This window comes from Micromonospora sp. LHW51205, from assembly GCF_003315815.1.
GTDB lineage: Bacteria > Actinomycetota > Actinomycetes > Mycobacteriales > Micromonosporaceae > Micromonospora > Micromonospora chalcea.
In genome coordinates this window covers 794,865-906,825 of record NZ_QMEZ01000001.1, presented here as the reverse complement: position 1 = coordinate 906,825, position 111,961 = coordinate 794,865, and the positions used below count along the sequence as shown (strand labels likewise).

The following is a 111,961-nucleotide window of genomic DNA, read 5'->3' as shown; positions in this document are numbered from 1 at the left end:
GCCCTGCTCCATCATCAGGATCAGGTCGGCGTCGCGGATGGTGGAGAGCCGGTGCGCGATGACGAAGCTCGTCCGGTCCGAGCGCAGCGCCGCCATGGCGCGCTGGAGCAGCACCTCGGTGCGGGTGTCCACCGAGCTTGTCGCCTCGTCCAGGATCAGCAGTGACGGCTCGGCCAGGAACGCGCGGGCGATGGTGATGAGCTGCTTCTCGCCGGCGCTGACGTTGCTGCCCTCCTCGTCGATCACGGTGTCGTAGCCGTCCGGCAGGCTGCGGACGAACCGGTCCACGAACGTGGCCCGCGCGGCGGCGAGGATCTCCTCCTCGGTGGCGTCCGGGCGGCCGTAGGCGATGTTGTCCCGGATGGTGCCGCCGAACAGCCAGGTGTCCTGCAGCACCATGCCGATCCGGCCGCGCAGGTCGTCGCGGCGCATCGTGGAGATGTCCACCCCGTCCAGCGTGATCCGGCCGGCGTCCAGCTCGTAGAACCGCATGACCAGGTTGACCAGCGTGGTCTTGCCCGCGCCGGTGGGACCGACGATGGCGACAGTGTGGCCCGGCTCGGCGACCAGGGACAGGTCGTCGATGAGCGGCTTCTCCGGGTCGTACCGGAAGGAGACGTGCTCGAACTCGACCCGCCCGTGCGGGTCGGCGATCCGGGCCGGCTCGGCCGGGTCGGGGCTCTGCTCGTCGGCGTCGAGCACCGCGAAGACCCGCTCGGCCGAGGCCACGCCGGACTGCAGCAGGTTGGCCATCGACGCGACCTGGGTGAGTGGCTGGGTGAACTGCCGCGAGTACTGGATGAACGCCTGCACGTCACCGAGGCTCATCGAGCCCGACGCCACCCGCAGCCCGCCGACCACCGCGATCGCGACGTAGCTGAGGTTCCCGATGAAGAACATCGCCGGCATGATGATGCCGGAGACGAACTGCGCGCCGAAGCTGGCCCGGAACAACTCCTCGTTCTTGGCGTGGAAGGCGGCCTCGACCTCCTTCTGCCGGCCGAAGACCTTGACCAGCTCGTGCCCGGTGTACGCCTCCTCGATCTGGCCGTTCAGCTCGCCGGTGTGCTTCCACTGCGCGATGAACTTGCCCTGGGACCGCTTCGCGATCTGGCCGGTGACCACCACCGACAGCGGCACCGCGACCAGCGCGACCAGCGCCAGCAACGGCGAGATCCAGAACATCATCCCGAGTACGCCGACGACTGTGAGCAGCGACGTGAGCAACTGGCTCAGCGTCTGCTGCAGCGTCTGCGACACGTTGTCGATGTCGTTCGTGACCCGGCTCAGCAGCTCACCCCGGGGCTGCTTGTCGAAGTACGGCAGCGGCAGCCGGTTGAGCTTGTCCTCCACGTCGGCGCGCAGCTTGAGCACGGTGCGCTGCACCACCCCGTTGAGCACCCAGCCCTGCGCCCACTGCAGGATGCTCGCGCCGATGTAGAGCACCACCGCGAACGCCAGCACCCGGCCCAGCGCGTCGAAGTCGATGCCGGCGCCGGGGATGACGTCCATCCGGGCCAGCATGTCGGCGAAGTTGCCGTTGCCCTCGGCGCGGGCCGCCTCCGCCGCTGCCTCGGTGGTGGTGCCGGGCGGGAGCTGCCGCCCGATCACCCCGCTGAAGATGATGTCGGTGGCGTGGCCGAGCACCTTCGGTCCGACGACGCTGAGCCCGACGCTGCCCAGGGCCAGCGCGAGCACGCCGGTGAGCTGGAGTCGGTACGGCCGCAGCCGCCCCAGCAGGCGGCGCGCCGACGGCCCGAAGTTCATCGCCTTCTCGGCCGGCATGCCCATGTTCATGTGCGGCGGTCCACCGGCGGGCCGGCGTCCGGCCGGAGGCAGCCGCTTCGGTTCGTTCTTCTGCTGCGGCACCGGCGCGCTCACGCGGCCACCTCCGCCGTCTGCTGCGACGCCACGATCTCGGCGTACGTGGGGCAGCTCTCCAGCAGTTCCTCATGTCGTCCCATCCCGACGACACCCCCGTCCTCGAGCACGATGATCTGGTCGGCGTCGACGATCGTGGAGACCCGCTGGGCCACGATCACCACCGCCGCGTCCGCGGTGACCGGCTTGAGGGCGGCCCGCAGCCGGGCGTCCGTGCCGAGGTCGAGCGCGGAGAAGGAGTCGTCGAAGAGATAGATCTCCGGTTTGCGTACGAGCGCGCGGGCGATCGCCAGCCGTTGCCGCTGGCCACCGGAGACGTTCGTGCCGCCCTGCGCGATCGGCGCGTCCAGTCCGCCCGCCATCTCGGCGACGAAGTCACGCGCCTGGGCGATCTCCAGTGCGGCCCACAGGTCCGCGTCGGTGGCGTCCGGGTTGCCGTACCGCAGGTTGCTGGCGACGGTGCCGCTGAACAGGTACGGCCGCTGGGGTACCAGCCCGATCCGCCGCCACAGCTCATCCGGGGCGAGTTCCCGGACGTCCACGCCGTCGACCAGGACGGCGCCGGCGGTCGGGTCGACCAGCCGGGGGATCAGGGTCAGCAGCGTCGTCTTGCCGGCGCCGGTGGAGCCGATGATCGCGGTGGTCCGGCCCGGTTCGGCCCGGAACGAGATGTCGTGCAGCACCGGCGCGCTCGCGCCCGGGTACTGGAATCCGGCGCCGCGCAGTTCCAGCTCGCCGTGGCCGGTGACCTCGGTGACCGGGTCGGGCGCCGGCACCACCGACGAGTCGGTGTCCAGCACCTCCTCGATGCGTTCGGCGCAGACCGCGGCCCGGGGCACCATCATCAGCATGAAGGTGGCCATCATGACCGCCATCAGGATCTGCATCAGGTACTGCAGGAACGCGGTAAGCGCGCCGACCTGGATCTGGCCGGAGTCGACGCGCGCCGCGCCGAACCAGAGCACCGCGACGCTGGAGACGTTCAGGACCAGCATCACGATCGGGAAGATCAGCGCCTGGAGCCGTCCGATCCGCAGCGCGGTGGCGGTCAGGTCGGTGTTCGCCGCCCGGAACCGGTCGGTCTCGTACGGCTCCCGGACGAAGGCCCGGACCACCCGGATGCCGGTGATCTGCTCGCGCATCACCCGGTTGACGGTGTCGATCCGGGTCTGCATGAGCCGGAAGCCCGGCACCATCCGGCGGATGATCAGGCCCAGCGCGACGGCGAGCACCGGTACGCAGACCAGCATCAGCCAGGAGAGCCCGACGTCCTCGCGCAGCGCCATCACCACGCCGCCGACGCTCATGATCGGCGCGGCGACCAGCATGGTGCAGCTCAGCAGCACCAGCATCTGCACCTGCTGGACGTCGTTGGTGTTGCGGGTGATCAGGGACGGCGCGCCGAACCGGGCCACCTCGCGGGCGGAGAAGCTGTTCACCCGCCGGAAGATGGCGCCCCGCACGTCGCGGCCGAAGCCCATCGCGGTCTTCGCCCCGAAGTAGACGGCGGCGATCGAGCAGGCGATCTGGAGCAGGCTGACGAGCAGCATCCAGCCGCCCGTACGCAGGATCTGGTCGGTGTCGCCGACGGCGACGCCGCGGTCGATGATGTCGGCGTTGAGGCTGGGCAGGTAGAGCGAGGCGATGGTGCCGACGAACTGGAACGCCACCACGGCGACCAGCCATCGTCGGTACGGGCGTAGATGTGTGCGGAGCAGGCGGATCAACACGGATGGCTCCCCGTTGGCGGCTCGGTGTCGGACTCGCTGTCCCGGTTCAACCGACGGAGGTCTCCGTCGGACATGCCGGTGATGATTTCGATCAGGAACTCGCGGATGACCGCCCGCTTGTCCGGGTCGGCGTCGACGGACGTCAGTGGCCGGTCGCTGTGGATCATGTCGATGATGGTGCGGGCGTGCTCGCCGCCCTTGTCGGTGAGGGCGAGCCGGACGGTGCGGCGGTCCTCGGGCGCGCGGCGCCTGGTGACGAAGCCGTCGCGTTCGAGGGTGTCCACGATGCCGGTGAGCGTGGCGGGCCGGACGAAGCACAGCTCGGCCATTTCCCGGTGGCTCACGTCGCCGGATCGGAGGAGGATCATCAGGACCCGCATGCCGGCGGACGTGAGCCCGTGGTGTTCGGCGAGGTAACGCCCCCAGTGCTGCTCGACGACGTGGCCGGCGATGGAGACCAGCCGGCCGAGTGGCGCGTGGTGCAGGGCGTCGGGGAAGCGGACGAGCGGGCCCATGTTCACGAGCGTCAGATTAGCTCCCGAACCATCAGGGCCCAAACTATTTCTGAGAATCTCCTCAGCCGCGGTCGGCGCGGGCGCGCGGAGGCTCGTCCGGGGCGGTGGCGACGTACTCGCGCATCACCTCGGTGACCTCGCGCAGGAACGCTGTGGTGGCCTCGGCCTGCTCGGGGGTGAGCCGGGAGACGGCCCGGTCGACGCCGACGAGCATCGGGCGCAGCGCCTCCAGCACCTCACCCACGCCGCTCTCGGTCACCTGGAGGCTGAGCCGACGCCGGTCGTGCGGGTGCGGGGCCCGGGCGACGTGACCGGCCTGCACCAGCCGGTCCACGAGCGTGGTCGCCGAGGCGGACCGGATGCCGAGCCGGTTGCCCAGTTCGACCGGGCCCAGTGGCTCCGGGCTGGAGATCAGGTGATGGATCGCGGCGGCGTCGGTCGAGTTGAGGCCCAGGCGGCGGGCCAGCGCGGCCCGGGTGTCACCGGCGATCCGCAGCACCTCGCGCAGCGCCCGGGAGGTCTCGCTGCTCGGCGGCGGACCCGGTGCGGGCTCCCCGGTTGACGGCACCCCCTCCATGGGATAAAGCTAGCACTTCGGGTAGCTAGAAAATCTAGCTAAAGGGAGGGCACCATGCGCGGCGACGGGCGCGGACGCTGGTTCGGGCTGCTGGCCATCAGCCTCGGCGTAGCGATGATCATCGTGGACGCCACCATCGTGAACGTCGCGGTGCCGCAGATCATCCGGGACCTCGACATCACCTCCACCGACGCGCAGTGGGTGCAGGAGGCGTACACCCTGGTCTTCGCCGCGTTGCTGCTGGTCGCCGGCCGCTTCGCCGACCGGTCCGGACGGCGGCGGATGTTTCTCGTCGGCGTCACAGTGTTCGTGGTCGCCAGCGTCCTCGCCGCGCTCGCCGGCTCCGGCGAGACGCTCATCGCCGCCCGGGTGCTCCAGGGCGTCGGCGGGGCGATGATGCTGCCCACCTCGCTCTCCCTGCTCAACGCCAACTTCACCGGCCGGGAGAAGGGCATCGCGTTCGCCGTCTGGGGCTCCACCATCGGTGGCGCGGCAGCGCTCGGGCCGCTGCTCGGCGGCTGGCTCACCACCACGTACTCCTGGCGGTGGGCCTTCGGCATCAACGTCCCGGTCAGCCTCGCCGTGATCGTGGCGACGCTCGTGCTGGTGGCCGAGTCCCGCGACGACCGGGCCGAACGCGGCCTGGACCTCACCGGCGCGCTGCTCTCCGTGATCGGCATGACCGGCGTGGTCTTCGCGCTGATCGAGGGCCGCACCTACGGCTGGTGGGAGCGGGAACGGCCGTTCAGCCTCTTCGGGCTGGAGTGGACCGCGTCGATCTCACCGGTGCCGGTGGCCGCGCTCCTCGGGCTCGCCGCGCTCGGGCTCTTCCTGACCCAGCAGGTACGCCGCAACCGGGCCGGCCGTCCGGCACTGCTCGACCTGTCGCTGTTCGGCATCGGCTCGTTCCGCAACGGCATCCTGGCCGCCGCGATCGTCAGCCTGGGCGAGTTCGGCCTGCTGTTCGCGCTGCCGCTGTGGTTCCAGAACGTGCTCGGCTACAGCGCCTTCCGGACCGGCCTGGCGCTGCTGCCGCTCGCCGTCGGCAGCTTCCTGGCCAGCGGCATCGGCGCGCCGCTGACTCAGCGCTGGGGCGCGGCCCGGGTGGTCCAGCTCGGTGTCGCCGCCGAACTGGTCGGCGTGGCCGGGCTCGGATTCGTGGTCGCGCCGGACACCAGCTGGTGGGCGCCGGTGGGCTTCCTGTTCGTCTACGGCGTCGGCGTCGGCCTGGCCACCGCCCAGCTCACCGGCGTCTCGCTGTCCGAGGTGCCGGTACGCCGCAGCGGCCAGGGCTCGGGCCTGCAGAGCACCGCCCGGCAGGTCGGCTCCGCGCTCGGCATCGCGGTCCTCGGCACCGTGCTCTTCGCCGGCCTCGGCGGGCTGCTCGGCGACCGCCTGGCCGACCAGCCCGGACTCGACCCGGCCCAGCGGGACCAGGTGGTCAGCGCGGTCAAGGAGAGCGCCGGCGCGGCGATCGGCGGGCTGGAGGCGGACCCGCGTACCGCGCCGATCGCCGAGGAGGCGAAGGCGGCGTTCTCCGACGCCACCCGGTACGCGGCGTTCGCGGGCGCCGGCTTCCTGCTGATCGGTCTGGTCGCCTGCCTGCGCCTGCCGACAGTTCGCCACGGGGAGACCGGGGAGTCCCAGCCCGCCGAAGCGGAGCCGTCCCGGGCCTGAGCCGGGTTCCGCCGGTCGGCGTGGGCGGGCGGGGTCGCCGGGCCCGCGGCGGGTCATCCGCCGAGGGTCACCGCCAGCGCCGCGGCCACGAAGACGACCTGGAGCACGGTACGGACGCCGAGCGGCGTCACCGGGCGCCCGGCGAGCATGAGGCGTCGCCGTGCGGCTGACACGTTGGCCGGGAACATGGCGAGCATCAGCAGTGCCAGCCCGGCCGCCGCCGGGCGCGCGGTGGCCGGGAACAGCAGCGCGAGCGCGCCGGCCAGTTCCAGTACGCCGGTGACGGTGACCAGCAAGGCCGGCCGGGGCAGCGACGGCGGGACCATCGCGATGAGGCCGGCGCGGCGGGACACGAAGTGGGCCACGCCGGTCAGCACGAACATCAGCGCCAGCCCCACTCGCAGCGCGGGGTGCCACCCGTCCAGGGCGTCCACGCCGAGCAGGCCGGCTATCCGGGCCAGCGCGGTGCCGGCGAGCAGTGCGATCAGGGGTGCCATTGTCGATCCCTCCGACGAAAATCTTGTCGCTGACAAGATTGCGGCGATGGTGCCATCTTGTCAATGACAAGTTAGGGTGACTGCATGGCCTCGTACCACCACGGCGACCTCCGCCGCGTCCTGCTGAGCACCGCCGCCGAGGCGATCGCCGAGTCCGGACCGGCCGCGCTGAGCCTGCGTGAGCTGGCTCGGCGCGCCGGGGTCTCGCACGCCGCGCCGGCGCACCACTTCGGCGACAAGGCCGGGCTGCTCACCGCGTTCGCCACCCAGGGCTTCGACCTGCTCGCCGACGCGTTGCGGCAGGCCGGGGACGACCTGCTCGACACCGGCGTGGCCTACGTCGGGTTCGCGGTGCGGCACCGGGCGCACTTCGACGTCATGTTCCGGCCCGAGCTGTACCGGGCCGACGACCCGGAGCTGGTCGCCGCCCGCGCCCGCTCCGGCGACGTGCTGCGCGAGGGGGTGGCCCGGCACACCGGGCGGGAGCCGGACGCCGACGCGCTCGCCGCCTGGTCGATCGTGCACGGCTTCGCCACGCTCTGGCTCTCCGGCGCGCTGCCGCCACGGGTGGGCGACGACCCGGAGGCTGCCGCCCGTACCGTGATCAGGCGGTTGTTCGACTGAGCGGGACCGAACGTCACCAGCTCGTCGGCAGCGGCATCCCCTCGGTGTAGCCGGCGGCGCTCTGCACACCGACGAGCGCCCGCTCGTGGAACTCCTCCAGGCTGCGCGCGCCCGCGTAGGTGAACGCGCTGCGCACCCCGGAGATGATCTCGTCGATCAGGTCCTCGACGCCGGGCCGGTTCGGGTCCAGGTACATCCGGGCCGAGGAGATGCCCTCCTCGAAGATCGCCTTCCGGGCCCTGTCGAACGCGCTGTCCTCGGCCGTACGGGCGCTCACCGCACGCGAGGACGCCATGCCGAAGCTCTCCTTGTAGCGCCGCCCGTCGGCGTCGGTGTACAGGTCGCCGGGGGACTCGTAGGTGCCGGCGAACCAGGAGCCGATCATCACGTTCGACGCGCCCGCGGCCAGCGCCAGCGCCACGTCGCGCGGGTGGCGTACGCCGCCGTCGGCCCACACGTGCCGCCCCAGCGAGCGGGCCGCCGCGGCGCAGTCGAGCACCGCGGAGAACTGCGGACGGCCCACGCCGGTCATCATCCGGGTGGTGCACATCGCGCCCGGCCCGACACCCACCTTCACGATGTCCGCACCGGCGTCGACCAGGTCGCGTACGCCATCAGCGGTGACCACGTTCCCCGCCGCCACCGGCACCGGCGGGTCCAGCCGGCGGACCGCCCGCAGCGCCTGGAGCATCCGCTCCTGGTGCCCGTGCGCGGTGTCCACGACGAGCGTGTCCACCCCGGCCTCCAGCAGCGCGGCGGCCTTGCCGGTGACGTCGCCGTTGATGCCCACGGCGGCGGCGATCCGCAACCGCCCCCGGTCGTCCACCGCGGGCTTGTACAGCGTGGCGCGCAGCGCGCCCTGCCGGGTCAGCACCCCGACCAGGCGGCCGTCGCCGTCCACCACCGGCGCGATCCGCCGCCGGCCCGCCGACAGCCGGTCGAATCCGGTACGCGGGTCCGCGTCCGCCGGCACGGTGTGCAGCTCGGTCGACATCACGTGCCGGAGCTGGGCGAAGCGGTCCACCCCGACGGTGTCCGCCTCGGTCACCACGCCCATCGGCCGGCCGTCCCCGTCGACCACCACCACCGCGCCGTGCGACCGCTTCGGCAGCAGATGGATGGCGTCGCCGACGGTGTCGGTCGGGCCGAGGGCGATCGCCGTGTCGTGCACCAGGTGCCGCTGCTTGACCCAGCCCACCACGTCGGCGACGACCTCGATCGGGATGTCCTGTGGGATCACCGCCACCGCGCCGCGCCGGGCCACCGTCTCGGCCATCCGCCGGCCCGCGACGGCCGTCATGTTCGCCACCACGAGCGGGATGGTGGTACCCGTCCCGTCGGTGGTGGCCAGGTCGACGTCGAGCCGGGAGCCCACCTCGGACCGGTTGGGCGCCATGAAGACGTCGTTGTAGGTCAGGTCGTGCGCGGGGACCGCGCCGTGAAGGAACCGCACCCGGCCATCATTCCCGCCCCGGGCCGTGCCCGCCCCCGGTGGTGGCTCACACCACCCGGCCTCGCGCTGTTAAGAAGGGGCCCCTTCACTACCTCAGGCGTTAAGAAGGGGCCCTTCCTTACACCTCAGGCGATGGTGCAGATCGCGGCGCCGGACGTGATCACCGCGCCGACCTCGGCGGCGAGCCCGCTGACCGTGCCGGCCTTGTGCGCGTGCAGCGGCTGCTCCATCTTCATCGCCTCCAGCACCACGACCAGGTCGCCCTCGGCCACCTCGTCGCCGTCGGCGACCGCGATCTTCACGATCGTGCCCTGCATCGGCGAGGTGAGCGTGTCGCCGCTGACCGCGGCACCCGCCTTGCCTCCGCCGCCCCGGCGGGCCGGCTTCTTCGCGGCGGGCGCGGCTGCCGCCGTACCCGCGCCGAGCCCGGCGGGGAGGACGACCTCCAGCCGCTTGCCGCCCACCTCGACCACGACGGTCTCGCGCTCGGCCGGCTCGTCGGCGGCGCCGGCGGCGGCGGTGAACGCCGGTACGGTGTTGTCCCACTCGGTCTCGATCCACCGGGTGTGCACGGTGAACGGTTCGGCGGTGAACGCCTCGTCGCGGATCACCAGGCGGTGGAAGGGCAGCGCGGTGGCCATGCCGTCGACCACCATCTCGTCGAGCGCCCGGCGGGCCCGCTCCAGCGCCTCGGCGCGCGTCTCGCCGACGATGATCACCTTGGCGAGCAGCGAGTCGAAGTTGCCGCCGATCACGTCGCCGGCCGAGATGCCGGTGTCCACCCGCACGCCCGGCCCGGAGGGCAGGCGCAGCGCGGTGACGGTGCCCGGCGCGGGCAGGAAGTTGCGGCCCGGGTCCTCGCCGTTGATCCGGAACTCGATGGCGTGTCCGCGCGGCGTCGGGTCCTCGGTGAAGCGCAGCTTCTCCCCGTCGGCGATGCGGAACTGCTCGCGTACCAGGTCGATGCCGGCGGTCTCCTCGGTCACCGGGTGCTCGACCTGCAGCCGCGTGTTCACCTCCAGGAAGGAGATCGTGCCGTCCGCGCCGACCAGGTATTCCACGGTGCCGGCGCCGTGGTAGCCGGCCTCGCGGCAGATGGCCTTGGCGCTGTCGTGGATCTGGGCGCGCTGGGCGTCGGTGAGGAACGGCGCGGGCGCCTCCTCGACCAGCTTCTGGTGCCGGCGCTGCAGCGAGCAGTCCCGGGTGCCCACCACGATCACGTTGCCGTGCTGGTCGGCCAGCACCTGCGCCTCGACGTGGCGCGGCTTGTCGAGGTAGCGCTCGACGAAGCACTCGCCCCGGCCGAACGCGGCGACCGCCTCGCGGGTGGCCGACTCGAACAGGTGCGGGATCTCCTCCATGGTGCGGGCGACCTTGAGGCCGCGCCCGCCACCGCCGAAGGCGGCCTTGATGGCGACCGGCAGGCCGTGGTCGACGGCGAACGCCATCACCTCGTCCGCGTTGCCCACCGGGTCGGGGGTGCCGGGCACCAGCGGCGCGCCGGCGCGCTGCGCGATGTGCCGGGCGGTCACCTTGTCGCCGAGGTCGCGGATCGCCTGCGGGGTGGGCCCGATCCAGGTGAGCCCGGCGTCGATGACGGCCTGGGCGAAGTCGGCGTTCTCGGAGAGGAAGCCGTAGCCGGGGTGCACCGCGTCCGCGCCGGAGCGGGCCGCGACGTCGATCAGCTTGTCGATGCGCAGGTAGCTGTCCGCGGCGGTGTCGCCGCCGAGCGCGTACGCCTCGTCGGCGAGCGTGGCGTGCAGGGCGTCCCGGTCCGAGTCCGCGTAGACGGCGACGCTCGCCAGGCCGGCGTCGCGACAGGCGCGAATGACGCGGACGGCGATCTCGCCGCGGTTGGCGATGAGAACCTTGCGCACCTTGAGGCTCCTCCCGGGAGGTCGTTGCCGGGAGTTTAGCGGCCTGCCTGCGGAGCCTAACGATCGCTCAGTGTGGGATGCGGCACTGTAGTCAAATTTGCCTATTACGCTTGTCGGGTGTCGGCAACGAGGATGATGATTCTGGGCCTGGTCCGGTGGATGCAGCCGGTGCACGGCTACGACGTGCGCCGTGAGCTGCTGAGCTGGAGCGCGGACAAGTGGGCCAACGTGCAGCCCGGCTCGATCTACCACGCGCTGCGCAAACTCACCGACGAGGGCCTGCTGCGGACCGTCTCGGTCGAGCAGGTGGGCGCCCGCCCGGCCCGCACCACGTACGAGGTGACGGCGAAGGGGGAGGACGAGTTCGAGACGCTGCTGCGCGCGCAGTGGTGGCAGGTGCAGGAGCCGCCGGACCCGTTCGTGGCGGCGTTCTCCTTCCTGCCGGCGATGCCGCGCGAGGAGGCCGCGGCGGCGCTGCGCAACCGGGCGAACCTCCTTCGCGCCGGGGTCGAGTCGATGCGCGCCTCGCTCGACTCGGACTGGGTACGCACCCGCAAGCCGGTGCACGTCGGGTGGATGTTCGAGCTGTGGCTGGCCCGCGCCGAGGCGGAGACGGCGTGGTGCGAGCGGATCGCGGAGCGGATCGAGTCGGGAGTGTCGTACCTGCCGGATGGGATGGAGCGGGCCGAGGGCTGGTCGGGCTGGACCGACGGCTCCCGATGACACGACATAATCAACGTTGACCAAAGAAGCTATATCGCGTTAGCCTCGGCAGGAATCGCGGGGGATTCGTGCGTCCTCGCGGACGATCGGCGGCCGGTCAGGCCCGCCCGGACGACCAGGAGCAGAAATGATCGAGACCAGGGGGTTGCGGAAGTCGTACCGCTCCCGCGAGGGTCGCGAGACGAAGACCGTGGACGCCGTCCGCGGCGTCAACCTCGACGTCGCCGAGGGGGAGATCTTCGGCTTCCTCGGGCCCAACGGCGCCGGCAAGACCACCACGCTACGGATGCTCGCCACGCTCATCGAGCCGGACGGCGGCGAGGCCACCGTGGCCGGCGCCGACCTGCGCAAGGACCCGGCCGAGGTGCGCCGCCGGATCGGGTACGTGGCCCAGGGCGGCAGCACCTGGGACGAGTCGAGCGCCCGCGAGGAGCTGGTGCTCCAGGCCCGCCTCTACGGCATCAGCAAGGCCGAGGCGCACCGACGCGCCGAGCGCGCGCTCGAAGCCTTCCAGCTCACCGAGTACGCCGACCGCAAGTGCAAGACCTACTCCGGCGGCCAGCGCCGGCGGGTCGAGATCGCGCTCGGCATCATCCACGAGCCGAAGATCGTCTTCCTGGACGAGCCGACCACCGGCCTCGACCCGCAGAGCCGCGCGCACATGTGGGACGAGATCCGCCGGCTGCGTACCGAGGGGATGACCGTCTTCATCACCACGCACTACCTGGACGAGGCGGACGCGCTCTGCGACCGCATCGCGATCATGGATCACGGCGAGATCGTCGCCGAGGGCACGCCGGCCGAGCTGAAGCGGGAGATCTCCGGCGAGGTGGTGATCGTCGGACTGGACGCCCCGAGCACCCCGCGCGCCGCCGAACTGCTCGACACCGAGGCGTACGTGAGCAAGCTGGAGACCGTTGACGAGGGCGGCCTGCGCCTCTACGTCGACGAGGGCGCCACCGCCATCCCGCAGGTGCTGCGCCGCCTCGACCACGCCGGGCTGGACCTGCGCTCGATCGAGCTGCACCGGCCCAGCCTCGACGACGTCTTCCTCACCAAGACCGGCCGCTCGCTGCGCGAGTCCTGAACCCCGGAGAAGCTGTCATGAAACTCGCCCGCGACACCTGGCTGATCTTCCAGCGCCAGACGCAACTGCTGCTGCGCAACCCGGTGTGGATCTTCGTCGGCGTCTTCCAGCCGGTGATGTACCTGCTCCTGTTCGCCCCGCTGCTCAAGCCCGCGCTGAACGCCCCGACGCAGGCCGCCGCGTACAAGATCTTCGTGCCCGGCCTGCTCGTGCTGCTGGCCATCTTCGGCGGCCTGTTCCAGGGCTTCGGCCTGATCGCCGAACTGCGGGCCGGCGTGATCGAGCGCTCCCGGGTCACCCCGGTCAGCCGGCTCGCGCTGCTGCTCGGCCGGTCCCTGCGGGACGTGGTCTCGCTCATCGCGCAGGCGATCATCATCACGCTGCTGGCGCTCGCGTTCGACCTGCGCGTCTTCATCGGCAACCTGCTCCTGGCGTACCTGATGCTCGCCCTCATCGCGCTGATGACCTCGGCCGTCTCCTACGGCATCGCGCTCAAGGTCAAGAGCGAGGACGCGCTCGCCCCGCTCATGAACACCGTCGCGCAGCCGGTGCTGCTGCTCTCCGGCATCCTGCTGCCGCTCACCTTCGCCCCCGGCTGGCTCCAGGGCGTCGCCAAGTGGAACCCGTTCTCCTGGGCGGTCGAGGGCACGCGCGCGCTGTTCAACGGCGACCTCGGCAACGACCGCGTCTGGCAGGGCCTCGGCATCATCGCGGTGCTCGCCGCCGCAGGCGTTTTCTGGGCCGCCCGCCAGTTCGCCCGCAGTGTCCGCTGACCAGGGGAGACGTACCTCTCAGGAGGCAGGGGGCACCGGCGCCACGCGCGTAGCTTGGGCCGGTGCCCCGCCTCACCCGTGACCGGATCACCTGGCTGACCTACGCCCAGCTCGGTCTCTGGGGCTTCTTCCTCTACGGATTCGGCCCGGTCGTACCGCTGCTCCGCGACGAACAGGGCACCAGCGCCGCCGTCGCCGGCCTGCACAGCACCGGCATCGCCGTCGGCGCGCTGGCCGGCGGAGCGCTGTTCGCCCCGATCGCCCGCCGCCTCGGCCGCGGCCCCGCCATCTGGCTCGGCCTCGCCGGCGTCGCCGCCGGCGTCACCGCGCTCGGCCTGCTCCGCCCGCTACCGACCACGCTCGCCGCCGTCGCGGTCATCGCCACCTTCGGCATGATGATCGTCAGTGGCGTCAGCGTGGTGCTCACCGCCCGGCACGGACCCGCCGCCCCCGCCGCGCTCACCGAGGCCAACGCCGCGTGCGCCGGCATGGGCATCCTGGCGCCGCTGACCATCGGCGCCAGCGTCGACGCCGGCCTCGGCTGGCGACCGCTGATGGCCGTCGAGGTCGGGCTGATCACGCTTGTCGCGCTCGCGGCTCTGACCTTCCGGGTACGCGGGCCGAACCGCGCCCCCGCTGTCGCGGCTGCCGGCACACCGGTCCCCGTGGCCGCATCCACCCGGGTGCCCGCCGTCCCCACGTCCGGGATGGCCGAGGCCGCCGCGCCCGCTCCGGCAGTCCCCGCCGTCGGCGCATCCGACGCCGCCGTGCCCGCTTCGGGCGCTCCCGTCACCGTGTCGTCCGGGGGTGCCGCGCCTGTGCCCGCTTCGGCCGTGCCCGCGCCGGGGTTGCCGGCGTCGGAGGTGCCCGCCTCCGGGGTGCGTGGGGCAGCGGGGCGGCTGCCGCGTGCGTACTGGATCGCCTGGGTTCTGATGTCCGTCACCGGGTCGATCGAGGTCTGCCTGTCGCTCTGGACCGCCGACGTGCTGCGGACCCACGCCGGGCTGAGCGCGGGCGGGGCGTCGGCGGCGGTGGCCGCGATCGTCTGCGGCATGTTCGCCGGCCGGATCGCCGGTGGCCGGGCCGCGCTGCGCTGGCCGCCGGTGCCGCTGCTGCTCGGCGCGCTCACCGTCTCGCTGGCCGGGTTCGCGCTGTTCTGGGGCAGTACGGTCGGCTGGCTCGCCGTCACCGGCCTGGTCGTGCTCGGCCTGGGCAACGCGCTGCACTACCCGCTGGCGATCTCCATCGCGCTCGCAGTCGCCGGTCCGGCCGCCGACAAGGCGGCGGGCTGGTCGGCGTACTCGATGGGTGTGGGTTTCGGGATCGCGCCGGTCGCGCTCGGGTGGGTGGCCGACGGCGCCGGCCCGCACCCGGCGTTCCTGCTGCTGCCCGCTTTCATCGCGGTGGCGGTGCTGCTGACGGTGCGGCTGGGGCGTGCCTTGCCTGCGCCGGTCCGCGCGACTTGATCGACTCCGTTTCGGCGAGGTGGCGGTATCCGGTGTTCAGGGTTGCCGCCACTTCGGCGAGGTTGTGTTCGGGCCGGCTCAGAGCACTCGGGCGAGTGTGACGCCGTCGGCGATCGGCAGCATGACCGCCTCGACGCGCACGTCCGCGATCACCGCGTCGTTGAAGGCGGCGATCGCCCGGTCGTCGGCGTTTCGCGGGGCGAGCACCCGGCCGTCGCGCAGCGTGTTGTCGACGGCGACCACCGCGCCGGGGCGCATGCGCGGCACCAGCTCGTCCCAGTAGACCGGGTAGCCGACCTTGTCCGCGTCGATGAACGCGAAGTCCAGGTAACGCTCGCGGGGCAGCTCGCGCAGCGTCTGGGCGGCCGGGCCGATGCGCAGCTCGATCCGGTCCTGCACACCGGCGCGCTCCCAGTAGCGCCGGGCCACGCCCGTGTACTCCTCGGAGATGTCGAAGCAGGTCAGCCGCCCGCCATCGGCGAGCCCCCGGGCGATCGCCAGCGAGGAGAGGCCGGTGAACGTGCCCACCTCGACCGCCTGCCGTACGCCGAGCAGCCGGGTCAGGAACGTCAGGAACGCCGCCTGCTCCGGCGCGACCTGCATGACCGCCTCGGCGGGCAGGGCCGCCCGGGTCTCCTCGGCCAGCTCCCGGACGATCTCGTCCGGCGCGGACCCGTGGGCCACCAGGTAGGCGTGCAGTTCCGGGGTGAGCGGCAGAGGCTTCGTGGTCATGTCCGGACGTTAGCCGAGATGCTCGATCTCCTGGCCCCCGGGCGCGACCTTCGTCCACAGGTCGACGATGCTCAGCTCCACCTCGGCGAGCAGCCGGCGCAGCAACGGCAGGGACAACCCCACCACTGTGCCCGGGTCACCCTCGATCCCGGTCAGGAACGCGCCGCCCAGCCCGTCGATGGTGAACGCGCCGGCAACGGCCAGCGGCTCGCCCGTCGCCACGTACGCGGCGATCTCCTCGTCGCTGATGTCGGCGAAATGCACAGTGGTCGACGCGACGGCCTCGGCCCGCGACTCGTGCGTCACGTCGATCAGACTGTGCCCGGTGTGCAGGACACCGCTGCGCCCGCGCATCCGCTGCCACCGCCGGGTGGCGTCCGCCGCGTCATCAGGCTTGCCGAGGATCTCACCGTCGAAGGCCAGCACCGAGTCACAGCCGAGCACGAGAGTGCGCTCGTCCGGCGACGGCCGCAGCCGATCGCGTACGGCCTGCGCCTTCAACCGGGCCAACTCCAGACACAGATCCTCGGCGCGCTCGCTGACCACCTGCGACTCGTCCACGCCGCTGACCAGCACGTCGGGCTCGATGCCAGCGGCCTGGAGCAACTTGCGGCGGGCGGGAGACTGCGAGGCGAGCACGAGGCGCACCGGTACGGAGGTCGACACCCCGCCGACGCTACCGGCTGACCCTCGGCGGCGGGTCGTCGGCACGTCGGCGCCGACGCCAGAACAGGTATCCGCCGCCCGCCGCCACCAGCACACCCAGGGTGGCGAGCCCGCGTACGGTCGCGCTGCTGTCGTCGCCCTTTTCCGGGGCTGCCTTCGCCGATGCCGGTGGGGTGACGTTCGAGGACTCGAAGCCGAGCGGGGGGACGTCGGCGGTGAGCGCCGCTACCAGGTCGATGACGCCGTAGCCGTACTGGTCGTCGCGGCCTGGTGGTCCCTTGTCGACGGCGGTGGCGGTCAGCCGGTGGGCGACTTCCTGCGCGGGGAGGTTGGGGTACTTGGAGCGGATCAGGGCAGCAGCGCCGGCAACAATCGCGGTAGCACTGGATGTCCCCGTGCCCTTCGAATATTTGCCGCCGTAGCTGGTGCTGTAGATATCAACGGCTGGGGCAGCGACCTCGATCTTGGATCCTGTGACGGAAATTTGGGCGTGGTTCCCGGCCTGATCGGTCCCGCCTACGGCGATCACACCTTCCTCTGCAGCTGGATAGCCGATCGTCGCAGCTTCCGGGAGGTTGCCGACGCCTGCGATAACGACTATGTCTGCAGCGAGTGCGCTCTTTACTGATCGAATCAGCCTCTCGCTCGCGACGCCGGCGCTCGAGATGCTTATGACTCCGGCATGCTGCGTGACTGCATAATCTATTGCCTCGGCGAGCTTGTCCGCCTCGCCATAGTTGTCCGAGGTGGAGGAGATTATTGGGAGAACCTTGGCTTCCGGTGCTATGCCGAGTGCGCCGATTTCCCTGCCAGATCCGTGGGCGGCGATAAGTCCCGCCATGGCGGTTCCGTGACTGTTCGCGTCGCGCAAACCATCGCCGCTTCCCGTCAGAACATTCCTTCCTTCAAGCAGGTTTTGGGAGAGGTCCGGATGAGGGTCAACTCCAGTGTCGGGGACGGCTACCAGTACCCCGGCTCCGCGAGAGATCTTATGAGCTTCATTCACCCTGAGGAAGTCCAGATGCCACTGATCTTTCCGGACTCGCAATGCATCCTCTGGCGCGGCTGGCTGCGCTGCTTGGGCTGAGATGAAGCTGACGACGGCCAAAATCGAGAGGGCGATGCGCATGTTGAATCAGTCAGCGATCTCGCCCGATGGCTGGTCCCGGATCGATCGGACCATCATCGGTCGGAGGTAGCACCACTGGACTAACCCCCTTGTCGGTCTCCCAGGGGTTGTCTTGATCCCATGGTCGAGAAACTCCACTCGTCTCGTCCCGACGACCGGGTCGGTTAGTCGTGGAGGGGTAGCCGCCGAGAGGTGATCCGCCCATCGGGCCCATCACGGGGTTTCTTCCAATCCCGGGACGCGATCCAGCATTGCCGGCGGGCGCGGTACCCGCGCCGCCACCTCCTATGACACCGCCGACGGGATTTACCCTGCGCGGGGTGGTATTCGGAGAAGACGGCTGGACGAGACCCGGGCCGAATGGTTGACCGATCAACCCGTTCGGCTGCGTGCGAGGGAGGAAGTTCTTCGGCGCCTCGCCTGAAACCGGGCTGCCAGTGAAGGGGTGAGGTCGAGCATCTCGCGGAGGCGGGCTAGCACCTAGAGCGCCAGGAACGGTTGGGGGAAGGGGAGTCGCACTCGGCAACGATGGGGGAGTCGATGAAACGTTTGGTGTGGTGATGCTTGGAGGAGGCGTCAAGGTGGAACCGGCGCCGCCAAGGATTGGTCCGACGCCCACGGTGGGGGGATTTTGTGGTCCTTGGCCGGAGGTGCCGCCGAGCGGCGCTGGCTTTGACCTTGGGCCTGGACTTGTGACAGTAACCGGAACGATTGGTGGAATAACTGGTGCTGCCCCGCTGGCCCCGTAGACATCTGGGTTATTCGTCTCGATGCCAGGCCGAGGAGCAGCCGGCGGGCGCTGGAGCATGACCTGGGCGTGCTGCAGCTCGCCGCTCAACCCCGTCATCAACCCGCGCGCCCGTACGTTCAACTGCTCCAAGTCGTCGTCCGTGACCGGGGGCCGTTCCGGCAACCGGCTACCCGCCACCGCCTTCGGGTCGGCGATCGTCGCCTCGTACGCCCGCTTCTGCCGCAGCCTCTTCTCGTACTCCTCGTGCAGGGGTTGCAGCTCGGCCCGCGCGCTGCCGATGGCGCGGGTGGCGGCGGCGAGCGCGTCGTAGTTCGCGGCGGCGGCGTCGTGGGTGCGCTGCACGCGGTCGATGAGCTGGTCGAGTTCGGCGATGTACGCCCGCGCGGCGGCGTTGGTCTCGGGCGGCCAGGCCTCGGCGAGGCCGCGGCGGTATTCCCGCAGCCGACTCAGGTGGGTCAGCGCGAGGTCACAGACCTTGCGCCAACCGGCGACCTGCTTCCACTGGCCGGCGGTGTCCTGGTCCTGGAGGCACGCCCACATGCTGAGGACGTCCATCAGCCGCCAGTCGGTCAGCCCGGAGGTGCGTCCGCTGCCCCGTTCGATCACGGCAGGATCACCCGGCTCTGTTCGGGGGCGGTGGGGTCGGCCAGTGGCGGCAGCGGGCGGGCGACGGTGCTCGACGGCCCGGCGAGTGCCCGTTCGACGTCGGTGACCCGTGCGGAGGAGAACGCGTCGGCGTCGCCGTAGTGGTTGGCGATCCGGCCGGCGGCGTCGGCGAGCCGGCCGGTGGCGGGTGCCAGGTCCCACACGGCGCTGACCGCTGCCGTCTGGGTGTCGTGGTGGGCCTGGAGGAAATGGACCAGCTCGATGAAGGCGTCGGCCGGGTTCGGCACCGGGGCCTTCATGTCGTCGGCGATGTACGACAAATGCGGCGAGTAGTTGCGCGTCACCTCGTCCTGGAGGCGGTCGGCGAACTCCCGCATCTGTCGGATGTCGGCCTCGATGCCGCCGTAGCCGCGCAGCCAGCCGGCTGGCTGGTTGTCCTCCGGGATCATCGGAGCCTCCTGCCCGTCACCACACGGTTTCCCTGAGTGAGGTTAGTGGCTCAACGTGGATCCCGGCAGCCCCGCCCGGCGCCGCGGGTGGAACCAGACGTCAGCGGGGCAGGCCGGAGGCCCGCCACGCGCCGGCGCCGGCGACCGGGCCGGCGAGGGCGGGACGTGCGCTGCGCGCCCACTGCGACACGGGGGCCGGCGTGGCGGCCTGGGCCGGGCGGGTACGCACCATGATCGCGCCGACCAGAGCGGCCAGCTCCTCGGCGGTGGGCACGCCGCGGACGATCCGGAACAGCGGCTCTTCGGCAGACATGCCCCAAGGGTAACCGTCACGAATTCGACCTTCGCCGTACAGTGGCGTGCCGACGGTGTAGGCGTCGCAGCGGCCGGGTACGGTTTCTGCGATGTCGAACGCGCTCCCCCAACTCGTCGCCGACCGGTACCGGCTTATCACGCCGCTCGGTCAGGGCGGCATGGGCCGCGTCTGGAAGGCGCGGGACGAGGTGCTGCACCGGGACGTGGCCATCAAGGAACTGGTCCCGCCGCCCGGCCTCACCCCCGAGGAGCGCCGCGAGATGCGCGAGCGCTCGCTGCGGGAGGCGCGGGCGATCGCCCGGCTCAACAACGTCAACGTGGTCCGCATCTTCGACGTGCTGCGCACCGACGGCGATCCGTGGATCGTCATGGAGTACGTGGCGTCGAAGTCGTTGCAGGACACCATCGCCGAGGACGGTCCGGTCTCGTCGGCCAAGGCGGTCGAGATCGGCCTCGGCGTGCTGAACGCGCTGAAGGCCGCGCACAAGGCGGGCATCATGCACCGCGACGTCAAGCCGGGCAACGTGCTGCTCGGCGAGGACGGCCGCGTGGTGCTCACCGACTTCGGCCTGGCCACGATCCCCGGCGACCCGAACGTGACGCGCACCGGCATGGTGCTCGGTTCGCCCGCGTACATCTCGCCGGAGCGGGCGCGGGACGGCACGGCCGGGCCGGAGGCCGACCTCTGGTCGCTCGGCGCCACGCTCTACGCGGCGGTCGAGGGCAAGTCGCCGTACGCGCGTCCGTCGGCGATCGCCACGCTGGCGGCGCTCGCCACCGAGCCGCTGCCGCCGCCGCGCAACGCCGGGCCGCTCAAGCCGGTGCTCCAGGGCCTGCTGCGCAAGGACCCGGACGAGCGGATCACCGCCGAGGTGGCGGAGCGCATGCTGCGCAAGGCCGCCGGTCGCCGGGCCAAGGGCATTTCACTGCTGGACGGCGTACGCCGGCCGGGGCCGAACGGTCCGCGCGTGCCGCGCCCGCCGCTGGTGCCGGCGCCGCGCCCGGCCGACCAGGCCGAGCGCGCGGCGACCTCGGTCTCCGGGGCCGCCACCGGGGGTACGGCCGCGGCCGTCGACCCGACGGCGAAGGTGGCGGCGCCCAGCTCGGACGCCGGCCCGACGGCGAAGGTGGCTCCGCCGGCCGCCGATCCGACCACCAAGCTCGACCCGGCGCCTTCGACCGACGAGACCCGGGTGGACGACGAGGCCCCTGTCGACGGCGTCGACCCGGCGCTGGACGAGACGCGGCTCGACGGCGAGCCGGTCACCGACGCCCCGGCGCCGGTCAGCCCGGCCGTGTCCGGTTCCGCACCGGTCAGCCCGGCTCCGGTGCAGGAGGCGCAGTCGACCGGCCGGGCCACGGTGCTGCCGGTCGAGAAGTCCGCGCCCAACCGGCGCAACCTGCTGATCGGCGCGCTGGTACTGCTGCTGCTCGTCGGTCTGGTGGTGGCCGTCCCGCTGCTGAACAACGGTGACGACGGCGACGCCGGTGAGCCGACGGCCGGCACCTCCGCGTCGGCGGCGCCGCCGCCCGCGGCGAGCGAGAGCGCGTCCCCGAGCGCCCCGGCGACCAGCGCGTCGGCCAGCCCCACGCCGTCGGCCAGCCCCTCGGCGTCCGGGGCCGCGTTGCCGGCCGGCTGGCGTCTCTACACCGGCCCGAACGGCTTCAAGGTGCCGATCCCGAACGGTTTCGAGGCGCGGGTCCGCAGCGACAACGTCGTGCTCTATGAGGTCGGTGGCGCTCGGCGGGTGCTGTTCATCCAGTGGACGCCGAACCCGAAGAAGGACGCGTACGCGGACTGGAAGAGCCAGGAGTCGAGCCGGCGCAACTTCGTGCGCAACTACAAACTGGTCGGCATCACCAAGTGCGACCCCTACTTCCGCACCTGCGCCGACTGGGACTGGCTGGAGACGCGCAACGGCGACACCCGCTTCCACGTCCGCAACCGTGGTGTGGCGACCGCCAGCAACCGGGGCTTCGCGCTGCGCTGGGAGGTCCCGGCGAAGGACTGGGACGCCAACCTGGCGAACTGGGAGATCATCACCAAGGGCTTCGTGCCGGACCGTCAGAACTGACCGGGAATCCCGCCGGTCACGAAACTCGCTCGCATGGCTTTCCGTCCTCGGGGGTATGAATCCCTCCGACGACGGAAGGAGGCGCGACATGGGTTACCGACGCAGGGACACCGGCCCGCGGCTGGCACTGTGGATGCTCGTTGCGCTCGGCGACGTCGTGCTGCTCCTGATCGCCGCCGGCCTGTCCGCGCCGGTCGCGGTCCTCGGTGTGCTGACCCTCACGATCGCGGGTGTGGCGGCGTGGCGCTGGATGCGCCGGACGCCCGTGCCGGCCTCCGCGCGCCGCAGAGCCTGAGCCACGTACGACGCGACAGTGGGACCGCCTCGCACGGAGGCGGTCCCACTGTCGTAAGCCGGTGGATCAGGTGTTGTTGGCCAGGGCGATCAGCCGGCTGCGGTCACCGTTCCAGTAGTTGCGGTCCACGTTGCCGCTGATCCCGGAGACGGAGCCGGTGCTCGTGTACTGCCAGAAGCTGTAGAACGGAGCGCCGGCCGGCAGGGTGCCGGGCGAGCTGGCCCAGCGGGCGATCCACAGCGGGTGGTTGGCCCACGGGCCGCTCCAGCTGCCGGTGCACTGGTTCCACCAGCTCGTCGTGGTGTAGATGACCGCGTACCGGCCGGTGCGGGAGCGGTAGGTGTTGAGGAAGTCCTGGACCCAGTTGCGCATGCCGGTGGTGCTCAGGCCGTAGCAGTAGCCGCCGCTGTACGGGTTGCCCTCCAGGTCCAGCGCGGCGGGCAGCGTACGGCTGTCGGCCGACCAGGCGCCGCCGTTGCTGGCCAGGTAGTTGGCCTGGGTGGAACCGGCGGAGATGTTCGGCCGGGCGAAGTGGTATGCCCCGCGGATCACCCCGGCGTTGTACGCGTTGACGTAGTTCGCGTTGAAGTTCGGGTCCTTGTAGCTCGTGCCCTCGGTGGCCTTGATGAAGGCGAACTGGATGCCCGCGTTGCGCACGCTGGTCCAGTTGATGCTGCCCTGGTAACGGGAGACGTCGATCCCGGGCGTGGTCGCGGCGGCGGCCGGTCCGGCGGTCGCCACGAGGGCCACGGCCGCGGTGGCGGCGGCGGCCAGGCCGGCAGCGAGGAGCCGGCGTACGGAGAGTCTGGTACGGGCCATGGTTGCCTCCAGAGGAACGTCCGTTTATTGACGCCCATCTTTGGAGCTTAGTGCCCTAGATCGCAATAGGGAGCAAGGAAATTTTCATCGACGCCCATCGTTCGCCCAGGTGGCGCGTCGTTTGCGGATCAGCGGAGCGCGCTCGGGTCCATCGCCCAGCGGAACGGCTCGGTGACACTGAGCGTCTCACCCGCCTTGGCCACCGCGTCCTCGACGTAGTGCGCGCCGTCGAGCCGGTGCAGCCGCAGCGAGTGGCTGTCGCCGTCCTGCTCGTGCGAGCTGTAGGGCTCCAAGGGAGCTGCGCTCACCGACCTCACCTCCGCTCCGGCGCCTCGTCCGATCAGTCTCACACTCTATGAGACTCGGCCGGTCGAACGACACGGCTCGGGCCGGTAGGCTCCCCGCCCATGCCCCTGATCGACGGCCTCACCACGCTCTGGGACACGCTGACGAGCGCCCAGCCGGACCCGCCGCCGCTGCTGGTGGTGCTCACCGCCGTGGTCGCGCTCGCCGTGGTCGCCACCCGGCTGCCGTGGCGGATCGCCCGGAACGCGGTCACCATCGCGCACGAGGGCGGCCACGCGCTCGTCGCGCTGCTCACCGGCCGCCGGCTGCACGGCATCCGGCTGCACTCGGACACCTCCGGGCTGACGCTCTCCGCCGGCCGCCCCACCGGGCCCGGGATGATCCTCACGCTGCTCGCCGGGTACGTCGCGCCGTCGCTGCTCGGCCTCGGCGGCGCGTGGCTGCTGGCCGGGAACCGGATCACGCTGCTGCTGTGGCTGGCGGTGGCGCTGCTGCTCGCCATGCTGGTGATGATCCGCAACCTGTTCGGCGTGCTCTCGCTGCTTGTCACCGGCGGGGTGGTGCTCGCCGTCTCCTGGTACACCTCGCCCGAGGTGCAGGCCGCGTTCGCCTGGACGTCGGTCTGGTTCCTGCTGCTCGGCGGCGTACGACCGGTGTTCGAGCTGCACCGGCAACGCGCCCGGGGCCGGATGCCGCAGTCCGACGCCGACCAGCTCGCCCGGCTCACGCCGTTCCCGGCGCTGTTCTGGGTGGGCGTGTTCCTGCTGGTGAGCGTGGGCGCGCTGGTGGTCGGCGCGCTGCTGCTGGCCGGTCCGATCCTGGCCGACGCGGGGCTCACCGCCTGACAAGCGGCGTATCCGGCGGGCGAGGCCACATAGGGGCAGAATCGGACCCGTGCGATATGTGATCATCGGAGCGGGCGCGGTCGGCGGCACCATCGGCGTACTCCTGGCCGACGCCGGCCACGACGTGACGCTCGTGGCCCGCGGCGCGCATCTGGACGCGCTGCGGGAGCGGGGTCTGACGCTGCGCACGCCGGAGCGGGAGGTCACCGGCCGGCTGCCGGCGGTGGCCGGGCCGGACGGCCCGCCCCTGCCGGCCGACACCGTGCTGGTGCTCACCGTGAAGTCGCAGGACACCGTGGCGGCGCTGACGGCGTGGGCGGACGCGCCGGTCGAGGGCGGCGGAACGGCGGGCGAACGGCTGCCGGTCGTGCTGGCCCAGAACGGCGTGGCGAACGAGCCGGCCGCGCTGCGGCGCTTCGCCCGCGTACACCCGGTGTGCGTGTGGCTGCCCGCCACCCACCTGGAACCGGGCCTGGTGGTCGCCAACGGGCATCCGCACCCGGGCATGCTGCACATCGGCCGCTACCCGAGCGGCGCCGACGACACCAGCCGGGCGGTCGCCGCCGACCTGACCTCCGCCGGGTTCGTCGCGCCGGTGCGCGACGACGTGATGCGCTGGAAGTACGGCAAGCTGCTCGCCAACCTCGGCAACGGCCTCCAGGCGCTGCTCGGCCGGGACGTGCCCGAAGCCCTGTCGAAGCGGGTACGCGCCGAGGGCGAGGCGGCGCTCGCCGCCGCCGGCATCGCGCACACCACAGTCGAGGAGGAGGCCGCCGAGCGCGGTGACCTGGTGTCGCACCGGCCCGTCGGCGGCGAGGAGCGCTCCGGCGGTTCCACCTGGCAGAGCCTGGCCCGGGGCGCGGGCTCGGTCGAGACCGACCACCTCAACGGCGAGATCGTGCTGCTCGGGCGCCTGCACGGCGTACCCACCCCGGCCAACGCGGTGGTGCAGACCGCCGTCCGCCGGGCCGTCCGCGACCGGATCCCGGCCGGCGGCTTCCCGCTCGGCGAACTCGAGAAAATGATCGGCTGAGCGGGCAACCGCACCAGGCACGCCAGGCGTGTCCCCTGCGACCGTCACTCGGGAGGTAGCAGGTGCCGGACGTCGACGGATTCGACGAGTTCTACCGGGGCAGCCGACAGCGGCTGCTCGGCTTCGTCTACGTGCTCACCGGCGACCTCGCCGAGGCGCAGGACGCCGTGCAGGAGGCGTACATCCGGGCCTGGCAGCGGTGGTCCACAGTGCGCGGATACGACGACCCGGAGGCATGGGTGCGGGTGGTGGCGAGCCGGATCGCGGTGAGCCGCTGGCGCAGCCTGCGCAGCCGGGCGCGCGCCTATCTGCGCCATGGCGCCGAGGAGAGCATGCCGGCGCCGAGCACCGACACGGTCGAGGTGGTGGCCGCGTTGCGGCGGCTGCCCGAGGAACAACGCGTCGCTCTCGCGCTGTACTACCTGCTCGGCATGCCGGTCGCCGAGGTGGCCCGGGAGACCGATGCCCCGGTCGGCACCGTCAAGGCCCGGCTGTCCCGGGGCCGAGCCGCCCTGGCCGAACTGCTCGCGGTAGTGGATCTGGAGGAGCCCGCCGATGCGTGACGACGACCTGGCGTTCATCGACGTGATGCAGCGGGACCTGCGCAACGTCCGCTGGGCGGAACCGGCCGAGCTGCGGGCACGTGCCCGGCGCCGCAGCCGCCGCACGGTGGCCGCCGCGGCGGTGGCGGTGCTCGCACTCACCTCCGGGGCCGCGTTCGTGGCCTCCGGGCGTGCCGCCTCACCGGCGCGGGCCCCGGTCGCCGCCAATCCGTCGGCGACACCGTGGAGCGCCACGGAGGTGCCCGCCGAGGCGCTGCTGCAACCGTCCGACGTGCGGCCGGCCGGCACCACGCCGTGGAACGACTCCGGCCTCGACGAGGAGATCCAGCTGGACAAGATGCTGGAGGTCTGCCGGCAGGAGCAGGGCCTGCGGACGGAGTGGGTGAAGTCCCGCTACTCGCGGTCGGTGACCCTCCTGCGTAAGCGGCCGGGCGCCGGTGACCAGTCGGCCCCGCAGGCGGTGGTCCTGCAGGATGTGCACCGGCTGGCGCCGCAGGACGGCGAGCGGCTCTTCGACGAGCTGCCCGCGCTGCTCGCGCCCTGCCGCACGTGGCGGTTCACCGGTCCGGTGGAGTTGAAGGGCAAGCGGGTCCAGGCGGAGGTCGTCCACTCCTGGCAGACGGTCGACAGCGGCTTCGCCGGCGACGAGTCGGTGCTCGTGCGGCACGCCGTCGGGCAGGGCCGGCGGCTGGACACCGGGGCGCGGCTCGGTGACGGGACCCCGCCGAAGGAGCAGGTGGTGGTGCGGGTCGGTGACCTCGTCACGGTGCTGAGCACCGGACCGGGCGGCGACGAGGTGACACTGCGGGACCTGGCCCGGGTCGCGGCCGAGCGGCTGTGCCGCGCCACGAACCCGGGCTGCTGACGCCGGTGCCCCCGCCACCGAGGCGGCGGGGGCACCCGACGTACTACAGCGGGATGTTGCCGTGCTTCTTCGGCGGCAGCGTCTCGCGCTTGGTCCGCAGCACCCGCAGCGCCCGCACGATCTGCACGCGCGTCTCGTGCGGCGGGATCACGCCGTCCACGTAGCCGCGCTCGGCGGCGATGTACGGGTTGGCGAGCGTGTCCTCGTACTCGGCGATCTTCTCGGCCCGGACCGCGGCCGGGTCCTCGGCGTTCGCCAGCTCCGAGCGGTAGAGGATGTTCACCGCGCCCTGCGCGCCCATCACCGCGATCTGTGCGGTCGGCCAGGCGAAGTTCAGGTCCGCGCCGAGGTGCTTGGAGCCCATCACGTCGTACGCGCCGCCGTACGCCTTGCGGGTGATGACTGTGACCTTCGGGACGGTGGCCTCGGCGTACGCGTAGATGAGCTTCGCGCCGCGCCGGATGATACCGTCCCACTCCTGGCCGGTGCCGGGCAGGAAGCCGGGCACGTCCACGAAGGTGAGCACCGGGATGTTGAACGCGTCGCAGGTGCGTACGAACCGGGCCGCCTTCTCCGACGCGGCGATGTCGAGTGTGCCGGCGAACTGCATCGGCTGGTTCGCCACCACGCCCACCGGGCGCCCCTCGACGCGACCGAAACCGACCACCATGTTCTGCGCGTACAGCGGCTGCACCTCGAGGAACTCTCCGTCGTCGAGCACGTGCTCGATGACCCGGTGCATGTCGTACGGCTGGTTGGCCGAGTCCGGGATCAGCGTGTCCAGCTCCCGGTCCTCATCCGTGACGTCGAGGATCGCGGGCGCGTCGAACACCGGCGGCTCGTCCAGGTTGTTCGACGGCAGGTACGACAGCAGCGCCTTGACGTACTCGATCGCGTCCTCCTCGTCGGTGCCGAGGTAGTGCGCGTTGCCGCTGCGGGTGTTGTGGGTACGGGCGCCGCCCAGCTCCTCCATGCCGACGTCCTCGCCGGTGACCGTCTTGATCACGTCGGGGCCGGTGATGAACATGTGCGAGGTCTGGTCGACCATGACGGTGAAGTCGGTGACCGCCGGGGAGTAGACGGCGCCGCCCGCGCACGGGCCCATGATCAGCGAGATCTGCGGGATGACGCCGCTGGCCCGCACGTTGCGGAAGAAGATCTCGCCGTAGAGCCCGAGGGACGTGACGCCCTCCTGGATCCGCGCGCCGCCGGAGTCGTTGATGCCGACGACCGGGCACCCGATCTTCATGGCGAGGTCCATCAGCTTGACGATCTTCTCGCCGAAGACCTCGCCGAGGGAGCCGCCGAAGACGGTGAAGTCCTGCGAGAAGACGCAGACCTGCCGGCCGTCCACGGTGCCGTAGCCGGTCACCACGCCGTCCCCGTACGGGCGGGTCTTCTCCAGCCCGAAGTTGGTCGAGCGGTGCCGGGCGAACTCGTCCAGCTCGACGAACGATCCCTCGTCGAGGAGCATCTCGATCCGCTCGCGGGCGGTCTTCTTGCCCCGCGCGTGCTGCTTCTCGACCGCGCGTGCCGACCCGGCGTGCACCGCCTCGTCGAGCCGTCGCTCCAGGTCCGCCAGCTTGCCGGCGGTCGTGTGGATGTTGAACCCGGTCTCGGTAGTCACCCGTGGAATATAACGATGGTTCAGGTGTCTGAGGCTGTGCAGTACGCCTCATCCGGGCCGTAGGCTGGCGTGATGCCCGGCTCGCCGTACACGGATCTGGACCGACCGCCGCTCTCCGCGGCCCGGCTGCGGCGCGCGCTGGTCGCGCCGAACGGGCCCTGGCGACGCTTGGAGTTGCTGGCCGAGACCGGCTCGACGAACGCCGACACGGTGGCCGCGGCGCGGGGCGGCGAGCCGGAGGGCCTGGTGGTGGTCGCCGAGCGGCAGACCTCCGGCCGGGGCCGTCGGGGCCGTGTCTGGCAGTCGCCGCCGCGCGCCGGTCTCGCCACGAGCGTGCTGCTGCGGCCCGGCGAGGCGGTCCCCGAGCGCGGCTGGGCGCCGGTGCCGGTCACCGGGTACGGGTGGCTGCCGCTGCTCGCCGGTGTCGCGCTGGTCGAGGCGGTACGCCTGCTGGCCGAGCTGGACGCGCGGCTGAAGTGGCCCAACGACCTGCTGGTGGACGGCGCGAAGTGCGCCGGCGTGCTGGCCGAGGCGGTGCCGGGGGAGAACGACAGGCCGCCCGCGATCGTGGTCGGTGTGGGGCTGAACGTGACGCTGCGCGCCGACGAGCTGCCGGAGAACCCGACCGGGCTGCCCGCCACCTCGCTCCAGCTCGCCGGCGCCACCGCCACCGACCGGGACCCGCTGCTGCGGGCGCTGCTGCGCTCGCTCGCCGACTGGTACGAGCGCTGGCGTGACGCCGGAGGTGATGCGGAGGCCAGTGGGCTGCGCGAGGCGTACCTGGCCGGGTGCGCCACCATCGGTCGCCAGGTGCGGGTGTTGCTGCCCGACGGCAGCGAGGCGCACGGCACCGCGACCGGGGTGGACGCCGACGGGCAGCTCCTGGTGGAGACGAATGCCGAGACGCTGCGGCTGGCCGCGGGAGACGTGCTGCACCTGCGGTGAAAGGAAGGGCCCCCTCTTAACGCCTCCGGTAGAGGAAGGGCCCCCTCTTAACAACCACGGGCAGCCGCCCGCGCGGCCGATGCCGACGGGATGCGCCGACCGGTTACGGTCAGCGCGTCCTGTTCTGCGAGGAGGTTCCCCCGTGGCGTTCCCCGAAGACGTGCTCACCGAGGACGAGCACGTCGTGTTGCACCTGCACCCGCACTGGAAGGCCCTGATCCGGCCGGTCCTGGTGCTCGTGCTCGCCGTCGCGGCGGTCGTCGCCGGCTGGATTCTGCTGCCCGACGGCAGCGGCGGCACCATCGCGCTCTACGCCCTCGCGGTGGTCGCCCTGGCGCTGGTGCTGTGGCTGGCTCTGTGGCCGTTCCTGGTCTGGCGCACCACGCACTACCTGTTCACAAACGAGCGCGTCCTGCTCCAGCAGGGGGTGCTGTCGCGCAACCGGCGGGACCTGCCGTTGACCCGGATCAACGACCACGCCATGAACCAGCGCTTCGTGGAGCGGCTGCTCGGCTGCGGCACGCTGACCATCGAGTCGGCGGGTGAGCGCGGCCAGTCGGTGCTGCACGACGTGCCGGGCGTGGACCGGGTGCAGACGAAGCTGTACGAGCTGGTCGAGGCGCACCACGACAAGCACAGCCTGGGCGACGACGAGATGCGCGAGATCCTCGCCGACATGGCCGAGGGCAAGTCCCTGCGCGACCAGCCCTGACCGCGCCGCCGACCGAAGAGGGCCGGCACCCCCGGAAACGGAGGTGCCGGCCCTCTTCGTCGGTCAGCGGCGCGCGCGGCGGGGCTGGAGTTCGGCGGCGAATTCGGCGTCCAGGTCGGCGCCGAGCGCGCCGCCGAGCCCGGCGTCAGCAGGTGCCGGACGGCCCCGGGGCGGCGCGTAGTCGGGTCGCCCGGCGCCCGGGGGAGGTTCCTCCTCCTCCAGCTCGCTCACCGACTCGGCCAGCTCGGCCACCGGGTCCATCTCGGCGACGTTGTCCCACTCGTCACGCGGCACCGAGTGCCAGGTCTCCTCGGCGTGCTTGGGCACCGGCTGGAAGACGAACGTGCGGTAGGACCAGAAGCGGAACAGCGTCGCCAGCAGGACACCGATGGTCTTGGCGACGTTCAGCGCCAGCAGTCCGTGTACGCCGAGGCCGTACTTGGCCAGGGCCAGGACGCCGAGTTCGATGACCAGGCCGGCGCCGTTGAAAAGGAAGAACAGGACGTATTCCCGCCGGAGTGCCGATTTCGGCCGATCCCGGTACGTCCAGTGACGATTCATCAGATACGACGTGATCGTGGCGACAATCGTCGCGATCACAGTCGCTTTCAGCTGACCGTCGCGGAAAACCGTGAGTGCCAGGGCATTGAACACCGCGTAATTGATGACGGTGTTGATGCCGCCGACGATGCCGAATTTGAGCGCCTCGTGGATGAACTTCTGCCAGCGCTCGGGCAGCAGACGGACTCCAGGCATGCGGAACACCTTAGGCAGTGGGCTGGGCCGGCTCGGCCCGGCGGGTCGGGATGGGCGGTTCGTCACGCCCCGGACTCTCGGTCGTGGCTCGTTGCCGGAACGGGTGGTGTTCCCGCGTCGACGAAGACGAACCGTCGGTACGACCAGAACCGGAAGAGCGTCCCGAGGCCGGTGCCGACGATGAAGCTGGCGATGTTGTCGGCCAGCGGGGTCTGGAACACCGCCGGCCAGACCGCGCCCAGCCCGTAGTGGCTGACCGCGAGACTTGCCACCGCGATACCGAGACCGACCGCGTTGAAGAAGAAGAACAGCGCGTACTCCCGGGCCGGGTTGGAGCGCTGCCGGTGCCGCCAGGTCCAGAACCGGTTGCCGAGGAAGGCGACGGTCGCCGCGATCACCGTGGAGATGGTCTTCGCGGCGAGCGGCGGCATGTCCCGGCCGCTGGACAGGAAGTTGAAGAGGACGAAGTCGACCACGAAGGCGAAGCCGCCGACGGTGGCGAACTTGCTCAACTCGTGGATCAGGTGACCGAAACGGTCGAGTAGTGCTCCGATCGGACCCCGACGGGTCTGCGGAGCCCCCGGTTGGTCCCCGGTCATCGTCGCGGCCACCCGCCGAGAGTACCGGTTGTGGGGTACACGGGCGGACCGCAACGGCGAGTCGGCCACGACGGCTTCGTCGTGGCCCTCGCGGCCGGGCCGCCCGGGTCGGGGATCTGTCGCCCGTTCTCGATGTCCGTGAGCAGAGGGTAACCCGCTGTGTGAATCTGTGGAGCCCATCACGGAATCGTCTTTCACGACATGTTCGTACGCTTCCCCGCGATCGGGCGTCGCGGTCACTCCGGGGGCGGAGCGGGCCGTCGAAGGTTCACCGCAGGATTTGCGTGAAACTGCGCGCGAAAGCGGGTATCAGATCGTGAAGCCGCAGCGTGGCCGTACCTTGTGCAGTTCTTCACAACCAGTCCCACTGACTGGCGAGGCAGTCCGGTTTACGCTGAGCCCAATCCCAGGTTTCCACGAGGCGGCGTACTTGCCCGCCAGAACTCGTGCACCCCATAGATCGGTCAGCGTCGACCACAAGGAGAAGTGACATGGTTGCTCCGGCTGCTGTTCGGGGTATCGATCAGGCCCCGACGTCCCACCCCAAGCTGCTGGCCTGGGTACGTGAGGTCGCGGAACTGACCACCCCCGACCGCGTGGTCTGGGTGGACGGGTCTGATGAGGAGTGGCGCCGCCTCACCGACGAGCTCGTCTCAAACGGCACCCTCATCCGGCTGAATCCCGAGAAGAAGCCCAACTCGTTCTACGCGCGTACCGACCCCACGGACGTCGCCCGGGTGGAGGAGCGCACCTTCATCTGCTCCGTCGACGAGGCGGACGCCGGCCCCACCAACAACTGGATGGCGCCGGCCGAGATGAAGCGGACGATGACGGAGCTGTACCGCGGCAGCATGCGCGGGCGCACCATGTACGTCATCCCGTTCTGCATGGGTCCGATCGAGGCCGAGAACCCCATGTTCGGCGTCGAGATCACCGACAGCCCGTACGTGGTCGCCTCCATGCGGATCATGACCCGGATGGGGTCGGCGATCCTGGAGGCGATGGGCGACGACGCCGACTTCGTGCACGCGCTGCACTCGATCGGCGCGCCGCTGGCCCCGGGTCAGCAGGACGTGGCCTGGCCGTGCAACGAGACGAAGTACATCTCGCACTTCCCGGAGACCCGGGAGATCTGGTCCTTCGGCTCCGGCTACGGCGGCAACTCGCTGCTGGGCAAGAAGTGCTACTCGCTGCGTATCGCCAGCGTGATGGGGCGCGACGAGGGCTGGCTGGCCGAGCACATGCTGATCCTCAAGATCACCTCGCCGGAGGGCAAGGTCTACCACATCGCCGGCGCCTTCCCGTCCGCCTGTGGCAAGACCAACCTCGCCATGCTGGAGCCGACCATCCCGGGCTGGAAGGTCGAGACCATCGGCGACGACATCGCCTGGATGCGGTTCGGCCAGGACGGCCGCCTCTACGCGATCAACCCGGAGTACGGCCTGTTCGGTGTCGCCCCCGGCACCGACTGGAAGACCAACGCCAACGCCATGCGGACGCTGGACCGCGGCAACTCCATCTTCACCAACGTGGCGCTGACCGACGACGGCGACATCTGGTGGGAGGGCATGGGTGAGCCGCCGGCGCACCTGATCGACTGGAAGGGCAACGACTGGACGCCGGAGAGCGAGAACCTCTCCTCGCACGCGAACAGCCGCTTCTGCACCCCGATCACCCAGTGCCCGATCCTGGCCGACGACTACTACGACCCGAACGGCGTGCCGATCGACGCGATCCTGTTCGGCGGCCGTCGGCGGGACACCATCCCGCTGGTCACCGAGGCCCGCGACTGGGTGCACGGCGTCTACATGGGCGCCACGCTCTCCTCGGAGACCACCGCCGCCGCCTCCGGCGCGGTCGGCGTGGTGCGTCGTGACCCGATGGCCATGCTGCCGTTCATCGGTTACAACGCCGGCGACTACTTCCGGCACTGGATCGAGATGGGCAAGGGCGCGGACGGCGACGAGGCCAAGCTGCCCAAGATCTACTACGTCAACTGGTTCCGCAAGGACGCCGAGGGCAACTTCCTCTGGCCGGGCTTCGGCGAGAACTCCCGCGTGCTCAAGTGGGTCATCGAGCGGTTGGAGGGCCGGGCCGAGGCGGTGGAGACGCCGATCGGCATGGTCCCGGCGCAGGACGCGCTCGACGTCGAGGGTCTGGACATGACCCCGGAGGACGTCCGGATCGCGCTGAAGGTCGACGCGGACGAGTGGCGCAACGAGCTGCCGCTGGTCACCGAGTGGTTCGAGAAGTTCGGGGACAAGCTCCCCGGCGTGCTCTGGGCCGAGCTGGACGCGCTGCGCGCCCGCCTCGACGCGGAGCCGCAGAAGTAACAGGTGTGCCTGTTGCCTGCGCCGGGCAACATCGGATGCCATGAGGACGGCCGCTGAACCTGTCGAGGTCCGGCGGCCGTCCGCCGTCCGGGCGCTGACCACGCTGCTCGCCGTGACCGCGGCGGCCACCGTCGTGGTCGAGTTGCTCAACTACTGGTACGCCCCGGAGCAGGAGTTCGGTCTGGCCGTACGCACCGGCTGGGCGATGCTCCGATCGCTCGGCTTCCTGCTGCTGATCGGGCAGGTGAACAAGGGCCGGGTGGGCGCCCGGCCGTTCGGGCTGATCCTGGCGGTGACCACGATCTTCGCGGTCGGGCGGCTGATCGTGCCCCGGCAGGGGGTGCCCGCGCTGCCCGGCCTGGTCGGGTTCGCCGTGCTCACCGCGCTCTGCGTCGCCGTGGTGGTGCTGCTCTACCGTTCCGAGGCGATCCGCGCGCACCTGGTCCGGCACCGCAAGGGCCTGGTCGTCGAGGGCGGGACGATCGCCTGGCGGGAGATGACGCCGAAGCGTCCACAGGCGAACGGCTGGCTGCTCACCGCCCGCGTCGCGGCGTTCACCTACAGTCCGCTGATGCTCGTGCCCGCGCTGGTGGCGACGGGTGCCGTGCTGGACGGGCGGCTGGCCGCCGTACCGGCATTGATCTTCTGGTTCGGCGCCGGCATCGCGGTCAGCTACGCCGTCCTGTTCTGCACCGCGTTCCTGCTGCGCGACAAGGCGTGGGCGCGGAAGGGCCTGGTGGCCGTCACCCTCGGCGTCCTCGCGATCGACCTGCCCCTGTGCTGGTGGCTGCTCGGCGCCGACGGCCTGATCCGCGACGGCGCCCCGCTGGTCACGGCGGCAGCCCTCTGCGTCTGGTCGCTGTACCGGGCCACCCGGTCCCGTTGATGCCCGGGGTGGGGGCCGGCAGGGGAGGATGAGGGGGTGTGGGACGTCGTGGTGGTGGGGGCGGGGCCGGCGGGAGCGGCCGCCGCGCTCGGCGCACGACGGGCCGGGGCGGCGCGGGTGCTGCTGCTGGACCGGTCCGACTTCCCCCGCGACAAGGCGTGCGGGGACGGCATCGCCGCGCACGCGCTGGACGTCCTCGACGAGCTGGGCGTGACCGGGGCCGTCGACGGCTACCCGCCCCTGCCCGCGCTGCGCCTGGTAGCACCCGGTGGCGGCACCGTCGCCCGGACGCTGCCCCGGCCCGCGTACACGGTGCCCCGCCAGGTGTTCGACGCACGCCTGGTGGCGGCGGCGGTGGCGGCCGGCGCGGAGTTGCGGCGGCACACCGTACGCCGGGTGGAGATCGCTCCCGACCGGGTGGTGCTCGACGGTGAGCTGTCCGCGCGGGCGCTGGTCGGCGCGGACGGCGCCGGTTCGGTGGTCCGGCGCGCGCTCGGGCACCCGGTCAACCCGGACCGGCACCTGGCGCTCGCCATCCGGGGCTACGCGCCGGCCCCGCCCGGGCCGCCCGAACAGCTCATCGTCACCTCGGCGGCGCGCTGGCCCGCGTACGCCTGGGTCTTTCCGATCGGTGACGGTCGCGCGAACGTCGGGTACGGGGAGGTGCTGCGCGGCGAGCCGCTCAGCCGCGCGCACCTGCTGGACCGGATGGCCGCGCTGCTGCCCGGAGTCGACCCGGCCACGGTGACCGGCCTGCGCGCGCACCACCTGCCGCTGTCCACCCACCGGCCGGCGCCCGGGCGGGGCCGGGTGGTGCTGGCCGGGGACGCGCTGTCGCTGATCAACCCGTTCACCGGCGAGGGCATCTTCTACGCGCTGCGCTCGGGGGCGCTGGCCGGCGCGGCGGCGGCCGGCAGTCCGGCCGAGGCCGCCCGGGGGTACGCCGCCGCGCTGCGCGCCCGGCTCGGCACCCACCTGCGGCACAGCTCGGCGGCGGCCTGGCTGGCGCGTCGGCGCTGGGTGGTCGACGCGGTGGTCGGCGCGGCCGGGCGCGACGAGCGGGTCTACCGCACCGTGGTGGAGCTGGGGCTCGGCGACGGGCGGCTGGACGCCCGCACGCTCGCGGCAATCGCCGCTGAGGTGCCGCGACCGCGCCGGACCGGCTCGCCGTCGGCTGATACGCCACCGAGACACTGATCTTTCTCACGGGTCGCTACCCTGCAAGGTGATGACTCTGCGGAAACTCCTCTACTCCGTGTACGAGCGCCGGCTGACGGCGAAGCTCGCGGGCAAGCCCGTACCCGCGCATGTCGGCGTGATGTGCGACGGCAACCGCAGATGGGCCCGGGAGATGGGCTTCGTCGACCCGAACGACGGCCACCGGATGGGCGCCGAGCGGATCAAGGAGCTGCTCCGCTGGTGCGACGCGGCCGGTGTCGGGCACGTCACGCTGTGGCTGCTCTCCACCGACAACCTCTCCCGCCCGGCCGCCGAGCTGGACCCACTGCTCCAGATCATCGAGGACCTCACCACGGAGCTGGCCGAGGAGGGCAACCCCTGGCGGCTGCGGATGGTCGGCGCGCTCGACGTGTTGCCGGCGCAGCACGCCGCCGCGCTCAAGGCCGCCGAGGAACGCACCCGGGACCGCGACGGCGGGGCTCAGGTCAACATCGCGGTCGGGTACGGCGGGCGGCGCGAGATCGCCGACGCGGTCCGCTCGCTGCTGGCGGAGCACGCCGCGAACGGCGGCACGCTCGAGGAGCTGGCCACCTCGCTCGACGTCGACCACATCTCCGAGCACCTCTACACCAAGGGGCTGCCGGACCCGGATCTGATCATCCGGACCAGTGGCGAGCAGCGACTCTCCGGTTTCATGCTCTGGCAGAGCGCGCACTCGGAGTTCTACTTCTGCGAGCTGAACTGGCCCGACTTCCGCAAGGTCGACTTCCTGCGTGCCCTGCGCTCCTACGCTACCCGCCAGCGCCGATTCGGCACCTGACCCCCCGCCTCCCCGTCGATCTTGCACTTCCGGCCCCGCGTGCGCGGCTTTCGTCCCCGTTTGTCGGGGCGGCAAGTGCAAGATCGACGCGGAAGAGCGGGGTCAGGTCAGGTGGCGCAGGGCGTCGGTGAGGAACTCGGCCAGGGCGGCGGGGGAGTCCAGGGTCAGGTCGGCGGCGTCGGCCACCTCGTGCCCGGTCTCCGGGTTGGCCACGGCGACGCAGACCCCGAGGAAGCCGGGGTCGGCGGCGGCGCGGGCGCGCAGCGCGGCGAACGCCTTGATGTCGGAGACGTCGTCACCGAAGTACCAGGCGCCGCCGGCGTCCCGGACCGTCTCGCCGATCACCATGCCCTTGTCCCGGTCGACGGGGGGCTTGAGTTCCAGCACCATCCGGCCCGGCTGGGCGCGCAGGCCAAGCCGCTCGGCCTGGGCGCGGCCCCACTCCTGCACCAGCTCACCGAGCTGCGGGGCGGTACGCCAGTGCAGCGCGACGGAGAGCCGCTTGTACTCGACCAGCGCGCCCGGCGGCAGCTCGGCGCGGGCCTGCTCGGCCAGCTCGGACATGGTGGGCACCCACGGCAGAGCGGCCGGCTCGGTGACCGTCTCACCGCCGGAGTGGCTGTGCTCCAGGCCGTACAGCCCGTACAGGTCGATCCCGGCGAGGCCGCCGAGGTGGTCGCGGAGGAAGTCCACCGGCCGGGCGGAGACGATGGCGATCCGCCGCACGTGCGGGGCGAGCGCCTCCAGCGCGGTGAGCACGTTGGGCGCGGGCCGGACGGCCGTGGGGTCGTCGTCGACCGGCGCCAACGTGCCGTCGAAGTCGAAGAAGAGAACGACGTCCCGTGCGCGATCGGCGGTCGCACGCCAGGCGTGCTCCGCGTTCAACGGGGTCTTCGGCTGCTGGTTGCCCAGATTCAACGGCGGCACGCGCGTCAGCGTACCCCGCGCCGGGCGGCGTATTCGTGGCCGAGATGTGACGTGGGAACGTCGTGGGGATCAGCGTTCGGCGGCTCCCCGTCCCCGGCGCCCGAACGGCACCACTGCCGCCTCCTGCCCGTGGCTGAGCAGGTAGCCCTCCACGAAGCCGGTGTTGCGGTCGCCGGTGTGCGCCTCGATCTCGTTCAGCCGCGCCACCAGGAACTCGGTGAGCGCGCTGACCCGGTCGTTGAGACGATCGTGCAGCTCGGCGACGACGGCGAGGATCACCGCGGTGCCGGCCGTGGTGAGCGCGAAGAGGTTGACGACCAGGGGAAGCTGCCCGCCGTCCAGTACGCCGACCACCACGTTGCCGGTCACGCACGATGTCAGCGACACCACCGCGACCACGACTGCCAACCATTTCAGGGTCATGGACAGACCCCTCCTTCTGTCCCGCAGGGCTGGGTTCGGCTGTGTCCCGTCCCCCCGCCGATGACGAGCCCCTAGCAGTACAAACGTGGACGCTAGCGGGTCCGATCCGTCCCCGAGGCGAAACGATCGGGTCTGACCTTCCGTTCTTTCGCCATCTGAGGAACTACCCGGCCTGTTTCCCCCTATTTCGGACACCGCCCGGCAGTGTCGGGCGATATGCGAGGTAACGAATGGTTTCTCGAATGTGGAACTTCTCCGCGTCCGACACGGTCGGGTCGACCAGCCGGCGCAGCAGCGCCTCCACGTCCGGGTCCATCGGAGGTGGGATGGGCGTGGCCCGTGGGCCGGCGGCGCGGTCCCAGCCGAGCGCGGTGAAGGCGGCGGCCGGATCGAGCCCGAGGCCCTCGCAGAAGGCGACCACCCGCTCGGCCTCCGGGTCGCTGGCCCAGTCGCCGCGGACCCAGCGGTTGATGGTCTGGCGGGAGACGCCTGTGCGCCGGGAGACCTCGGTGCCGCTCCAGGCCCGCAGCGCTCGCGCGTCGTCGAGCGCACGTCGGACGAAGGTGGCGAAGGCGATCTTCCGCGCGTTGGCCGTCTCGGTCACCCCGTGACGGTACGGCCAGTCGGTCCCGTCGGGCGGTCTCGGCACGCTGCTGTCACGCTGACGTGACGGTGATCGCGGTTTTCCGGTAAACGATCCAGTGCTGCTCCTGAGGGGTGTCACCTGGGCAGAATAGATGGACACGAGTACGGCGGCAAAGGTCTGAAAAGCTGATACTGTCACGCTCATGAGACAACTTACGGTGTGTCACGTGCTTGAGACGACGAGTGCTCACATGCGTCACTCCGCGGGTGCCGAGGGGGTCTCGTGACCGAGCTCGCGACCCGTGCCCAGGCCTTCGGGCTGATCGCGGACGGCGTGTCCGCCGGGCTGAGCGCCCCCTGGCGTCTCTATCTCGCCCGCGGGTGCCGGTATCTCTCACTCAGCGTCGGCGACCGGGGGGAGTGGGACGCCTGGCGTACCCACCTCGGCTGCCCCGAGCTGAGCGTGCGGGTCTACGACTCCGGCGGCGAGATCCGCCGGGCGTCGGTGGCCGAGGTGATCCTCGACGGCTGCCGGATCAGCGTCGAGCTGGTCGAGGAGGTCAGCACCGACGACCTGGAACGCCTGCTGGTGGTCGACCCACTCCCCGGGACGGACGAGCGATGACCCCTTTTCTCGCCGTGGTGCTCGTCCTGGTGCTCGGCTCCACCTGCTACGCGGCCGGTCGCCTGCACGGGCAGCTGAGCTACCGCATCGGCTACCGGTTCGGCTACCGGCAGGGCTACTTCGACGGTGACCGGGGCGCCTGGAACCGTCGCCGTCGAGATGCCCAGGCCGCGATCGCCTCGGCGCTGTCCGCCCCCGGCGCGACAGTGGTGACGTCGGCCGGGCGTTCGGCCGTGCCGTTCGCCGGCACCGCCGTACCGGCCGCTGTCGCCGTGCGGTCCGGCTCCGCCCCGGCCGTCCGGGTCACCGCCACCGCCCAGCTCGGCGCGGTGGGGCGGGCGGGCACCACGTACACCGGATCGTCGTTCGGCGCGGCCGGCGCCGGGCCGAGGGCCGGCACGCTGGCGCGGCGGCCGGGCTGAGGCCCGCACCGCGACGCGGTGCCGCCCGTGGGCGACCGGCCGGGATGCGCGCAGGGGGCATGCATCCCGGCCGGTTCCGGTCCGCCCGTCACCCGAACAGGTGTACGTCCGGCGACTGGCACGCGATGATCCACGCGCACCTCTAGCCCCGCGGCCCCGCGGCGATTAGCGTCTAGGCATGGCGCGGGGTTTTCCCGGGCCAGCCGGACAGCCCGGACCTGCGTCCTCGCACACGGGGCCCGCATCCGACCCCGTGTCCTCCGGGCACCGGAAGAGGCGGAACTCGGGTGGCCGGGTGCCCATCCGCGGAGCAGGCCTGTGACCACTCGCCGTACCCCCGCCGGAGCCGAGCAGCAGACCCCGGCCTCGACCGCCCAGACCCGCCGGACCACCCGCAGCCGCCGCAGCGCCGCTGTCGAGGCCGAGGAGCCCCGACCAGCCGGCCCGGCCTTCGTCCTGGACACCTCGGTCCTCCTCTCCGACCCGGCGGCGTTCCACCGCTTCGCCGAGCACGAGGTGGTGCTGCCGCTGGTGGTCATCTCCGAACTGGAGGGCAAGCGGCACCACCCCGAGCTGGGCTGGTTCGCCCGTCAGTCGCTGCGCATGCTCGACGAGCTGCGGGTACGGCACGACCGGCTGGACCGGCCGGTGCCCGCCAACGAGCAGGGCGGCACGCTGCGGGTGGAGCTGAACCACACCGACGACGGGGTGCTGCCGCCCGGCTTCCGCAACGAGTCGAACGACGCGCGCATCCTGTCCGTGGCGCTCAACCTGGCCGCCGAGGGGCGTGAGGTCACGCTCGTCAGCAAGGACATGCCGCTGCGGGTGAAGGCGGCCTCGGTCGGCCTGCGCGCCGACGAGTACCGCCACGGCCAGGCCAGCGATCCGACCTGGACCGGCATGGCCGACCTGGACCTGTCCGAGGAGGAGATCGGCCGGCTGTACGCGGGCGAGACGCTCGACGTCGACGCCGCGGCGGGCCTGCCCTGCCACACCGGTCTGGTGCTGCACTCGGGGCGCGGCTCGGCGCTGGGCCGGGTGCTGCCGGACAAGACGGTCCGGCTGGTCCGGGGCGATCGGGAGGCGTTCGGCGTGCACGGCCGCTCGGCGGAGCAGCGGGTCGCGCTCGACCTGCTGCTGGACGAGTCGATCGGCATCGTCTCGCTCGGCGGCCGGGCCGGCACCGGCAAGTCCGCGCTGGCGCTCTGCGCCGGCCTGGAGGCGGTGATGGAGCGGCGCCGGCACAAGAAGGTGATCGTGTTCCGTCCGCTGTACGCGGTCGGCGGCCAGGAACTCGGCTACCTGCCCGGGTCGGAGTCGGAGAAGATGTCGCCGTGGGCGCAGGCCGTCTTCGACACGCTCGGCTCGGTGGTGCACGAGAACGTGCTGGAGGAGGTCACCTCGCGCGGGCTGCTGGAGGTGCTGCCGCTGACCCACATCCGCGGCCGGAGCCTGCACGACGCGTTCGTCATCGTCGACGAGGCGCAGTCGCTGGAGCGGGGCGTCCTGCTCACCGTGCTGTCCCGGATCGGTCAGGGGTCGCGGGTGGTGCTCACCCACGACGTGGCGCAGCGGGACAATCTGCGGGTCGGCCGGCACGACGGGGTGACGGCGGTGATCGAGGCGCTGAAGGGGCATCCCCTCTTCGCGCACGTCACGCTCAGCCGATCGGAGCGTTCTCCGATCGCCGCTATGGTCACCGATCTACTGGAGGACATCCCCGGCTGACCGCCGCTTTTGCCCTAATTTGTCCTGATTTTTAGGGTGACGCAGATCACTTTTAGGCCCGGCCATTTCCCACCGGCCTCACTGTGCGCAATGGTGTCCATCGAGCGTCACCGACCACTCGGGAGCCATGTACGCCCCGCAGTCACACCGGTACCGGAGCGCTCGCGGCACCTCGGCGCGGCCCGGTAGGCCACGCGTGCCGCGTCCCTGCCCCCGACGAAGGGAAACTTCGTGAGTCGGCTGTGGAGCCGGTTCGGCGCCCGCACCGCCGCTGTGGCACTGCTCTCCGTGGGCGTGGCCGGCGGCTTCTATCTGGGCGAGGATCGCCAGACCCAGCAGCAGGGCCTGACCGCGCAGGTCGGCCTGGAGGTCGACCAGGCGGAGTACGCGTACCAGCGCGAACGGCTGTCCGACCACCGCGTGGACTCGTCCCGGCAGCGTGCCGCCGAGTACCAGGCGAAGCTGCGTGCCGCCGCGGCGGCGAAGGAGGCCGCCGAGCGGGCCAAGAAGGCCGAGGCGGCCGCCGCCACCCGCAAGAAGGAACGGGAGGCGGCGGAGAGCGAGACGAAGATCAAGCCGTACGACGGCCCGATCCCGTCCTCGTGCGCGGAGTACAGCGGCAACCGGAAGATCGGTTGCGCCGTCATGCTCGACAAGGGCTTCGGCATCGACCAGTTCCCGTGTCTGGACAAGCTCTGGACCAAGGAGAGCGGCTGGAACCCGAAGGCGTCCAACAGTTCCTCCGGGGCCTACGGCATCCCGCAGGCCGTGCCGGGCAGCAAGATGGCCTCGGTCGCGGACGACTGGAAGACGAACCCGGCGACCCAGATCACGTGGGGTCTCGGCTACATCAAGGGCCGGTACGACACCCCGTGCGGCGCCTGGCAGAAGTCGCAGAGTTCAGGCTGGTACTGACGTCGTGACGACGGCGGGACACCCGGGCGGAACCGGGTGCCCCGCCGTCGTCGTACCCGGCCCCGACTGGCGGCCCGCCACTTTTACTGATAGCTCTTGGTAGGTGACCTGGCCTGACAGCCCACGCGGCGGCGACCCTCACCGGTTCGGCACCGATGCGTTCTACGCGGCGCTCGGCCGGGCCTTCGTCGCCATGTGCGCGGTCGTGCCGGTGCTGTTCCTCATCGAGGCGCTCGACGTCGGCCTGCGACTCGGCCTCGACTACACCGCCGGCATCATCCCGCAGCGGATCCAGGGCCTGGACGGTGTCTTCTTCTCGCCGTTCCTGCACGCCGGCTGGAACCACCTCTACAGCAACAGCATCCCGCTGATCCTGCTGGGCACGTTCGTGCTCGCCGCGGGCACCCGCCGGTTCCTCTGGTCCACCGCCGTCATCATCCTGGTCAGCGGCCTGGGCGTCTGGTTCACCGGCTCACCCAACTCGGTGGTGGTCGGCGCCAGCGGCGTCATCTTCGGCTACCTCGGCATCCTGCTCACCCGGGGCGTCGTCGAGCGGAGCTGGTGGAACTTCGCCGTCGGCCTGCTCGTCGGGTTGCTCTACGGCTGGCAACTGCTGGGCATCCTCCCCACCGACGAGCGCGTCTCCTGGCAGGGTCACCTGTTCGGGCTGCTCGGCGGCGTCGTGGCGGCGATCCTGTTCCGCCGCCGCAGGGACACCGGCGACACCGACCACCTCGGCTCACCGAGGATGACGCTGCCCTGACGGCGCGTTGATCAGACCCCGGGACATGCTTGCCCGCGGCCACCCGCCCGCCTACCGTTTCGGCATCAGCGAGGGTTGATCCCGAAGCGGAAAGTGACGGTGAGCCATGCGCGAGGTCGATGTCGCCGTGATCGGGGCCGGTCCCGCCGGGCTCTTCGCCGCCTACTACGCCGGATTCCGCGGGCTCTCCGTGTCGGTCATCGACGCGCTGCCCGAGCCGGGCGGTCAGATCACCGCCATGTACCCGGAGAAGCTGATCCTCGACGTCGCCGGCTTCCCCGCGATCAAGGGCCGCGAGCTGGTGGCGAACCTGGTCGCCCAGGCCGCGCCGTTCCACCCCGACTACCAGCTCGGCGTACGCGCGGAAAAGCTGTCCTACCTCGACGGCCGGCCGGTGCTCGGCCTGGCCGGCGGTGAGCAGCTGAGCTGCGGCGCGGTGGTCGTCACCGGCGGGCTCGGCAGCTTCACGCCCCGGCCGCTGCCGGTGGCGGAGAGCTTCACCGGCGGCGGGATCGTCTACTTCGTGCCGCAGCCGGCCGAGCTGACCGACCGGCACGTGCTCATCGTCGGTGGCGGCGACTCGGCGTTCGACTGGGCCGCCACGCTCGCGCCGCTGGCCCGGTCGGTGACGCTCGTGCACCGGCGGGACCGTTTCCGGGCGCACGCCGCCACCATCGAGCGGGTCCGCGCGCTGCCGGTGCGGATCGTCGTCAACGCCGAGGTGAGCCGCCTGTACGGCGAGGAGACGGTCACCGGCGCCGAGCTGACCGTACGCGGCGGCGAGGCGGAGACGCTGCCGGTCGACACGGTGGTGGCCGCGCTCGGCTTCACCGCCGACCTCGGCCCGCTCGCCGAGTGGGGGCTGAACATCGACCGGCGGCACATCGTGGTGGACAGCGCGATGGCCACCAACCTGCCCCGGGTGTTCGCCGCCGGTGACATCACCGAATATCCGGGCAAGGTCCGCCTGATCGCCACCGGCTTCGGCGAGGCGGCCACGGCTGTGAACAACGCGGCTGTCGTCATCGACCCGACCGCGCACCTGTTCCCCGGTCACTCCTCCGACGGCACCTGACGCCGCATCCTCACCGTTCCGTGGCCGGAGCGCGACTGTCCGCGCCCACGATGGACGGATGCGCCCCTCCGAGTCGACAGCACCCGACGGTGCCCGGATTTCGCTCGCCTGGCTGGGTCATCCGGGAACCGTGCTCTCGTTGATCGTGCTGGTGCTCAACGACCATGTGTTCAAGGCGGCCTTTCCGGGCCTGGTGACCGGCAAGCTGAGCGACGTCGCCGGGCTGGTGCTCGCGCCGCCGCTGGTGGCGGTGCTGGTGACGCTGGTCGTGCCCGGGCTCCGGCCCCGGGCCGTCGCCGGTTTCGCGCTGGGTTCGGTCGGTGCCGGTTTCGCGCTGGTCAAGAGCAGTGGGTACGCCGCGACGGCCGCCTCCGGCCTGTGGAGCGTGGTGAGCGGGCCGTCGCTGATCCGGGCCGACCGGACCGACCTGCTCACCCTGCCGGCGCTCGCGGTGGCCGCGTGGACGTGGAAGGCGGCACGGCGGGACCCGGTGGGGCACCGAGCCGCCCGGCTGGTCCGGCTGGTCGTGCTGCTGCCGGCGGCGCTCGTCGCGGTGGCGGCCACGAGCCCGATCGAGCGCCCCGACGCGGTCGCCACCAAGGTGGTCGACGGTCGGCTGGCCGCCGGCGCCGCCACCGGCCCGATGTCGGCGGAGGAGGGCATCCCCACCTGGTGGCGGATCAGCGACGACGCCGGCGTCACGTGGCGCGACCCGGTGGACGCCGAGCAGGAGGCCCTGTGGAAGCGCGTGCCGACCAGGATCGGACCGGACCACCCGGTGTGCGTTGCCGCCACGCCCCAGCGTTGCTACCGGGTGGCGTCGGGCCGGATCCGCGTGGAGGAGAGCGACGACGCCGGACGGACCTGGCGACTGTCCTGGGAGATCCCCGAGAAGCAGCGGGAGTTGTTGAAGGCCCGCTACGAGGAGGCCGGGCCGGACGGGAAACGGATCACCGGTCAGGACCTCGCCGTACTCGACGTCCCCGGTGGCGGACACGTGGTGCTGGTGGCGAACGCCCGGGACGGTTTCGCGTTGCGTGACGTCGCCGGCAGGTGGCAGCGGATCGGTTTCCCGGGTGGCCGGTGGGAAGGGGAGCCGCCGCCGCTGGGCATGATCTCGCCGGGGGACCGTTACGACGACACGGTCCGTGCGCTGCTGCTGGTGCCGGCGTTGGTCGTGCTGGTGCTTCTGGTCGCCCGGACAGGGGCCGGACGGGCGTCCGGTCACGGCTCGTCGCTGCCTGTCCTCCAGGGCGCGCTCCAGGTCCTGATCGCGATGCTGCTGTTCGCGGTCTGGACGAGCGAGAACACCACGCTGGTCAGACTGGCTCCGCTGGTCGTCGTGCCGCTGTTGCTGGGCGCCGCGGTGCTCACCCTCGTCTCGCGCGATCTGCGGGCGGCGCCCGGCCGGTGGGTCGCCGAGGTGCTGGCCGCCGCGGGCCTCACCGCGGCGCTGGCCGGGGCGGCGATGGTGGGATGGCTGCACGGCCGACCGGTGTACGCCGGGACAGCCGTCGTGCTCGCCGTGCTCGGCACGGTGCCAGGGCTGCTGCTCGGCTGGCGGGCGGCCCGGCTGATCGGGCCGTGGCGACCGCCGTACGAGCCGCCGTACCCGCCGGCGGTCCCGGTGGACGGCTCGCGGCCCGGCTGACCCGGCGTCAGGGCAGGCCGATGAGGTCCGCCATCAGGCCGATCTGGTGGTCGAAGTACTCGTCGCGGTGCGGCAGCGCCCGGTTGATCCGGCCGAACAGCTCGAAGCTGATCAGCCCGAACAGCTGGGTCCAGCCGGCCATGCCGCGGGCCAGCAGCGCGGGCGGCACGTCCATGCCGATCTGCTCGACCAGTTCGGCCACGTCGCCGCGCAGCGGCTCGGGCAGTTCCTGGTCGGGCGGGGCGAGCCGGCCGGTGGCCAGCCCGTCGCGCAGGATGCCGATCAGCGTCAGCGGTGGACGCTGGGCCGGCACGATGGTCTCGTCGGGGGCTGCGTACCCGGGCACCGGGCTGCCGTAGAGCAGCGCGTACTCGGCGGGGTGGGCCAGCGCCCAGGCGCGGGCGGCCCGGCAGGCGGCGAGCCAGCGTCCGCGCAGGTCGGCCTGGTCGGCGGCGGCGTCGGCCGCCTCCACCGCGTCGCCGAGCGCGTCGTACGCCTCCAGGATCAGCGCGGTGAGCAGGTCGTCTCGGCTGGGGAAGTAGCGGTAGATCGCCGAGGAGACCATGCCGAGGTCCCGGGCGACCGCGCGCAGCGAGAGGTTCGCGCCGTCGGTGTCCAGGTGGCGGCGGGCCACCGTCTTGATCTCTTCGATCATTCCGGCGCGGACCCGGGCGCGCAGTGAGGGAGCGACCATGCCCTCACTCTGCCACGGATGAGAGCGGCAATCAAAAGAGAGAGCACTGCTCTTGACGTCGACCTGCATTTGAGTCATGCTCTGTTTCGAGAGCGGTGCTCTCGCTTCGGACAACTGCTTCAAAAAAGGTGGATCTGTCATGGCCCTGCATGTGATCGTCGGCGCCGGCCCCGTCGGCACCGCCACCGCCGACCTGCTCGCCGAGCGCGGCGAGCAGGTGCGGGTGGTCACCCGGCGCGGCACCGGCCCGGAGCACCGGGCGGTCGAGCTGGTGGCCGCCGACGCCGCCGACGCGGACCGGCTCGCCGAGCTGACCACGGGCGCGGTCGCGCTCTACAACTGCGCCAATCCGGCGTACCACAGGTGGGCGACGGACTGGCCGCCGCTGGCCGCCGCCCTGCTCACCGCCGCGGAGCGCAGCGACGCCGTGCTCGCCACGGTCGGCAACCTCTACGGGTACGGCCCGGTCGACGCCCCGATGACCGAGGCGACCCCGCTCGCCGCCACCGGCGTCAAGGGCCGGGTCCGCAACCGGATGTGGGCCGACGCGCTGGACGCACACCGCGCCGGCCGGGCCCGGGTCACCGAGGTCCGCGGCTCCGACTACATCGGGCTCGGCGGCAGCTCCCTGCCCATGATGGTGCTGCCCAAGGTGCTCGCCGGGCAGCGGGTGTTCCTGCCTGTCGACTGGGACGCCCCGCACACCTGGACGTACGTGCCGGACGTCGCCCGTACCCTCGTCACGGCCGCGACCGACCCGCGCGCCTGGGGACGGGCCTGGCACGTGCCGAGCCCGCCGCCGGTGCCCATGCGGCGTCTGGCCGAGCGGGCGGCGCAGCGGGCGGGCGTCGCGGCGCCACGGCTGGCCCGGATGCCCTACCCGGTGCTCTGGCTGGGCGGCCTGGCCGACCCGTTCGCCCGCGAGATGCGGGAGACCGCGCACCAGTTCGCCGCGCCGTTCGTGATGGACTCCAGCGCCGCCACCAGCACGTTCGGGATCGAGGCGACGCCGCTGGACCGCGTCGTCGACGAGATGGTCTCCGGCCTGCGCGCCCCGGCCCCCGCCGCCCGTTAGGGGCGGGGGCGGGACGTCGCCGGGCTCACTCCTGCTCGGCCAGCGGGCGGCCGTCGAAGTCGACGGCCGAGTAGAGGGCGAGCTTCTCCAGGCGGTGGTACGAGTCGATCACCCGGATCGTGCCGCTCTTGGAGCGCATCACGATCGACTGGGTGTACGCGCCACCGGAGCGGTAACGCACTCCGCGCAGCAGGTCGCCGGAGGTGACGCCGGTGGCCACGAAGAAGCAGTTGTCGCCGGTGACCAGGTCGTCGGTGAACAGCACCCGGTCCAGGTCGTGCCCGGCGTCCAGCGCCTTGCGGCGTTCCTCGGCGTCCTTCGGCCAGAGCTTGGCCTGCATCATGCCGCCCATGCACTTCAGCGCGCACGCGGCGGTGATGCCCTCCGGGGTGCCGCCGATGCCCATCAGCACGTCCACGTCCGACTCGCCGCGGGCCGCCGCGATGGCCCCGGCGATGTCGCCGTCGGAGATGAACCGGATCCCGGCCCCGGTACGCCGGATCTGCTTGACCAGGTCGTCGTGGCGCGACCGGTCCAGCACGCACACGGTCACCTCGGCGGCGTCGGTGCCCTTGACCTTCGCGATCCGGTGGATGTTCTCGGCCACCCCGGCGTTGATGTCGACCACGTCGGCGTACATCGGGCCGACGGCGAGCTTCTCCATGTAGAAGACGGCGCTCGGGTCGAACATCGCGCCGCGCTCGGCCACCGCGAGCACTGCCAGCGCGTTCGGCATGCCCTTGCTCATCAGCGTGGTGCCGTCGATCGGGTCGACCGCCACGTCCACCTCGGGGCCGGTCCCGTCGCCGACCTCCTCGCCGTTGAACAGCATCGGCGCGTTGTCCTTCTCGCCCTCGCCGATCACCACGACGCCGCGCATCGGGATGGAGTTGATCAGCTTGCGCATGGCGTCGACCGCTGCGCCGTCGCCGCCCTCCTTGTCGCCCCGGCCGACCCAGCGGCCGGCGGCCATCGCCGCGGCCTCGGTCACTCGTACCAGATCGAGGGCGAGGTTGCGGTCGAGATCCTGGGGCGTCCGCGTCCTGGTGGTTGTCATGGCGGCCTCCTCGCGACGTTGCGGGGTGGGACCGGCGGTCGTCGCCGCCGGTTTTGTCGCTGATCCTCACACGATCTCAGGTTCGCGGTCCCGGCGGGGCGGAGGAGGCCAGGATCACGCCTCCCGGCGGGCTGCGACAATGGCCGGGTGGAAGCCGCACAGCCTGCCGACCGCGCACCGACCGACGCCACCCCGCCGGACGGCCAGCCACCGGTCCGACCGGGTGGCGGCCCGACCCCGCCCGAGGGCCAGCCCGCACTCGTCGCGGAGCAGGGCGAACCGGCCGCCGCGGGCGACACGCCCGCGCCGCCCGCCGGCAAGGAGAAGGCCCGCTCCGAGCGGTCGCCGAAGGACATGGCGCTGTCCCTGCTGATCCTGCTGGTCCCGATCGCGCTGCTGCTCGCCTTCTACCGCGGCTTCCTCGGCGGCGACTCGCCGGTCACCGTCGACCCGGCGCCCGCGCTGGAACAGGCCCGCTCCGCGAACGTCTTCCCGGTCAGCGCGCCGACCGGTCTGGGCGACGACTGGCGTACGGTGAACGCCCGCTTCCGGACCGAGGCCGACGGGTCGACGCTGCGGATCGGGTACGTGACCCCGGAGGGCCGCGGCGCGCAACTCGTGGAGAGCAACGTCCCGGCGGAGAAGCTCCTCCCGGCCGAGCTGAGTGAGGGCCGGCCGCAGGGGGCGGCCGACCTGCCCGGCGGGCTGAGCTGGCAGCGCTACACCGCCCGCGGCAACGAGCAGGCGCTCGTCCTGCTGGAGCCGAACCGCACCGTGATCGTGGTCGGCGACGCCGGGGAGACGGAGCTGCGCAAGCTCGCCACGTCACTGCGCTGACGTCCTCCCTCCGGGTGAGGCGGGATTGCGGATCCCCGCTTCCGGGAACAGAAGGGACATCGAGCCCGGACGACCCACCTGGAGAGGTTGACGTGAAGATACGACGCTTCAGCGCCACCGCGTTCGCCGCGGCGCTGCTCATTCCCGGCCTGGCGGCCTGCAACGGCGACGCGACGACCTCCGGCGCCTCCTCGACCCCGAGCGCCTCCGGCAGCGTCGCACCGAGCGCCACGGCGTCCAGCAGCGCGGCCAAGCAGGCCCTGCTCGACTCCACGAACGCGATCCGTGAAGGGAACTTCAAGTTCACCATGACCGGCGCGGGCTCCACCGCCGAAGGGCAGGTGCACGAGCCGAGCCAGAGCGCCGACATGCGGATGACCATCGGCGACCCGTCGTCGGACCTGATGATGAAGCTGGACCTGATCCACGCCAAGCCGGACAGCTGGGTCAAGCTGGAGCTGGGCGGCACGGCGGCGACCCAGATCCCCGGCGTGAAGAACCTCAACACCGGCAAGTACCACCACCTCGACCAGAACCGGATCAAGGGCAACCGGGCGCTGGGCTTCGACTTCGAGAAGCTCGACCCGGCCGGCAGCGCCGTGCTCACCCAGGGCATCACCGAGGTACGGCAGACCGGCGAGGGCACGTACGAGGGCACCGTCGACGTGTCCAAGGCCGCCGAGGCGGGCTCGCTCGACCCGGCCGTGATCACCGCGCTCGGCGCGCAGGCCCAGTCCGTGCCGTTCACCGCCAAGGTCGACACGCAGGGCCGGCTCAGCGAGATGGTGCTCAAGATCCCGGCGGCCGGGCAGAACGCCGCACAGGACCTGAAGATCACCTACACCGACTACGGCAACGCGGCGGCGGCCCAGAAGCCCCCGGCCGACCAGGTCGTCGAGGCTCCTGCCGAGCTGTACAACCTGTTCAACTGACATCTGCGGTGGGGTTCGGCGATCACGCCGGACCCCACCGTCAGTCCTCGGCGCGCTGCCGCGCGGCGTCGATACGGGCGCGCGCGCCGTCCAGCCAGCGCTGGCACACCCCGGCGAGCTGCTCGCCGCGCTCCCAGAGGGCCAGCGACTCCTCCAGCGAGGTGCCGCCGGCCTCCAGCTTCTCCACCACCGAGGCCAGCTCGGCGCGGGCCTGCTCGTAGCTGAGCTGCTCGTCCTTCGTCCCGGTCATCGTCTCTCTTTCCTCAGCCGTCGACGGTGGCGGTCAGCTCGCCCTCGGCGAGGCGTACCCGCAGTGGATCGCCCTTGGCGACCTCGGACGCCGCGCGGACGACGTGGCCGTCGGCGCGCTGCACGATCGCGTAGCCGCGCTCCAGCGTCGCGGCCGGGGACAGCGCGCGCAGCCGGGCCAGCGTGTGCCGCAGGTCGTCGGTGGCCCCCCGCAGCCGGTGCTCCAGGGACCGGCCGGCGCGGTCACGCAGCGCCGACACGTCCACCGCCCGCTGCTCGACCATCACCTGCGGCCGGGCCAGCACCGGGCGGGAGCGCAGCAGGTCGATCCGGTGCTGCTCCCGGTCGACCAGGTGGCGAACGGCCCGTTCCAGCCGGGACCGGGCCTGGCCGATCAACCGGACCTCCTCGGTCAGGTCCGGCACGATGCGCTTGGCCGCGTCGGTCGGGGTGGAGGCGCGCACGTCGGCCACGTAGTCCAGCAGCGGCGCGTCGGTCTCGTGGCCGATCGCGCTGACCACCGGCGTGCGGCAGGCGAAGACCGCCCGGCACAGCGTCTCGTCGGAGAAGGGCAGCAGATCCTCGATGCCGCCACCGCCCCGGGCGATGACGATCACGTCGACCGCCGGATCGGCGTCGAGCACCTTGAGCGCGCCGACGATGTCCGGCACCGCGCCCGGCCCCTGCACCGCCACGTTGATCGTGCGGAAGTCGACGGCGGGCCAGCGGCGGCGGGCGTTCGTCAGCACGTCCCGCTCGGCCGCCGAGGCGCGGCCGGTGATCAGGCCGACCCGGCCCGGCAGGAACGGCAGCCGCCGCTTGCGGGACCGGTCGAACAGGCCCTCGGCGGCGAGCAGCTTCTTGAGCTTCTCCAGCCGGGCCAGCAGCTCACCGAGGCCGACCTGGCGGATCTCGTCGGCGCGCAGGCTGAGCGTGCCCCGCGCGGCGTAGAACTCGGGCTTGGCGTGCAGCACCACCCGGGCGCCCTCGCGCAGCTCCGGCGCGCCGGCGTCCAGCACGTCGCGGTTCGTGGTGACGGTGAGGCTCAGATCGGCCGACGGGTCGCGCAGCGTGAGGAAGACGGTGCTCGCGCCGGGACGGCGGCTGATCTGCGCCACCTGGCCGTCGACCCACACCCAGCCGAGGCGGGCGATCCAGGCGCCGACCTTCTGGCTGACCACCCGGACCGGCCACGGCTCCTCGGCCGTGCTCCGCCCGTCCGGCCTGCTCTGCCCGTCCGGCCTGCTCTGCCCGTCCTCTCCCGCGCTCACCCGCCCACCCTACGGCCCGGGACCGACAGCGCCCGCGCGCGCCTCGCGGCCGCTGCCGCACGGGAGAGCGCCACGTACGATGGGCGGGTGACTGACGCTGAGACGACTCCCCGGACCGGCAAGCGCGTGCTCCTGGCCAACCCCCGCGGCTACTGCGCGGGCGTGGACCGGGCGGTGCAGACCGTCGAGGAGGCGCTGAAGCTCTACGGCGCGCCGATCTACGTGCGTAAGCAGATCGTGCACAACAAGCACGTGGTGCGCACGCTGGAGGCCCAGGGCGCGATCTTCGTGGAGGAGAACGAGGAGGTGCCGGAGGGCGCCACCGTCATCTTCTCCGCCCACGGCGTCGCCCCCGAGGTGTACGAGCAGGCCAAGGAGCGCTCGCTGCGGGCGATCGACGCCACCTGCCCGCTGGTGACGAAGGTGCACCACGAGGCCCGGCGGTTCGCCGCGCAGGACTACGACATCCTGCTCATCGGCCACGAGGGGCACGAGGAGGTCATCGGCACCGCCGGTGAGGCGCCCGCCCACATCCAGCTCGTCGACGGCCCGGACGGCGTCGACAAGGTCACCGTGCGCGACCCGGAGAAGGTGGTCTGGCTGTCCCAGACCACGCTGTCGGTGGACGAGACGCTGGAGACCGTGGCCCGGCTCAAGAAGCGCCTGCCGCTGCTCCAGTCGCCGCCCAGCGACGACATCTGCTACGCCACCTCCAACCGCCAGCACGTGGTCAAGGAGATCGCCCCCGAGTGCGACGTGGTGATCGTGGTCGGCTCGCGCAACTCCTCGAACTCGGTCCGGTTGGTCGAGGTGGCGCTGGACGCCGGCGCCCGCGCCGGGCACCTGGTCGACTTCGCGCACGAGATCGACGACGCCTGGCTGGCCGGGGCGAGCACTGTGGGTGTGACCTCCGGCGCGAGCGTCCCGGACGAGCTGGTCCAGCAGGTGCTCGCGCACCTGGCCGAGCGCGGCTTCGGCGACGTCGAGGAGATCACCACCGCGGACGAGCGGCTGACGTTCTCGCTGCCGCAGGAACTCAAGCGCGACATGAAGGCCGCCGCCGCCGCCGCCGCCGCGCGCGGCTGACGGGAACGCAACGGCCGTCCGCCGCGTCCAACCGACCATGAAGACTCCTCGTACGGTGCTCGTCGCACTGCTCGCCGGCCTCGCGCTGACCGCCTGCGCCGCACCCGGCGACGGGTCCGCCGATCCCAGCCCCAGCCCGAGTACGACGGGAGCCGCCCCGGTGACCAGCCAGCCCGATCCCGGCACCGGCCCGAGCCGGCCGGACCCCTCCTGGAAGGGCGGCCCGTCGACGCCGCCGGGCGTCGGCGGCACCGTCATCACAGGAACCGTGCAGGCCGGGGTCGAGCCGAACTGCCTGCTGCTCGACGGCCACCTGCTCGTCGGCGGCCCCCGCGACGTGCTCAAGGCCGGCGCCCGGGTCGAGGTCACCGGCCGTCCCGAACCGGGCATGATGACCACCTGTCAGCAGGGCACCCCGTTCGTGGTCGAGTCCGCCCGCCCCGCCTGACGACACGAAAGAGCCCCGCCCCCTGCGAGAGGGGACGGGGCTCCGTCGTGTCAGCGGATCAGTTGACCGCGAGAACCTCCACCGAACCGCGGCCGACGACCGCGCCCTCGGTGGTGGTCACGGCCATGTCGCCGTACAGCTCCCGGCCGGCGGCCGGGGTGGACAGGGCGGTCACCGAACCCGTGAGGGTGGCGGTGGCGCCGTTGGCCAGCGACAGCGGCGTGGACGACGCGGAGAGCGTGCCCAGCTCCGGGGAGGCGAACGAGTCCCGGTAGTCGTACGCGGTGCTCGGGTCGCTCATCGAGTAACCGTCGACCACGACGCGGTAGGTGCCCGGGGTCGGGTTGGTCAGCGTGACCGCCTCCTCCGAGTCACCGTCGGCCGACTGGCCCACCCGGGTGGTGCCCAGGAAGACCGTCAGGTCCAGGTCGGCGCTCAGGTCGGACGGGTTGCCGATCCGCGCGGTGAACGAGGTGGCGCCCGCCGGCACCTCCACCAGGTACTCCTGGCTCGCGCCCTGGGTGATGCTGGGCCGCTCGGACCGGACGCTCGCCAGCGGACCGCCGACGCCGGTCACCTGGACCGGACCGAACGCGTTGGTCAGCTTCCAGCTCACCGGAGCCGGCGTACCGGCGGTGACCGACGGGAGCTGCACCACGGCCGGCTCCACCTTCACGCCCTGCACGCGGGCCTGCAGCCGGAACGGGTTGTCCAGCGCCGGCGAGGTGCGGCGCGCCTCCACCTCGATCTCCCACACACCCGGGATCGGGTTCTGGTAGTCCCGCTCCTGCGGCTTGCAGACCGCGGCGTCGGAGAAGTTGGTGTAGCAGGCGGTGCTGGCGGTGCTCTCGACCGGCACGCCGTACGGGTTGATGGCGATGAAGCGGGTCTGCGAGCCGGTCGCGATGCCGGACAGGTTGACCTGCAGCGCGCCCGCGCCCGGCGGGACGGTCACGAAGTACGACCGGAAGTTGTTCCGCTCGACCGAGCCCTCGGCCGAGAAGGAGTACGCCGGAGCGGACACCGGGTTCGAGGCGACCACGACGGTGGCGACCTCGAAGTCGACCACGTTGGTGGCCGGGTCGTCGACGGTCATGATGGCGCCGTGCGCGCCGGCCGTCATCGGCTTGGCCTTCACCTTGACCGTGACGGTCTTGTTCAGCGGCAGCCAGACCACCTTGGGGGCGGAGTAGGTGCCGTCGTTGCCGCGGAACGCGACCTCGTGCTTGATGCCCTTGTTCGGGCCGCTGGTCCGGGTCAGCTTGACCTCGTAGTGGCGGCTCTCCTTGACCTTCTGGCCACCACGGTCGGCGGCGCAGCGGTTGTAGAGGCCGGTGCCGACGTTCGGGTTCGGCACGAACGTGCCGGAGGCCCGGTCGTAGCGGGTCAGGTTCGGCGACAGCTCGGTGCAGACCGGCGCCTCGGAGGTGTACGTGCGGGTCGGCACGCCCTTGGCGAGCAGGCTCCACGCGCCCGGCACGTTGAACATGCCGTAGCCCTGCGCGTACGTCGGGACGCCGGCGATCGGCTGGGCCGAGGTGTAGACGGCCCGGCGCAGCGCGGCCGGGGTGACGCCCTTGCCGGTCGCCTTGGCGGCCGACAGCAGCAGCGCGGCGGCGCCGGTGGCCTGCGGGGCGGCCATCGAGGTGCCGTTGAGCATCTGGTAGCCCGGGGGCAGCGGGTAGCCCGCCTCCGGCACCGGGTTGCCCGGCTGCCAGGTCGGCGCGGTGGAGATGGCCGAGCCGGGGGCGGCGATGTTCGGCTTGAAGCCGCCGTCCTCACGCGGGCCGCGCGACGAGAAATTGAACAGCGCGTTGTCCTTGCGGACCACCGAGCCGTAGTTGGCCAGCCAGGTGTCCTTGCTGACGCTCGCCGCGACGCTCACCACGTCGGTGGCCACCGACGGGTCGCCGACGGTGTTCAGGCCCGGGCCGGAGTTGCCGGCCGAGATGAACAGCTGCACGCCGTAGGTGTTGATCAGGTCGTTGTAGAGGACCGCGCGGGCGTTCGAGCCGTCGTTGAGCGCGGGCAGGCCGCCGATCGACATGTTCACCACGTCGACCTTGCGGTTGATGACCAGGTCGGCCATGCCGGTGGTGAGCGCCGCCGCGGTGCAGCCGCCACCCCACGAGCAGGCGCGGGCGGAGACCAGCTTGGCACCCGGGGCGGCGCCGTCGAAGGCGCTGTTGCCGAGCATGTCGTTGGCGGCGGTGATGCCGGCGACGTGGGTGCCGTGGGTGCTCTCGATGATGCCGATGTTGACGTAGTCGACCAGGCCCGGGCCGCCGGCCGGCGTGGTGTCCACGTTGCGCCGGTACTCGACGACGAACGGGATCTGCTCGCGTACCGCGGTGGCCGGGTTGTCCGTGCCGAAGTGGCCGACCTGGAACTTCTCCTTGTACGGCCGCATCACCTCGTCGTCGGTGAAGTCGTTGTTCTGGTTCGCGTCGACGCGGACGTCCCCGTTGGCGGGGTTGTAGAGCACGCCCCAGAAGTCGGTGGTGTCGCCGTCGCGGTTGAGGTCGCCGCGCGCGTCGCTGTTCGCGGTGATGTTCTCGCGGAACACGTTGAACCGGTAGTTGCCGGCCGGCGCGGTCCAGGTGCCCAGCGAGGTGGTGAACGTCGGGCCGCTGACCTCGGTCAGCATCGGTCGCCAGGAGGCGTCCTCCAGCGGGTCGGTGGCGGTGACCCAGTCGACGATCTTGCGCTCGCCGGTGGTGGTCGTCTGCAGCGCCGGCTGGTCGAGGTCCACACCGGAGTCCATGATGCCGATGGTGACGCCGCGGCCGTCCCACTGCGGGTTCGCGGCCTTGAAGGCCTCCGCGCCGGTCTCGTTCGTCGGCATGTACGGGTTCACCGCACCGGTGTCACCGCCCGGCCCGGCCAGCGTCTGGGCCTGCGCGGCGGTCTTCGCGCCCTTCGGGGCCGCCTCCGGCGCCGGGTCGGGGAGCTTGATGGTCTCGTCGAGGTCGACGGCGGCGACACCGGGCAGCGTGGCGGCCTTGAGCGCCTTGTCGGTGGGGACCTTCGCCAGCACGTAGCCGATCTGGTCGTACCGCTGGCTGACGGTCGCGCCCAGGCCGGTCAGGCCGTCAACGACCTTCTTGGCCGATCCCTTCTTGGCCGCGATGATCATCGTGACGGTCGGCGCGTTCTTCGCCTCGGCCTCGTCGAGCAGCTTGGCGTCGTGTGCGCCCAGTGCCTTCGCGGCGGTCGGCTGCGAGGGTTGCGGGGCGGCGGGGGCGGCGCTCGCGGTGCCGGCGCCACCTCCGACGGTCAGGGCGCCGGCCGCGAGGACCGAGGCCAGGAGCGCGGCGGACGGTCGCCGGCTGCGCGTGCGGGGTTTACTCAACGTTCTCTTCCTCCAGAGAACAGGGCCCCCGAGGGGCAGGGCACGTGTGACGGTGATCCTGCGTGCCAGGACGGCAGGTGTCACTACTCGGCCCAGGTTTGTGATCAGTCCGTGATGGAAATCGGCCTACGTCAACACGTGCGACGTGTTAGGCGTCGACGTCGGTCGACCGCTCGGCCGATGTGGACGGCGGACCCAGCAACTCGGGCGCCTGCGGCTGCCTCGGCGCCAGCTCGACCTGCGCCGGGGCGGCCAGCTCGTCGTCGGAGACGCCCAGCTCGGCCAGCTTCCGCGCGCTCACCAGCACCCGGGCCTCCAGCGAACCCACCGCCCGGTTGTACGCCGTCACCGCCCCGCCCAGCGAGCTGCCCAGCTTGCCGACGTGGTCGCCCAGCGTGGACAGCCGCCCGTACAGCTCGCGGGCCAGCGAGTGGACGGTCGCCGCGTTGCGCGCCAGCGCCTCCTGCCGCCACGAGTAGGCCACCGTGCGCAGCAGCGCCACCAGCGTGGCCGGGGTGGCCAGCACGACGTTGCGGGCGAACGCGTGCTCCAGCAGCGTCGGGTCGCGTTGCAGGGCCACGTCGAGGAACGGGTCGGCCGGCACGAACAGCACCACGAACTCCGGCGTCTGGTCGAACGCCGACCAGTAGGACTTGGCGGCCAGGCCGTCGACGTGCGCGCGCAGGTGCCGGGCGTGCGCGTCCAGGTGGGTGTCACGCCCCCGTTCGTCGCGCGCCTCCATCGCGGTCAGGTACGCGTCGAACGGCGCCTTCGCGTCCACCACCACCGTCCGGCCGCCGTGCAGCCGGACCACCAGGTCGGGGCGTACCCCCTGGTGGTCGGTCGCGGCGGTGACCTGCTCGCTGAAGTCGCAGTGCTCCAGCATGCCGGCGGCCTCGACGATCCGGCGGAGCTGGTGCTCGCCCCAGCGGCCCCGCACCTGCGGCGCGCGCAACGCGGCCACCAGCTGCTTGGTCTCGGTGCGCAGCTCGCCGGAGACCGCGCTCATGGACCGCACCTGCTCGCGCAGCTCGGCGTACGCGTCGACCCGGTCCCGCTCCAGCTCGGCCACCCGCTGCTCGTAGCGGCGCAGCGTGTCGTGCAGCGGCGCGACCGCGCGGGCCACCGCCTCCTGCGACTGCGCCGTGGCCTCGTAGCTCAGCGCCCGCATGGACTGCTCCAGCCGGCCCTCGCCCGCCTTGGTCGCGGCGAGCGTCGCCTCCAGGCGGGCGATGTCGGCCGCCGCGCGCGCCCGCGCGGCCAGCCAGCCCACCGCGCCGCCCGCGGCGAGGCAGAGCACCACCACGGCCAGCGTCGCAAAGCTCATGGCCAAGAGCTTGCCAAACGGGTACGACGTGCGCCCGGTGGGTACGTTCGAGTCATGGAGTTCGCGTTGTGGCTGTTCCTGATCCTGCTGCTCGGAGGTGCGTTCATGTTCTGGCGGAGGGGGAGCAGATCGCGTCGCTCGAACGAACTGGCCGACGCCCGCGCCGAGGCGCAGCGGTGGTACGAGCGGCTCGGCGGCCAGCTGATGAACCTGCACGGCGACGCCCCGGCGGTCCGGCAGGCGCTCGCCGACGCGGGTGAGCGCTACAACGCGGCCGGTTCCCAGTTGGAGCAGGCGAGCACGCCGCGCCAGTTCGGGCTGGCCCGGGAGACCGCGCTGGAAGGGCTGGCGTACATCCGGGCGGCGCGTACCGCGATGGGCATCGACCCGGGCCCGGAGCTGCCGCCGCTCGCCGCCGCCCAGGGCGCGGGCGCGCTCACCAAGGAGCGTCAGGTCGACGTGCAGGGGCAGACGTTCCGGGCCGGACCGCAGCCGGGCAACGCGACGCCCTACTACTACCCGGGTGGCCGGTTCCAGGGGCGGCCGGTGCCGGCCGGCTGGTACTCCACGCCGTGGTGGAAGACCGCGCTCGGCGCCGGCGTCGGTGTGGTCGGCGGTCTGCTGATCGCCGACGCGCTGTTCTCGCCCGCGTTCGCCGACCCCGGGTACGGCTACGACGCCGGCTACCAGGAGGGCTTCGGCGACGGCCAGGACTTCGGCGACCAGGGCGGAGACATGGGCGGCGGTGGCGACTACGCCGGTGGCGACTTCGGCGGCGGGGACTACGGCGGTGGCGACTTCGGTGGCTTCGGCGGCGGAGATTTCGGCGGTGACTTCGGCGGCGGCGACTTCTAGCCTGCACCGCCGCGCCGGGCGCGGTGCGCCGCGCGTCGGGCGCTGCTCGCGACGCGCCGCGCGCAGGCGTTAAGAAGGGCCCCCTCTTATGCACGAGGCGTTAAGAGGGGGCCCTTCCTTACACCTCAGCCGGTGTTGCGCATGCCGGCGGCGATGCCGTTGACGGTGGTCAGCAGCGCCCGTTCCAGCGCCGTACCGTCGTTCGGGGCACGCCGCCCACCCGGCGCGGTCGCCACCGCCCGCCCGGCCGCACCTGATTCGCGGTACTGCCGCAGCAACGCCACCTGGAGGTGGTGCAGCGGCTCCAGGTAGGTGTCCCGCACGGCGAGCGTGCGCTGCAGCACGGGGGAGTTCTCCAGCAGCGCCGGTGAGCCGGTGACGGCCAGCACCTCCTGCTTGGTCAGCTCGTACTCCTGCTCGATCTTGTCGAAGATCGGGTGCAGCTTCTTCGGCACCAGCGTCTCCACGTACCGCCGGGCGATGGTCAGGTCGGTCTTGGTCAGCATCATCTCGACGTTCGACAGGAACGTGCGGAAGAAGTGCCAGTTCCGGTTCATCTCGGCGAGCACGTCGGCCAGCCCGGCCGCCCGCGCGGCGGCCAGCCCGGAGCCCACGCCGAACCAGCCCGGCACGATCTGCCGGGTCTGCGTCCAGCCGAACACCCACGGGATGGCCCGCAGGCCGGACAGGCCGGCGCCGGTGTTCGGGCGCTTCGCCGGCCGGGAGCCGATATTCAGCGCGCCGAGCAGCTCGGTCGGCGTGGAGGCCCAGAAGTACGCGGGCAGGTCCGGGTCCTCGACCAGCGACCGGTACGACCGGAACGCCGACTCGGACACCACGTCCATGGCCGCGTCCCAGCGCTCCAGCATCTCGGCCGGCTGCCGGGGCGCGGTGTGCAGCAGCGTCGCCTGAAGCACCGCCGCGACAGTCAGCTCCAGGTTCTCCCGGGCCAGCGCCGGCAGCGTGTACTTGTCGGAGATGACCTCGCCCTGCTCGGTCACCTTGATCGCGCCGTCCAGCGTGCCGTACGGCTGGGCCAGGATCGCGTCGTGCGTGGGACCGCCGCCACGGCCGACGGTGCCGCCCCGGCCGTGGAACAACCGCAGGTGTACGCCGTGCCGCGCGGCCACGTCCCGCAGCGCGCGCTGCGCCCGGTGGATGGACCACTGGCTGGTGGTGATGCCCGCCTCCTTGTTGGAGTCCGAGTAGCCGAGCATCACCTCCTGCACGTCGCCCCGCGCCGCCACCAGCGCCCGGTACGCGGGCAGCGACAGCAGCTCGTCCAGCAGCTCGCCGCCGGCGTTCAGCTCGGCCGGGGTCTCCAGCAGCGGCACGATGCCGATGCGGGCCCGCCCGGAGTGCACGTCCACCAGGCCCGCCTCGCGGGCCAGCACCACGGCGGCGAGCACGTCGTCCACGCCGAGCGTCATCGAGATGATGTACGACTCGATCACCTCGGGGCCGAACCGGTCCTGCGCCTCGCGGATGGCCGCGAACACGTCGAACGTCTTGCGGGCCGACTCGGTGAGCGGGCTGTCCTGGGTGGAGAGCGGCCGGCGGCCGGTCAGCTCGTCGGCGAGCAGCTTGGTGCGCTCCAGCCGGGTCAGCGCCGGGTAGTCGGACACCTCGCCGACGGCCTCGTAGAGCTGGGCCAGCACCTCGTGGTGCTTCTCCGCGTGCTCCCGGATGTCCATGGTGGCCAGGTGCAGGCCGAACGCGGACACCGTACGGATGGTCGAGGCGAGCCGCCCGACGGCGGTGAGCTGGCCGGAGTTGCGGGCCAGCGACGCGCGCAGCAGCTCCAGGTCGGCGATCAGCTCGGCCGAGCCCCGGTAGTCGCGCCCCGGCACGTGCGGGGTGTCGGCGCGCAGCCGCTCCCGGGTGTTGGCGAGCTTCGCCTTCACGCACCGCGCCTTGAGCCGGTACGGCTCCTCCGCGTTGACCCGGCGGAACCGGGGCGCCACCTCGGGCAGCGCGTCCAGGTCCTTGGCCAGGCTGGCGGACAGGTCGAGCGACACCGCGCGCAGCCGCCGGGACACGCTGACCTCGGTGATCAGCTCGTCCATCGCCTTCTCGGTGGCGGCGATGCCGTGCTCGTGCTGGATGCGCAGCACCTCGCGGGTGACCACCGGCGTGACGAACGGGTTGCCGTCGCGGTCGCCGCCGATCCAGGTGCCGAAGCTCAGCGGGCGGGACGTCGGTGACGTCTCCACGCCGAGCGTGCGCAGCGTGTCGGCGAGGTCGTCGAGGACCTGCGGCGCGGCCTCGGCGTACAGGTCGCGCAGGTAGTAGATCGCGTTGCGCGCCTCGTCGGTCGGGTCCGGCCGGTCCAGCCGCAGCTCGTCGGTCTGCCACATCAGGTCGAGCAGTTCGGCCAGGCGGCGGTTCGCCGGGCCCTCGTCGCTGGCGCCGTACAGGATCGCGTTCGCGGTCTCGGTGTCCAGCTCGTCGGCGACCGCGCGCAGCTTGGACAGGATGGACCGGCGGGCCGCCTCGGTCGGGTGCGCGGTGAAGACCGGGCGTACGGCCAGCCGGCGGGCCGCGGCGGCGATCTCCTCGGCCGGTACGCCCCGCTCGGCGATCATCTTGGCGGCCTGGTCCAGCCAGCCGCCGTCGGTGGCGCGGCGGCGGCGCAGGTCCCGGGCGCGGTGCACCTGCTCGGTGATGTTCGCCAGGTGGAAGTAGGTGGAGAAGGCACGGGCGAGCTTCGTGCCGGTGGTGACGTCGAGCCCGGCGAGGCGCTGGGCGGCGGCCGGCGCGTCGGAGCGGACCTGGGCGCGGATCTCCTCGACCAGGTCGAGCAGCGGGCGGCCCTCCTGCCGGGCCAGGGTCTGCCCGAGCAGCGTGCCGAGGCGGCGGATGTCGGCCCGGAGAGCGGCGTCGGGGCCGTCGTGGTCGTGCTGGTCGGTCACGGTTGCGCTCCTTACGCGAGGACGAAGGACAGCGCTGTCCGACTCCCCTGGATCGTATCCGCGTACCCCCGGGGGACAGGAGGGGGACCGCGTGATGATCTGCACTCTGGGACGGCCCGCCGGTCAGCCCCGGTCGACGGCGTGCCGGCCCGGCGCCGGGCGCCGTCGGGCGCGGAACATGGTCGCGGTGAGCAGCCCGGCCAGGCCGGCGACGACCCAGATCAGCAGGCCGGTCAGCGCCCAGCCGCCGCCGCGCCAGTCGAAGTAGATGGCCGATTTGAACAGGTCGGTGGCGAGGCCTGGCACGTTCCAGCGGTGCATGCCGCGCAGGAGCGGCGGCAGGAACTCGGGCGCGTAGATGCCGCCGGACCCGGGGTTGCCGAGCACCACGAGCAGCAGGATCACGATGCCGGTGCCGAGCAGTCCGAGCCAGCCCTGCACGGCGGCGGCGACCATCCCGGCCGCGAACGCGGCGAGCGCGCCGACCACCGCCACCGCCGCCACGTGACCGGCGAACACGCCGAGCACCGGTCCGACCAGGATCGCCCCGATGACGCCGAGCAGGATCGCGTGCACCGCGAGCGTGGCGATCCGCAGCCCGGCCCGGCGCAGGTCGCGGGGGCTGGTGCCGAGTGAGATGCCGAGCGCCGTGGACGCCAGGTAGCCGCCGAGCACCACGCCGACGGCCAGGTAGAACGGGACCAGGCCGCGCGGGTCGTCGCCGGAGACCGGCACGTCGTCGGTGACCTGAAGCGGCACCCCGGCCTGCCGGGCCGCCTCGGTGAACACGTCGGTGACGAGTTCCGTGGCGGCGGGCGCTCCGGCGCTGGCGGTGGCGAGCGTCAGGCCGCCGTCCGGGGCGGAGCTGAGCACCGCGTACACCGATCTGTCGGTGAGGCCGTCCTGGGCGGCGCCGCGGCTGTCGTACCCGACGGGTTTGATCGTGTCGGTGCGGGCGCGCACGGCGGACATCACGGCCTGGGCCTGCTGGTCGCTGGTGACGACGGCGACCGGGATGTCGCGCGGGTCGGGCTTGTGCAGCGCGCCGACGTAGGCGGCGATGAACGCGCTGGCCAGCGCCAGGGTGCCGAGGATCAGCGCCGCCGTGCGCGGCAGCCAGTCCCGGGTACGCAGTTCCGGCTCGTCGTCCACGCGCTCAGCCTATTGGCGGCATTTGCCTGGCTGAGGCGGTTTCGTCAGGGCGAAAACCGCTGGTCCGGGCCGATAGCGTCGGGCCATGCAGGCACCCGTCTATCCCCCCAAACCGAAGCCGGGCGACCGGGTCGCGGTCGTCTCACCCTCCGCCGGCCTGCCGGGTCTCTTCCCCCACGTGTACGAGCTGGGGCTGCGCCGGCTCCGCGACGAGCTGGGGCTGGAACCGGTGGAGTACCCGACCACCCGCGTCATGGGCGCCGACCCGCGCGACCGGGCACGTGACCTGATGGCCGCGTTCACCGACCCGACGATCACCGCCGTGCTGGCCACCGTCGGCGGGGACGACCTGATCACTGTCACCCCGTACCTGAACGACGAGGAGCTGTGGGCCAACCCGAAGCCGTACTTCGGCTACTCGGACAACACGAACGTGCTCAACCACCTCTACCGGCTGGATCTCGTCGGCTACCACGGCGGGTCCGTGCTGGTGCACCTCGGGCGCTCCGGCAAGCCGCACCCGCTGACGTTCGACTCGCTGCGCGCCGCGCTGTTCACCTCCGGCTGGTACGAGCTGACCGCCGCCCCCGAGTGGGGCGACGAGCCGTGCGACTGGCGCGACCCGGCCACGCTGGCCGAGGAGCCGCCGATGTACCCGTCCGAGGGCTGGCGCTGGCACGGCCCGGCCGAGGTGGTGCAGGGCCGCACGTGGGGCGGCAATCTGGAGATCCTGCACTGGCTGATGGCGACCGACCGTGTTCCGCGCGCGGCCGACCTGGCCGGCTCGGTACTGGTGCTGGAGACCTCGGAGGAGATGCCGTCCGCGCAGGAGGTCTTCCGGATCGTGCGGAACCTGGGCGAGCGCGGGCTGCTCGCCGGCTTCCCGGCGATCGTGGTGGGCCGGCCCAAGGCGTGGGACTTCGACCGGCCCCACACGGTCGCGGAGCGGCTGGCCTGGGCCGCCGACCAGCGGGCGGCGATCCTGTCGGCTCTTGCCCCCTACGCGGGCGACCCGGTGGTGGTCTTCGACGTCGACCTGGGCCACACCGACCCGCAGCTGATCATCCCGTACGGCGGCGAGATCCGCGTGGACGCGGTGGAGCGCCGCATCGCGGTCCGCTACTGACCTCGCCGCCCGCCTGCTCGGTGGAACGGCATGGGTGTCTACGTCGCCGTTTGACACCCACGCCGTTCCACTCACGCCTCGAAGTGGCGGTCAGTGGAACGTTATGGGTGTCTCAGCGCCCTTTTGACACCCATGGCGTTCCACCCGGCGCTTGGCGGGCGGCGGTTGGCGGCGGGCGGCGGCGTGGGTCAGGCGTTGACGACGGCGAAGGCCCGGACCGGGAACGTGCCCATGCCGGCGACCCGTGGCGGGGCGGCGGTGAACCGGAAGCCGGTCGGCGGCAGCGCGTCCAGGCCGGTCAGGTGCTCCACGATCGGCACCCCGGCGGCCAGCAGACCGGTGTGCGCCGGGCGCTGACCCGCTGCCGCCGGAGTCATGTCGTCGATGTTGATCGAGTCGATGCCGACGAGCGCCGCGCCCGCCTCGGCCAGCCACTGCGCACCGTCACCGGTCAGGAAGGGCGCCTCCGGCGCGGCGTACCTGTCGGTGCCGAAGTGCGCGTCCCAGCCGGTGTGCAGCAGCACCGCGCACCCGGCCACGTCGTACGGGGCGAGCATCAGCCGGTCCACCGCCCGGGTACCGGCGGGCACGCGTACCACCAGGCCGGGCAGGTCGGCGAGGCGGTCCAGCGGCACCCCGGTCAGGTCCGGGCCGTCGGCGAAGCGGTGCGACGGCGTGTCCACGTACGTGCCGGTGTTGGCGATCATGTCGATCCGGGCGACGTGGAACTCGACGCCCGGCGCGTACCGATTCCGGGACTCCTCCCGGGTCAGCCAGTCGCTGATCGCCGGGCCGGGCCAGCCGGGCAGCGTGACCAGCCCTTCGGCGATCACGTGACTCAGTTCGACGAGCTTCCGCCCACCCGAGGCCGGCACATCGAGGCCCCGTCCGCCCTTGTGCGGCTCCTCGACCACGGTCCGGTTGGTGATCCGCACCTCGCCGACCATGAGCAGCCCGAGGTGCCGGACCAGCAGCGCGGCCACCTCGTCGTCGGTGACGTCCGGGTGCGGCACGTCCAACCGGAACCCGTCCGTGCGCAGGCCACCACCGTTTGCGAAATCCACCTGGGCGTCGAAGACCGCCCGATACTCGACCATCCGCCCACCGCACCACGCCCGGCCACGGCCGGTCAAGATCGAAGATCGGGCGGGCCCGGATCGTCGGTGGAGGGGGATAGGCTCGAACGGTGCACCCCCCGTCCGGCTGGACGCGGGGTCGTCGTCGTGTGTCGATCCGCTGGAAGTGATCACTGATGCTCACCGGACTCTTCTCCGCCGCCCTGGCCGACCCGGGGCTGGCCCGGGCGCGTGACCTGGCGCGCTCCGGTGCCGCGCAGGTCGACGGGCTCGACCTCACCGCCCCCGCCGCGTTGCGCCCGTTCGCGGTGGCAGCGGTCGCCGCCGACGAGCCGGCCGGCGGCGCGGGCCGTCCCGTGCTCGCGGTCACCGCCACCACCCGGGAGGCCGACGACCTGGCCTCCGCGCTGGGCAGCCTGCTGCCGCCGGAGCAGGTGGCGGTCTTCCCGTCCTGGGAGACGCTGCCGCACGAGCGCCTGTCGCCCCGCTCCGACACGGTCGGGCGGCGCCTCGCCGTGCTGCGCCGCCTCGCCCACCCGGAGGCCGCCGACGCGCACGGCCGCACCGGGCCGCTGCGGGTCGTGGTCGCGCCGGTCCGGTCGCTGCTCCAGCCGCAGCTCAAGGGCCTCGGCGACCTGGAACCCGTCCAGCTCGCCGCCGGTGACGAGGCCGACCTGGAAGAGGTCGCCCGCCGGCTCACCGACATGGCGTACGCCCGGGTCGACCTGGTCACCAAGCGCGGCGAGTTCGCCGTACGCGGCGGCATCCTGGACGTCTTCCCGCCCACCGACGAGCACCCGTCCCGGGTCGAGTTCTGGGGCGACGAGGTGGAGGAGATCCGCACGTTCGCGGTCGCCGACCAGCGCACCATCGAGGGCGTCGCGCAGATGTGGGCGCCGCCGTGCCGCGAGCTGCTGCTCACCCCGGACGTGCGGGAGCGGGCCGCCGCGCTCGCAGCCGAGCACCCCGAGCTGGCCGAGATCCTGGACAAGCTCGCCGAGGGCATCCCGGTGGAGGGCATGGAGTCCCTCGCGCCGGTGCTGATCGGCGCCGACGCGCTGGAACTGCTCGTCGACTGCATGCCGGCCGGCACCCACGTACTCCTCTGCGACCCCGAGCGCATCCGCACCCGCGCGCACGACCTGGTCCGTACCTCGGAGGAGTTCCTCCAGGCCAGCTGGGCCGCAGCCGCCGTCGGCGGCCAGGCCCCGGTCGACCTCGGCGCCGCCGCCTTCAAGACCCTGGCCGAGGTACGCACGGCAGCCCGCGCCCTGCGCCAGCCCTGGTGGACGCTCGCGCCGTTCGGCCTGGTCGAGGCGGACGCGGCACCGGCCCGGCAGCCCTGGGAGGACGCGCCGGCCGAGGTCGACGTCACCCCCGACGACGCCATCGCGGTGAGCCTGGCCGCCCAGCCGGCCCCGCTCTACCACGGCGAGACGGCCCGGGTGGTCGAGGACCTGAAGCGCTGGGCCGGCGAGGGCTGGTCGATCGCGCTGGTCTTCGAGGGGCACGGCCCCGCCCAGCGGGCCGTCGAGGTGCTCCGCGACGCCGGTCTCGGCGCCCGGCTCACCGAGGAGGTGCCCACCGCGCCCGCACCGGGCGAGCTGCTCGTGTCGTGCGGCTGCCTGACCGCCGGCTTCGTCGACGAGGCGTCGAAGTTCGTGCTGCTCACCGGCAACGACGTCACCGGCGGCCGGGGCACCTCCACCCGCGACATGCGCAAGATGCCCAGCCGGCGGCGCAACACCATCGACCCGCTGGAGCTGAAGGCCGGCGACTTCGTGGTGCACGAGCAGCACGGCATCGGCCGGTACGTCGAGCTGGTGCAGCGCACCGTCAACGGTGCCAGCCGCGAATACCTGGTCATCGAGTACGCGCCGAGCAAGCGCGGCCAGCCCGGCGACCGCCTCTTCGTCCCCACCGACCAGCTCGACCAGCTCTCCCGCTACGTCGGCGGCGAGCAGCCCACGCTGCACAAGATGGGCGGCTCGGACTGGCAGAAGTCCAAGGCGCGGGCGCGCAAGGCGGTCCGCGAGATCGCCGCGCAGCTCATCCAGCTCTACGCCGCGCGCAAGGCGTCCAAGGGGCACAACTTCGCCCCCGACACCCCGTGGCAGCGGGAGCTGGAGGACGCCTTCCCCTGGCAGGAGACGCCGGACCAGCTGGCCGCCATCGAGGAGGTCAAGCGGGACATGGAACAAACCGTCCCGATGGACCGGCTGATCTGCGGCGACGTCGGCTACGGCAAGACCGAGATCGCGGTACGGGCGGCGTTCAAGGCGGTGCAGGACGGCAAGCAGGTGGCGGTGCTGGTGCCGACCACGCTGCTGGTGCAGCAGCACTACAATACGTTCGCCGAGCGGATGAGCCAGTTCCCGGTGTCGATCCGGCAGCTGTCCCGGTTCCAGACGCCGAAGGAGACCGAGCAGACGCTGGAGATGGTCGCCGCCGGCACCGTCGACATCGTCATCGGCACCCACCGGCTGCTCCAGGCGTCCACCCGGTTCAAGCAGTTGGGCCTTGTGATCATCGACGAGGAGCAGCGGTTCGGCGTCGAGCACAAGGAGCACCTGAAGACGCTGCGCGCCTCGGTCGACGTGCTCGCCATGTCGGCCACCCCGATCCCGCGCACGCTGGAGATGGCGATCACCGGCATCCGGGAGATGTCCACCATCGCCACCCCGCCGGAGGAGCGGCACCCGGTGCTCACGTTCGTCGGCGCGTACGACGACCGGCAGGTGGCCGCCTCCATCCACCGCGAGCTGCTCCGCGACGGTCAGGTCTTCTACCTGCACAACCGGGTCGAGTCGATCGAGAAGACGGCCCGCAAGTTGCGGGAGCTGGTGCCGGAGGCCCGGGTCGCGGTGGCGCACGGCCAGATGGGCGAGGAGGCGCTGGAGAAGGTGATGGTCGGCTTCTGGGAGAAGGAGTTCGACGTCCTGGTCTGCACCACCATCGTCGAGTCCGGCATCGACATCCCGAACGCCAACACGCTCATCGTGGAGCGGGCCGACCTGCTCGGCCTGGCCCAGCTGCACCAGATCCGCGGCCGGGTCGGCCGGGGCCGCGAGCGGGCGTACGCGTACTTCCTCTACCCGCCGGAGAAGCCGCTCACCGAGAACGCGCACGAGCGGCTGGCCACCATCGCCCAGCACACCGAACTCGGCGCGGGCATGTACGTGGCGATGAAGGACCTGGAGATCCGCGGCGCCGGCAATTTGCTCGGCGGCGAGCAGTCCGGCCACATCGAGGGCGTCGGCTTCGACCTGTACGTCCGGATGGTCGGCGAGGCGGTGTCCGCGTTCAAGGGCGAGAGCACCGAGGAGGAGACGGAGGTCAAGGTCGACCTGCCGATCGACGCGCACCTGCCGCACGACTACGTCGGAGTGGAGCGGCTGCGCCTGGAGATGTACCGCAAGCTCGCCGAGGCCCGCGACGCCGAGCGGCTGCGCGAGGTGGTCGCCGAGATGACCGACAGGTACGGCGAGCCGCCCGCGCCGGTGCAGAACCTGGTCGCCGTGGCGCGGTTCCGGCTGCTGGCCCGCCGCTACGGGCTCACCGACGTGTCGATGCAGGGCAAGCACATCCGGTTCGGCCCGCTGCCGCTGCCCGACTCGAAGCAGATGCGGCTCAAGCGCTACCACCCGGACTCGGTCTACAAGCAGGCGCTCGACCAGGTCAGCGTTCCCCGGCCCAGCACCCGGCGGATCGGTGGCGAGCCGCTGCGCGACCAGGCGCTGCTGGAGTGGTGCGAGCAGCTCCTGGCGGATGTCCTGGGCAAGCCCGAGGAGCTGGCAGTCTCCGTCCCGGCGGGTGCGCGATGAGGTGGGTGGAGTCACAGGCCGGTACGGGGCGTGAGAGAGTGAGCCACATGCGTGCACGTCGTTCCCTCGTCGCCGTCAGCGTCGCGGCCCTTGCCGCGCTCTCTCTCGCCGCCTGTGGCCGGTCCGCCCCGGACGTCGCCGCCTACGTCGGAGACACCCGTTACTCCGTCGAGCGGGTCGATGCGATCTACGACGACGCGCAGCGGCAGTACGCGGACGCCGTCCGGAACCAGGCGCCGCAGACGCCGTCGCCGGAGGAGCTGCGGTCCCCGGTGACCCGGCAGGACGTGCTGAACCTGCTCGTCGCGCTCGACCTCGGCAAGCGCGTCGCGGCCGAGAAGGGCCTCCAGGTCACCGACGAGGTGTCCCCGGAGCAGCTTCAGCAGCCGCTGCGGATGCCGGCGACCACCGAGTACACGAAGCTGTGGGGCGAGTGGGTGGACCTCTCCGCCACCCTCCAGCAGAGCCTGCCCCCGGCCGACCTCAGCGACGAGTCCCTGATGGCCGTCTACCGCGCCATCGAGAAGACCGGGGCGATCCAGCCGGGCCTGACCGTCGACCAGGTCCGGCAGGCGTTCGGCGAGGCCGGGTTCGTGCGCAGCGCCACCGCGCTCAGCAACGCGCTGCAGCAGCAGGCCGAGAAGGTGGACGTGAGCGTCAACCCCCGGTTCGGCGTGAGCGGCGTGCCGTCGCTCGTCAACACCGGCCAGTCGCTCGTCTTCTACTCCCTGCCCTACGTCAACCAGGACGGCCCGGTCACCGACATCTCGACGCCGGAGGCGCCGGCCGGTGGTTCGCCGGCCCCCGGAACCGCATGACCGCCCGCATCGTCCTGCTCGTCACCTCGCCCCGGCTGCCCGCCGGCCTGCTGACCTCGGCCGCCTGGGACGCCGTACGCTCCGCGCCGGTCCTCGCCGGTGCGGAGAGCGAGCTGACCCGGGCGGTCCGGACGGCCGGCGCCGAGGTGAGCGTGGTGACCGAGGGCGCGACCCAGGCGCTGCTCGACGCCGCCGCCACGCATGGCGGGGCGGTGTGGCTGGCCGGCCCGGCCGGCGACGAGACGCTGGCCCGTGAGCTGGGGCTGCGGCTGGCCCGCGAGCCCGGGCTGGCCGAGCTGGAACTGATGTACGGCTCGTGGGACCCACCCGGCGCCCGGCTGCTCGACGCGGTCGAGGTGATGGACCGGCTGGCCTCCCCGGGCGGCGACCCGTGGAAGCGGGCGCAGACCCACCGCAGCCTGGCCGGGTTCCTGCTGGAGGAGTGCTACGAGGCGTACGACGCGATCAGCGCCGACGACACCGACGCGCTCCGCGAGGAACTGGGCGACGTGTTGCTCCAGGTGCTGCTGCACGCCCGGCTGGCCGAGGACCTGCCGGACGGCAAGAGCTGGACCGTCGACGACGTGGCCGGAACGCTCGTCGACAAGATGGTGCGGCGCAACCCGCACGTGTTCTCCGGCGAGCCGGCCGGCTCGATCGAGGAGATCGAGGCGAACTGGGAACGGATCAAGCGGGCCGAGAAGACCCGCGAATCGGTGCTGGACGGCATCGCGCTGAGCCAGCCCGCGCTCGCGCTGGCCGCGAAGATCCTGGACCGCGCCGGTCGGGTCGGCCTGGCCGTACCGCCCCCGCTGGCCGAGTCGCAGGTGGACCCGGAAGGCCGGCTCGGCGCGAGCCTGCTGGCCACTGTCGCCGCCGCCCGGCAGGCCGGCATCGATCCCGAGGCCGCCCTGCGTCGTGCCACCTTGGCGTACGCCGAGGCGGTCCGAGCCGCCGAACGCCCCACCTGACCCCGCCCACCCCTCCCGCCCTCCCGCCCTCCCGCCCCGCCCTCCCGCTCTCCCGCCCCGCCCTCCCGCCCTCCCGCCCTCCCGCCCCCGCGATCTTGCACTTGCGGCCCCCTGGGCGTCGCAAATGTCCCTTCCGTCCGGTCAGGAAGTGCAAGATCGCGGAGGGTCCTTGTCCGCCCGGTCGGGACCCAGCGCGCTGCCGGCCCGAGTCGAGCCCTCTCGCTTCCCGAGACTCGTAGACCGCATCTCAAGATCTGCCCAGCCACCCGGCGGGCCGTGTCGGTGATCAAGGAGTTTGGGGTCGCGGCGGGCACTACTGGGGACGCGAACTCCTTGATCAACGCGGAGGGTGGCCCGGCGGGCGGGAGCTGGGTCGGGGAAGGGGTCGGGGGTGATCGGTAGGGTGCCGGGTATGGAGTCGTTCGTACCGCTGGCGGAGCGGATCGTGGAGGCGTTGCTGGAGAGCCGGCCCGGGCTGGCCACCTCCGCCGGGGACCACCGCTACGACGACCGGCTGCCCGATCTGTCCGCGGACGCGCTCGCCGCCGATCAGGCGATGCTGAAGGACGCGGCGGACGCGCTCGCCGAGATCGACCCGGACGCGCTCGACGTGGCGGAGAGCGTCGACCACGCGCTGCTCACCAGCATGATCGACAGAGGGCTGTTCGAGGCCACCGAGATTCGCGCCCACGAGTGGGATCCGCTGCGCCACAATCCGGGGCCGCTGCTGCACGCCCTGCTGGCCCGTCCCTTCGCCCCGGCCGAGGAGCGCCTGACCAGCCTCGCCGGGCGCCTGTCGGCCGTACCCGATGCGCTTGCGACAGCGCGCGCGACGCTGCGGGACATGCCGCGCATCCACGCGGAGACGGCGGTCGGGCAGTTCACCGGCACGGCGGCGCTGATCCGCGACGAGGTGCCGGCGTTGCTCGCCCAGGCGCCGGCGCTGCGTGACCGGGTCGGCCCGGCGGCCACGGAGGCGATCGCCGCGCTGGAGGAGTTCGTGGCGTGGCTGCGGCAGGGTCTGGCGGCCGATGCGGGCCCGGGGCGTGACCCGCGGCTGGGCCGGCGGCGCTGGGAGGCGCGGCTGTGGCACACGCTCGACACCGAGCTGAGCGCCGCCGAGGTGCAGCGCCGCGCGTGGGCGAACCTCGACCGGGTCACCGAGGAGATCCGCGCGGCGGCCGTCGAGCTGGTCGGTGGCCCGGCCGACGACGAGACGGTACGCCGGGCGCTGGACCTGCTGGCCGCCGAGCACCCGGACGACGCCACCATCGTCGACCTCGCCTCGGTGACGCTGGACGAGGCGAGTGACTTCGTGCGCCACCACGACCTGGTCAGCATGGTCGGTGACCCGTGTGTGATCCAGGAGATGCCGGAGTTCGCGCGGGGTGTGGCGGTCGCCTACTGTGATTCGCCGGGGCCGCTGGAGACGGCCGACGTGCCGACGTTCTACTGCATCGCGCCCACCCCGGCGGACTGGCCGGCGCAGCGGGTCGAGTCGTTCTACCGGGAGTACAACGACCACATGATCCGCAACCTGACCGTGCACGAGGCGATGCCCGGTCATTTCCTCCAGCTCGCGCACGCCCGCCGCTACGACGGGCCGACGCGGGTACGCGCGCTCACCGAGTCGGGCGTGTTCATCGAGGGCTGGGCGGTCTACACCGAGGAGCTGATGGCCGGGCTCGGCTTCGGCGGGCTGCCGGTGCGGTTGCAGCAGCTCAAGATGCAGTTGCGGATGACCATCAACGCGTTGCTCGACCAGCTCGTGCACTGCGACGACCTGCCCGAGGCCGAGGCGATGGCGCTGATGACCGGGCGCGGCTTCCAGGAGGAGGGGGAGGCGGCCGGCAAGTGGCGGCGGGCGCTGCTCACCTCCACGCAGCTGTCGACGTACTTCGTCGGTTACAGCGAGATGGCCGACATCGCCGCCGCCCGGCCGGACGGCGTGCCGGTGCGCGACTGGCACGACGCCATGCTGGCGTACGACTGCCCGCCGCCGCGCCACCTGCGCACCCTGCTGGGGGTGTGAGGGCTCACCGGCGGGCGGCGACCGCGTCGATCAGCCAGCGCGACAGGGAGTACGCGGGCGGCAGCTCGGCGGGCAGCGCGTCGACCGGGAACCAGCGCGCCTCGGTCAGCTCCGTGCCGTCGGCCACCGGTTCGGCGGCGGGGTCGGTCACCTCGGCGGTGAACCCGGCGAGCAGTGTGCCCGGTCCGGTCAGCGCCCACGGCTGGCTGTCCACGTACGCGGGGCGGCGCAGGGTCAGGCCGACCTCCTCGGCGACCTCGCGGTGCACCGCCGCCTCCAGCGACTCGCCGGCCTCGACGAACCCGGCGACGAGCGCCCACAGTTGCGTCGGCCCTTGCGCGTGCCGGACCAGCAGGAGCTCGTCTGCTCCGTCGGCCGGGCCGGGGCGGGTGACCGCGGTCAGTACCGCCACGGACAGCGGCACGAACACGGTCAGCCCGCAGTCCGGGCAGCGCCGCGCGGTCTCGCCCGGCACGTCGGCCAGTTCGGCCCGGCACGCCCCGCACCACCTGTGCGTACGCCGCCAGGTGACCACGGCGAGCGCCCGCCCGGCCAGGTCGGCGTGGGGTGCGGGCAGTTCGGCGGCGAGGCCGCGCCAGCCGCGCCACCGGCCGGGCAGCGACTCGGGGTCGGTGACCTCGGCCGCCCACGCCGGGGTGCCGTCGAGCGTGCCGACGGGTGTCCAGGCGAGGTCGCCGGGCAGCGCGCCGATGCGCAGCGGCTGCGCGGCGTCCGGGCCGGTCAGCAGTTTCCGGCCGGCGACCGGCAGCGCCAGGTCGCCCGGCTGCGGCGGCCGCCCGTGATCGGCGGCGGGCCGGAACCCGGCGCCGTCGGGCGGGGTCACGACGTGGCGGGGCGGCGGTCCACCACACCCGCGCCGGCCGGTACGGCGAACGCGGCGGCCTCGACGCTCTCGGTGTAGCGGCTCAGCGTCACCTCGGCCGGCTTGCCGTCGATCGTGCCGGAGAAGCTGCCCAGCACGCCTTCGTTCGTCACGCAGGTGCTGAAGCGCTCACCGTCGTGGGTGACGTTCACGCAGGTGGCATGGTGCCCGGCCAGCGTGGTGTCGCTCTGCTCGATGACCGCGTCCGGCGCGAGCGCGGCCTCGGTGAGCAGCCGGATCACCGCGGGCGGGGTGACCAGGCCCTGCTTGCGTGCCTCGTCGTAGACGATCACCGAGGGCTTTCCGGCGGTGAGCACGGGCGGAGACACGGTGCAGGAGGTGCGGGCGGCGGTGCTCGCGCACCGGGTCACCGACTCCTGGGTCACCGTGATCTTGCCGCCGGGCCAGGTGTACGTGGAGCGCAGCGGCTTCCTGGTCTGCGCGATCGAGGCGGTGCGACCGCCGTCGAGCTGGTAGTCGGCGGCCCAGGTCTGCTCCAGCGCCCGGTCCATCCGCGCGGCGAGGTCGTTGACCAGGTCGGCCCGACCGAGCGCGACGCCCGCGTCGTCCAGGGCCTGGCAGCCGGTGACCGAGAGCGACGCGATGACCGAGGCGGCGAGCACGCGGAGAGTCGTCGAGGCGGCAGGCATGATGCCCAGCCTTGTCGATCGACGCAACCTCTCGCAAACCGGTTGCCGGTTGACGACCGGTAATCCGGGAATGTCCGTCTCAGCAAGCGCCTCGGGGGCCGCCCCGAGCGGCGTACGGCGGGGCGGGGACCGATACGCTGCGTTCAACACCTGCCTCAGCCGCACCGTCGCGGCCCATATCGGACCGGAACCACACAAACGAGGAGCGACTCAGTGGCAACCATCGAGGGAATCGTCGCCCGGGAGATCCTGGACTCGCGGGGCAACCCGACGGTCGAGGTCGAGGTCGGGCTCGACGACGGCACGATCGCCCGCGCCGCGGTGCCGTCCGGCGCCTCCACCGGCGCCTTCGAGGCGGTCGAGCTGCGCGACGGTGACAAGGACCGCTACCTGGGCAAGGGTGTCGAGAAGGCCGTCGCCAACATCGAGGACCGGATCGTCGACCAGCTCATCGGCTACGAGGCCAGCGAGCAGCGGCTGATCGACCAGAAGATGATCGACATCGACGGCTCGGACAACAAGGGCGAGCTGGGCGCGAACGCCATCCTCGGCGTCTCCCTGGCCGTGGCCAAGGCCGCCGCGGGCAGCGCCGAGCTGAGCCTGTTCCGCTACCTGGGCGGCCCGAACGCGCACCTGCTCCCGGTGCCGATGATGAACATCCTCAACGGTGGCGCGCACGCCGACTCGAACGTCGACATCCAGGAGTTCATGATCGCGCCGATCGGCGCGCCGACGTTCCGGGACGCGCTGCGCTCGGGCGCCGAGGTCTACCACGCGCTGAAGTCGGTCCTGAAGAAGAAGGACCTGTCCACCGGCCTGGGTGACGAGGGCGGCTTCGCCCCGAACCTGCCCACCAACGCCGCCGCGCTGGACCTGATCGCCGAGGCGGTGGAGAAGGCCGGCTACCGGCTCGGCACCGACATCGTCTTCGCGCTCGACGTGGCCGCCACCGAGTTCTTCGACAACGGCACGTACACGTTCGAGGGCACCGCGAAGAGCGCCGAGGAAATGAGCAACTACTACACCAAGCTCGCCGGCGACTACCCGATCGTGTCGATCGAGGACCCGCTGGCCGAGGACGACTGGAGCGGCTGGGCCACCCTGACCGCCGCGCTCGGCGACCGGATCCAGATCGTCGGCGACGACCTGTTCGTGACCAACCCGCAGCGCATCGCCCGGGGCATCGCGGAGCAGGCCGCCAACGCGGTGCTCGTCAAGGTCAACCAGATCGGCTCGCTCACCGAGACGCTGGACGCCGTCGACCTGGCTCACCGGGCCGGCTTCAAGTGCATGATGAGCCACCGTTCCGGCGAGACCGAGGACACCACCATCGCGGACCTGGCCGTCGCCACCGGCTGCGGGCAGATCAAGACCGGCGCCCCGGCCCGCTCGGACCGGGTGGCCAAGTACAACCAGCTCCTGCGGATCGAGGAGGAGCTGGCCGACGCGGCGCGGTACGCCGGCGTCGGCGCGTTCCCGCGTTACCGTTCGGCCTGAGCGAGCGCTCCGGGGGAGGGGTGTGACGATGCAGCAGCGCCGCACACCGGGTGGCCAGCGGCCCGCCCGTCGGCCGGGTCAGCCCGGCCGGACGGGCGGCGCCCGGGTCCGGTCCACGGCCCGCGACAACGGCGTCCGCGCGGAGACGCGCGCCGCCGGCCGGTCACCCGGCGCGTCCCGGGCCAGCGACGGCGTACGCTCCGCGAGCCGCCCCGCCGCGGCCCGGCGTACCGCTGCCGGTGGTCCGGTCAAGCGGCTCACCGCACCCCAACCCCGGCGCTTCACCGGGCGCGCCACAGTGCTGTTCGCGGTGCTGATCGCGCTCGCGCTGGCATACACCTATCCGGTCCGGGTCTACCTGGACCAGCAGGCGGACATCGAGCGGATGGAGGCCGCGCAGGCCGCCCAGCGGGCCGAGATCGAGCGGCTCACCGCCGAGGCGGCCAAGTGGAAGGACCCGGAGTACGTCAAGACGCAGGCCCGGGAGCGGTTCTTCATGGGCAAGCCGGGCGAGACGCTGCTGGTGGTGCTCTCCGACCCGGAGGGCGCGGCCAAGGACGCCGGCAAGGACGCGAAGCCGGGGGCGCCGACCGCGCCGGAGCCCTGGTACGACACCCTGTGGTCGAGCGTGCGGGCGGCGAACGCCGAGCGCCAGGACAAGTGAGCTTTGATTCGAGAGGCACAACCTTGAGCGTCGTACCACCGCAGGAGCCGGCGGCGGACTCCGTACCCCCGCCGGAACGCCAGCCGGCCACCGAGGCCGACCTGGCCGCGGTGGCCGCGCAGCTCGGACGCCCGCCGCGCGGCACCCGTGCGGTGGCCCACAGGTGCCCGTGCGGCCTGCCCGACGTGGTGGAGACGACGCCCCGGCTGGCCGACGGCACGCCGTTCCCGACGCTGTTCTACCTGACCTGCCCGCGTGCCACGGCGGCGTGCAGCCGGCTGGAGTCGGCCGGGCTGATGAAGGAGATGGCCGAGCGGCTCGCCGAGGATCCGGAGCTGGCCGCGCGCTACCGGGCGGCGCACGAGGACTACCTGACCCGCCGGGAGGCGATCGGCGAGGTGCCGGAGATCGCCGGCATCTCGGCCGGTGGCATGCCGGGGCGGGTGAAGTGCCTGCACGTGCACCTGGGGCACGCGCTCGCCGCCGGGCCGGGGGTCAACCCGTTCGGCGACGAGACGCTGGCGCTGGTGGAGAAGTGGTGGGCCGCCGGCCCCTGCGTGGACGTGCCGGCGGAGTGAGATGAGCGCCGACCAGATCACTGTGCGCCGGGCCCGCACCGCCGACGTGCGCGGCATCCGGCGGCTGGTGGACACCTACACCGACGACCGGCGGCTGCTCAGCAAGGCGACTGTGACGCTGTATGAGGACGTGCAGGAGTTCCGGGTCGCGGTGACGCCGGACGGCACTGTGGTCGGGTGCGGCGCGCTGCACGTGATGTGGGAGGACCTGGCCGAGATCCGGACGGTGGCGGTCGACCCGTCCTGCCGGGGCCACAAGATCGGGCACCGGATCGTCGGTGAGCTGATCGACTCGGCGCGCGACCTGGGCATCGCCCGGATCTTCGTGCTCACGTTCGAGACCGGCTTCTTCGGCTCGTTCGGCTTCCGCGAGATCGACGGCGCGCCCGTGCCGCAGCCGGTCTACGAGCAGCTCCTGCGCTCGTACGACGAGGGTGTCGCGGAGTTCCTGGACCTGGAACGGGTCAAGCCCAACACCCTGGGCAACTCCCGCATGCTGTTGCGCCTCTGAGCTGCCCCGGGCGGGCTGCCGTAGGGTGGGCGCCGTGAGTGCGCGTGTGGCAGCCATCGACTGCGGGACCAACTCGATCCGACTGCTGATCGCCGACCTGCCCGACCCCTCGGCCGGGGAAACGGCGCCGCTCGTGGACGTCAGCCGGCGGATGGAGATCGTGCGGCTGGGGCAGGGCGTCGACCAGACCGGCATGCTCGCCCCGGAGGCCATCGAGCGGACCCGGGTGGCGCTCGCCGACTACGCGGCCGAGATCGAGAAGTCCGGTGCCGACCGGGTCCGCATGTGCGCCACCTCGGCCTCCCGGGACGCCTCCAACGCCGCCGACTTCCGGACGATGGTCGAGCGCACGCTCGGCGTACCGCCCGAGGTCGTGACCGGCGACGAGGAGGCACGCCTGTCGTTCACCGGCGCGGTGCGCGGCCTGCCCGCCGACGCCGAACCGCCGTACCTGGTGGTCGACATCGGCGGCGGCTCGACCGAGTTCGTCGTCGGCACCCGCGCCGACGGCGTCCGGGGCGCGATCTCGGTGGACATCGGCTGCGTCCGGATGACCGAGCGCCACCTGCACGGCGACCCGCCGACCGCGGCGCAGATCGCCGCCGCCGAGGCCGACATCGCCGCCGCCGTCGACCGCGCGCTCGCCGCCGTGCCCGGCCGCGAGGCCGCCACGCTGGTCGGGCTGGCCGGTTCGGTCACCACCGTGGTCGCGCTGGCGCAAGGGCTCCAGGAGTACGACCCGAGCCGCATCCACCACGCCCGCGTCTCGTACGAGCAGGTGGCCGAGGTGACCGCCGACCTGCTGGGCAAGAGCAGTGAGCAGCGGCTGGCGTACCCGGTGATGCACCCGGGGCGGGCCGACGTGATCGGCGCGGGCGCGCTGGTGCTGCGAGTGATCATGGAGCGGGCCGGGATGCCGTCGGTGGTCGCCTCCGAGCACGACATCCTCGACGGCATCTGCTACAGCATGCTGTAGCAGCCACCAGTCTCGAAAGCGTGGTGCACGCGTCGAACCAACGCGGGCAGCGGGCTCAAACTGTGGCGGTTCCTTCCTGGCGTAGCTGCGTCGATCCCTGCGCCGTCCTGGTGCTCCTTGACCAGTCAGGACGGACATTTAGGGAAGTTGATGGTCTGCACTTCGGGCTTCCGGCCTCGCCCAGATCGACTGACGCGAAGGGAGGGGCGGTACCGGCCGCCCCTCCCTCGCGGGCTTACCGGACGATGACGGCGAGCAACCCTGTTAGGGCCGCTAGCACCGCTGCTACCCCGGTCAGCACCCCCGGTGCTGTCTTAAGGTAGTCCAGGATCACGGTGTGTCGGTCCCGGACTTTCTTGTCCGAACCGTTGGGACTTGCTACCGTCGCCAATTGACGACACCCCCTTGTGTAGCCGCACTTAGAGGGAGTCACCAGCAGCGCCCGGGATTGCCCCCCGGGCGTTGCTAGCTCCGGGTACTTACACCCGTGTAACTCCGTGTGGTCGTCATCAAGTTCAGCCGGGCCACAACTACCCGTCAAGTTGGGCGCGCCCGCTCGGCGTGTCGTCAGAGCCCTCTCTGGCACCGCCGACGGCCGTGAATGTCGGCAATAGTCTGTTGTGGACGCCAACAGAACAAGCGATCAAACCGAACGGGCGAGGTTAAGAATCAGCCGTTCGCCAGAGTGCCAGAAGTCCCCGCAGTAGCCTCTGGTGCTCTTGCCGCCGCTTCTGGGGCGGTGATCAAGGAGTTCGTGTCTATGCGGGTCGACTACGGGTACGCCAACTCCTTGGTCAACAAGAAGGGGCGGGCGGCGTCAGTCCGTCGCCAGGTCGGGGCGGTGTTCCCTGATCCACTTCTCGACGTCGGACTTCCGCCAGATCTGGCCCATCCGGAGCACCTGGTAGGGCGCGGGGAAGTCACGTCGCGAAGCGACAACTGACGCACGGGCACGCGAGACGCCGCCGAGCATGTCTCGGATCTCAGCGATTCCCACGAACTCGACCACCCCTTGACGGTAGGTAGCTGCGATTGCCTGACGATCGCTAACAGCGATAGGGGTTGACGATCGCCAACGATGCGAGCACGATCGGGGGATGAGCATGGGGAACTGTTCTCCCGTACCCGATCGCGGTCGCCGGGTCGTGCGGCCGCACGTCCCGATGCGGCCGTTGTGGTTGTGCCGGGTGTGCGCGGCCCCCTGGCCGTGCCAGCCGGCCCGCCTGTTGCTGCTGCTCGACTACCGGCGCGACCGCGTCGCCCTGTCGATCCACATGGCCGGCTGCCTGTTCGACGCCACCGCCGACCTGCTGCGCACCAACCCGAACCCGGCCGACCTGTTCGACCGTTTCATCGGATGGACCGCCCGCCTGTAGGTGCTGTGTCGTTGACGGTAGTGCGTATTGCGCATTACTGTGCGGAGCGTGGATACCACGCAGCTCCTCAAGGGCGTGCTCGACCTCGCGGTGCTCGCCGTGCTCAAGGACGAGGACGGGTACGGCTACGACATCCTGCGGCGGCTACGCGAGGCCGGTCTCACCGAGGTCGGCGACGCCTCGGTCTACGGCACGCTGCGCCGGCTGTTCGCGGCCGGTCTGCTCACCACGTACGTGGTGCCGAGCGAGTCCGGGCCGCACCGCAAGTACTACTCGCTCAACGCCGCCGGGCGTGACCAGCTCACCCGCTCCGGCAAGACCTGGCGCTCGTTCGCCACCACCATGGACGCGCTGCTCGACGATCGGGGGATGGCGGCATGACCGTCATGGGGCAGGAGATCACGGACTACGTCGACCGGGTGCGGGCCGCGCTCGCCGACCTGCCGCCGGAGGTCCGCGACGAGTTGACCGAGGAACTGCCGGAACACCTCGCCGAGGTCGCCGCCGAGGGCGAGGGCACGCTGGTCGACCGGCTGGGCACCCCCGAGGCGTACGCCGCCGAGCTGCGCGCCGTCGCCGGTGCCCAGCCGAGCCGGCGGCCGGCGCGTTTCCACCGCCTCGCCGAGGCCCGGCGGGAGGCGGCTACCCAGCTGCGTCTGCTCGACCGCCAGCTCGGCCCGGTGCTCGGGCACGAGACGGTGAGCGACTTCCTGCGCCCGCTGCGCCCGGCCTGGTGGCTGGTGCGCGGATGGCTGGCCGCGCTGATCGTGGCGTGGATGGTGGACGGCCGGTCCGGCCTGGTGCCCCGGCTGGACGGCAACAGCTCGACGGGGCTGTTGCTGCTCATCGGCGCGATCGTCGCGTCCATGTGGTGGGGTCGCCGATCCGCCGGGATCACCGGGTGGCGGCGCCAACTGCACCAGATCGCCACCGCCGCGCTGCTGCTGTTCTCCTTCGCCGTGCTGGCCCAGGTGGACGAGCGCGCCGACACCGACAGCTACGGCAGTTACGAGCAGACGTCGGTGGACCACAGGTACGACCGGATCGAGGACGTCTTCGTCTACGACCAGCAGGGGCGGCTGATTCGCGACGCGCGGCTCTTCGACCAGAACGGCGTGCCGATCCGGCTCGGCTGGCCGAGCTGCATGGCTGACGCCGGCGCGGTGCCGGAGATGCGTAACACCTACCCGTACTGCCCGGAGCTGGCCCCGTTCGGTCCGCCGGCCTCGCCGTCGATCGCTCCGCCCGCACTCGCGCCCACCGGCAGTGCCACCCCCACCGGCAATGCCACGCCCACCACCAGCGCTTCCCCGGAACCCACGTCAACTCCCTGAGCGCGCTCGATACCGCGAGATCTTGGAAGGAAACGGCCCCCATGAGGGCCCTAATCTTCCAAGATCTCGCGCGGAGCGCTGTCAGGCGATGGCGGCGATGTCGCCGTCGTCGAAGTAGATCGCCTGATGGAGTCGGCCACCCAGGGCGGCGGCGAACCGGGCCACCACGTCCTGACCGGAGATCTTTCCCTGTTCGATCTGGGAGATCCGTCCCTTGGTGACGCCCATCCGGTCAGCCACCTGCTGTTGGGTCAGCCCTCGCGCTCGGCGTACTTCCGCGAGCCGGTGACCAATGACCTCGGCGAGGAGTTGCTGCTTGCCCGCGTCGACCGCCTCTTCGCCTCCGGCCCGGGCGACGTGGTCGGCGCGGATGTCCTGCCATCGGGAGTAGTCGCTCATGCCTTCCCCTCCTCTCGTGCCCGATCCTTGAGGTAGAGCTCGTAGCGGTGCTCGGCGACCGGTATCGCCTCCTGGTACCACGTCTTCCACCGGCCGGACTTGTCGCCGGCAACCAACAGGATGCTGGAGCGCCACGGGTCGAACGCGAAGAGAATACGCACGCTGCCGGGTCGGAGTTCCTTCAAGTTCGCGACGGACGAGCCGTGGATGGTGTCGACGAGGGGCCGACCGAGTCCCGGTCCGTGCTCTGCCAGGAGGTCGATCGCCTGCACCACCCGCGCGTGGGTGGGCGCGTCCAGTGCATCGATCCACTGCCGCACCTCATCGACCAGGTAGACGTCCCAGTCTCCAGCCCTCACGCGATCAGTTTAGCAATCGCTATACCTATGCGTATGCCTGTGGGGTGGTTCAACAGGAGGTGAATGCCACTGTTGTTCTGTCTTCCCCGGGCCGCTGACCGCGTGGCACGCTACCGGCACGTAACAGCCAACTGTGCGACCAGCCAACGTTGACTGACCGCAAGGAGGACGGGCCCATGGGCGAGATGGTGAGCTTCACCGGCAACGGGGGGACGAGCGAGGGGTATCTCGCGATACCCTCCGGCGGTGTGGCCAGCCCGGCGGTCATCGTCATCCAGGACTGGTGGGGTCTCGTACCCCACGTACGGGCCGTGGTCGACCGCTTCGCGGAGGCCGGCTTCGTCGCGCTCGCGCCCGACTTCCGGCACGGCGGACCGGCCGTGAAGCCGACCGAGCCGCGGCTGATGCTCAACAGCTCCCAGATGGACGAGGCGGCGAGCGACATCGCCGCTGCCGCCGAATACCTGGCGAGCCGGCCCGAGGTCGCCGGCAAGGTGGGCTGCGCCGGGTTCTGCGCGGGCGCCAGCCTGGCCCTGTGGTCCGGCACGTTCTCCGAGCGCATCGTGGCCACCGCCGGGTTCTACCCGCGCCTGCCCTGGGAGGGCATGGCCGTGGGAGCGGCGGACGAAGGCGGCTGGGCCGGCTACGCCGGGAAGGCCGCGCTCATCCACTGCTCCGAGGCGGACGGCCTCTCCGCCGCCGACGGGGTGCAGAGCGTCCGCCGGTCCATCGAGTCGGCCGGTGGCACCTGCCAGACGTTCGACTACCCGGGCACCGCACACGCGTTCTTCAACGAGGACCGGCCGGAGCACTTCGACCAGCGGGCCGCCGCCACCGCCTGGGCCCGCACGCTGGAACTGTTCCGGGCGAAGCTTGGCTGAGTCGCGTACCCCGCAGGACGTGGTCGCCCGCGCCGCGCGGGCGGCCGACCTGGCCGACCTCGACGGCGCGGTCAGCGACTGCTTCGCCTGCCCGCGCCTGGTGGCGTGGCGGGAGGAGGTGGCGCGGGTCAAGCGCGCCGCGTTCCGCGACCAGGACTACTGGGGACGGCCGGTGCCCGGCCTCGGCCCGCCGGACGCGCGCATCGCCATTCTCGGTCTGGCGCCGGCCGCGCACGGCGGCAACCGCACCGGCCGGATCTTCACCGGGGACCGGTCCGGTGACGTGCTGTTCGCCGCGTTGCACCGGGCCGGGCTGGCCAACCAGCCGACGAGCGTCTCCGCCGACGACGGCCTGACGCTGCGCGAGACCCGCATCTTCGCCGCCGTGCGGTGCGCGCCGCCGGACAACAAGCCCACCCCGGCCGAGCGGGACACCTGCGCGCCGTGGCTGCACCGCGAGGTAGAACTGATCCGGCCCACGCTGCGCGTCGTGGTCGCGCTGGGCGCGTTCGCGTGGGCCGCGTGGTGGCCGGTGCTACGCCAGGTGTACGGGCAGCGGCCGCCCACGCCGCGACCGGCGTTCGGCCATGGGGCACACTGGTCCGGCGAGTCCGTGCCGGACCTGCTGGGCTGCTATCACGTCAGCCAGCAGAACACGTTCACCGGCCGGCTCACACCGGCGATGCTGGACGACGTGTTCACCCGGGCGAAGGACCTGGCCGGGGTGGACTGAGGAACACCTGAGGCGGTGGGATGGATTTCGGCGTACTGCGCAGGTGGTGGCCGGTCGCCGCGGTGACGGTGCTGCTCGCGCTCGCCGCGTTCGCCGCCGGTCACTCCGCCATCGGGGCCAGCCGGATCCCGCCGGCCGCCGACACCATCCCGTACGTGCCGGAGTACCCGTCGCCGGAGGCGGTGCCGTCGTACCCGGTGGAACCCCGCGACGTGGGTGAGTCCACGTCGGGCGGTGTGCCCGACTGGCTGGCCACCGCCGCCGTGGCGTTGCTGTTCGCGGTGGTGCTGGGCGCCATCGGGTACGTCCTGTGGAACGTGCTCCGGGGCGCGCTGCGGCGGACGACCCGGGCGGTGCCGGTGCGGCGCTCTCGGCGTACCGCCGAGGGGACCGCGCGTGAGGTGGTGGCCGCGCTCGACGCCGGGCTCGTCGAACTGGACGACCGCTCCACCGACCCGCGTACCGCTGTGATCGCGTGCTGGGTGCGCCTGGAGGAGGCCGCCGAGGACGCGGGCGTGCCCCGGCACACCGGCGACACCCCGACCGACCTGGTGGCCCGGCTGCTGCGCGGCGACCCGGAGGCCGGCATCCCGGCGATCGCCAGCGCCGACGTGCTCGACGGGTTCGCGCACGTCTACCGGGAGGCCCGGTACGCCACGCACCCGGTCGACGAGCACACCCGGGACCAGGCCCGCGCCGCGCTACGCCGGCTGCGCGGCGAGCTGACCAGCCTGGCGGGGGAGGCGTCGTGAGCACCAGCATCGACGACCTGCTGTCGTTCGGCGAGGAGCCCGCCGGGGAGGACGTACGCCCCTCGGGCGGTGGCCGGGCACGCCTGCTGCTGCGTACCGCCGCGGTCACCGCCGCCGTCGTGGTGGTGGTCGTGGTCGGGCTGCGCGCGGTCGGCCTGAAGGTGCCGATCTGGATCATCGTGGCCGGGGTGCTCGCCGTGCTCGCCGTACGCCGGGTCACCGCCGCGCTGTCGCCCCCGCCGCCGCCCCGCGCCGGCGCCCGGACGCCCGCCGGTGAGGAGCCCGGCACCTGGAACTGGTCCGCCCGGGACGCGCTGCGCACCGCGATCAACGGCTGGGAGCGCCCGCTGGACTGGTCCGGCGACAACCGGGAGCGGTTCACCGAACGCATCCTGCCGCGCCTCGGCGAGCTGGCCGACGAGCGGCTGCGCCAGCGCCACGGCGTCACCCGCGAGTCCGATCCGGCCCGCGCCCGCGCCCTGCTCGGCGAGCCACTGTGGACGTTCCTCACCACCCCCGCCCGCCGCCCTCCGTCGCCGCGCGACCTCGCGGCGATCGTCGCCGAACTGGAGAAGATCTGATGAACGACGTGGACCGGAGCATGGCCCCCGCCGAGGTGGGCCGGCTCGCCCGGGCCGTCCTGGAGGCGGTCGGCACCGTCGTGGTCGGCAAGCGGGACGCGCTGGAGCTGGTGCTGGCCGGCATCCTCGCCGGTGGTCACGTGCTGCTGGAGGACCTGCCCGGCCTGGGCAAGACGCTCACCGCGCGCTGTTTCGCGCAGGCGCTCGGGCTGGACTTCCGGCGGCTCCAGTTCACGCCGGACCTGCTGCCCGCCGACGTGACCGGCTCGTTCCTCTACGACCAGAGCAGCGGCGACTTCGCGTTCCGGGCCGGGCCGGTGTTCACCAACCTGCTGCTCGCCGACGAGATCAACCGGACGCCGCCGAAGACGCAGTCGGCGCTGCTGGAGGCGATGCAGGAGAAGCAGGTGTCGGTGGAGGGCGTGACCTACCGCCTGGACGAGCCGTTCCACGTGCTGGCCACCGCCAACCCCATCGAGTACGAGGGCACGTACCCGCTGCCGGAGGCGCAGCTCGACCGGTTCCTGCTGCGGGTGTCGTTCGGCTACCCCAGCCACGACGAGGAGTGGGACGTGCTGCGCCGCCGGATCGCCCGCCGCCGCGAGGAGGCGGAGATCAAGCCGGTGGTGGACGCCGCGACGCTGCGCGCCATGCAGGCGGCGCTGGAGGACGTGGTGGTCGAGGACTCGGTCGGCCGGTACATCGTGGCGCTCACCGCCGCCACCCGGGAGCACCCGTCGGTGCTCGTCGGCGCGTCCCCGCGCGGCTCGCTGGCCCTGCTGCTGCTGTCCCGGGTCCGGGCGGTGCTCGCCAACCGCGACTACGTGGTGCCGGAGGACGTCAAGGCGGTGGCGGCGCCCGCGCTGGCGCACCGGATCACGCTGCGGCCGGAGATGTGGCTGCGCCGGGTGGACCCGGCGTTCGTGGTCGGCGAGGTGCTGGAGTCCACGCCCGCCCCGGCCAGCGGCGCGCTGCCCAGCTACGCCGCCGGGCGCTGATGGATCGGGCCGAGGCGGCGAGCGGCTGGGCGCCCACCTGGGCGCTCGGCCGGGCCGTGCTGCTCACCGGCGTGCTGCTCGTCGCGGCGGTCCTGCTCGGCCGCATCGACCTGGTGGTGCTCGCCACGCCGTTTGCGCTGGGCACCGCGTACGCGCTGCGCCGCCGCCCCGCGGGCCTGCCGGAACTGGAGCTGGGCGTCGGGGACACCCACCTGGTCGAGGGCTCCCCGCTGGCCGCGACCGTCGCGGTGGCCAACCCGGACCTGGTCGGGTACGACCTCGCGGTGGTGCGGACGCGGATGTCGCGCTGGCTGCGCGTGGAGCAGGTCGGCTTCGGCGGCACCGGGCTGGACGTGAGCCGCTCCGGCGGGGCGGACCGCCCGTTCGTCACCTCCGTACCCCGGGGCAGCGCCGTCGACCTGGAGCTGACCGGCACGGCGCTGCGGTGGGGGCGGCACCCGATCGGCCCGGCCGGGGTGCGGGTCGCCGTCGCCGACGGGCTGCTGGTCTCCCGCGCGGTGATCACCGACCCGATCCGGGCCCGGGTCTACCCGCGTACCGAGCCGTTCGACGCGGTCGAGGCGATGCCCCGGGCCGCCGGGCTGGTCGGCGCGCACCGATCGCGGCGGCCGGGGGAGGGCGGCGAACTGGCCGGGGTACGCGTGTTCGCGCCCGGCGACCGGCTGCGCCGCATCGACTGGCGGGTGTCGCTGCGGGCCCGCCAACTGCACGTGGCGGCGACGCTCTCGGACCGGGACGCCGAGGTGGTGGTGCTGCTGGACGTGCTCGCCGAGGCGGGCCGCTCCGGTGGCGTGAACGGCCCGGCGTCGGTGCTGGACACCACGGTTCGGGCCGCCGCCGCTATCGCCGAGCACTACCTGCACCGCGGTGACCGGGTGTCGATGCTGGAGTACGGCCCGGCCGCGCGCCGGCTGCGTCCGGCCACCGGGCGGCGGCAGTACCTGACCGTGCTGGAGTGGCTGCTCGACGTGCACGCCGAGTCGTCCCCGCACGAGCCGTACGACCAGGTCTTCGGCCCGCAACTGCTCTCCTCGGACGCGCTCGTGGTGGTGCTCACCCCGCTGCTGGACGAGCGGTCCGCGCAGATGCTGGCCCGGCTGGCCCGCGGCGGCCGGTTCGTGGTGGCGGTGGACACGCTGCCGGCCGAACTGCCGGTGCCGAAGGAGCGGGGCTGGGCCGAGGTGGCGTACCGGCTGTGGCGGCTGGACCGGGACACGATGATCGGCCAGCTCCGCGAGCACGGCGTGCCGGTGGTGCGCTGGGCCGGCGCGGGCAGCCTGGACGAGGTGCTCCGCGACGTGGCCCGGCTGGCGACCGCCCCGAAGGCAGGACTCAGATGACGGATGCCCTGGTCGAGCGGGTACGGGCACTGCGGTACGCGGCCGCCCGGGTCAGCCCGCTGCCGCTGCTGGTACGCGGCGGCATCTTCCTCACCGTGCTGGCCGGTTTCCTGCTCGCGTACCCGGTGCAGGCCCTCACCGCGCGCTCGCTGCTGGCCCTGGCGGTGGCCGCGGTGCTGCCGGCGTTCGGACCGCGCCGGATCTGGCCGACGTTCGCCGCGCTGGTGACGGTCGGCGGTTGGCTGCTGGCCACGCTCGGCTTCGACCGGCCGCCGGCGCTGTGGCGGCTGCTCGCCGTGGCGACGCTGCTCTATCTGGCGCACTCGCTCTGCGCGCTCGCCGCGTTGCTGCCCTACGACGGGCTGATCGACCCGGACGTGGTGTTCCGGTGGTTGAGCCGGGCGGGCGGGGTGGTGCTCGCCAGCGCTGTGCTCGGCGTGGTGCTGGCGTGGCTGGGTGGCGTCGGCGGGACGGACGGCTCGCAGGCGGCGACAGTGGTGGGGCTGCTGGTGGCGGTGGGGCTGAGCGCGCTGCTGGGCTGGTTGCTGCGTCGCAAGTGACGCAGCGTTCCGGTGACGTTGCGCAGGTCACATGGGTTGTGCTCCGTCACAGAAGGGGGTCTCGCGCGGGATTACCGGGGGCCGCCGGGGAAAGATAGATGACGTGAACCCGAAGCGGATCCTTGTCGTGGGTGCCGGTCACGTGGGCCTGTACGCCGCTCTGCGCCTGTCCAAGAAGCTGAGCAGGCGTGAGGCCGAGGTCATCGTCGTCGACCCGCAGCCGCACATGACGTACCAGCCGTTCCTCCCGGAGGCATCGGCGGGCAACATCTCCCCGCGGCACGCCGTCGTGCCGCTGCGGCGGGAGTTGCGCAAGTGCACCGTGGTGGCGGGCACCGTCACCCGGATCGACCACGACCGCATGACCGCAGTGGTGCAGCCGATCAGCGGCCCGGCCCGGGAGATCCAGTACGACCACGTGGTGGTCGCGCCCGGCTCGGTCTCCCGCACCCTGCCGATTCCCGGCCTGCACGAGCACGGCATCGGGTTCAAGACCATCGGTGAGGCCATCTACCTGCGCAACCACGTGCTGGACCGGCTCGACGTGGCGGCTTCCACCACCGACCCGGCGGTACGCAGCCGCGCGCTGACGTTCACCTTCGTCGGTGGCGGCTACGCCGGCATCGAGGCGCTCGCCGAGATGGAGGACATGGCCCGCGACGCGCTGCGCTACTACCCGGAGCTGAAGCCGGAGGAGATGCGCTGGGTGCTGGTCGAGGCGACCCAGCGGGTGCTGCCCGAGGTCGACCGGGACATGGGCGCCTACACGGTGCAGCAGCTGATGAAGCGGGACATGGACATCCGCCTGGACACGCGGCTGGAGTCCTGCGTCGACGGTGTGGTGAAGCTCTCCGACGGCGACAGCTTCCCGTCCGACACCATCGTCTGGACCGCCGGTGTGAAGCCGTCGCCGATGCTCGACGCCACGGACTTCCCGCGCGACGAGCGCCGCCGGGTCACTTGCCGGCCGACGCTGCAGATCGTGGACGGCGACCGGGTGGTCGAGGGCGCGTGGAGCGCCGGCGACTGCGCCGCCGTGCCGGACCTGACCAAGGAGCCGGGCAACTTCTGCTCGCCGAGCGCCCAGCACGCGGTGCGGCAGGCGGCGCGGATGGCCGACAACATCGCCAACGTGATCCGCGGGCGCGAGCCGGTCGACTACAAGCACAAGCACGCCGGCAGCGTGGCCAGCCTCGGCCTGCACAAGGGTGTGGCGCAGGTCTACGGCATCAAGATGACCGGCTGGCCGGCCTGGTTCATGCACCGGACGTACCACATGTCGCGGATCCCCTCGTTCAACCGCAAGGTGCGCGTGGTGGTCGACTGGACGCTGGCGTTCTTCCTCAAGCGTGAGGTGGTGGCGCTGGGTCAGCTGCACGACCCGCGTGAGGAGTTCGCCGAGGCGTCCGCCCCGCCGGTCGCCGCGCGCGTCTGACGCCTGCCGGACGAAAGGCCCTTCCCGTACGCGGGAGGGGCCTTCGCCGTGTCCGGGATCAGAAGCGCCAGGTCCAGGCGTCGGCGAGCCGCGTACCCGGCCGCCCGAACAACTGCTCCAGGGTGCGGCGCAGCATGTCCGCGTGCGGCGCGTCGTCGGTCACCGCGACGCAGGACGCGCGCCAGAACTCGACGTCCCGGGCGGCCTGGCGGCGCTGCCGGTCACCGACCGCCGGCGCCACGCCCCGGCGGGCCACGTCGGCGAGCAGGGCCGAGGTGGGGCGTTGCCAGGTGCCCATGGTGGCCGAGCCGCCCCGCCCGTACGGGCCGATGAAGAAGCCCTCCGGCATGGCGAAGCCGACGCCGGTGGCGGTGGCCCAGCGCATCGGCCAGGGGGTCTGCGGAGTGGCGGTGGGCACCGGCACCAGCACCCCACCGGGGCGTACGCATTGCCGCCAGTGGCCGCCGGTGACGAACTCGGGCAGCGGCGGCCGGTCCATCGTGGGCAGCGGCGTCGGCAGGACGCTGAGCACCGCCGCGCCGACCGCGATCGGGACGCCCCGGCGGGCCCGGCCGGATTCGCCGAGCGCCCGGTGCACGGCGAGCGTGAGCACGGTACCGACCAGCGGCAGCACCGCCAGCGCGAAGCGCATCGGCAGCGCGCCGTCCACCACCGGCAGCCCGGCCAGCAGCCGGTACGGGCCGGGGAGCCCGGTCCGTTCGCCGCCGACCACGACCTCGGGGCCGAGCGCGAGCGCGGCCGTCACCAGCGCGCCTGCCACCAGCGCCACCACCAGCGGCCGCCGGCCCAGCCAGGCCGCGCAGCCGACCGCGACCAGCAGCAGCGGCCAGCCGAGGAACGTGGTGAACTCGGCCGGACCGGTGGTCAGCCGGACCGCCTCCGGGCTGCCGAACACGGTCAGCGCGGAGAGGCGGGTCCAGCCGGCCAGGTCGGCGGAGAAGTAGGCGGGCGGGAACATCCCGTCGGCGACGCCCTGCGGACCGGCGAACTGCACCCAGAGCGGGTACGCCAGCACGAGCAGCGCCAGCCCGGCCGCGCCCAGCAGCCCGCGGGCGAAGCCGGGACCGGCCCGGCGCAGCAGTTCCCGGTCGGCCAGCCCGTACGCGAGCGTCATCACCGCCAGTGTGAGCGCGGTGAGGAAGAGCACCTCCTCGCCGACGAACACCTGCACGGTGACGACAGCGGCGAGCCCGGCCGCCGACGAGATCATCCGGCGGCGGTCCGGGCCGTCCGGGCGCCCGGCCGGGTCGGCGGCGCGCAGCAGCCGGACGACCAGCCAGACCAGCGCCGGGACCAGCCACTGCGCGGTCATGTGCAGGTGGCCGTTGCTCTGCGAGACCATGCCCGGCCCGAAGCCGCACAGTGACGCGCCCAGCCCGGCCGCGAGCGGGCGGGCCCGTAGGACGCGGGTGAACAGCAGGTACCAGGCCAGCGCGGTACCGGCCAGGTTGAGCGCGACCAGCAGCGCGAACGTGACCGGCGCGCCGAACGCCAGCGTGACCGGGGCGAGCAGCACGCCGAGCGCGACGACCGAGGTGTTCGCCATCAGGTTGACCCCGTCCGGCGCGTTCAGGCGGTCGCTGACCAGGCTCAGCTCGCCGCGCAGGGCACGCGCGTCGAGCGCCAGGAACCACTCGTACAGCGTCTGGTCGGCCGGGTTGAGCGCGAGTACCCGCGTGCCCGGCGCCGGCCAGAGGCCGTGGGTGAGCCAGGCGGCGAACGCGGCGAACGCCAGCCCCACGAGCAGGTCGGCGCGGCGCCGCCGGACGGCGGCCGTCATCCGCCGCGTGACCGTCGCCGGGCGGGCCGCCCGGACCTGGTCGGGCCCGGAGGCCGTGCGGGCGGCGCTGGTCACGGCCTCGACCATAACGGCCGCAGCCGTCGGGGTACGCCGGGTCGCGGCCGAGCCGCTACGGTGAGATCTGCACCGCGCGTGTCGGCGCGCCGGTGTCACCCGCCCGGGTGGTGGAACGGCAGACACGGCCGCCTTAAAAGCGGCTGCCGCAAGGCGTGCGGGTTCGACCCCCGCCCCGGGCACACGAACTCTCAGGTTTCCCACAGCTAGCCGTCGCACGCGCGATTGCGGCCACGTCTACCCTGGAGTAGCACGTCTACGTGCGATCGACCCCCTGAGGGAGGCCTGAGAAGTGAAGACCTCGAACCCGGTGCTCGCCCGGCTCGGCCAGGCGGCAGAGCGTGAGCGGGCGGCCGGGTACGCCCAGCCCGGGCCTTACGGTCAGCCCGGATACCCCCAGCAGCAGTACCCGCAGCAGCCCTACGCCCAGCCCTACCCGGGCGGCTACGGCCAGCCGGTGGCACCGCCCACCGTGACCCCGATGACGCTCGACGACGTGGTCGTCAAGACGGTCCTCATGCTCGCCATCCTCGGCGCCTCGGCCGCTGCGGCCTGGGTGCTCGTGCCGGACTCGCTCGTCGGCGTGGCGTGGATCGGCGCCGCGGTGGTCGGCCTGGTGCTGGGTCTGATCATCTCGTTCTCCCGGATGGCCAACCCGGCGCTCGTGGTGGCGTACTCGATCATCGAGGGCGTCTTCGTCGGCATGGTCAGCAAGGCGTTCGAGGCGCGGTACGACGGGATCGTGCTCCAAGCCGTGGTGGCGACCTTCGGCGTCTTCTTCCTCATGGCGATGATCTACAAGGCGCGGATCATCCGGGCTACCCCGAAGTTCGCCCGCATCCTGGTCTCGATCATGGCAGGCCTCTTCGCGGTCATGCTGATCAATTTCGTGTTGTCCCTGGCCGGCGTGAACACCGGCTTGCGGGATGGCAGCAAGTTGGCCATCGGCTTCAGCCTGGTCTGCATCGTGGTGGCGTCGCTGAGCTTCGTGCTCAACTTCGCCGACATCGAGGAGGGGGTCCGGATGGGACTCCCGCAGCGCTACTCGTGGACGGCCGCCTTCGGCATCGTGGTCGGCCTGGTCTGGCTCTACATCGAGATCCTGCGGCTGCTCAGCTACTTCCAGGGCGACGACTGACGTCGCCGAACCAAACCCAAGAAGTGCCTCTGAGGCGGAACGACGTCGACCACGACGGATTCACGTTCCAGCCCAGAGGCACTTCCATGTTCGCTACCTGCCGCCCCACCGGCGAACGGGCGGCCGGCGCGTGCTGATCGCGGGGTGCCGCAAAATCACGACTTGTAGACGTTGTACGCCTCGACCGCGCTCCACCGGCATTCGAATCGGTCGACCGGGTCGAGGCTCCCGGTGACCTTGCGCCAGAGGCCCTTGAAGTCGCCGGAGTTGTTGCAAATCGCCTGGAACTGCAACTCCACACCAGGGGAATTTTGGCACTCACTCCACGTTGCGGTCTTGCGCCAGTGGGCAGCGCAACCCTTGTAACGGGAAGTGTCGCCAGCGGCTTGCGCGGGTAGTGGTGCCAACAACGCGACCGCGGCAAAGCTTGCGAGCACGCCCGCAGCAGCGAGATTGAGCTTGCGATTCACTTTTCCTCCTCAGCTCTAGCAATATCGGGTCGAGGCTCGCGCACGTATGCACCTGGAGCGCATACGTGCGCGACTTGGCGTATGCGGACGACATGCGGAGGCTGTCGATATTGGGCGCTACCCTGCGGGACGCGGTGCCAAGATGCGAGCACCGACCCGCTGAGTCGTCAACCTACTGAGGGAGCGCCGACATGCAGCTGCGACGATCAAGTAAAGCGGTTATCGGACTACTGGCAGGGCTTGCAGGCCTGATTCTCGTGGCACCGCCCGCCCAAGCAGGCGGCGACACCGGCCGCTACCACGGATGTGCCGCGCACTGGCGGGAGACCGCGACCTGGAACGAATGCCAGAACGCAACCGGAGTAGACGTCCGGCTTGAAAGTGATTGCAACAATCAGGGTGACTACACAGGGAGCTACAAGTACGTGAAGGGCACCGTCAACCCGCTTGACCGGTTCGAGTGCCGATGGAAGGCCAACGGTGCCGCGCTCGGGTTCAAGTAGGTTCGCCGGATAATCATCCGACCTGACCGTACGCTGCGGGAGTATCCGAGAGCAGCCGAAATTCTGTGACCAGGAATTTGATTCAAGAATCGACGGGGGAAATCATGAGGACGAAGCCAGCCCTGTTGGCCGTTGCCGCGATGATCGGTACCGCTATTGCCCTGCCGGGGAGCAACCCAGCCATGGCGGACGGAGATACCAGCCGGCAGTACGGGTGCGCGGCACACTGGCGTACCACAGCCGCGTGGAATGAATGCCAGAACTCGCCCGGTGTCAAAATCAAGCTGAGAGTCGACTGCGACTGGCAACTTGACTACAGTGGGCAATGGCGTACGGTGAAGGGGTCCGTCAATCCGGTGGATCGATTTGAGTGTGACCTACGCGCCTTGAGTGCCGCCAACTCCTTCTCGTAGGGCGAAATAGCAGGGGTGCTTCCCTGCGCCAGATTGACGCGGGGGAGCACCCCTTTACGGAGGGCTGGATGTATGACCAGAGCAATTGAAGCACGAGAAATCACTCAGGGCTATGGAACTAAGAAGGTGTTGGAGAACCTCGACCTCGTGCTAGGCAAGGGAATATTTGGGCTACTGGGTCCAAATGGTGCTGGAAAGACGACCCTCCTCAGGACGCTCGCTACAGTCGTGCCGCCCGTGAGGGGCGATCTGACGATCTGCGGTAACCGGCTCGATCGAGCCTCGAATATACGCCTCGCCAGACGGCAGATCGGTTACCTGCCGCAACACTTCGGCTTCTTTCCGAACTTCACTGTATATGAGTTCGTGCGCTACTGCGCATGGTTGCGCGAGGTGGATCGGAAGAAGATTCACGAGGCAACGATCGAAGCTATCGAGAGGGTGTCTCTTTCGGCCCAGTCAAAAACGAAGTTGCGGAAGCTGTCCGGGGGCATGCTCAGAAGATGTGGTGTGGCCCAGGCGATCGTGGGAAACCCTGGCCTCATCTTGCTGGATGAGCCCACAGTGGGGCTGGATCCCGCCCAGCGGTTGGAGTTCCGGGATCTCCTACGCTCCTTTTCCGACACCACAGTCCTCCTCAGCACCCATCTGGTCGAGGACGTTTCGGCCACCTGTGACGAAGCTATTGTCATGGAGGACGGGGAGTTCCGTTTTCGTGGTACGCCCACCGAGTTGGAGAACGCCGCCCGTCACGGCGCCCGCGGGGACACCGCACTGGAACGGGGCTACACCTCCGTGCTGGAGATGATGAAGGTCCCCTCATGACCAAGATCTTTTTCATCGAGATGCGGCGGTCGCCTCTCAGGTGGTGGCTTCCCTTCCTCGTGCTGGTGGATGTCTCGATGCTTTTCAGTCGGTCCACGGAGTGGATCGGTGTCTGGCCCCAGACCAGTGCTGCCGCGCAGCTTCCGGTGTTCTACTTCGCAATCATTCTGGCGGCCGGGGCGGCATGGGCTTCCGGCCGGGTGTACCGGTCCGAAACGACAGAGAACATGGCGGCGGCAGCCTCACCGCCCTGGCGTCGGGAGGCAATTCAGCTCGCGACGACGGTCGTCTACGGCCTCATGCCGTTCCTGGTGGGAACAGTTGTCGCGGCGGTTACTACCGCGATCGGCGACTCCCCACGCGGTTTCCTCTGGCCCGGCTACCTGGTCCTGGCCACAGTGCTGATCGTCTGCACCTGCGCGCTGGGTCATCTGTTGGGCCGTACCATCCAAAGCAAGATCGCGGCACCACTCATCGGACCTGTGGTGGTGTTCATGATCGTCGGGTTCGGTGTACTACCGTTCCTTGAACTCGCGGTCCTGTCCGGCGCTCCGCAGTTCAAAGTTGAGTTGGCGCCCATGCTCGCGCGCCTGGCCTTGGCGGCCGCGCTTGTCGGGGCGGCACTCTCGGCGGGGGGAACGGCGGCCGGACGGTCGTGGTCGTGGTTCGGGCGCGGCTACCAGTTCCAGCATGCCGCCTATCTGGCCTCCGCCGGAGCCGTGGTGCTCTCCCTCGTGTTGATATATGTCGCGGGGCCGCTCCGCTCGGCTCGTCCAGCCCCGGAAGAGCCCTTGTGTTCCGACTCCACCCCCAAGGTGTGCGTGTGGCCCGAGCAGCGCGTCCACCTGGCCCGGATGGTCCCCGTCGCGGAGAGGCTCGGCGCTCTTTCAGCGGTACTGGTCGTGCCCGGAACGTTCTACGAGGAAGGGCTGCGAGGGCCGCTGGGTAGCAACAGCGACTTCGCTCTCGTGCTCGGAGACTGGGCAGCCACGCGCGGCATGGTGTCTACGTCGCTCAACGACACCTTCGGGGTGCCTGCCTGCGAACCGATGAACGATCTCGACCTCCAGAGGAACGCCGAGGCGTTCACGATTCTGAAGGAATGGATCGTCGCTCGTGTCTACGGACCGAAGCCCTCCGACATCCACGGAGGCTTCGAATACGACGAGGAGGAACTGACGCGAGTGCTCGCCTCGTCGGAGTCGCAGCAGGTGGACTGGGCGCGGTCCAAGATCGCCATCGTTCGGGAGACAACCTGTGGAGGATAGAACTGAGAGGATCTTCTACCTTCGGTCGCGCCGGGCAAGGAGTACCTCGTTCGTCCTCGCACTCATCGGGATTCTCGCCGCCGTGTGGGGTGCACTGGAGATGTCTGTTCCCACCGCGACGGCGACCGGATCAGTGGCCATGCCGGTTTGGGTGGTGCTTCCGATCCCCGCCGCAGCCGCGATAGCTGCCGGGATCTGGTCCGAGATGGACATGCTGGAAGCTGGTGCCAGCCGGCAGCTCTGGCGGTTCGACCTCACCGCCCTGGTCGCGGGCATGCTCGTGGCGGCGGTCTTTCTGGGATTGGGCCTCGTTGTCGGTGGAGTCGGACGAGCAGTCCCGGACGCGTTGCGAAATCTCGTCTTCTGGACAGGAGTCGCTCTCGTCTCCGCGGCGCTGTTCGGACGTAGGCTCGCCTGGGCGCTGCCTTTAGCAGCCTTCTTCCCATACGACTGGTTCGGGTTCAGCTACCACACGAACGAACCCAAGGCGTGGGCAACCCCGATGCTGCACCTGTCGGTGGAGACGGCGCTGATCTCGATAGGGGTCTTTGCCGCGGGAGCAGCCCTCGCCACGAACCCCAGGGCCCGGCGGTTCAACTTCGGGAGGCATCTAGTGATGTTTCGCCGTTGACGCGCGTCCTGGATCAGTGGACCGGTGCTCGAATTCGAGCACCGGTCCAGGCGTCATCCGGGGATTTGACGGCAAGTCCACGCTCAACGGGCTGCACGAACAGGGCGCCCCGCGGCGGGCGAATATCGGCGAACTTTCGCATCCCCCGCGGAGCGCCCTGCGCTAACCGGTCTGCTGTTGTGAAGGCTCCGGTCAGTCCTGATTCTCAGCGCCGGAGAGCGCCGCTGTCCGAGTCAGAGGCGGAAGCCGTTCCAAGCCTTCGCGGCCCGGTTTATGCATTCGTGTCGGCTTACCGGGTCCTTGGAGCCATTCACCGTCACCCAGGGCGAGTAGTAGTCCGGGTTCCCGCTCTCCCAGGTGCAATCGACTTGCAGTTGAACGGTGACGTTAGAACTGTTCTGACACTCGTTCCAGGTGGCGGTGACGCGCCAGTGCGCCGCGCAACCGTGGACCCGCTGAGTATCGCCGCTGGCACTTGCCGTCTGCGGGACGGCGAAGATCGGCAGAAGGGCGGCAGCGGTCAGTAGACCCACAAATGGCTTTATGGCCCTCATTGAATAGCTCCTTGCTGTCAGGAATGAAAGGCAACCAGGGCGCTGTTCACGTGGTATCTGCATTCGTGCTGGTCCGCGGGGTCGATCGAGCCCTTGACATACCGGAATTTGCCGGTGTAGTCGGATGTGTAGTTGCAGTCGGCCTGCAGTTGGACGTAGATGCCGGGTGAGTTCTGGCACTCGTTCCATGAAGCGGTGTTCCGCCAGTGCGCCGCGCATCCGTGCTGACGCGCGGTATCGCCCGCGGCCATGGCCGGTGCAGCCGAATAGGCAAGAGCGGCTGCGGTGGCCAGTGTTGCCGCCGCAAAAAAAACGTGCTTCTTGCTCCCTCGCATGGGGATGCCCTTTCGTGTCTTGTTTCCCGACGGAAGCTGTGCAGGTGTCACGAGTGCCTAGCGGAATCCGTTCGACGCGCCGAGGGCTTTGATCCGGCATTCGTATGTGTCGACCGGGTTAACCGTCCCCTTGATTGTCTTCCAGGCACCGTCGTGATCGACTTGCCAGTCGCAGTCGGACCGAAGCCTGATCTGGACGCCCGAGCTGTTCTGGCACTCGTTCCAGGTTGCGGTCGCACGCCAGTGTGCTGCGCAGCCGTAGTGTCGACTGGTATCGCCGTCTGCCATCGCCGGCAGCGTCGGTCCCATCGCACTTGCCATTGCTCCCAAGCCAACAGCAAACGCTGCGACTCTTCGTCTCGCCCTCATTGGACTCCCCTCTGTATGGGACAGGCGAAGTGCGGCCCGAGGGCCTGCTTCGCTTTCGAATGCAAGTCTGACTTTTCGCTGCACATGTTTCGCATACCTGAGATGCGCCCTGCCGTGTCGATCAACATCGGCCGGCCCACTGCGGTCTGCTCGGCCCGGGGGCCGAGGCGCCTCGACCAGCTCGCGGAAATTTCGCTTGTGTGCAAGCGATTCACCAGATCGTTCGGGCGTCAGGGCTACTCAAAGCGGTGCCAGTCCTTCGGCGCCGTGACCGGAGCGCGGCGCGGAAGCGCTGCGGGCGGCGAGCTTCCCGCCGCGCTGCACAGTCCGGCTTGGAGCCGCCCTGGAAAATCGGTCTAGAACTAGGGGTGCAAATGTCTAGCGCCGCGATAACATGAGTGACGGGTGCCCTTGATGCCGGCGAAGATCAGCCCGGGATGAGAATGGCTCCCCCGGGCTGTCGATCTTCCGTTGCCTTTTCTGCGGAACGTTACGCTTTTCTATACTGGACGTCGGCCGCTCAGTTGTCGTGCCGCATAGTCAGTATGCGGGTGCTGGGTTGAGCCGGTTGTCTGGGCGAGTACGACGCGTGCCTTCTGAACGAGCTGCACGGCACACGAGTGGCCGCCGATGAGGTTCTGTCCTCTCACCAAGAGGGCCCATCCTCGATCTCTCGCCGGATCGGTCGCGAGGAGATTCATCAATCGCGCGACCATGACTTCGAGGTCGCCTATCTCGAACTCGATTTCGGCCAGTTCTTCTGTGGTGCTGAGCCAGTCCAGATTGAGCCCGTCGGCGTGCATGCCCATGCTAACGGTCTTGGGAAGGTCGTCACCTGCTCGGCCTTGCCAAAGGCTCAGCGCGGCTCGCATCGTGTGAGCTGCGGCAGTCAGGTCGCCGCGGGCCTTTAACTGCTGTCCAGCTATCCGGAGCTTCTTGAACTCATTGACGTCGAGGTCGGCTTCATCAAATTCGAGGGCGTATCCATTCCCGCGATAAGTGACAAGGCGAAGATTGCTGGTTGAGTCGAGGAGTGAGCGCCTCAACTTCGTGGCGTAACTTCTGATGTTCGCCTCAGCGGATGCTGGCGGTTCGTCCCAGAGCCAGTTGAGGAGACGGTAGGTTGAGACCATCGTTCCCTGGTTTGCAGCCAAAGCTGAAATCAAACCGCGAACCATGGTTGTTTCCCATGGCCGCGAATTGATCTGTCCAATGCGCACGTGGCCCAATAGGTTTAAACTTGTTTTTGAAATGTGCATATCGCCCCCGTAGACGGTACGCTGTAGGCTACCGCATCCATCGATGGCCGGCAAGGCCATTTGGTTGAGGGGCGGCCCAGCATCCCGTGACTTCGTTGGACAGGGCAAACCTACCTGCCGCTCTGAGAAAGGGTGGTCGCCCGCCGTGCAAGAGGGCTGAGTCACCGATGGTGAGCACATCATTCGGATGGGCTGTGCCGGGTGCCGGGCGTCTAGCACTTTCTGGACCTGAGCGGCTGCCATAAGAGCCGGTGAATGACCTGGCGGCCTTGACCAGCGGCCCGTCAAAGGTGGAGGACTGGGGAGGCGAAAGGGTGAAGGCGCGCCGTCCTGATCGTACGTACTCGCTAATCGGGGGCGTCTTCGTCGGCGTGGTCAGCAAGGCGTTCGAGTCGCTTGCAGCCCGCTGGCGATCGGCTTCAGCCTGGTCTGCATCGTGGTGGGCGTCGCTGAGCTTCGTGCTCAACTTCGCGCAGATCGAGGAGGGGCCGCGGGTCTCCCGCAGCGCTACGCCTGGACGGCCGCCTTCGGCATCGCCGACGCCCGCCTGCCGCATCCGCGGCGGCGGGCGTCGCCGTTTTCCCGCCTCTTCCGGGCCGCCCGGGGCAGAGTGGGACTCGGGTACGTGGGCGGGAGGTGGTCACGGTGCGCAGTGCCAATCCGGTGCTGGACCGGCTGGACGACGTCGGCCGCGCCGAACGGCAGGTGCTCGGGGTCGGAACCGCCGACGCGATGACAGTGGCCGACGTGGTGAGCCGCACCGTGGGCCTGCTGCTGGTCACCGGCGTCACGGCGGCGCTGTCCTGGGTGCTGGTGCCGCAGGCCGCGTGGATCTCCGCCGCGCTGGCCGGAAGCGCGCTGGCCAGCCTCGCCCTGGTGCTCGTCATCTCGCTGAAGCAGATCACCAGTCCGCCGGTCATCGTCGGGTACGCCGTGTTGCAGGGGCTGCTGCTCGGGGTGGCCAGCCGCGCCTTCGAACTGGTCTACCCGGGCATCGTGGCGCAGGCGGTGGTCGGCACGTTCGGCGTCTTCCTCGGCATGGCAGTGCTCTACCGGGCCCGGCTGGTACGCGCCACGCCGCGCCTGGCCCGCCTGGTCATCGGCACGCTCGTCGGGATCGTGGCGATCGGCCTGGTCAACCTGTTCGCGTACCTGTTCACCGGGCGGCAGGGCGTGGCCGTCTACAGCCTCAGCGACCGGGTGGGCTGGCTGCCGTACGTGTTCTCGGTGGTGGCGATCATCGCCGGGGCGCTCAGCTTCATCCTCGACTTCGACCTGGTCGAGCGGTCGGCCGCGAATCGGCTGCCCCGCCGCTACGCCTGGTACTGCGCGTTCGGGCTGCTCGTCGGGCTGATCTTCCTGTACTGGCAGATCCTGCGCCTGCTCAGCTACGTACGCCGCTGAGCACGCTCCGGCCCGGCGTCGCCGTAGACTCGGCGGCGATGAGCGCAGCGGAACTGGACCGGGCGGTGACCCTGCTGGTCCGACAGGTGGGGCACTGGCAGCAGCCGCGCTGGTCGGCCAAGGCCGAGGGCGGCAACGTGTCCCGGGCCGACCTGGTGCACAAGCTGGTCCAGGAGATCGCCAACCTGGCCGCCGACGCGGCGGGCGAGCCGCGCCGCGAGGTGCCCCGGCTCCCCAGCGACCAGGCGCTCCCAGACCAGCTCCGCGTGGTAACCGCCGACCTGACGCTGGCCGATCCTCCCGCCCCCGTCCTGGCCGAGGCCGCCGAGGCGATAACCCGAACCCGCGCCGCCCTCTGACCCGCCCCCTGCCCTTTCGTCGCGTTGATCATGAAGTTGGCGGCGACAAAACGGACGCGGATCCCCGCTAACTTCATGATCGACCGGGTGGCGGGGGGCGGTCAGGGGTTGAGCCAGCGGCGTGCCTTGCGGCGTCGGGCCCGGTCGCGTGCCCGCAGGACCGCCGGGCGGTCGTGGCCGGCGGCCTCCGCCTGCCTCCCGTGCAGCAGGCCGTAGGTGAACGTGTTCTCGCCGTCGGCGTACGCCTGGAGCGCCTGCCGCCGCAGCGTCTCCCGGGTCACCACCGAATCCTGGTGGGCGCCGAGCAGATCCTGGAGCGCCTTGAACCGCTTCACCAGGCGGGCGGCCGGTTTGCCGGCGCTCGGCTCCCGCACCTCCACCGCGTACCGGGCCGCCTTGTGCTTCTTACGCGCCTCGTGCAGCGCCGCGTCCCCGGCCGTCCCTTCGAGCGTGAGCGCCCGGTCCAGCCGTTCGTCAGCGCGGCGTACCGCCTTGCGGATCCGCCGGTCCACCCAGCGCCGGCCCACGTCGGCCGGTGCGCCGTCGACCAGCCGATCCAGGCGGGCCAGCAGCTCGGCATAGCGGTCGGAGTCCAACGCGGACCGCAGCGCCGCCGTCGTCCCGGCCAGGTCGGCCGCGAACCGCTCGCCGATCCGCGCGGCCACCGGGCCGAGCACCAGCTCGTCCGGCAGCTCGTGCACCGCCTCGGTGAGCCGGGCCGCCATCACCTGGGTGTCGCGGACCCGGCCCAGCTCGCCGCCGAGCCAGCGCAGCTCGGCCCGGACCGCCTCGCTCTCCCGGCGGTCCCACAACCCCCGGAACGTACGCAGCGTCGCCCGCAACCGGCGGGCCGCGACGCGCATGTCGTGGACCGCGTCCTCGTCACCCTGGTACGCGGCCGCGTGGTTGCCGACGATCGCGTCCCGCTGCGCCCTGGCGTACGTGAGGACCGGCCCCACCGGGCCGTCCGGTTCCCGGTCGTCGAAGCGCTCGATCCGGCCCGCGACGGCCCGGTGCGACTTGCTGACCGCCACCTCCCGGGCACCTGCCGCGCGCAGCCGCTCGCCCAGCGCGTCGAGCAGCGCCTCGTCGCCGTCGACCAGCTCGATCTCGATCTCGTGCCAGGTCCGCGCGGCGCCGTCCACCAGATCCTCGGACCGGACGTCGTCCTCGGCCACCTCGGCCAGCACCCGGCCGTCCGCGTCCAGCAGCCGCCGTTCCCGGCGGCGGTTGACCACCCGGGCGGCCGGAGCGACGGTACGGCCCCGCGACGCGCCCCGGATCAGCGCGACCATCTCGGCCGGCGGGCCGTCGTCGGACGCCCCGGCCGGGAACTGGTGCTCGACCCGCGCGCCGCCGACCGCGCCCACCTTGAGATGCCAGCCCGCGTCGTGCCCCCCGGTACGCCGGCGCAGCGCGTGCCCGCTGCGCAGCAGGAGCAGGTCGTCGGTGTCCCAGTAGACGGCGTCCAGATCCGAGACGGTGGCGTCGGACATGGTCACGACGCCACCGCACCCGGTCAGGTCGGGCAGCTGGAAACCCTCGTCGCCGGAGTACTTGCGCTCACGTTCCACGACGGTCGCCATACGGCCTCCCGTACCCGGCCCGCGCGCCGGCGAACCGGTCTCAGCTCAGTCGCTCCAGCACCATCGCCATGCCCTGGCCGCCGCCGACGCACATGGTCTCCAGACCGATGGTCTTGTCGTGCCACTCCAGCGCGTTGAGCAGCGTGCCGGTGATCCGGGCGCCGGTCATGCCGAACGGGTGGCCGACGGCGATCGCGCCACCGGCGACGTTCAGCTTCTCCTCCGGGATGCCGAGCTGCCGGTACGAGGGGATCACCTGCGCGGCGAACGCCTCGTTGATCTCGACCAGGTCGACGTCGTCGATGGTCATGCCGGCCCGCTTCAGCGCCTGCTTCGACGCCTCGACCGGGCCCAGGCCCATGATCTCGGGAGAGAGCGCGCTGACGCCGGTGGAGACGATCCGGGCCAGCGGGGTGAGACCCAGCTCGGACGCCCGCTCGGCGCTCATGATCACTACTGCGGCGGCGCCGTCGTTGAGCGGGCAGCAGTTGCCGGCGGTGATCCGGCCGTCCGGGCGGAACACCGGCTTCAGACCGGCCACGGCCTCCAGGGTCACCCCGGCACGCGGGCCGTCGTCGCTGCTGACAACTGTGCCGTCCGGCGTGGTGACCGGGGTGATCTCGCGGGCCCAGAAGCCGTCCGCGATCGCCTTCTCCGCGAGGTTCTGGCTGCGGACGCCGAACGCGTCCATGTCCTCGCGGGTCACGTCGTATACCTGGGCCAGGTTCTCCGCGGTCTGGCCCATGGCGAGGTAGATGTCGGGGAGCTGCCCGGCCTCGCGCGGGTCGGCCCACACCTCGGCGCCGCCCTGGGCGCGGGCCGCGGAACGCTCCCGGGCCTCGGCGAAGCGGGGGTTCTCCCAGCCGCCGCCGACCAGCGCCTGCGCCTCCGGCGGCAGCGTGTCCGAGTTGCCCCGGGCGTACCGGGAGACCATCTCCACACCGGCGGAGATGAACACGTCGCCCTCACCGGCCCGGATCGCGTGCATCGCCATCCGCGTGGTCTGGAGCGAGGACGCGCAGTAGCGGGTCAGCGTGGCGCCCGGCAGGCCGTCCAGACCCATCAGCGTGGCGACCACCCGGGCCATGTTGAAGCCCTGCTCGCCGCCGGGCAGGCCGCACCCGAGGTAGAGGTCGTCGATGGTGGTGGGATCGAGCGCCGGAACCTTGTCGAGGGCGGCCTGGACGATGGTGGCGGCGAGGTCGTCCGGGCGGACCTCGCGGAGGGAACCCTTGAACGCGCGGCCGATGGGGGACCGGGCGGTGGCGACGATGACGGCGTCGCGGGGCGACTCAATCGGCATGAGCCAACGTTAACGCGCCGGTAACATGCGCGGGAAGGTGTGCGGTGGGCGGGAAATGTCACCCCGTGGGCGGTCGGCGGTGGTGCCGGAACGCGACAGTCGCCGCCGCCTCGACCGCCGGCAGCAGGGCGTGCGCCCAGACCCGGTAGCCGTCGGCGGACGGGTGGAAGCCGTCGCGGCAGAGCGTGCCGGCATCCGCGCGGAACACCGGGCCCGTCTCGGTGCCCAGGTCGACAACCGTGCCACCGGCGTCGAGCACGGCCGCCGTCTGGGCCCGTGCCATCCGCCGGCCGGACCAGCCGAGCACCTGACGCAGCGGGGCGGCGACCGCGCGTACCGCGCCGAGGTCGGGGCAGGTGCCCACCACCACCTCGACGTGCGCCTCCCGCAGCCGGCGCACCGCCGAGCCGAGATAGGCGGCCGCGTCACCCGGGCGGCTCAGCGCCGTCGCGTCGTTCGCCCCGATCAGCACCACCGCCACGTCGGGCCGCTCGCCGAGCAGCGCCCGGGCCACCTGGGTGGCCAGGTCGGTGGCGCGGGAGCCGGAGACCCCGACGCTGGACAGATGCACCCGGCGGCCGTGCGGCCCCTCGGCGAGCAGGTTCGCGAGCTGACCGCCGATCGTCTCCTCGAAGCGGTCGACGCCGACACCGAGCGCCGACGAGTCGCCGAGCAGCACCAGGCGCAGCGGCGGCGCGTCCGCCCGGCCGACCGTCGCGCGCAACACCAGACCCAGCTCGGGCTGGGCGTACTCCCGGCTGCGGGCGGCGATGGCCTGCCCGGCGAGGACCGCCGCGCCGCCCACCGTGCCGGCCAGCAGCGACAGGGCCGCCGCCCGGCCCCACCGGGCCACCTCGTTCCGCTCGCTCATGACAGCACTCCGCTTCGCTCCGTGCCGTCATGAGGCACGTTTGCGCTGAGCTGGCCGATTCGCTCGCTGCGCTCGCTCATGACAGCACTCCGCTTCGCTCGCTCATGCCGTTTCCTCCAGGGTGGCCGAGTCGGCGGCGCTGCCGGTCGGGGGCAGCGCGCCGACGCCGAAGAAGGCCCGTCGGCGAAGCTGCGCCCAGCGTCCGCCGGGCCCGCGGTCGCGACCCCGGAGCTGGGCGCCGCTGACCTCCGTGCCGGCGTGCCGGGCCGCCTCGTGAGCCGCCTCCGGGAGCGACCGTACGCCTTCCACGCCGGGCAGGACAGGCCTGCGTTCCGGGACCGCGCCCAGCGCGGACAGCACGGTGGGCAGCAACGCCGCCGCGGCTATCGCGTACCCCTCGGCGGAGGGGTGGAACCGGTCCCAGGCGAACATCCGGGCGGGCTCGGCGGCGAACCGCGGCCCGAGCATGTCGCCGAGTGAGACGGCCCGGCCGCCGGCCTCGACCACGCCCACCGTCTGCGCGGCCGCGAGCTGGCGGCTCCAGCGCCGGGCCAGCCAGCGCAGCGGCGGCTGGATCGGCCGGATGGTGCCCAGGTCGGGACAGGTGCCGACGACCACCTCGCAGCCGGCCGCCCGCAGCGCGCGGACCGCGTCGACCAGGTAGCGCACGGCCAGCCCCGGCGGCGTGCGGTTGGTGACGTCGTTGCCGCCCACCAGGATCACCGCCACGTCCGGCTCGACCTCCAGGGCGGACTCGACCTGCGGTTTCAGCCCGGACGAGAGCGCGCCCACCACGGCGAACCGGTGCAGGCGTACCGGCCGGTGCAGGCGGCGGGACAGCCCGGTGGCCAGCAGCGAGCCCGGTGTCTCCCGGCGCCTGTGCACGCCGTAGCCGGCTGCCGAGGAGTCGCCCAGGATGACCATGGTGACCGGCGGGCCGGGCAGCTTCGCGCCGTACACGCCGTCGCAGCGCGGTGGCGGGGCCTGCGCCATCGGGATGGTGCGCCGGGCCTGCCGGGCCTGGCCGAGCAGCACCCCGCCGGTGGCGGCGGTGGCCGCCACCGTGGCGCCCGTGCCGATCGCCGCGAGGCGGGCGATCTGCCGGACGCGCTGCCAGTGGACCGGCGCGACGGAACCAGCGTCCCCCATGAACCGACAGTATCGCGCCGGTACGACCACTGCTGTCCTTGATCGGATGGCTGGGCGGCGCCCGGACTGGGTACCGATGGGGGTGGCGGACGGGCTTGCCCCCGGGCCGCACCATGGTCGGGCGGAGAGGGGCGAAGACATGGGGAAGACGTTGAAGCGCAGCGCCGCGTTCGCCGCGCTGGCCCGGGCGCTGGCGGCCGGTACGCGGGGCGGGCCGTCGCTCGGGGCCCGGCTGGCGGCGCTGCCGAGGATGATCCGCGCCACCACCAGGGGCGAGTACGACGGCGGCCTGCGCCTGGCGCTGATGGCCGGCGCGACCGCGTACATCGTCAGCCCGATCGACCTGCTGCCGGAGATCCCGCTGGCGATCTTCGGGCTGGCCGACGACGCGGTGATGGTCACCTGGCTGGCCGGCAGCGTGCTCGCCGAGACCGAACGGTTCCTGGAGTGGGAGGCACGTCGCAGCTCGGTCATCCCGGGGCATGTGGTGCCCTGACGGCACGTACGCTGGTCGGCGAACTGACGGCTGACCGACCGCCCCACGACGGCGGCGCGACGAAGGGCACAACGAGGTGCAGTACTACGACAACGTCGTCGAGCTGATCGGCAACACCCCGCTGGTCCGCCTGCGCAACGTCACCGAGGGCATCCAGGCCACCGTGCTGGCGAAGGTGGAGTACGTCAACCCGGGCGGCTCGGTCAAGGACCGGATCGCGATGCGCATGGTGGAGGACGCCGAGAAGGCGGGCATCCTGCGGCCGGGCGGCACGATCGTGGAGCCGACCAGCGGCAACACCGGCGTCGGGCTGGCCCTGGTGGCCCAGCTCAAGGGCTACCGCTGCGTCTTCGTCTGCCCGGACAAGGTCAGCCAGGACAAGCAGGACGTGCTGCGCGCGTACGGCGCCGAGGTGGTGGTCTGCCCGACCGCCGTCGCGCCGGAGGACCCGCGCTCCTACTACAACGTGTCCGACCGGCTGGCCCGGGAGATCCCCGGCGCGTGGAAGCCCAACCAGTACAGCAACCCGGCCAACCCGCGCTCGCACTACGAGACCACCGGCCCGGAGCTGTGGAAGCAGACCGAGGGCAGGATCACCCACTTCGTGGCGGGCGTCGGCACCGGCGGCACCATCTCCGGCATCGGCCGCTACCTCAAGGAGGCGTCCGAGGGCCGGGTCAAGGTGATCGGCGCGGACCCGGAGGGCTCGGTCTACTCGGGCGGCACCGGCCGGCCGTACCTGGTCGAGGGCGTCGGTGAGGACTTCTGGCCGGAGACGTACGACCGGAAGATCGCCGACGAGATCGTCGAGGTGTCGGACAAGGAGTCCTTCGAGATGACCCGCCGGCTCGCCCGCGAGGAGGGTCTGCTGGTCGGCGGCTCCTGCGGCATGGCCGTGGTGGGTGCGCTGGAGGTGGCCCGCAAGGCCGGCCCGGACGACGTGATCGTGGTGCTGCTGCCGGACGGCGGCCGGGGCTACCTGTCGAAGATCTTCAACGACAAGTGGATGGCCCGGTACGGCTTCCTGGACGACTCGGGCACCGAGCCGACGGTCGCCGACGCGCTCGCCGGCAAGCCCGGTGGCCTGCCCGAGCTGGTGCACGTGCACCCGACCGAGACGGTCCGCGACGCGATCGACTACATGCGCGAGTACGGCGTCTCGCAGCTCCCGGTACTCAAGGCCGAGCCGCCGGTGGTGACCGGTGAGGTGGCCGGTTCGATCGCCGAGAAGGACCTGCTCGACGCGCTGTTCACCGGCCAGGCCCACCTGCACGACACGATCGAGCGGCACATGGGCGAGCCGCTGCCGATGATCGGCGGCGGCCAGCCGGTGAGCGAGGCGGTCGGGCTGCTGGAGAAGGCGGACGCGGCGCTGGTGCTGGTCGACGGCAAGCCCAAGGGCGTGCTGACCCGCCAGGACCTGCTGGCCCACCTCGGCGCCCGCTGACCCTGCTTGTAAGGAAGGGGCCCCTTTTAACACCGCGGTGTTAAAAGGGGCCCCTTCCTCTACCGGAGGCGTTAATAAGGGGCCCTTCCTTACAAGCGGCGGGCGTAGCGGAGTTGGGGGACCAGCACCCGGCCGATGTGTTCGTCCCGCTCATCACCGGTGGCGGTCCAGCCGCCGCGCTCGTAGAAACGGCGCGCGTGGGCGTTGTCCCGCAGCACCCACAGCACCGCGCGCGTCCAGCCCCGGGCCCGCATCGCGTCGAGCGCGTCCACCATCAGCGCCCGTCCGGTGCCCCGGCCCCGCTCGGACGGCTCCAGGTGGATCGCGTTGAGCAGCCCGGTCGCCGGGTCGCCCTCGTCGTCCGGCCCGAGGTAGCTGAAGCCCACCAGCTTCCCGTCCCGCTCGGCCACCGTCATCCGGTGGTCCGCGCCCTCCCAGGTCAGCCGTTCCACCCAGTAGCGGCCCATCGCCTCCGGCGTCGGGTCGGCCAGCGCCTCGGGCGGCAGGAACGACGAGTACGCCGCCACCCGGGAACGCTGGTGCAGGGCGCCGACCGCCATCAGGTCGGCCTCGGTCGCGGAACGTAGGGAGATCGTCACCCGGGCGACGGTACCCGCCGGGGCGGCACCTGCACCGTCTGGAGATCCTCGGCGACCACCAGATCACCGGAGAAGTGTTCCCGGGCCTCGTCGTGGAAGCGGCGCGGGTCGGCGTACCGCTGGGAGAAGTGGGTGAGCACGAGCGTCCGTACCCCCGACTCGGCCGCGACCCGCGCGGCCTGGCCGGCGGTGAGGTGCCCGACCTCGGCGGCGAGCGCCGCCTCCGACTCCAGGAACGTCGACTCGATCACCAGCAGGTCGGCGTGCTCGGCGAGCGCGTACACGCCGTCGCAGAGCCCGGTGTCCATCACGAACGCGAACCGCTGCCCCGGCCGGACGACGCTCACCTCGTCCCGGGTGACGCGGCGCCCGTCGCGGTCCAGGTGGCCGTCGCGCAGCAGCCTTCCGGTGTCCGGACCGGCGATGCCGTACGCGGCCAGCCGCTCCGGAAGCATCCGGCAGCCGTCCGGCTCGACCAGCCGGTATCCGTACGTCTCGATCGGGTGCCGCAGCCGGCGGGCCTCCAGCGTGCCGATGCCCAGGGTGATCCGCTGCCCGTCGGCGTCGATCGGCTCGACTGCCAGTTCGGCGGTCTCGTAGAAGCTGGAGGCGTGGCGCAGCCGGGCGAAGTACTCGGCGCCGCCGGCCGGGAAGTGCACAGCCACCGGGCGCGGTACGCGGTCCAGCGAGAGCCGCTGGATCATGCCGGGCAGCCCGAGGCAGTGGTCGCCGTGGAAGTGGGTGACGCAGATCCGGGTCAGGTCGGTGGCGGTGATCCCGGTGTGCAGCATCTGCCGCTGGCTGCCCTCGCCCGGGTCGAAGAGGATCACCTCGTCGTCCCAGCGCAGCAGGTAGCCGTTGTGGTTGCGCTGCCGGGTCGGGGCCTGGCTGGCCGTACCGAGCACCACCAGCTCACGCATGGACACCGCACCCTCCCGAGCGCAAAAAGCGACCCCCGGGGCTTCCGCGCTCGCGCGCGGGCCGGCTGGACTGGGCCGGCACCCCGGGGGTCGGGTGGCTGTCGTGGTTTCGCCGCACCGCTGCCACACGGTCTCGACGATCCTGCAGGTGCCCGCCTCGCGGCGGGCGAGATTTCACTGTCGAGGACAGCGGCTAGCGGACAGCCACCTCACGAGTCCGATTGCTATACAAGTCTGGACCACCTCCTTTCCCGTGTACCGCCACGCTATCCACTTCGCGGCGGCCGCGGCAACGGATTTCGATCACAGGCCCGGTCAGTCCAGGCCGATCGGGCCCTCGCGCGGGCCGTCCTCGTTCGCCGGCTGTACTGCGAGCGACGGGAAGTCGGCCAGGTCGCCCTCCGGCTCGGCGTCCCACTCGGGGAACACCAGCGGGCTCTGCAGGTAGAGGCAGAGCAGCTGGGTGAGCTGGTGCAGGCCGTCGAGGTGGGTGCGCTCGTGGCCGTGGGTGGCGTCCACGCCGAACCCGAGCAGCGCCACCCGGGCGTGCGCCCCGGCCTCGACCGCGGCGGCCACGTCCGAGCGGTAGTAGTCGAACACGTCCCGGACCAGGTCGACGCCGTGTTCCTTGGCGATCGAGGCGAGGTTGCGGGTCAGGTGGTAGTCGAACGGGCCGACCCCGTCGCCCATGGCGAGTGTCGCCGCGGTCTCCCGGGACTGCTGGCCCGGCGCGACCACCGCCGCGTCCACCGACACGATCTCCGCGACGTCCGGGTCCAGCCCGTGGCTCGCGCCGTGGCCGATCTCCTCGGTGACGGTGACCAGCAGGTGCGCGGTGACCGCCGGGGTGACACCGGCGTCGACCATCGCCTTGAACGCGGTCAGCACCGCCGCCACGCCCGCCTTGTCGTCCAGGTGGCGGGACTTGACGTACCCGTTCGGGGTGATGGTGGGGTTGGGCAGGAACGCGACGAAGTCCCCGGCGTCGATGCCGAGCGCCCGCAGCCCGGCCTCGTCGTGCACCGGCTCGTCCACCCGCACCTCGACCAGTTCCCAGCCGACGCCCTGCAGGTCGACCGCCTCGTTGTAGCGGTGCCCGCTCGCCTTCAGCGGCAGCACCTGGCCGGTGACGACCCGCTCCAGGTCGTCGGTGAAGATCCGCACGTGGGCGCCCTCGGCGAAGCGGGCGCTGTGCGTGCCGATCGGGTTGACCTCCAGCCGGCCGTTCTCCTTGAGCCGCTTCACCATGCCGCCGATGGTGTCGGTGTGCACCACGATCGCCCGGTCGGCGCCGGTCGACCGGGGGCCGGGCAGACAGGCGCTCAGCGCCCCGCGACGGGTCAGCGTGGAGCTGATCCCGATCGCGGAGAGCCGCTCGCCCACGTACTGCTGGATGTGGTCGGTGCGCCCCGACGGGCTGGGGATCTCCAGCAGCTCCACCAGCACCTGGCGGAGGTAGTCGAGGTCGAGCTTGAGCGGTTGGGGCTTGCGTGCGGTCATGCCCCAGAGCTTGCCGCACCGGCCGGCGACCAGAGTCGCTGCGGTGCCCGGGTACCCGGGAAGAGCAGGTCGACGAAGCGCTCGGCGGTGGGCTGCGGTTCGTGGTTGGCCAGTCCGGGCCGCTCGTTCGCCTCGATGAACACGTGTTCCGGCCGGTCCGGGGCGGGGACCAGCAGGTCCAGCCCGGTGACCGGGATGTCCAGCGCCCGGCTCGCGGTCACGCACGCCTCGGCGATCGCCGGGTGCAGCTCGGCGGTCACGTCGTGGATCGTGCCGCCGGTGTGCAGGTTGGCCGTCCGGCGTACCGCGAGCACCTCGCCCTCCGGGAGCACGTCGTGCATCCGGTACCCGGCCTCGGCCACCACCTCGCGGGTCATGTCGTCGATCGGGATGCGGGACTCGCCCCCGGTGGCGGCGGCCCGGCGGCGGCTCTGCCGCTCGATCAGCTCGGTGATGTCGTGCACCCCGTCGCCGGTGATCTGCGCCGGGCGGCGTACCGCAGCGGCGACCACCTCGTGGTCGATCACCACGACCCGCAGGTCCTCGCCCGCGCGCAGCTCCTCGATCAGTACGTCCGGGCAGAACCGGCGGGCCAGCTCGACGGCCGCGGTCAGCGCCTCGGGCGTACGCACGCCGACGGTGATGCCGTTGCCCTGCTCGCCCCGCGCCGGCTTGACCACCACCGGACCCACGTCGTTCAGGAACGCCACGTCGTCGGGCTCACCGGTGGCGGTACGCCCGCGCGGCACCGACAGGCCCGCCTCGGTGAGGATGCGCCGGGTCACCCGCTTGTCGTCGCAGCGGCTCATCGCCACCGCCGAGGTCAGCTCCGACAGCGACTCGCGGGTGTGGATGGTCCGGCCGCCGGTGGTCAGCTTCAGCTCACCCCAGTGCGGGTCGGTCACCTCCACCCGGATGCCGCGGCGCATCGCCTCGTCCGCGACGATCTTCGCGTACGGGTTCAGCTCGTCGTACCCCTCGGGCATGGCGGGCAGGAACAGGCGCTCGTTGATCGGGTTCTTCCGCTTCACGCAGAGCGTGCCGGTGCGGTGGAAGCCGAGGCGCTCGTACAGCCGGATCGCGCCCGAGTTCTCAGCCAGCACGGACAGGTCCACGAACGCCCGGCCGCGCCCGTCGAGCCGGTCGGCGAGCGCGGTGAGCAGCGCCTGCCCGGTGCCGGGCGGGGCGGTGTTGAAGTCGACTGTGAGGCACCACAGGCTCGCGCCGTTCTCCGGATCGCCGAACACCGCGACGTGGTCCACGCCGGTGATGGTGCCGACCACCTCACCCGTGGTGTCCTCGGCCACCAGGTGCAGGAACCGGTCCGTGCCGGCGTTGTCCACCAGCACCTCGACCGGGGCGGTGACCATGCCGTTGCGCGCGTAGATCCGGTTCACCGCCTCCGCGTCGGCGGCGTCACGCAGCGGCCGGACGGTCAGCCCGGGCACCTCGCCGCCCTCGGTCGCGGCGGGCCGCTTCTCGCCCAGCGGCAGCCGGTACGTCAGCGACGGGTCGATGAACAGCTCGTCCGGCAGCCGCGACACCAGCACGTGCGGGTCGCGCAGGTAGATGCAGATGTCCCGGGCGCCGACCGCCTCGGAGCGCAGCACGTCGGCCACGTGCACCTGGTCGTCGAACGTCTGCCCGAACACCAGCCGGCCCCAGCCGCAGTCCAGCACCACGCCCGAGGCGTCGGTGGACGTGGGCTCCGGCTGCCGCTGCTCCGGCGTACCCGGTGCGACCGGGTCACCGCCGGGGCCGATG

General features: G+C 71.7%; 110 protein-coding genes and 1 tRNA gene (2 of these 111 only partly in view). 64 read left to right on the top strand and 47 right to left on the bottom strand.

The features are described from left to right. From DQE82_RS04180 to DQE82_RS04165, 4 genes are all read right to left on the bottom strand, one after another. Positions 1-1,881 carry the 5' portion of an ABC transporter ATP-binding protein gene (locus tag DQE82_RS04180; protein WP_043326707.1) on the bottom strand. 174 nt of this gene lie to the left of the window's left edge, so only the first 1,881 of its 2,055 coding nucleotides appear in the window; it begins with the start codon at positions 1,879-1,881; its stop codon lies off the left edge, out of view. After that, positions 1,878-3,611 (bottom strand): ABC transporter ATP-binding protein, encoded by a 1,734-nt coding sequence (locus tag DQE82_RS04175; RefSeq protein WP_064447642.1) that lies wholly within the window; start codon positions 3,609-3,611, stop codon positions 1,878-1,880. The genes DQE82_RS04180 and DQE82_RS04175 overlap by 4 nt, the downstream gene beginning before the upstream one ends. Beyond that, entirely contained in the window at positions 3,605-4,126 is a 522-nt protein-coding gene (locus DQE82_RS04170; RefSeq protein WP_043330646.1) for a MarR family winged helix-turn-helix transcriptional regulator, read from the bottom strand. The genes DQE82_RS04175 and DQE82_RS04170 overlap by 7 nt, the downstream gene beginning before the upstream one ends. Positions 4,127-4,187: 61 nt before the next feature. Next, positions 4,188-4,703 (bottom strand): MarR family winged helix-turn-helix transcriptional regulator, encoded by a 516-nt coding sequence (locus tag DQE82_RS04165; protein WP_064447643.1) that lies wholly within the window; start codon positions 4,701-4,703, stop codon positions 4,188-4,190. 54 nt (positions 4,704-4,757) lie between these two features. Between DQE82_RS04165 and DQE82_RS04160 the strand changes: the two genes are divergently transcribed. Beyond that, positions 4,758-6,380 carry an MFS transporter gene (locus DQE82_RS04160; protein ID WP_113972047.1) on the top strand — a complete coding sequence of 541 codons (1,623 nt, stop codon included), beginning with the start codon at positions 4,758-4,760 and terminating at the stop codon, positions 6,378-6,380. Between the two features lie 53 nt (positions 6,381-6,433). Here DQE82_RS04160 and DQE82_RS04155 read toward each other — a convergent pair whose 3' ends face one another. After that, positions 6,434-6,877, bottom strand: a complete 444-nt coding sequence (locus DQE82_RS04155; protein WP_113972046.1) for a DoxX family membrane protein — start codon at positions 6,875-6,877, stop codon at positions 6,434-6,436. 84 nt (positions 6,878-6,961) lie between these two features. Here DQE82_RS04155 and DQE82_RS04150 point away from each other — a divergent pair, with 84 nt between their 5' ends. Next, positions 6,962-7,501, top strand: a complete 540-nt coding sequence (locus tag DQE82_RS04150) for a TetR/AcrR family transcriptional regulator (RefSeq protein WP_064447645.1) — start codon at positions 6,962-6,964, stop codon at positions 7,499-7,501. A 13-nt stretch (positions 7,502-7,514) separates the two neighbouring features. Here the strand turns inward: DQE82_RS04150 and DQE82_RS04145 are convergent, their stop codons facing one another. Beyond that, positions 7,515-8,954, bottom strand: coding sequence for a GuaB1 family IMP dehydrogenase-related protein (locus tag DQE82_RS04145; RefSeq protein ID WP_043326696.1), 1,440 nt, complete (start codon positions 8,952-8,954; stop codon positions 7,515-7,517). A 125-nt stretch (positions 8,955-9,079) separates the two neighbouring features. Then, entirely contained in the window at positions 9,080-10,831 is a 1,752-nt protein-coding gene (locus DQE82_RS04140) for a biotin carboxylase N-terminal domain-containing protein (protein ID WP_069087149.1), read from the bottom strand. Positions 10,832-10,963: 132 nt separating this feature from the next. Between DQE82_RS04140 and DQE82_RS04135 the strand changes: the two genes are divergently transcribed. The 4 genes from DQE82_RS04135 (at position 10,964) to DQE82_RS04120 (ending at position 14,880) form a co-directional block, all read left to right on the top strand. Beyond that, positions 10,964-11,554, top strand: coding sequence for a PadR family transcriptional regulator (locus tag DQE82_RS04135; protein ID WP_043326691.1), 591 nt, complete (start codon positions 10,964-10,966; stop codon positions 11,552-11,554). A 127-nt stretch (positions 11,555-11,681) separates the two neighbouring features. After that, positions 11,682-12,641, top strand: a complete 960-nt coding sequence (locus tag DQE82_RS04130; RefSeq protein ID WP_043326688.1) for a daunorubicin resistance protein DrrA family ABC transporter ATP-binding protein — start codon at positions 11,682-11,684, stop codon at positions 12,639-12,641. 17 nt (positions 12,642-12,658) lie between these two features. Continuing rightward, entirely contained in the window at positions 12,659-13,414 is a 756-nt protein-coding gene (locus DQE82_RS04125) for an ABC transporter permease (RefSeq protein ID WP_013284036.1), read from the top strand. A 62-nt stretch (positions 13,415-13,476) separates the two neighbouring features. After that, a complete protein-coding gene (locus DQE82_RS04120; RefSeq protein WP_113972045.1) occupies positions 13,477-14,880 on the top strand; it encodes a sugar MFS transporter in 1,404 nt (467 codons plus the stop codon). A 78-nt stretch (positions 14,881-14,958) separates the two neighbouring features. Here DQE82_RS04120 and DQE82_RS04115 read toward each other — a convergent pair whose 3' ends face one another. From DQE82_RS04115 to DQE82_RS04105, 3 genes are read right to left on the bottom strand one after another with little or no spacing between them, the layout of a single operon-like run. Next, positions 14,959-15,612, bottom strand: coding sequence for an O-methyltransferase (locus tag DQE82_RS04115; RefSeq protein WP_043326681.1), 654 nt, complete (start codon positions 15,610-15,612; stop codon positions 14,959-14,961). A gap of 9 nt (positions 15,613-15,621) precedes the next feature. Further along, complete coding sequence (locus DQE82_RS04110; protein ID WP_043326679.1) at positions 15,622-16,278, bottom strand: nucleoside triphosphate pyrophosphatase; 657 nt, start codon at positions 16,276-16,278, stop codon at positions 15,622-15,624. Positions 16,279-16,288: 10 nt separating this feature from the next. Then, positions 16,289-17,407, bottom strand: a complete 1,119-nt coding sequence (locus tag DQE82_RS04105; RefSeq protein WP_113972044.1) for a S8 family serine peptidase — start codon at positions 17,405-17,407, stop codon at positions 16,289-16,291. Between the two features lie 806 nt (positions 17,408-18,213). Here DQE82_RS04105 and DQE82_RS31415 point away from each other — a divergent pair. Further along, positions 18,214-18,468, top strand: a complete 255-nt coding sequence (locus DQE82_RS31415; protein WP_069087145.1) for a hypothetical protein — start codon at positions 18,214-18,216, stop codon at positions 18,466-18,468. Positions 18,469-18,760: 292 nt separating this feature from the next. On the opposite strand, the gene DQE82_RS04095 is transcribed toward DQE82_RS31415, so the two are convergent. Then, the gene (locus tag DQE82_RS04095) at positions 18,761-19,213 is read right to left on the bottom strand and encodes a hypothetical protein (RefSeq protein WP_113972043.1); all 453 of its coding nucleotides are present in this window, start codon (positions 19,211-19,213) and stop codon (positions 18,761-18,763) included. A gap of 100 nt (positions 19,214-19,313) precedes the next feature. Further along, positions 19,314-19,526 carry an acyl-CoA carboxylase subunit epsilon gene (locus DQE82_RS04090; RefSeq protein ID WP_030501250.1) on the bottom strand — a complete coding sequence of 71 codons (213 nt, stop codon included), beginning with the start codon at positions 19,524-19,526 and terminating at the stop codon, positions 19,314-19,316. Between the two features lie 91 nt (positions 19,527-19,617). Here DQE82_RS04090 and DQE82_RS04085 point away from each other — a divergent pair, with 91 nt between their 5' ends. Both DQE82_RS04085 and DQE82_RS04080 read left to right on the top strand, forming a co-directional pair. After that, entirely contained in the window at positions 19,618-21,603 is a 1,986-nt protein-coding gene (locus tag DQE82_RS04085) for a serine/threonine-protein kinase (RefSeq protein WP_113972042.1), read from the top strand. 88 nt (positions 21,604-21,691) lie between these two features. After that, entirely contained in the window at positions 21,692-21,898 is a 207-nt protein-coding gene (locus tag DQE82_RS04080) for a hypothetical protein (protein ID WP_043326669.1), read from the top strand. A gap of 66 nt (positions 21,899-21,964) precedes the next feature. Here the strand turns inward: DQE82_RS04080 and DQE82_RS04075 are convergent, their stop codons facing one another. Further along, on the bottom strand, positions 21,965-22,717 hold the full coding sequence (locus tag DQE82_RS04075) for a GH25 family lysozyme (protein ID WP_043326667.1): 753 nt from the start codon (positions 22,715-22,717) through the stop codon (positions 21,965-21,967). A gap of 128 nt (positions 22,718-22,845) precedes the next feature. Further along, the gene (locus DQE82_RS04070) at positions 22,846-23,025 is read right to left on the bottom strand and encodes a hypothetical protein (protein ID WP_233514584.1); all 180 of its coding nucleotides are present in this window, start codon (positions 23,023-23,025) and stop codon (positions 22,846-22,848) included. Between the two features lie 99 nt (positions 23,026-23,124). Here DQE82_RS04070 and DQE82_RS04065 point away from each other — a divergent pair, with 99 nt between their 5' ends. The 4 genes from DQE82_RS04065 (at position 23,125) to DQE82_RS04050 (ending at position 26,329) form a co-directional block, all read left to right on the top strand. Beyond that, entirely contained in the window at positions 23,125-23,868 is a 744-nt protein-coding gene (locus tag DQE82_RS04065; RefSeq protein WP_069087140.1) for a M50 family metallopeptidase, read from the top strand. A gap of 49 nt (positions 23,869-23,917) precedes the next feature. Next, a complete protein-coding gene (locus DQE82_RS04060; protein ID WP_113972041.1) occupies positions 23,918-24,901 on the top strand; it encodes a ketopantoate reductase family protein in 984 nt (327 codons plus the stop codon). 62 nt (positions 24,902-24,963) lie between these two features. Next, entirely contained in the window at positions 24,964-25,464 is a 501-nt protein-coding gene (locus DQE82_RS04055) for a SigE family RNA polymerase sigma factor (protein WP_113972040.1), read from the top strand. After that, entirely contained in the window at positions 25,457-26,329 is an 873-nt protein-coding gene (locus DQE82_RS04050) for a hypothetical protein (RefSeq protein WP_069087138.1), read from the top strand. The genes DQE82_RS04055 and DQE82_RS04050 overlap by 8 nt, the downstream gene beginning before the upstream one ends. A 43-nt stretch (positions 26,330-26,372) precedes the next feature. On the opposite strand, the gene DQE82_RS04045 is transcribed toward DQE82_RS04050, so the two are convergent. Beyond that, the gene (locus DQE82_RS04045; protein WP_043326650.1) at positions 26,373-27,956 is read right to left on the bottom strand and encodes an acyl-CoA carboxylase subunit beta; all 1,584 of its coding nucleotides are present in this window, start codon (positions 27,954-27,956) and stop codon (positions 26,373-26,375) included. Between the two features lie 72 nt (positions 27,957-28,028). Here DQE82_RS04045 and DQE82_RS04040 point away from each other — a divergent pair, with 72 nt between their 5' ends. Together DQE82_RS04040 and DQE82_RS04035 are read left to right on the top strand one after the other, a co-directional pair. Beyond that, on the top strand, positions 28,029-28,901 hold the full coding sequence (locus tag DQE82_RS04040) for a biotin--[acetyl-CoA-carboxylase] ligase (RefSeq protein ID WP_043330645.1): 873 nt from the start codon (positions 28,029-28,031) through the stop codon (positions 28,899-28,901). Between the two features lie 142 nt (positions 28,902-29,043). Beyond that, on the top strand, positions 29,044-29,613 hold the full coding sequence (locus DQE82_RS04035) for a PH domain-containing protein (RefSeq protein ID WP_043326648.1): 570 nt from the start codon (positions 29,044-29,046) through the stop codon (positions 29,611-29,613). Positions 29,614-29,676: 63 nt separating this feature from the next. Here the strand turns inward: DQE82_RS04035 and DQE82_RS04030 are convergent, their stop codons facing one another. Both DQE82_RS04030 and DQE82_RS04025 read right to left on the bottom strand, forming a co-directional pair. Beyond that, entirely contained in the window at positions 29,677-30,369 is a 693-nt protein-coding gene (locus tag DQE82_RS04030) for a GtrA family protein (protein ID WP_043326646.1), read from the bottom strand. A gap of 62 nt (positions 30,370-30,431) precedes the next feature. Continuing rightward, positions 30,432-30,968 (bottom strand): GtrA family protein, encoded by a 537-nt coding sequence (locus tag DQE82_RS04025; protein WP_043330644.1) that lies wholly within the window; start codon positions 30,966-30,968, stop codon positions 30,432-30,434. Positions 30,969-31,459: 491 nt separating this feature from the next. Between DQE82_RS04025 and DQE82_RS04020 the strand changes: the two genes are divergently transcribed. The 4 genes from DQE82_RS04020 to DQE82_RS04005 are packed head-to-tail and all read left to right on the top strand — an operon-like array spanning position 31,460 to position 36,186. Then, the gene (locus DQE82_RS04020; RefSeq protein ID WP_113972039.1) at positions 31,460-33,301 is read left to right on the top strand and encodes a phosphoenolpyruvate carboxykinase (GTP); all 1,842 of its coding nucleotides are present in this window, start codon (positions 31,460-31,462) and stop codon (positions 33,299-33,301) included. A gap of 40 nt (positions 33,302-33,341) precedes the next feature. Then, entirely contained in the window at positions 33,342-34,187 is an 846-nt protein-coding gene (locus DQE82_RS04015) for a hypothetical protein (RefSeq protein WP_113972038.1), read from the top strand. 36 nt (positions 34,188-34,223) lie between these two features. After that, positions 34,224-35,384: a geranylgeranyl reductase family protein gene (locus DQE82_RS04010; protein ID WP_043326640.1), complete on the top strand. Its 1,161-nt coding sequence runs from the start codon at positions 34,224-34,226 to the stop codon at positions 35,382-35,384. A gap of 31 nt (positions 35,385-35,415) precedes the next feature. Further along, positions 35,416-36,186, top strand: a complete 771-nt coding sequence (locus tag DQE82_RS04005) for an isoprenyl transferase (RefSeq protein WP_043326637.1) — start codon at positions 35,416-35,418, stop codon at positions 36,184-36,186. 102 nt (positions 36,187-36,288) lie between these two features. Here DQE82_RS04005 and otsB read toward each other — a convergent pair whose 3' ends face one another. The 3 genes from otsB to DQE82_RS03990 all read right to left on the bottom strand — a co-directional run bounded on the left by otsB (position 36,289) and on the right by DQE82_RS03990 (position 38,140). Beyond that, positions 36,289-37,113, bottom strand: coding sequence for a trehalose-phosphatase (gene otsB, locus DQE82_RS04000; RefSeq protein ID WP_043326635.1), 825 nt, complete (start codon positions 37,111-37,113; stop codon positions 36,289-36,291). A gap of 69 nt (positions 37,114-37,182) precedes the next feature. Continuing rightward, on the bottom strand, positions 37,183-37,536 hold the full coding sequence (locus tag DQE82_RS03995) for a hypothetical protein (RefSeq protein ID WP_013284062.1): 354 nt from the start codon (positions 37,534-37,536) through the stop codon (positions 37,183-37,185). 163 nt (positions 37,537-37,699) lie between these two features. Further along, entirely contained in the window at positions 37,700-38,140 is a 441-nt protein-coding gene (locus tag DQE82_RS03990; RefSeq protein ID WP_069087134.1) for a helix-turn-helix transcriptional regulator, read from the bottom strand. 264 nt (positions 38,141-38,404) lie between these two features. Between DQE82_RS03990 and DQE82_RS03985 the strand changes: the two genes are divergently transcribed. From DQE82_RS03985 to DQE82_RS03955, 7 genes are all read left to right on the top strand, one after another. Beyond that, on the top strand, positions 38,405-38,746 hold the full coding sequence (locus DQE82_RS03985; RefSeq protein ID WP_064447658.1) for a hypothetical protein: 342 nt from the start codon (positions 38,405-38,407) through the stop codon (positions 38,744-38,746). Further along, a complete protein-coding gene (locus DQE82_RS03980) occupies positions 38,743-39,168 on the top strand; it encodes a hypothetical protein (protein WP_064447659.1) in 426 nt (141 codons plus the stop codon). Before DQE82_RS03985 ends, DQE82_RS03980 begins: the two co-directional genes overlap by 4 nt. A 318-nt stretch (positions 39,169-39,486) precedes the next feature. Then, positions 39,487-40,896 (top strand): PhoH family protein, encoded by a 1,410-nt coding sequence (locus tag DQE82_RS03975; protein WP_113972037.1) that lies wholly within the window; start codon positions 39,487-39,489, stop codon positions 40,894-40,896. A 231-nt stretch (positions 40,897-41,127) separates the two neighbouring features. Then, the gene (locus DQE82_RS03970) at positions 41,128-41,811 is read left to right on the top strand and encodes a transglycosylase SLT domain-containing protein (RefSeq protein ID WP_043326625.1); all 684 of its coding nucleotides are present in this window, start codon (positions 41,128-41,130) and stop codon (positions 41,809-41,811) included. A 103-nt stretch (positions 41,812-41,914) separates the two neighbouring features. Further along, entirely contained in the window at positions 41,915-42,574 is a 660-nt protein-coding gene (locus DQE82_RS03965) for a rhomboid family intramembrane serine protease (RefSeq protein WP_043326624.1), read from the top strand. A 106-nt stretch (positions 42,575-42,680) separates the two neighbouring features. Beyond that, positions 42,681-43,649, top strand: a complete 969-nt coding sequence (locus DQE82_RS03960) for an NAD(P)/FAD-dependent oxidoreductase (protein WP_113972036.1) — start codon at positions 42,681-42,683, stop codon at positions 43,647-43,649. A 58-nt stretch (positions 43,650-43,707) separates the two neighbouring features. Continuing rightward, positions 43,708-45,300, top strand: coding sequence for a hypothetical protein (locus DQE82_RS03955; protein WP_147265121.1), 1,593 nt, complete (start codon positions 43,708-43,710; stop codon positions 45,298-45,300). Between the two features lie 7 nt (positions 45,301-45,307). On the opposite strand, the gene DQE82_RS03950 is transcribed toward DQE82_RS03955, so the two are convergent. Next, positions 45,308-45,994: a TetR/AcrR family transcriptional regulator gene (locus tag DQE82_RS03950; RefSeq protein WP_113972034.1), complete on the bottom strand. Its 687-nt coding sequence runs from the start codon at positions 45,992-45,994 to the stop codon at positions 45,308-45,310. Positions 45,995-46,133: 139 nt separating this feature from the next. Here DQE82_RS03950 and DQE82_RS03945 point away from each other — a divergent pair, with 139 nt between their 5' ends. Then, positions 46,134-47,069 carry an NAD-dependent epimerase/dehydratase family protein gene (locus tag DQE82_RS03945; RefSeq protein ID WP_113972033.1) on the top strand — a complete coding sequence of 312 codons (936 nt, stop codon included), beginning with the start codon at positions 46,134-46,136 and terminating at the stop codon, positions 47,067-47,069. Between the two features lie 25 nt (positions 47,070-47,094). Here DQE82_RS03945 and glpX read toward each other — a convergent pair whose 3' ends face one another. After that, a complete protein-coding gene (gene glpX, locus DQE82_RS03940) occupies positions 47,095-48,126 on the bottom strand; it encodes a class II fructose-bisphosphatase (RefSeq protein ID WP_043326614.1) in 1,032 nt (343 codons plus the stop codon). 147 nt (positions 48,127-48,273) lie between these two features. Between glpX and DQE82_RS03935 the strand changes: the two genes are divergently transcribed. Both DQE82_RS03935 and DQE82_RS03930 read left to right on the top strand, forming a co-directional pair. Continuing rightward, positions 48,274-48,963, top strand: coding sequence for a DUF4245 domain-containing protein (locus tag DQE82_RS03935; RefSeq protein WP_113972032.1), 690 nt, complete (start codon positions 48,274-48,276; stop codon positions 48,961-48,963). Between the two features lie 92 nt (positions 48,964-49,055). Beyond that, positions 49,056-49,895 carry a hypothetical protein gene (locus DQE82_RS03930; protein ID WP_064447664.1) on the top strand — a complete coding sequence of 280 codons (840 nt, stop codon included), beginning with the start codon at positions 49,056-49,058 and terminating at the stop codon, positions 49,893-49,895. Positions 49,896-49,935: 40 nt separating this feature from the next. On the opposite strand, the gene DQE82_RS03925 is transcribed toward DQE82_RS03930, so the two are convergent. Both DQE82_RS03925 and xseA read right to left on the bottom strand, forming a co-directional pair. Then, entirely contained in the window at positions 49,936-50,145 is a 210-nt protein-coding gene (locus DQE82_RS03925; RefSeq protein ID WP_064447665.1) for an exodeoxyribonuclease VII small subunit, read from the bottom strand. A gap of 13 nt (positions 50,146-50,158) precedes the next feature. After that, on the bottom strand, positions 50,159-51,415 hold the full coding sequence (gene xseA / locus DQE82_RS03920; RefSeq protein ID WP_113972031.1) for an exodeoxyribonuclease VII large subunit: 1,257 nt from the start codon (positions 51,413-51,415) through the stop codon (positions 50,159-50,161). Between the two features lie 87 nt (positions 51,416-51,502). On the opposite strand from xseA, the gene DQE82_RS03915 reads away from it, so the two are divergent. Both DQE82_RS03915 and DQE82_RS03910 read left to right on the top strand, forming a co-directional pair. After that, entirely contained in the window at positions 51,503-52,501 is a 999-nt protein-coding gene (locus DQE82_RS03915; RefSeq protein ID WP_113972030.1) for a 4-hydroxy-3-methylbut-2-enyl diphosphate reductase, read from the top strand. Between the two features lie 37 nt (positions 52,502-52,538). Continuing rightward, positions 52,539-52,949, top strand: a complete 411-nt coding sequence (locus DQE82_RS03910) for a hypothetical protein (protein WP_043326603.1) — start codon at positions 52,539-52,541, stop codon at positions 52,947-52,949. A 58-nt stretch (positions 52,950-53,007) separates the two neighbouring features. On the opposite strand, the gene DQE82_RS03905 is transcribed toward DQE82_RS03910, so the two are convergent. Together DQE82_RS03905 and DQE82_RS03900 are read right to left on the bottom strand one after the other, a co-directional pair. Further along, on the bottom strand, positions 53,008-56,301 hold the full coding sequence (locus DQE82_RS03905; protein ID WP_043326601.1) for a S8 family serine peptidase: 3,294 nt from the start codon (positions 56,299-56,301) through the stop codon (positions 53,008-53,010). A 148-nt stretch (positions 56,302-56,449) separates the two neighbouring features. Then, the gene (locus DQE82_RS03900) at positions 56,450-57,628 is read right to left on the bottom strand and encodes a DNA recombination protein RmuC (RefSeq protein ID WP_069087409.1); all 1,179 of its coding nucleotides are present in this window, start codon (positions 57,626-57,628) and stop codon (positions 56,450-56,452) included. Between the two features lie 54 nt (positions 57,629-57,682). Between DQE82_RS03900 and DQE82_RS03895 the strand changes: the two genes are divergently transcribed. After that, on the top strand, positions 57,683-58,483 hold the full coding sequence (locus tag DQE82_RS03895) for a hypothetical protein (RefSeq protein ID WP_043326597.1): 801 nt from the start codon (positions 57,683-57,685) through the stop codon (positions 58,481-58,483). Between the two features lie 125 nt (positions 58,484-58,608). On the opposite strand, the gene ppc is transcribed toward DQE82_RS03895, so the two are convergent. Together ppc and DQE82_RS03885 are read right to left on the bottom strand one after the other, a co-directional pair. Further along, positions 58,609-61,395 carry a phosphoenolpyruvate carboxylase gene (ppc, locus tag DQE82_RS03890; protein WP_064447670.1) on the bottom strand — a complete coding sequence of 929 codons (2,787 nt, stop codon included), beginning with the start codon at positions 61,393-61,395 and terminating at the stop codon, positions 58,609-58,611. Positions 61,396-61,518: 123 nt separating this feature from the next. Beyond that, complete coding sequence (locus DQE82_RS03885) at positions 61,519-62,547, bottom strand: hypothetical protein (protein ID WP_113972029.1); 1,029 nt, start codon at positions 62,545-62,547, stop codon at positions 61,519-61,521. An 85-nt stretch (positions 62,548-62,632) separates the two neighbouring features. Here DQE82_RS03885 and DQE82_RS03880 point away from each other — a divergent pair, with 85 nt between their 5' ends. Then, positions 62,633-63,673, top strand: a complete 1,041-nt coding sequence (locus tag DQE82_RS03880) for a S66 peptidase family protein (RefSeq protein WP_043326591.1) — start codon at positions 62,633-62,635, stop codon at positions 63,671-63,673. A gap of 188 nt (positions 63,674-63,861) precedes the next feature. Here DQE82_RS03880 and DQE82_RS03875 read toward each other — a convergent pair whose 3' ends face one another. Beyond that, positions 63,862-64,770 carry a cyclase family protein gene (locus tag DQE82_RS03875; protein ID WP_113972028.1) on the bottom strand — a complete coding sequence of 303 codons (909 nt, stop codon included), beginning with the start codon at positions 64,768-64,770 and terminating at the stop codon, positions 63,862-63,864. Positions 64,771-64,925: 155 nt separating this feature from the next. Here DQE82_RS03875 and mfd point away from each other — a divergent pair, with 155 nt between their 5' ends. From mfd to DQE82_RS03855, 4 genes are all read left to right on the top strand, one after another. Then, on the top strand, positions 64,926-68,573 hold the full coding sequence (gene mfd / locus DQE82_RS03870; RefSeq protein WP_113972027.1) for a transcription-repair coupling factor: 3,648 nt from the start codon (positions 64,926-64,928) through the stop codon (positions 68,571-68,573). A 47-nt stretch (positions 68,574-68,620) separates the two neighbouring features. Beyond that, complete coding sequence (locus DQE82_RS03865; RefSeq protein ID WP_113972026.1) at positions 68,621-69,391, top strand: SurA N-terminal domain-containing protein; 771 nt, start codon at positions 68,621-68,623, stop codon at positions 69,389-69,391. Then, entirely contained in the window at positions 69,388-70,362 is a 975-nt protein-coding gene (locus DQE82_RS03860) for a nucleoside triphosphate pyrophosphohydrolase (protein ID WP_113972025.1), read from the top strand. The genes DQE82_RS03865 and DQE82_RS03860 overlap by 4 nt, the downstream gene beginning before the upstream one ends. Before the next feature lie 412 nt (positions 70,363-70,774). Continuing rightward, positions 70,775-72,394: a DUF885 domain-containing protein gene (locus DQE82_RS03855; RefSeq protein WP_113972024.1), complete on the top strand. Its 1,620-nt coding sequence runs from the start codon at positions 70,775-70,777 to the stop codon at positions 72,392-72,394. A gap of 4 nt (positions 72,395-72,398) precedes the next feature. Here the strand turns inward: DQE82_RS03855 and DQE82_RS03850 are convergent, their stop codons facing one another. Further along, positions 72,399-73,238: an NAD(+) diphosphatase gene (locus tag DQE82_RS03850; RefSeq protein WP_113972023.1), complete on the bottom strand. Its 840-nt coding sequence runs from the start codon at positions 73,236-73,238 to the stop codon at positions 72,399-72,401. Further along, complete coding sequence (locus DQE82_RS03845; RefSeq protein ID WP_064447679.1) at positions 73,235-73,927, bottom strand: hypothetical protein; 693 nt, start codon at positions 73,925-73,927, stop codon at positions 73,235-73,237. Before DQE82_RS03845 ends, DQE82_RS03850 begins: the two co-directional genes overlap by 4 nt. A 213-nt stretch (positions 73,928-74,140) precedes the next feature. Here DQE82_RS03845 and eno point away from each other — a divergent pair, with 213 nt between their 5' ends. From eno to DQE82_RS03820, 5 genes are read left to right on the top strand one after another with little or no spacing between them, the layout of a single operon-like run. Beyond that, positions 74,141-75,424, top strand: coding sequence for a phosphopyruvate hydratase (gene eno, locus DQE82_RS03840; RefSeq protein WP_113972022.1), 1,284 nt, complete (start codon positions 74,141-74,143; stop codon positions 75,422-75,424). 28 nt (positions 75,425-75,452) lie between these two features. Beyond that, on the top strand, positions 75,453-76,088 hold the full coding sequence (locus DQE82_RS03835) for a septum formation initiator family protein (protein WP_043330639.1): 636 nt from the start codon (positions 75,453-75,455) through the stop codon (positions 76,086-76,088). 23 nt (positions 76,089-76,111) lie between these two features. Further along, the gene (locus DQE82_RS03830; RefSeq protein ID WP_064447681.1) at positions 76,112-76,666 is read left to right on the top strand and encodes a DUF501 domain-containing protein; all 555 of its coding nucleotides are present in this window, start codon (positions 76,112-76,114) and stop codon (positions 76,664-76,666) included. A 1-nt stretch (position 76,667) separates the two neighbouring features. Beyond that, a complete protein-coding gene (locus DQE82_RS03825) occupies positions 76,668-77,177 on the top strand; it encodes an amino-acid N-acetyltransferase (RefSeq protein WP_043326570.1) in 510 nt (169 codons plus the stop codon). 46 nt (positions 77,178-77,223) lie between these two features. Beyond that, complete coding sequence (locus DQE82_RS03820; protein WP_113972021.1) at positions 77,224-78,153, top strand: Ppx/GppA phosphatase family protein; 930 nt, start codon at positions 77,224-77,226, stop codon at positions 78,151-78,153. An 817-nt stretch (positions 78,154-78,970) separates the two neighbouring features. On the opposite strand, the gene DQE82_RS03815 is transcribed toward DQE82_RS03820, so the two are convergent. Beyond that, positions 78,971-79,162 carry a hypothetical protein gene (locus tag DQE82_RS03815; protein WP_222947856.1) on the bottom strand — a complete coding sequence of 64 codons (192 nt, stop codon included), beginning with the start codon at positions 79,160-79,162 and terminating at the stop codon, positions 78,971-78,973. 178 nt (positions 79,163-79,340) lie between these two features. Here DQE82_RS03815 and DQE82_RS03810 point away from each other — a divergent pair, with 178 nt between their 5' ends. Genes DQE82_RS03810 through DQE82_RS03800 form a run of 3 tightly spaced genes read left to right on the top strand, consistent with a single transcriptional unit; the run spans position 79,341 to position 80,863 of the window. Next, complete coding sequence (locus DQE82_RS03810; RefSeq protein WP_370446773.1) at positions 79,341-79,529, top strand: hypothetical protein; 189 nt, start codon at positions 79,341-79,343, stop codon at positions 79,527-79,529. A gap of 48 nt (positions 79,530-79,577) precedes the next feature. After that, positions 79,578-79,910, top strand: a complete 333-nt coding sequence (locus tag DQE82_RS03805) for a PadR family transcriptional regulator (RefSeq protein ID WP_030271259.1) — start codon at positions 79,578-79,580, stop codon at positions 79,908-79,910. Then, on the top strand, positions 79,907-80,863 hold the full coding sequence (locus DQE82_RS03800; RefSeq protein WP_113972019.1) for a hypothetical protein: 957 nt from the start codon (positions 79,907-79,909) through the stop codon (positions 80,861-80,863). Before DQE82_RS03805 ends, DQE82_RS03800 begins: the two co-directional genes overlap by 4 nt. 81 nt (positions 80,864-80,944) lie before the next feature. Here the strand turns inward: DQE82_RS03800 and DQE82_RS03795 are convergent, their stop codons facing one another. Both DQE82_RS03795 and DQE82_RS03790 read right to left on the bottom strand, forming a co-directional pair. Then, positions 80,945-81,262 carry a helix-turn-helix domain-containing protein gene (locus DQE82_RS03795; RefSeq protein ID WP_113972018.1) on the bottom strand — a complete coding sequence of 106 codons (318 nt, stop codon included), beginning with the start codon at positions 81,260-81,262 and terminating at the stop codon, positions 80,945-80,947. Continuing rightward, positions 81,259-81,621, bottom strand: a complete 363-nt coding sequence (locus DQE82_RS03790; protein WP_113972017.1) for a type II toxin-antitoxin system RelE/ParE family toxin — start codon at positions 81,619-81,621, stop codon at positions 81,259-81,261. The genes DQE82_RS03795 and DQE82_RS03790 overlap by 4 nt, the downstream gene beginning before the upstream one ends. A gap of 176 nt (positions 81,622-81,797) precedes the next feature. Between DQE82_RS03790 and DQE82_RS03785 the strand changes: the two genes are divergently transcribed. The 8 genes from DQE82_RS03785 (at position 81,798) to DQE82_RS03750 (ending at position 88,922) form a co-directional block, all read left to right on the top strand. After that, positions 81,798-82,502 (top strand): dienelactone hydrolase family protein, encoded by a 705-nt coding sequence (locus tag DQE82_RS03785; RefSeq protein ID WP_043326560.1) that lies wholly within the window; start codon positions 81,798-81,800, stop codon positions 82,500-82,502. 19 nt (positions 82,503-82,521) lie between these two features. Further along, positions 82,522-83,235, top strand: a complete 714-nt coding sequence (locus DQE82_RS03780) for a uracil-DNA glycosylase (RefSeq protein WP_064447684.1) — start codon at positions 82,522-82,524, stop codon at positions 83,233-83,235. Positions 83,236-83,255: 20 nt separating this feature from the next. Further along, positions 83,256-83,987 (top strand): DUF4129 domain-containing protein, encoded by a 732-nt coding sequence (locus DQE82_RS03775; RefSeq protein WP_043326558.1) that lies wholly within the window; start codon positions 83,256-83,258, stop codon positions 83,985-83,987. Continuing rightward, the gene (locus DQE82_RS03770; RefSeq protein ID WP_064447685.1) at positions 83,984-84,568 is read left to right on the top strand and encodes a hypothetical protein; all 585 of its coding nucleotides are present in this window, start codon (positions 83,984-83,986) and stop codon (positions 84,566-84,568) included. Before DQE82_RS03775 ends, DQE82_RS03770 begins: the two co-directional genes overlap by 4 nt. Further along, positions 84,568-85,566 (top strand): MoxR family ATPase, encoded by a 999-nt coding sequence (locus tag DQE82_RS03765; protein ID WP_043326556.1) that lies wholly within the window; start codon positions 84,568-84,570, stop codon positions 85,564-85,566. The genes DQE82_RS03770 and DQE82_RS03765 overlap by 1 nt, the downstream gene beginning before the upstream one ends. Next, positions 85,566-86,927, top strand: a complete 1,362-nt coding sequence (locus tag DQE82_RS03760; protein WP_104114265.1) for a DUF58 domain-containing protein — start codon at positions 85,566-85,568, stop codon at positions 86,925-86,927. The genes DQE82_RS03765 and DQE82_RS03760 overlap by 1 nt, the downstream gene beginning before the upstream one ends. Continuing rightward, the gene (locus DQE82_RS03755) at positions 86,924-87,487 is read left to right on the top strand and encodes a hypothetical protein (RefSeq protein ID WP_043326554.1); all 564 of its coding nucleotides are present in this window, start codon (positions 86,924-86,926) and stop codon (positions 87,485-87,487) included. Before DQE82_RS03760 ends, DQE82_RS03755 begins: the two co-directional genes overlap by 4 nt. Before the next feature lie 103 nt (positions 87,488-87,590). Continuing rightward, positions 87,591-88,922: an NAD(P)/FAD-dependent oxidoreductase gene (locus DQE82_RS03750; RefSeq protein WP_043326553.1), complete on the top strand. Its 1,332-nt coding sequence runs from the start codon at positions 87,591-87,593 to the stop codon at positions 88,920-88,922. Between the two features lie 58 nt (positions 88,923-88,980). Here the strand turns inward: DQE82_RS03750 and DQE82_RS03745 are convergent, their stop codons facing one another. Then, on the bottom strand, positions 88,981-90,810 hold the full coding sequence (locus DQE82_RS03745; protein WP_113972016.1) for a hypothetical protein: 1,830 nt from the start codon (positions 90,808-90,810) through the stop codon (positions 88,981-88,983). Positions 90,811-90,899: 89 nt separating this feature from the next. Between DQE82_RS03745 and DQE82_RS03740 the strand changes: the two genes are divergently transcribed. Both DQE82_RS03740 and DQE82_RS03735 read left to right on the top strand, forming a co-directional pair. Beyond that, positions 90,900-90,980: transfer RNA gene (locus DQE82_RS03740), tRNA-Leu, on the top strand. 110 nt (positions 90,981-91,090) lie between these two features. Further along, on the top strand, positions 91,091-91,936 hold the full coding sequence (locus DQE82_RS03735; RefSeq protein ID WP_043326550.1) for a Bax inhibitor-1/YccA family protein: 846 nt from the start codon (positions 91,091-91,093) through the stop codon (positions 91,934-91,936). 155 nt (positions 91,937-92,091) lie between these two features. On the opposite strand, the gene DQE82_RS30505 is transcribed toward DQE82_RS03735, so the two are convergent. Continuing rightward, entirely contained in the window at positions 92,092-92,406 is a 315-nt protein-coding gene (locus tag DQE82_RS30505) for a hypothetical protein (protein ID WP_147265120.1), read from the bottom strand. Between the two features lie 191 nt (positions 92,407-92,597). Between DQE82_RS30505 and DQE82_RS30500 the strand changes: the two genes are divergently transcribed. The 4 genes from DQE82_RS30500 (at position 92,598) to DQE82_RS03720 (ending at position 96,046) form a co-directional block, all read left to right on the top strand. Next, on the top strand, positions 92,598-92,909 hold the full coding sequence (locus DQE82_RS30500) for a hypothetical protein (RefSeq protein WP_147265119.1): 312 nt from the start codon (positions 92,598-92,600) through the stop codon (positions 92,907-92,909). A 485-nt stretch (positions 92,910-93,394) separates the two neighbouring features. After that, on the top strand, positions 93,395-94,147 hold the full coding sequence (locus tag DQE82_RS03730; protein ID WP_113972015.1) for an ATP-binding cassette domain-containing protein: 753 nt from the start codon (positions 93,395-93,397) through the stop codon (positions 94,145-94,147). Further along, positions 94,144-95,415 carry a hypothetical protein gene (locus DQE82_RS03725; protein ID WP_113972014.1) on the top strand — a complete coding sequence of 424 codons (1,272 nt, stop codon included), beginning with the start codon at positions 94,144-94,146 and terminating at the stop codon, positions 95,413-95,415. Before DQE82_RS03730 ends, DQE82_RS03725 begins: the two co-directional genes overlap by 4 nt. Continuing rightward, entirely contained in the window at positions 95,405-96,046 is a 642-nt protein-coding gene (locus DQE82_RS03720; RefSeq protein WP_113972013.1) for a hypothetical protein, read from the top strand. Before DQE82_RS03725 ends, DQE82_RS03720 begins: the two co-directional genes overlap by 11 nt. Before the next feature lie 233 nt (positions 96,047-96,279). Here DQE82_RS03720 and DQE82_RS30495 read toward each other — a convergent pair whose 3' ends face one another. The 3 genes from DQE82_RS30495 to DQE82_RS03715 form a co-directional block, all read right to left on the bottom strand. Further along, positions 96,280-96,579: a hypothetical protein gene (locus DQE82_RS30495; RefSeq protein ID WP_147265118.1), complete on the bottom strand. Its 300-nt coding sequence runs from the start codon at positions 96,577-96,579 to the stop codon at positions 96,280-96,282. A gap of 38 nt (positions 96,580-96,617) precedes the next feature. Beyond that, positions 96,618-96,935 (bottom strand): hypothetical protein, encoded by a 318-nt coding sequence (locus tag DQE82_RS30490; RefSeq protein WP_147265117.1) that lies wholly within the window; start codon positions 96,933-96,935, stop codon positions 96,618-96,620. An 869-nt stretch (positions 96,936-97,804) separates the two neighbouring features. Then, positions 97,805-98,524, bottom strand: a complete 720-nt coding sequence (locus tag DQE82_RS03715; RefSeq protein WP_158559963.1) for a BTAD domain-containing putative transcriptional regulator — start codon at positions 98,522-98,524, stop codon at positions 97,805-97,807. 445 nt (positions 98,525-98,969) lie between these two features. Between DQE82_RS03715 and DQE82_RS31410 the strand changes: the two genes are divergently transcribed. The 3 genes from DQE82_RS31410 to DQE82_RS03700 are packed head-to-tail and all read left to right on the top strand — an operon-like array spanning position 98,970 to position 100,326. After that, positions 98,970-99,299: a Bax inhibitor-1/YccA family protein gene (locus DQE82_RS31410; RefSeq protein ID WP_113972011.1), complete on the top strand. Its 330-nt coding sequence runs from the start codon at positions 98,970-98,972 to the stop codon at positions 99,297-99,299. Further along, positions 99,209-99,967, top strand: coding sequence for a Bax inhibitor-1/YccA family protein (locus DQE82_RS03705; protein ID WP_030501314.1), 759 nt, complete (start codon positions 99,209-99,211; stop codon positions 99,965-99,967). The genes DQE82_RS31410 and DQE82_RS03705 overlap by 91 nt, the downstream gene beginning before the upstream one ends. A 38-nt stretch (positions 99,968-100,005) precedes the next feature. Further along, positions 100,006-100,326: a hypothetical protein gene (locus DQE82_RS03700; RefSeq protein ID WP_069087424.1), complete on the top strand. Its 321-nt coding sequence runs from the start codon at positions 100,006-100,008 to the stop codon at positions 100,324-100,326. A gap of 101 nt (positions 100,327-100,427) precedes the next feature. Here the strand turns inward: DQE82_RS03700 and DQE82_RS03695 are convergent, their stop codons facing one another. From DQE82_RS03695 to DQE82_RS03680, 4 genes are all read right to left on the bottom strand, one after another. Beyond that, the gene (locus DQE82_RS03695; RefSeq protein WP_113972010.1) at positions 100,428-101,912 is read right to left on the bottom strand and encodes a CYTH and CHAD domain-containing protein; all 1,485 of its coding nucleotides are present in this window, start codon (positions 101,910-101,912) and stop codon (positions 100,428-100,430) included. Positions 101,913-101,952: 40 nt separating this feature from the next. Continuing rightward, a complete protein-coding gene (locus tag DQE82_RS03690; protein WP_113972009.1) occupies positions 101,953-103,215 on the bottom strand; it encodes an acetyl-CoA C-acetyltransferase in 1,263 nt (420 codons plus the stop codon). A gap of 58 nt (positions 103,216-103,273) precedes the next feature. After that, positions 103,274-104,086 (bottom strand): SGNH/GDSL hydrolase family protein, encoded by an 813-nt coding sequence (locus tag DQE82_RS03685; RefSeq protein ID WP_043326542.1) that lies wholly within the window; start codon positions 104,084-104,086, stop codon positions 103,274-103,276. Positions 104,087-104,188: 102 nt separating this feature from the next. Next, positions 104,189-105,235 carry an SGNH/GDSL hydrolase family protein gene (locus DQE82_RS03680; RefSeq protein WP_113972008.1) on the bottom strand — a complete coding sequence of 349 codons (1,047 nt, stop codon included), beginning with the start codon at positions 105,233-105,235 and terminating at the stop codon, positions 104,189-104,191. A gap of 139 nt (positions 105,236-105,374) precedes the next feature. On the opposite strand from DQE82_RS03680, the gene DQE82_RS03675 reads away from it, so the two are divergent. Beyond that, entirely contained in the window at positions 105,375-105,731 is a 357-nt protein-coding gene (locus DQE82_RS03675; protein WP_013474058.1) for a YkvA family protein, read from the top strand. A 76-nt stretch (positions 105,732-105,807) separates the two neighbouring features. Beyond that, positions 105,808-107,178 (top strand): cystathionine beta-synthase, encoded by a 1,371-nt coding sequence (locus DQE82_RS03670; protein WP_043326537.1) that lies wholly within the window; start codon positions 105,808-105,810, stop codon positions 107,176-107,178. 89 nt (positions 107,179-107,267) lie between these two features. On the opposite strand, the gene DQE82_RS03665 is transcribed toward DQE82_RS03670, so the two are convergent. From DQE82_RS03665 to ngg, 4 genes are all read right to left on the bottom strand, one after another. Continuing rightward, positions 107,268-107,777: a GNAT family N-acetyltransferase gene (locus DQE82_RS03665; RefSeq protein WP_043326535.1), complete on the bottom strand. Its 510-nt coding sequence runs from the start codon at positions 107,775-107,777 to the stop codon at positions 107,268-107,270. Next, positions 107,774-108,703, bottom strand: a complete 930-nt coding sequence (locus DQE82_RS03660; protein WP_113972007.1) for a ribonuclease Z — start codon at positions 108,701-108,703, stop codon at positions 107,774-107,776. Before DQE82_RS03660 ends, DQE82_RS03665 begins: the two co-directional genes overlap by 4 nt. Before the next feature lie 309 nt (positions 108,704-109,012). After that, positions 109,013-110,197: an osmoprotectant NAGGN system M42 family peptidase gene (locus tag DQE82_RS03655; protein WP_030501323.1), complete on the bottom strand. Its 1,185-nt coding sequence runs from the start codon at positions 110,195-110,197 to the stop codon at positions 109,013-109,015. Further along, positions 110,194-111,961: the 3' portion of an N-acetylglutaminylglutamine synthetase gene (gene ngg, locus DQE82_RS03650; RefSeq protein WP_113972006.1), read on the bottom strand. Its footprint extends 71 nt past the window's final position; 1,768 of the gene's 1,839 nt are visible here — the last part of the coding sequence; its start codon lies off the right edge, out of view — the gene reads right to left on this strand; it ends in the stop codon at positions 110,194-110,196. The genes DQE82_RS03655 and ngg overlap by 4 nt, the downstream gene beginning before the upstream one ends.

What these genes read in the sequence shown, in the direction of transcription:
- DQE82_RS04015 (WP_113972038.1), top strand. Translation starts at nt 33,342, where the DNA reads ATGAGGACGGCCGCTGAACCTGTCGAGGTCCGGCGGCCGTCCGCCGTC.
- DQE82_RS03680 (WP_113972008.1), bottom strand. Translation starts at nt 105,235, where the DNA reads ATGGGGGACGCTGGTTCCGTCGCGCCGGTCCACTGGCAGCGCGTCCGG.
- DQE82_RS04160 (WP_113972047.1), top strand. Translation starts at nt 4,758, where the DNA reads ATGCGCGGCGACGGGCGCGGACGCTGGTTCGGGCTGCTGGCCATCAGC.
- DQE82_RS04030 (WP_043326646.1), bottom strand. Translation starts at nt 30,369, where the DNA reads ATGCCTGGAGTCCGTCTGCTGCCCGAGCGCTGGCAGAAGTTCATCCAC.
- DQE82_RS03950 (WP_113972034.1), bottom strand. Translation starts at nt 45,994, where the DNA reads ATGGTCGCTCCCTCACTGCGCGCCCGGGTCCGCGCCGGAATGATCGAA.
- DQE82_RS03785 (WP_043326560.1), top strand. Translation starts at nt 81,798, where the DNA reads ATGGGCGAGATGGTGAGCTTCACCGGCAACGGGGGGACGAGCGAGGGG.
- DQE82_RS03700 (WP_069087424.1), top strand. Translation starts at nt 100,006, where the DNA reads ATGAGCGCAGCGGAACTGGACCGGGCGGTGACCCTGCTGGTCCGACAG.
- DQE82_RS03895 (WP_043326597.1), top strand. Translation starts at nt 57,683, where the DNA reads ATGGAGTTCGCGTTGTGGCTGTTCCTGATCCTGCTGCTCGGAGGTGCG.
- DQE82_RS03685 (WP_043326542.1), bottom strand. Translation starts at nt 104,086, where the DNA reads ATGAGCGAGCGGAACGAGGTGGCCCGGTGGGGCCGGGCGGCGGCCCTG.
- DQE82_RS03980 (WP_064447659.1), top strand. Translation starts at nt 38,743, where the DNA reads ATGACCCCTTTTCTCGCCGTGGTGCTCGTCCTGGTGCTCGGCTCCACC.
- DQE82_RS03955 (WP_147265121.1), top strand. Translation starts at nt 43,708, where the DNA reads ATGCGCCCCTCCGAGTCGACAGCACCCGACGGTGCCCGGATTTCGCTC.
- DQE82_RS03925 (WP_064447665.1), bottom strand. Translation starts at nt 50,145, where the DNA reads ATGACCGGGACGAAGGACGAGCAGCTCAGCTACGAGCAGGCCCGCGCC.
- DQE82_RS03765 (WP_043326556.1), top strand. Translation starts at nt 84,568, where the DNA reads ATGAACGACGTGGACCGGAGCATGGCCCCCGCCGAGGTGGGCCGGCTC.
- DQE82_RS04080 (WP_043326669.1), top strand. Translation starts at nt 21,692, where the DNA reads ATGGGTTACCGACGCAGGGACACCGGCCCGCGGCTGGCACTGTGGATG.
- DQE82_RS04005 (WP_043326637.1), top strand. Translation starts at nt 35,416, where the DNA reads ATGACTCTGCGGAAACTCCTCTACTCCGTGTACGAGCGCCGGCTGACG.
- DQE82_RS03695 (WP_113972010.1), bottom strand. Translation starts at nt 101,912, where the DNA reads ATGGCGACCGTCGTGGAACGTGAGCGCAAGTACTCCGGCGACGAGGGT.
- DQE82_RS04075 (WP_043326667.1), bottom strand. Translation starts at nt 22,717, where the DNA reads ATGGCCCGTACCAGACTCTCCGTACGCCGGCTCCTCGCTGCCGGCCTG.
- DQE82_RS03745 (WP_113972016.1), bottom strand. Translation starts at nt 90,810, where the DNA reads ATGGTCGAGGCCGTGACCAGCGCCGCCCGCACGGCCTCCGGGCCCGAC.
- DQE82_RS04165 (WP_064447643.1), bottom strand. Translation starts at nt 4,703, where the DNA reads ATGGAGGGGGTGCCGTCAACCGGGGAGCCCGCACCGGGTCCGCCGCCG.
- DQE82_RS04150 (WP_064447645.1), top strand. Translation starts at nt 6,962, where the DNA reads ATGGCCTCGTACCACCACGGCGACCTCCGCCGCGTCCTGCTGAGCACC.
- DQE82_RS03725 (WP_113972014.1), top strand. Translation starts at nt 94,144, where the DNA reads ATGACCAAGATCTTTTTCATCGAGATGCGGCGGTCGCCTCTCAGGTGG.
- DQE82_RS04085 (WP_113972042.1), top strand. Translation starts at nt 19,618, where the DNA reads ATGTCGAACGCGCTCCCCCAACTCGTCGCCGACCGGTACCGGCTTATC.
- DQE82_RS04065 (WP_069087140.1), top strand. Translation starts at nt 23,125, where the DNA reads ATGCCCCTGATCGACGGCCTCACCACGCTCTGGGACACGCTGACGAGC.
- DQE82_RS04095 (WP_113972043.1), bottom strand. Translation starts at nt 19,213, where the DNA reads ATGATCCCGGAGGACAACCAGCCAGCCGGCTGGCTGCGCGGCTACGGC.
- DQE82_RS04155 (WP_113972046.1), bottom strand. Translation starts at nt 6,877, where the DNA reads ATGGCACCCCTGATCGCACTGCTCGCCGGCACCGCGCTGGCCCGGATA.
- DQE82_RS03875 (WP_113972028.1), bottom strand. Translation starts at nt 64,770, where the DNA reads ATGGTCGAGTATCGGGCGGTCTTCGACGCCCAGGTGGATTTCGCAAAC.
- DQE82_RS03960 (WP_113972036.1), top strand. Translation starts at nt 42,681, where the DNA reads ATGCGCGAGGTCGATGTCGCCGTGATCGGGGCCGGTCCCGCCGGGCTC.
- DQE82_RS03910 (WP_043326603.1), top strand. Translation starts at nt 52,539, where the DNA reads ATGAAGACTCCTCGTACGGTGCTCGTCGCACTGCTCGCCGGCCTCGCG.
- DQE82_RS03675 (WP_013474058.1), top strand. Translation starts at nt 105,375, where the DNA reads ATGGGGAAGACGTTGAAGCGCAGCGCCGCGTTCGCCGCGCTGGCCCGG.
- DQE82_RS30490 (WP_147265117.1), bottom strand. Translation starts at nt 96,935, where the DNA reads ATGCGAGGGAGCAAGAAGCACGTTTTTTTTGCGGCGGCAACACTGGCC.
- DQE82_RS03880 (WP_043326591.1), top strand. Translation starts at nt 62,633, where the DNA reads ATGCAGGCACCCGTCTATCCCCCCAAACCGAAGCCGGGCGACCGGGTC.
- DQE82_RS04040 (WP_043330645.1), top strand. Translation starts at nt 28,029, where the DNA reads ATGCCCGGCTCGCCGTACACGGATCTGGACCGACCGCCGCTCTCCGCG.
- DQE82_RS03690 (WP_113972009.1), bottom strand. Translation starts at nt 103,215, where the DNA reads ATGCCGATTGAGTCGCCCCGCGACGCCGTCATCGTCGCCACCGCCCGG.
- DQE82_RS04170 (WP_043330646.1), bottom strand. Translation starts at nt 4,126, where the DNA reads ATGGGCCCGCTCGTCCGCTTCCCCGACGCCCTGCACCACGCGCCACTC.
- DQE82_RS30500 (WP_147265119.1), top strand. Translation starts at nt 92,598, where the DNA reads ATGCAGCTGCGACGATCAAGTAAAGCGGTTATCGGACTACTGGCAGGG.
- DQE82_RS03825 (WP_043326570.1), top strand. Translation starts at nt 76,668, where the DNA reads ATGAGCGCCGACCAGATCACTGTGCGCCGGGCCCGCACCGCCGACGTG.
- DQE82_RS04130 (WP_043326688.1), top strand. Translation starts at nt 11,682, where the DNA reads ATGATCGAGACCAGGGGGTTGCGGAAGTCGTACCGCTCCCGCGAGGGT.
- DQE82_RS03855 (WP_113972024.1), top strand. Translation starts at nt 70,775, where the DNA reads ATGGAGTCGTTCGTACCGCTGGCGGAGCGGATCGTGGAGGCGTTGCTG.
- DQE82_RS03860 (WP_113972025.1), top strand. Translation starts at nt 69,388, where the DNA reads ATGACCGCCCGCATCGTCCTGCTCGTCACCTCGCCCCGGCTGCCCGCC.
- DQE82_RS03730 (WP_113972015.1), top strand. Translation starts at nt 93,395, where the DNA reads ATGACCAGAGCAATTGAAGCACGAGAAATCACTCAGGGCTATGGAACT.
- DQE82_RS31415 (WP_069087145.1), top strand. Translation starts at nt 18,214, where the DNA reads ATGACCTGGGCGTGCTGCAGCTCGCCGCTCAACCCCGTCATCAACCCG.
- DQE82_RS03995 (WP_013284062.1), bottom strand. Translation starts at nt 37,536, where the DNA reads ATGACCCTGAAATGGTTGGCAGTCGTGGTCGCGGTGGTGTCGCTGACA.
- DQE82_RS03775 (WP_043326558.1), top strand. Translation starts at nt 83,256, where the DNA reads ATGGATTTCGGCGTACTGCGCAGGTGGTGGCCGGTCGCCGCGGTGACG.
- DQE82_RS04050 (WP_069087138.1), top strand. Translation starts at nt 25,457, where the DNA reads ATGCGTGACGACGACCTGGCGTTCATCGACGTGATGCAGCGGGACCTG.
- DQE82_RS03835 (WP_043330639.1), top strand. Translation starts at nt 75,453, where the DNA reads ATGCAGCAGCGCCGCACACCGGGTGGCCAGCGGCCCGCCCGTCGGCCG.
- DQE82_RS03795 (WP_113972018.1), bottom strand. Translation starts at nt 81,262, where the DNA reads ATGAGCGACTACTCCCGATGGCAGGACATCCGCGCCGACCACGTCGCC.
- DQE82_RS03760 (WP_104114265.1), top strand. Translation starts at nt 85,566, where the DNA reads ATGGATCGGGCCGAGGCGGCGAGCGGCTGGGCGCCCACCTGGGCGCTC.
- DQE82_RS03755 (WP_043326554.1), top strand. Translation starts at nt 86,924, where the DNA reads ATGACGGATGCCCTGGTCGAGCGGGTACGGGCACTGCGGTACGCGGCC.
- DQE82_RS04025 (WP_043330644.1), bottom strand. Translation starts at nt 30,968, where the DNA reads ATGACCGGGGACCAACCGGGGGCTCCGCAGACCCGTCGGGGTCCGATC.
- DQE82_RS04020 (WP_113972039.1), top strand. Translation starts at nt 31,460, where the DNA reads ATGGTTGCTCCGGCTGCTGTTCGGGGTATCGATCAGGCCCCGACGTCC.
- mfd (WP_113972027.1), top strand. Translation starts at nt 64,926, where the DNA reads ATGCTCACCGGACTCTTCTCCGCCGCCCTGGCCGACCCGGGGCTGGCC.
- DQE82_RS04090 (WP_030501250.1), bottom strand. Translation starts at nt 19,526, where the DNA reads ATGTCTGCCGAAGAGCCGCTGTTCCGGATCGTCCGCGGCGTGCCCACC.
- glpX (WP_043326614.1), bottom strand. Translation starts at nt 48,126, where the DNA reads ATGACAACCACCAGGACGCGGACGCCCCAGGATCTCGACCGCAACCTC.
- DQE82_RS04135 (WP_043326691.1), top strand. Translation starts at nt 10,964, where the DNA reads ATGATGATTCTGGGCCTGGTCCGGTGGATGCAGCCGGTGCACGGCTAC.
- DQE82_RS03800 (WP_113972019.1), top strand. Translation starts at nt 79,907, where the DNA reads ATGACCGTCATGGGGCAGGAGATCACGGACTACGTCGACCGGGTGCGG.
- DQE82_RS04105 (WP_113972044.1), bottom strand. Translation starts at nt 17,407, where the DNA reads ATGCGCATCGCCCTCTCGATTTTGGCCGTCGTCAGCTTCATCTCAGCC.
- DQE82_RS03865 (WP_113972026.1), top strand. Translation starts at nt 68,621, where the DNA reads ATGCGTGCACGTCGTTCCCTCGTCGCCGTCAGCGTCGCGGCCCTTGCC.
- DQE82_RS03655 (WP_030501323.1), bottom strand. Translation starts at nt 110,197, where the DNA reads ATGACCGCACGCAAGCCCCAACCGCTCAAGCTCGACCTCGACTACCTC.
- DQE82_RS03945 (WP_113972033.1), top strand. Translation starts at nt 46,134, where the DNA reads ATGGCCCTGCATGTGATCGTCGGCGCCGGCCCCGTCGGCACCGCCACC.
- DQE82_RS04125 (WP_013284036.1), top strand. Translation starts at nt 12,659, where the DNA reads ATGAAACTCGCCCGCGACACCTGGCTGATCTTCCAGCGCCAGACGCAA.
- DQE82_RS04115 (WP_043326681.1), bottom strand. Translation starts at nt 15,612, where the DNA reads ATGACCACGAAGCCTCTGCCGCTCACCCCGGAACTGCACGCCTACCTG.
- DQE82_RS03845 (WP_064447679.1), bottom strand. Translation starts at nt 73,927, where the DNA reads ATGCCTGCCGCCTCGACGACTCTCCGCGTGCTCGCCGCCTCGGTCATC.
- DQE82_RS03900 (WP_069087409.1), bottom strand. Translation starts at nt 57,628, where the DNA reads ATGAGCTTTGCGACGCTGGCCGTGGTGGTGCTCTGCCTCGCCGCGGGC.